General features: G+C 54.4%; 99 protein-coding genes, 1 tRNA gene and 3 pseudogenes. 50 read left to right on the forward strand and 53 right to left on the reverse strand.

Translation table 11 applies throughout. From position 1 onward, the window contains the following. Window positions 1–751, forward strand: a pseudogene (locus AOY24_RS25425) (hypothetical protein); the annotation flags it as partial. Next, the gene (locus tag AOY24_RS17625) at window positions 729–1,145 is read left to right on the forward strand and encodes a hypothetical protein (RefSeq protein WP_054177080.1); all 417 of its coding nucleotides are present in this window, start codon (window positions 729–731) and stop codon (window positions 1,143–1,145) included. The pseudogene AOY24_RS25425 and the gene AOY24_RS17625, both read left to right, overlap by 23 nt. Here the strand turns inward: AOY24_RS17625 and AOY24_RS17630 are convergent. Continuing rightward, window positions 1,142–1,630, reverse strand: a pseudogene (locus tag AOY24_RS17630) (serine hydrolase); the annotation flags it as partial. The gene AOY24_RS17625 and the pseudogene AOY24_RS17630 sit on opposite strands and share 4 nt — an antisense overlap. 121 nt (window positions 1,631–1,751) lie before the next feature. Here AOY24_RS17630 and dinG point away from each other — a divergent pair. Then, window positions 1,752–3,902, forward strand: coding sequence for an ATP-dependent DNA helicase DinG (gene dinG, locus AOY24_RS17635; RefSeq protein ID WP_054177081.1), 2,151 nt, complete (start codon window positions 1,752–1,754; stop codon window positions 3,900–3,902). A gap of 26 nt (window positions 3,903–3,928) precedes the next feature. After that, the gene (ybiB, locus tag AOY24_RS17640) at window positions 3,929–4,897 is read left to right on the forward strand and encodes a DNA-binding protein YbiB (RefSeq protein ID WP_054177082.1); all 969 of its coding nucleotides are present in this window, start codon (window positions 3,929–3,931) and stop codon (window positions 4,895–4,897) included. A gap of 107 nt (window positions 4,898–5,004) precedes the next feature. Here the strand turns inward: ybiB and ybiJ are convergent, their stop codons facing one another. The 3 genes from ybiJ to mcbA form a co-directional block, all read right to left on the reverse strand. Further along, window positions 5,005–5,265, reverse strand: a complete 261-nt coding sequence (gene ybiJ / locus AOY24_RS17645) for a DUF1471 family protein YbiJ (protein ID WP_043001280.1) — start codon at window positions 5,263–5,265, stop codon at window positions 5,005–5,007. A gap of 285 nt (window positions 5,266–5,550) precedes the next feature. Beyond that, window positions 5,551–5,817: a DksA/TraR family C4-type zinc finger protein gene (locus AOY24_RS17650; RefSeq protein ID WP_043001279.1), complete on the reverse strand. Its 267-nt coding sequence runs from the start codon at window positions 5,815–5,817 to the stop codon at window positions 5,551–5,553. 121 nt (window positions 5,818–5,938) lie between these two features. Next, a complete protein-coding gene (gene mcbA, locus AOY24_RS17655; RefSeq protein ID WP_043001278.1) occupies window positions 5,939–6,199 on the reverse strand; it encodes a DUF1471 family periplasmic protein McbA in 261 nt (86 codons plus the stop codon). Between the two features lie 286 nt (window positions 6,200–6,485). Here mcbA and rlmF point away from each other — a divergent pair, with 286 nt between their 5' ends. Further along, on the forward strand, window positions 6,486–7,412 hold the full coding sequence (gene rlmF, locus AOY24_RS17660) for a 23S rRNA (adenine(1618)-N(6))-methyltransferase RlmF (protein WP_043001277.1): 927 nt from the start codon (window positions 6,486–6,488) through the stop codon (window positions 7,410–7,412). Here the strand turns inward: rlmF and ybiO are convergent. The 6 genes from ybiO to rhtA all read right to left on the reverse strand — a co-directional run bounded on the left by ybiO (window position 7,409) and on the right by rhtA (window position 14,043). After that, on the reverse strand, window positions 7,409–9,649 hold the full coding sequence (gene ybiO, locus AOY24_RS17665) for a mechanosensitive channel protein (RefSeq protein ID WP_043001276.1): 2,241 nt from the start codon (window positions 9,647–9,649) through the stop codon (window positions 7,409–7,411). The two genes, rlmF and ybiO, sit on opposite strands and share 4 nt — an antisense overlap. Before the next feature lie 117 nt (window positions 9,650–9,766). Further along, window positions 9,767–10,489 (reverse strand): glutamine ABC transporter ATP-binding protein GlnQ, encoded by a 723-nt coding sequence (gene glnQ / locus AOY24_RS17670; RefSeq protein ID WP_043001275.1) that lies wholly within the window; start codon window positions 10,487–10,489, stop codon window positions 9,767–9,769. Continuing rightward, entirely contained in the window at window positions 10,486–11,145 is a 660-nt protein-coding gene (glnP, locus tag AOY24_RS17675; protein ID WP_043001274.1) for a glutamine ABC transporter permease GlnP, read from the reverse strand. Before glnP ends, glnQ begins: the two co-directional genes overlap by 4 nt. Window positions 11,146–11,231: 86 nt before the next feature. Next, complete coding sequence (gene glnH / locus AOY24_RS17680) at window positions 11,232–11,978, reverse strand: glutamine ABC transporter substrate-binding protein GlnH (RefSeq protein WP_043001273.1); 747 nt, start codon at window positions 11,976–11,978, stop codon at window positions 11,232–11,234. 364 nt (window positions 11,979–12,342) lie between these two features. Continuing rightward, on the reverse strand, window positions 12,343–12,846 hold the full coding sequence (gene dps / locus AOY24_RS17685) for a DNA starvation/stationary phase protection protein Dps (protein WP_042320427.1): 504 nt from the start codon (window positions 12,844–12,846) through the stop codon (window positions 12,343–12,345). Window positions 12,847–13,155: 309 nt separating this feature from the next. After that, window positions 13,156–14,043, reverse strand: a complete 888-nt coding sequence (rhtA, locus tag AOY24_RS17690) for a threonine/homoserine exporter RhtA (protein WP_043001272.1) — start codon at window positions 14,041–14,043, stop codon at window positions 13,156–13,158. 270 nt (window positions 14,044–14,313) lie between these two features. On the opposite strand from rhtA, the gene AOY24_RS25030 reads away from it, so the two are divergent. Together AOY24_RS25030 and ompX are read left to right on the forward strand one after the other, a co-directional pair. Continuing rightward, on the forward strand, window positions 14,314–14,358 hold the full coding sequence (locus AOY24_RS25030; RefSeq protein ID WP_125340082.1) for a hypothetical protein: 45 nt from the start codon (window positions 14,314–14,316) through the stop codon (window positions 14,356–14,358). Window positions 14,359–14,431: 73 nt separating this feature from the next. After that, entirely contained in the window at window positions 14,432–14,947 is a 516-nt protein-coding gene (gene ompX, locus AOY24_RS17695; RefSeq protein ID WP_043001271.1) for an outer membrane protein OmpX, read from the forward strand. Between the two features lie 64 nt (window positions 14,948–15,011). Here ompX and AOY24_RS17700 read toward each other — a convergent pair whose 3' ends face one another. Then, window positions 15,012–16,598, reverse strand: a complete 1,587-nt coding sequence (locus AOY24_RS17700; protein ID WP_054177083.1) for a phosphoethanolamine transferase — start codon at window positions 16,596–16,598, stop codon at window positions 15,012–15,014. A 277-nt stretch (window positions 16,599–16,875) separates the two neighbouring features. After that, complete coding sequence (gene mntS / locus AOY24_RS17705; RefSeq protein ID WP_043001269.1) at window positions 16,876–17,004, reverse strand: manganase accumulation protein MntS; 129 nt, start codon at window positions 17,002–17,004, stop codon at window positions 16,876–16,878. Between the two features lie 185 nt (window positions 17,005–17,189). Here mntS and mntR point away from each other — a divergent pair, with 185 nt between their 5' ends. Continuing rightward, on the forward strand, window positions 17,190–17,663 hold the full coding sequence (gene mntR / locus AOY24_RS17710) for a manganese-binding transcriptional regulator MntR (RefSeq protein ID WP_043001268.1): 474 nt from the start codon (window positions 17,190–17,192) through the stop codon (window positions 17,661–17,663). After that, window positions 17,660–18,769, forward strand: a complete 1,110-nt coding sequence (locus AOY24_RS17715; RefSeq protein WP_044264246.1) for an anion transporter — start codon at window positions 17,660–17,662, stop codon at window positions 18,767–18,769. The genes mntR and AOY24_RS17715 overlap by 4 nt, the downstream gene beginning before the upstream one ends. A gap of 65 nt (window positions 18,770–18,834) precedes the next feature. Here the strand turns inward: AOY24_RS17715 and ldtB are convergent, their stop codons facing one another. Further along, window positions 18,835–19,755 carry a L,D-transpeptidase gene (gene ldtB / locus AOY24_RS17720; protein ID WP_042320414.1) on the reverse strand — a complete coding sequence of 307 codons (921 nt, stop codon included), beginning with the start codon at window positions 19,753–19,755 and terminating at the stop codon, window positions 18,835–18,837. A gap of 217 nt (window positions 19,756–19,972) precedes the next feature. Here ldtB and AOY24_RS17725 point away from each other — a divergent pair, with 217 nt between their 5' ends. Further along, entirely contained in the window at window positions 19,973–21,568 is a 1,596-nt protein-coding gene (locus AOY24_RS17725; protein ID WP_044256415.1) for an ABC-F family ATPase, read from the forward strand. 181 nt (window positions 21,569–21,749) lie between these two features. Here the strand turns inward: AOY24_RS17725 and AOY24_RS17730 are convergent, their stop codons facing one another. Further along, window positions 21,750–24,113 carry a TIM-barrel domain-containing protein gene (locus AOY24_RS17730; protein ID WP_054177084.1) on the reverse strand — a complete coding sequence of 788 codons (2,364 nt, stop codon included), beginning with the start codon at window positions 24,111–24,113 and terminating at the stop codon, window positions 21,750–21,752. Between the two features lie 17 nt (window positions 24,114–24,130). After that, the gene (locus AOY24_RS17735; RefSeq protein WP_054177085.1) at window positions 24,131–25,432 is read right to left on the reverse strand and encodes an MFS transporter; all 1,302 of its coding nucleotides are present in this window, start codon (window positions 25,430–25,432) and stop codon (window positions 24,131–24,133) included. Between the two features lie 285 nt (window positions 25,433–25,717). On the opposite strand from AOY24_RS17735, the gene AOY24_RS17740 reads away from it, so the two are divergent. After that, the gene (locus AOY24_RS17740) at window positions 25,718–26,791 is read left to right on the forward strand and encodes a LacI family DNA-binding transcriptional regulator (RefSeq protein ID WP_043001263.1); all 1,074 of its coding nucleotides are present in this window, start codon (window positions 25,718–25,720) and stop codon (window positions 26,789–26,791) included. Here the strand turns inward: AOY24_RS17740 and AOY24_RS17745 are convergent. From AOY24_RS17745 to AOY24_RS17760, 4 genes are all read right to left on the reverse strand, one after another. Next, on the reverse strand, window positions 26,788–28,050 hold the full coding sequence (locus AOY24_RS17745; RefSeq protein WP_043001262.1) for a DUF1479 domain-containing protein: 1,263 nt from the start codon (window positions 28,048–28,050) through the stop codon (window positions 26,788–26,790). The two genes, AOY24_RS17740 and AOY24_RS17745, sit on opposite strands and share 4 nt — an antisense overlap. Before the next feature lie 148 nt (window positions 28,051–28,198). Then, window positions 28,199–29,014, reverse strand: coding sequence for a Cof-type HAD-IIB family hydrolase (locus tag AOY24_RS17750; protein ID WP_054177086.1), 816 nt, complete (start codon window positions 29,012–29,014; stop codon window positions 28,199–28,201). A gap of 146 nt (window positions 29,015–29,160) precedes the next feature. Then, the gene (locus tag AOY24_RS17755) at window positions 29,161–31,593 is read right to left on the reverse strand and encodes a glycyl radical protein (RefSeq protein WP_054177087.1); all 2,433 of its coding nucleotides are present in this window, start codon (window positions 31,591–31,593) and stop codon (window positions 29,161–29,163) included. Between the two features lie 4 nt (window positions 31,594–31,597). Then, window positions 31,598–32,497 (reverse strand): glycyl-radical enzyme activating protein, encoded by a 900-nt coding sequence (locus tag AOY24_RS17760; protein WP_044264234.1) that lies wholly within the window; start codon window positions 32,495–32,497, stop codon window positions 31,598–31,600. A gap of 131 nt (window positions 32,498–32,628) precedes the next feature. On the opposite strand from AOY24_RS17760, the gene fsa reads away from it, so the two are divergent. After that, window positions 32,629–33,291: a fructose-6-phosphate aldolase gene (fsa, locus tag AOY24_RS17765; protein WP_043001258.1), complete on the forward strand. Its 663-nt coding sequence runs from the start codon at window positions 32,629–32,631 to the stop codon at window positions 33,289–33,291. An 88-nt stretch (window positions 33,292–33,379) separates the two neighbouring features. On the opposite strand, the gene moeB is transcribed toward fsa, so the two are convergent. Then, the gene (gene moeB / locus AOY24_RS17770) at window positions 33,380–34,138 is read right to left on the reverse strand and encodes a molybdopterin-synthase adenylyltransferase MoeB (RefSeq protein ID WP_054177088.1); all 759 of its coding nucleotides are present in this window, start codon (window positions 34,136–34,138) and stop codon (window positions 33,380–33,382) included. Beyond that, window positions 34,138–35,373, reverse strand: a complete 1,236-nt coding sequence (gene moeA / locus AOY24_RS17775) for a molybdopterin molybdotransferase MoeA (RefSeq protein ID WP_054177089.1) — start codon at window positions 35,371–35,373, stop codon at window positions 34,138–34,140. Before moeA ends, moeB begins: the two co-directional genes overlap by 1 nt. A gap of 184 nt (window positions 35,374–35,557) precedes the next feature. Here moeA and iaaA point away from each other — a divergent pair, with 184 nt between their 5' ends. The 5 genes from iaaA to gsiD are packed head-to-tail and all read left to right on the forward strand — an operon-like array spanning window position 35,558 to window position 41,800. Next, entirely contained in the window at window positions 35,558–36,523 is a 966-nt protein-coding gene (iaaA, locus tag AOY24_RS17780; protein ID WP_054177090.1) for a beta-aspartyl-peptidase, read from the forward strand. Then, window positions 36,510–38,381 (forward strand): glutathione ABC transporter ATP-binding protein GsiA, encoded by a 1,872-nt coding sequence (gene gsiA / locus AOY24_RS17785; RefSeq protein WP_044256397.1) that lies wholly within the window; start codon window positions 36,510–36,512, stop codon window positions 38,379–38,381. Before iaaA ends, gsiA begins: the two co-directional genes overlap by 14 nt. A 28-nt stretch (window positions 38,382–38,409) precedes the next feature. After that, a complete protein-coding gene (gene gsiB, locus AOY24_RS17790) occupies window positions 38,410–39,948 on the forward strand; it encodes a glutathione ABC transporter substrate-binding protein GsiB (RefSeq protein WP_044256396.1) in 1,539 nt (512 codons plus the stop codon). Window positions 39,949–39,965: 17 nt separating this feature from the next. Beyond that, entirely contained in the window at window positions 39,966–40,886 is a 921-nt protein-coding gene (gene gsiC, locus AOY24_RS17795) for a glutathione ABC transporter permease GsiC (protein ID WP_044256395.1), read from the forward strand. A 2-nt stretch (window positions 40,887–40,888) separates the two neighbouring features. Next, on the forward strand, window positions 40,889–41,800 hold the full coding sequence (gene gsiD, locus AOY24_RS17800; RefSeq protein WP_044256394.1) for a glutathione ABC transporter permease GsiD: 912 nt from the start codon (window positions 40,889–40,891) through the stop codon (window positions 41,798–41,800). Between the two features lie 87 nt (window positions 41,801–41,887). On the opposite strand, the gene rimO is transcribed toward gsiD, so the two are convergent. Next, window positions 41,888–43,213 carry a 30S ribosomal protein S12 methylthiotransferase RimO gene (rimO, locus tag AOY24_RS17805; RefSeq protein WP_043001250.1) on the reverse strand — a complete coding sequence of 442 codons (1,326 nt, stop codon included), beginning with the start codon at window positions 43,211–43,213 and terminating at the stop codon, window positions 41,888–41,890. Between the two features lie 230 nt (window positions 43,214–43,443). On the opposite strand from rimO, the gene bssR reads away from it, so the two are divergent. Beyond that, entirely contained in the window at window positions 43,444–43,827 is a 384-nt protein-coding gene (gene bssR, locus AOY24_RS17810) for a biofilm formation regulator BssR (protein ID WP_043001249.1), read from the forward strand. Window positions 43,828–43,932: 105 nt separating this feature from the next. Continuing rightward, entirely contained in the window at window positions 43,933–45,048 is a 1,116-nt protein-coding gene (locus tag AOY24_RS17815) for a PQQ-dependent sugar dehydrogenase (protein ID WP_054177091.1), read from the forward strand. A 5-nt stretch (window positions 45,049–45,053) separates the two neighbouring features. On the opposite strand, the gene AOY24_RS17820 is transcribed toward AOY24_RS17815, so the two are convergent. After that, on the reverse strand, window positions 45,054–45,680 hold the full coding sequence (locus AOY24_RS17820; RefSeq protein ID WP_044264227.1) for a glutathione S-transferase family protein: 627 nt from the start codon (window positions 45,678–45,680) through the stop codon (window positions 45,054–45,056). Between the two features lie 247 nt (window positions 45,681–45,927). On the opposite strand from AOY24_RS17820, the gene dacC reads away from it, so the two are divergent. Continuing rightward, the gene (gene dacC, locus AOY24_RS17825; RefSeq protein WP_044256495.1) at window positions 45,928–47,130 is read left to right on the forward strand and encodes a serine-type D-Ala-D-Ala carboxypeptidase; all 1,203 of its coding nucleotides are present in this window, start codon (window positions 45,928–45,930) and stop codon (window positions 47,128–47,130) included. A gap of 48 nt (window positions 47,131–47,178) precedes the next feature. Here the strand turns inward: dacC and deoR are convergent, their stop codons facing one another. Together deoR and ybjG are read right to left on the reverse strand one after the other, a co-directional pair. Further along, complete coding sequence (gene deoR, locus AOY24_RS17830; protein WP_043001246.1) at window positions 47,179–47,937, reverse strand: DNA-binding transcriptional repressor DeoR; 759 nt, start codon at window positions 47,935–47,937, stop codon at window positions 47,179–47,181. A gap of 71 nt (window positions 47,938–48,008) precedes the next feature. Then, window positions 48,009–48,617 (reverse strand): undecaprenyl-diphosphate phosphatase, encoded by a 609-nt coding sequence (gene ybjG, locus AOY24_RS17835; RefSeq protein WP_054177092.1) that lies wholly within the window; start codon window positions 48,615–48,617, stop codon window positions 48,009–48,011. A gap of 293 nt (window positions 48,618–48,910) precedes the next feature. Between ybjG and AOY24_RS17840 the strand changes: the two genes are divergently transcribed. Continuing rightward, the gene (locus AOY24_RS17840; protein ID WP_043001244.1) at window positions 48,911–50,143 is read left to right on the forward strand and encodes an MFS transporter; all 1,233 of its coding nucleotides are present in this window, start codon (window positions 48,911–48,913) and stop codon (window positions 50,141–50,143) included. Window positions 50,144–50,239: 96 nt separating this feature from the next. Here the strand turns inward: AOY24_RS17840 and AOY24_RS17845 are convergent, their stop codons facing one another. Continuing rightward, window positions 50,240–51,052, reverse strand: a complete 813-nt coding sequence (locus AOY24_RS17845) for a Cof-type HAD-IIB family hydrolase (RefSeq protein WP_043001243.1) — start codon at window positions 51,050–51,052, stop codon at window positions 50,240–50,242. Next, window positions 51,053–52,261: an MFS transporter gene (locus AOY24_RS17850; protein ID WP_054177093.1), complete on the reverse strand. Its 1,209-nt coding sequence runs from the start codon at window positions 52,259–52,261 to the stop codon at window positions 51,053–51,055. An 81-nt stretch (window positions 52,262–52,342) separates the two neighbouring features. Here AOY24_RS17850 and AOY24_RS17855 point away from each other — a divergent pair, with 81 nt between their 5' ends. After that, window positions 52,343–52,882: a TetR/AcrR family transcriptional regulator gene (locus AOY24_RS17855; protein WP_054177094.1), complete on the forward strand. Its 540-nt coding sequence runs from the start codon at window positions 52,343–52,345 to the stop codon at window positions 52,880–52,882. A 292-nt stretch (window positions 52,883–53,174) separates the two neighbouring features. Here AOY24_RS17855 and AOY24_RS17860 read toward each other — a convergent pair whose 3' ends face one another. Next, a complete protein-coding gene (locus tag AOY24_RS17860; protein WP_043001240.1) occupies window positions 53,175–54,860 on the reverse strand; it encodes an aspartate:alanine antiporter in 1,686 nt (561 codons plus the stop codon). 268 nt (window positions 54,861–55,128) lie between these two features. Here AOY24_RS17860 and AOY24_RS17865 point away from each other — a divergent pair, with 268 nt between their 5' ends. Next, on the forward strand, window positions 55,129–55,506 hold the full coding sequence (locus AOY24_RS17865) for an inner membrane protein YbjM (protein WP_043001239.1): 378 nt from the start codon (window positions 55,129–55,131) through the stop codon (window positions 55,504–55,506). A 39-nt stretch (window positions 55,507–55,545) separates the two neighbouring features. On the opposite strand, the gene AOY24_RS17870 is transcribed toward AOY24_RS17865, so the two are convergent. Beyond that, a complete protein-coding gene (locus tag AOY24_RS17870) occupies window positions 55,546–55,809 on the reverse strand; it encodes a GrxA family glutaredoxin (protein WP_000495514.1) in 264 nt (87 codons plus the stop codon). Between the two features lie 172 nt (window positions 55,810–55,981). Here AOY24_RS17870 and AOY24_RS17875 point away from each other — a divergent pair, with 172 nt between their 5' ends. From AOY24_RS17875 to rlmC, 10 genes are all read left to right on the forward strand, one after another. After that, entirely contained in the window at window positions 55,982–56,269 is a 288-nt protein-coding gene (locus AOY24_RS17875; protein WP_043001238.1) for a DUF1418 family protein, read from the forward strand. Further along, window positions 56,253–56,975: an oxygen-insensitive NADPH nitroreductase gene (gene nfsA, locus AOY24_RS17880; protein ID WP_043001237.1), complete on the forward strand. Its 723-nt coding sequence runs from the start codon at window positions 56,253–56,255 to the stop codon at window positions 56,973–56,975. Before AOY24_RS17875 ends, nfsA begins: the two co-directional genes overlap by 17 nt. 60 nt (window positions 56,976–57,035) lie before the next feature. Beyond that, on the forward strand, window positions 57,036–57,938 hold the full coding sequence (gene rimK, locus AOY24_RS17885; RefSeq protein ID WP_044256380.1) for a 30S ribosomal protein S6--L-glutamate ligase: 903 nt from the start codon (window positions 57,036–57,038) through the stop codon (window positions 57,936–57,938). Window positions 57,939–58,028: 90 nt separating this feature from the next. Next, window positions 58,029–58,505: a YbjN domain-containing protein gene (locus tag AOY24_RS17890; RefSeq protein ID WP_043001235.1), complete on the forward strand. Its 477-nt coding sequence runs from the start codon at window positions 58,029–58,031 to the stop codon at window positions 58,503–58,505. Between the two features lie 364 nt (window positions 58,506–58,869). After that, on the forward strand, window positions 58,870–59,982 hold the full coding sequence (potF, locus tag AOY24_RS17895; RefSeq protein WP_043001234.1) for a spermidine/putrescine ABC transporter substrate-binding protein PotF: 1,113 nt from the start codon (window positions 58,870–58,872) through the stop codon (window positions 59,980–59,982). 96 nt (window positions 59,983–60,078) lie between these two features. Continuing rightward, window positions 60,079–61,212 carry a putrescine ABC transporter ATP-binding subunit PotG gene (gene potG, locus AOY24_RS17900; protein ID WP_044264253.1) on the forward strand — a complete coding sequence of 378 codons (1,134 nt, stop codon included), beginning with the start codon at window positions 60,079–60,081 and terminating at the stop codon, window positions 61,210–61,212. 9 nt (window positions 61,213–61,221) lie between these two features. After that, complete coding sequence (gene potH / locus AOY24_RS17905; protein WP_043001233.1) at window positions 61,222–62,175, forward strand: putrescine ABC transporter permease PotH; 954 nt, start codon at window positions 61,222–61,224, stop codon at window positions 62,173–62,175. Beyond that, window positions 62,172–63,017, forward strand: a complete 846-nt coding sequence (gene potI, locus AOY24_RS17910) for a putrescine ABC transporter permease PotI (protein WP_042320333.1) — start codon at window positions 62,172–62,174, stop codon at window positions 63,015–63,017. The genes potH and potI overlap by 4 nt, the downstream gene beginning before the upstream one ends. 59 nt (window positions 63,018–63,076) lie before the next feature. Next, complete coding sequence (locus tag AOY24_RS17915; RefSeq protein ID WP_043001232.1) at window positions 63,077–63,565, forward strand: YbjO family protein; 489 nt, start codon at window positions 63,077–63,079, stop codon at window positions 63,563–63,565. A 40-nt stretch (window positions 63,566–63,605) separates the two neighbouring features. Then, a complete protein-coding gene (gene rlmC / locus AOY24_RS17920) occupies window positions 63,606–64,751 on the forward strand; it encodes a 23S rRNA (uracil(747)-C(5))-methyltransferase RlmC (protein WP_043001231.1) in 1,146 nt (381 codons plus the stop codon). Window positions 64,752–64,845: 94 nt separating this feature from the next. Here the strand turns inward: rlmC and artJ are convergent, their stop codons facing one another. From artJ to AOY24_RS17950, 6 genes are all read right to left on the reverse strand, one after another. Further along, complete coding sequence (gene artJ, locus AOY24_RS17925; protein ID WP_043001230.1) at window positions 64,846–65,577, reverse strand: arginine ABC transporter substrate-binding protein ArtJ; 732 nt, start codon at window positions 65,575–65,577, stop codon at window positions 64,846–64,848. A gap of 169 nt (window positions 65,578–65,746) precedes the next feature. After that, window positions 65,747–66,415 carry an arginine ABC transporter permease ArtM gene (artM, locus tag AOY24_RS17930; RefSeq protein WP_042320323.1) on the reverse strand — a complete coding sequence of 223 codons (669 nt, stop codon included), beginning with the start codon at window positions 66,413–66,415 and terminating at the stop codon, window positions 65,747–65,749. Further along, the gene (gene artQ, locus AOY24_RS17935) at window positions 66,415–67,131 is read right to left on the reverse strand and encodes an arginine ABC transporter permease ArtQ (RefSeq protein ID WP_043001228.1); all 717 of its coding nucleotides are present in this window, start codon (window positions 67,129–67,131) and stop codon (window positions 66,415–66,417) included. Before artQ ends, artM begins: the two co-directional genes overlap by 1 nt. A 6-nt stretch (window positions 67,132–67,137) precedes the next feature. Next, complete coding sequence (gene artI / locus AOY24_RS17940) at window positions 67,138–67,869, reverse strand: arginine ABC transporter substrate-binding protein ArtI (RefSeq protein WP_043001227.1); 732 nt, start codon at window positions 67,867–67,869, stop codon at window positions 67,138–67,140. 16 nt (window positions 67,870–67,885) lie between these two features. Beyond that, a complete protein-coding gene (gene artP / locus AOY24_RS17945; protein WP_043001226.1) occupies window positions 67,886–68,614 on the reverse strand; it encodes an arginine ABC transporter ATP-binding protein ArtP in 729 nt (242 codons plus the stop codon). 228 nt (window positions 68,615–68,842) lie between these two features. Then, a complete protein-coding gene (locus tag AOY24_RS17950; RefSeq protein ID WP_043001225.1) occupies window positions 68,843–69,358 on the reverse strand; it encodes a lipoprotein in 516 nt (171 codons plus the stop codon). 128 nt (window positions 69,359–69,486) lie between these two features. Between AOY24_RS17950 and AOY24_RS17955 the strand changes: the two genes are divergently transcribed. Together AOY24_RS17955 and AOY24_RS17960 are read left to right on the forward strand one after the other, a co-directional pair. Beyond that, window positions 69,487–69,810, forward strand: coding sequence for a heavy metal-binding domain-containing protein (locus tag AOY24_RS17955; protein ID WP_042320310.1), 324 nt, complete (start codon window positions 69,487–69,489; stop codon window positions 69,808–69,810). Then, the gene (locus AOY24_RS17960; protein WP_044256372.1) at window positions 69,807–70,637 is read left to right on the forward strand and encodes an N-acetylmuramoyl-L-alanine amidase; all 831 of its coding nucleotides are present in this window, start codon (window positions 69,807–69,809) and stop codon (window positions 70,635–70,637) included. Before AOY24_RS17955 ends, AOY24_RS17960 begins: the two co-directional genes overlap by 4 nt. Here AOY24_RS17960 and AOY24_RS17965 read toward each other — a convergent pair. From AOY24_RS17965 to poxB, 4 genes are all read right to left on the reverse strand, one after another. Continuing rightward, entirely contained in the window at window positions 70,634–71,647 is a 1,014-nt protein-coding gene (locus tag AOY24_RS17965; protein WP_043001223.1) for an NAD(P)-dependent oxidoreductase, read from the reverse strand. The two genes, AOY24_RS17960 and AOY24_RS17965, sit on opposite strands and share 4 nt — an antisense overlap. A 92-nt stretch (window positions 71,648–71,739) precedes the next feature. Beyond that, the gene (locus AOY24_RS17970) at window positions 71,740–73,176 is read right to left on the reverse strand and encodes an SDR family oxidoreductase (protein ID WP_054177095.1); all 1,437 of its coding nucleotides are present in this window, start codon (window positions 73,174–73,176) and stop codon (window positions 71,740–71,742) included. A 10-nt stretch (window positions 73,177–73,186) separates the two neighbouring features. Then, complete coding sequence (gene ltaE, locus AOY24_RS17975; RefSeq protein ID WP_054177096.1) at window positions 73,187–74,188, reverse strand: low-specificity L-threonine aldolase; 1,002 nt, start codon at window positions 74,186–74,188, stop codon at window positions 73,187–73,189. A 38-nt stretch (window positions 74,189–74,226) separates the two neighbouring features. Further along, complete coding sequence (poxB, locus tag AOY24_RS17980; protein ID WP_044256366.1) at window positions 74,227–75,945, reverse strand: ubiquinone-dependent pyruvate dehydrogenase; 1,719 nt, start codon at window positions 75,943–75,945, stop codon at window positions 74,227–74,229. Between the two features lie 152 nt (window positions 75,946–76,097). Here poxB and AOY24_RS17985 point away from each other — a divergent pair, with 152 nt between their 5' ends. After that, complete coding sequence (locus AOY24_RS17985; RefSeq protein ID WP_044327093.1) at window positions 76,098–76,532, forward strand: DoxX family protein; 435 nt, start codon at window positions 76,098–76,100, stop codon at window positions 76,530–76,532. Between the two features lie 33 nt (window positions 76,533–76,565). On the opposite strand, the gene hcr is transcribed toward AOY24_RS17985, so the two are convergent. From hcr to aqpZ, 4 genes are all read right to left on the reverse strand, one after another. Beyond that, window positions 76,566–77,534, reverse strand: a complete 969-nt coding sequence (hcr, locus tag AOY24_RS17990; protein ID WP_054177097.1) for an NADH oxidoreductase — start codon at window positions 77,532–77,534, stop codon at window positions 76,566–76,568. An 11-nt stretch (window positions 77,535–77,545) separates the two neighbouring features. Next, window positions 77,546–79,198 carry a hydroxylamine reductase gene (gene hcp / locus AOY24_RS17995; protein ID WP_054177107.1) on the reverse strand — a complete coding sequence of 551 codons (1,653 nt, stop codon included), beginning with the start codon at window positions 79,196–79,198 and terminating at the stop codon, window positions 77,546–77,548. A gap of 143 nt (window positions 79,199–79,341) precedes the next feature. Further along, entirely contained in the window at window positions 79,342–80,241 is a 900-nt protein-coding gene (locus AOY24_RS18000) for a lysine exporter LysO family protein (RefSeq protein ID WP_043001217.1), read from the reverse strand. 146 nt (window positions 80,242–80,387) lie between these two features. Continuing rightward, a complete protein-coding gene (gene aqpZ, locus AOY24_RS18005; protein ID WP_044327096.1) occupies window positions 80,388–81,083 on the reverse strand; it encodes an aquaporin Z in 696 nt (231 codons plus the stop codon). Between the two features lie 413 nt (window positions 81,084–81,496). Between aqpZ and AOY24_RS18010 the strand changes: the two genes are divergently transcribed. Continuing rightward, complete coding sequence (locus tag AOY24_RS18010; RefSeq protein ID WP_043001216.1) at window positions 81,497–83,155, forward strand: ATP-dependent endonuclease; 1,659 nt, start codon at window positions 81,497–81,499, stop codon at window positions 83,153–83,155. On the opposite strand, the gene AOY24_RS18015 is transcribed toward AOY24_RS18010, so the two are convergent. Further along, window positions 83,152–84,102, reverse strand: coding sequence for a VirK/YbjX family protein (locus AOY24_RS18015; RefSeq protein ID WP_054177098.1), 951 nt, complete (start codon window positions 84,100–84,102; stop codon window positions 83,152–83,154). The two genes, AOY24_RS18010 and AOY24_RS18015, sit on opposite strands and share 4 nt — an antisense overlap. A 145-nt stretch (window positions 84,103–84,247) precedes the next feature. On the opposite strand from AOY24_RS18015, the gene macA reads away from it, so the two are divergent. After that, a complete protein-coding gene (gene macA / locus AOY24_RS18020; protein WP_043001214.1) occupies window positions 84,248–85,366 on the forward strand; it encodes a macrolide transporter subunit MacA in 1,119 nt (372 codons plus the stop codon). Continuing rightward, complete coding sequence (gene macB, locus AOY24_RS18025; protein ID WP_043001213.1) at window positions 85,363–87,309, forward strand: macrolide ABC transporter ATP-binding protein/permease MacB; 1,947 nt, start codon at window positions 85,363–85,365, stop codon at window positions 87,307–87,309. The genes macA and macB overlap by 4 nt, the downstream gene beginning before the upstream one ends. Window positions 87,310–87,384: 75 nt before the next feature. On the opposite strand, the gene cspD is transcribed toward macB, so the two are convergent. After that, entirely contained in the window at window positions 87,385–87,606 is a 222-nt protein-coding gene (gene cspD, locus AOY24_RS18030; RefSeq protein WP_042284847.1) for a cold shock-like protein CspD, read from the reverse strand. Between the two features lie 150 nt (window positions 87,607–87,756). Between cspD and AOY24_RS25430 the strand changes: the two genes are divergently transcribed. The 3 genes from AOY24_RS25430 (at window position 87,757) to clpA (ending at window position 90,558) form a co-directional block, all read left to right on the forward strand. Next, window positions 87,757–87,831, forward strand: coding sequence for a hypothetical protein (locus AOY24_RS25430; RefSeq protein ID WP_212807582.1), 75 nt, complete (start codon window positions 87,757–87,759; stop codon window positions 87,829–87,831). A gap of 98 nt (window positions 87,832–87,929) precedes the next feature. Further along, window positions 87,930–88,250: an ATP-dependent Clp protease adapter ClpS gene (gene clpS, locus AOY24_RS18035; RefSeq protein WP_042320277.1), complete on the forward strand. Its 321-nt coding sequence runs from the start codon at window positions 87,930–87,932 to the stop codon at window positions 88,248–88,250. Between the two features lie 31 nt (window positions 88,251–88,281). Further along, window positions 88,282–90,558 carry an ATP-dependent Clp protease ATP-binding subunit ClpA gene (gene clpA, locus AOY24_RS18040; RefSeq protein ID WP_043001212.1) on the forward strand — a complete coding sequence of 759 codons (2,277 nt, stop codon included), beginning with the start codon at window positions 88,282–88,284 and terminating at the stop codon, window positions 90,556–90,558. 97 nt (window positions 90,559–90,655) lie between these two features. Here clpA and AOY24_RS25035 read toward each other — a convergent pair. Beyond that, window positions 90,656–90,837, reverse strand: a tRNA-Ser gene (locus AOY24_RS25035). A gap of 195 nt (window positions 90,838–91,032) precedes the next feature. After that, the gene (locus AOY24_RS18045) at window positions 91,033–91,893 is read right to left on the reverse strand and encodes a pirin family protein (RefSeq protein WP_054177099.1); all 861 of its coding nucleotides are present in this window, start codon (window positions 91,891–91,893) and stop codon (window positions 91,033–91,035) included. Between the two features lie 106 nt (window positions 91,894–91,999). On the opposite strand from AOY24_RS18045, the gene AOY24_RS18050 reads away from it, so the two are divergent. Further along, window positions 92,000–92,911, forward strand: coding sequence for a LysR family transcriptional regulator (locus tag AOY24_RS18050; protein ID WP_054177100.1), 912 nt, complete (start codon window positions 92,000–92,002; stop codon window positions 92,909–92,911). Window positions 92,912–92,986: 75 nt separating this feature from the next. Here AOY24_RS18050 and infA read toward each other — a convergent pair whose 3' ends face one another. The 6 genes and pseudogenes from infA to trxB all read right to left on the reverse strand — a co-directional run bounded on the left by infA (window position 92,987) and on the right by trxB (window position 98,820). Next, entirely contained in the window at window positions 92,987–93,205 is a 219-nt protein-coding gene (gene infA / locus AOY24_RS18055; RefSeq protein ID WP_001040187.1) for a translation initiation factor IF-1, read from the reverse strand. Next, window positions 93,133–93,309, reverse strand: a pseudogene (locus AOY24_RS25660) (hypothetical protein); the annotation flags it as partial. The gene infA and the pseudogene AOY24_RS25660, both read right to left, overlap by 73 nt. Window positions 93,310–93,500: 191 nt before the next feature. Further along, a complete protein-coding gene (aat, locus tag AOY24_RS18060) occupies window positions 93,501–94,205 on the reverse strand; it encodes a leucyl/phenylalanyl-tRNA--protein transferase (RefSeq protein WP_044256350.1) in 705 nt (234 codons plus the stop codon). Window positions 94,206–94,249: 44 nt separating this feature from the next. Beyond that, on the reverse strand, window positions 94,250–95,971 hold the full coding sequence (cydC, locus tag AOY24_RS18065; protein ID WP_054177101.1) for a cysteine/glutathione ABC transporter ATP-binding protein/permease CydC: 1,722 nt from the start codon (window positions 95,969–95,971) through the stop codon (window positions 94,250–94,252). Continuing rightward, window positions 95,971–97,737 (reverse strand): cysteine/glutathione ABC transporter permease/ATP-binding protein CydD, encoded by a 1,767-nt coding sequence (gene cydD / locus AOY24_RS18070; protein ID WP_054177102.1) that lies wholly within the window; start codon window positions 97,735–97,737, stop codon window positions 95,971–95,973. The genes cydC and cydD overlap by 1 nt, the downstream gene beginning before the upstream one ends. 114 nt (window positions 97,738–97,851) lie before the next feature. Continuing rightward, window positions 97,852–98,820: a thioredoxin-disulfide reductase gene (gene trxB, locus AOY24_RS18075; RefSeq protein WP_054177103.1), complete on the reverse strand. Its 969-nt coding sequence runs from the start codon at window positions 98,818–98,820 to the stop codon at window positions 97,852–97,854. A gap of 546 nt (window positions 98,821–99,366) precedes the next feature. On the opposite strand from trxB, the gene lrp reads away from it, so the two are divergent. From lrp to AOY24_RS18110, 7 genes are all read left to right on the forward strand, one after another. Beyond that, window positions 99,367–99,861, forward strand: a complete 495-nt coding sequence (gene lrp / locus AOY24_RS18080) for a leucine-responsive transcriptional regulator Lrp (RefSeq protein WP_000228469.1) — start codon at window positions 99,367–99,369, stop codon at window positions 99,859–99,861. 134 nt (window positions 99,862–99,995) lie between these two features. Further along, window positions 99,996–103,979: a DNA translocase FtsK gene (gene ftsK / locus AOY24_RS18085; protein WP_054177104.1), complete on the forward strand. Its 3,984-nt coding sequence runs from the start codon at window positions 99,996–99,998 to the stop codon at window positions 103,977–103,979. Between the two features lie 111 nt (window positions 103,980–104,090). Continuing rightward, window positions 104,091–104,702 (forward strand): outer membrane lipoprotein chaperone LolA, encoded by a 612-nt coding sequence (lolA, locus tag AOY24_RS18090; RefSeq protein WP_044256345.1) that lies wholly within the window; start codon window positions 104,091–104,093, stop codon window positions 104,700–104,702. 8 nt (window positions 104,703–104,710) lie between these two features. Beyond that, the gene (gene rarA / locus AOY24_RS18095) at window positions 104,711–106,054 is read left to right on the forward strand and encodes a replication-associated recombination protein RarA (RefSeq protein WP_043001204.1); all 1,344 of its coding nucleotides are present in this window, start codon (window positions 104,711–104,713) and stop codon (window positions 106,052–106,054) included. Between the two features lie 92 nt (window positions 106,055–106,146). Next, complete coding sequence (serS, locus tag AOY24_RS18100; RefSeq protein ID WP_043001203.1) at window positions 106,147–107,439, forward strand: serine--tRNA ligase; 1,293 nt, start codon at window positions 106,147–106,149, stop codon at window positions 107,437–107,439. Between the two features lie 232 nt (window positions 107,440–107,671). After that, complete coding sequence (gene dmsA, locus AOY24_RS18105) at window positions 107,672–110,116, forward strand: dimethylsulfoxide reductase subunit A (protein WP_054177105.1); 2,445 nt, start codon at window positions 107,672–107,674, stop codon at window positions 110,114–110,116. 10 nt (window positions 110,117–110,126) lie between these two features. Next, a partial coding sequence (locus tag AOY24_RS18110; RefSeq protein WP_054177106.1) for a DMSO/selenate family reductase complex B subunit occupies window positions 110,127–110,647 on the forward strand: 521 nt, incomplete at its 3' end.

The raw sequence follows: 110,647 nt of genomic DNA on the forward strand, positions 1-110,647 counted from the left end.
GGGGTATTATGAAGAAATAAATAAAATACTAAACGAAATTCAGGAACTTTATAAAAAAACATATAGCCAAAATTCTGGCCGGATTTCTGGAGAGGAATTTTTTGGTCAGCGAGAAAGGTTATTTAAAAAGTTAGATGGTATTTTGAATAAATTTTCAAAAGAACAATTGAATTTAAAACAATACGAACAAATAAAACAAACATTGGGTTTATCCACAAAATCCATTATGCATAAGTGGGATCAAACAGGGGTGAAAGATATTGAAGGTTATGCAAACTATATAGAAAAATCTGCCAAGCTGATGAAAATAATGAGAACAACAGGCTTTATTGGTATTGGCCTTGACTTTGCCAGCTATACAACAAATGTGTATGACGCTTGCGCGAAAGGGCGAGAAAGCGAATGTAGAAAAGCAGCGATAATGGAGTATAGTAAATTCGGCTACAAACAAACTGCAAGTATTGCTGGTGGTGCTGTCGGGGGCATTATGGGGAGGGCAGCGTGTACGTGGGTTCTGGGATTGATTACATCAGAAGCTGGAGGTACTGGAGCGGCTTTATGTTTGGCTACCGGCATTGCTTCAAGTATTGCTGGCGGAAAAGTTATGGAAAAAGTAGGTGAAAAATTGGGTGAGGGGTTTGGCGGAATGGTGATTGACGACATTGATAATCAAGGGTTTAAACAACATGGTCCAGATTCATTTACTGAAGAAGCAGGCATTCTAATATATGAAAAAGTATTTAGCAGATAATTTAAGTACTATTAACATGAGTCTTGGCACAATGCTAGTCATTTTAATGTTAATTTTAATATTTATGTCTTATGTCATAAACGATGAAAAATATAAAAAAATAGTAATTTTATATGAAGGGGAATTTGGTTGTCTTCCTATCACTGCAAATTTGGCGAGAACTGCAAGTTTAATTGGTACTCCCGGTATGTACTTTGCAAAAATAGATTTCATTATGTCTAGTCTAATATTCCCCTACAATAAGATTTTTAATAACAACATGAGCATTGAAGGATATCATTTTATTCGGGCCTTACCAAGTGAATTAACTACTAGTTTTAAAATTGAAGCGGCATTTTGGTTTATTGAAATTATTGTTGTATTCAGTTTGGTAATTCTTTATTTTATATCCTAGCTTGTTGAAATATAAAGGGACTCTATCTGAGTCCCTTTATAAATTTTTTTCAATGCCCCACATATCTGATCAACAATCCAGCCATATGTAGCCGCAGGTAATAATCCACTCACAAAAACATTTGGGTTTATTTTAGGGTCTGCAACTGGCGAGTGTGACCTGTTACCTCAAATCACAATAACCATATGATTAATCGGGTCGATAGAGGTCATCGTTCCGGTCCAGCCTGTATGACCATACGTTTCAGAGCTGGCTAACACATCAAACGTTGGCGTCATCGATGCGTTACTATTCGCACGCCACCCCAGTCCAGACGCAACGTCTTCTGACGAACTGCGAGTAAACTTCCTGACGGTTGCCTTATCGAACAGCTTAACGTTGCCATAGCCGCCGCCGTTAGGCATAACCTGCATCAGCACCGCCATATCGCTTGTATCAGAGAACAATCCAGCGTGGCCTGATACAACGCCCCTTGAGTACCAGGCTTATTCATCATATTGATCTAACGGCATTGCGAAGCACCTTCCAGAAGCGGCAAAAAAGATACGTTCCAGGTCTGAAATGTGCCACAATAGTGGCTGTTTATACAGTGTTTCAGGTTTTCTCATGGCATTAACCGCTGCGCTTAAAGCGCAAATCGCCGTCTGGTATAAGGCGCTTCAGGAACAGATCCCCGACTTTATCCCCCGTGCGCCGCAGCGACAGATGATTGCCGATGTCGCGAAAACGCTGACCGGAGAAGAAGGGCGTCATCTGGCGATAGAGGCGCCTACCGGAGTGGGGAAAACCCTGTCCTATCTCATTCCCGGCATTGCCATTGCACGGGAAGAGCAAAAAACGCTGGTGGTCAGTACCGCCAACGTGGCGTTGCAGGATCAGATCTACAGTAAAGATCTGCCGTTACTGCGCAAAATTATTCCCGATCTTCGCTTTACCGCCGCGTTTGGACGCGGGCGCTATGTGTGTCCGCGAAATCTGACGGCGCTGGCCAGTACTGAACCCACGCAACAGGATCTGCTCGCCTTTCTTGACGATGAACTCACACCGAACAACCAGGAAGAACAGAAGCGCTGCGCAAAGTTAAAAGGCGACCTCGACAGCTACAAGTGGGACGGCCTGCGCGATCATACGGATATCGCCATTGACGACGACCTCTGGCGACGACTGAGTACCGATAAAGCCAGTTGCCTGAACCGCAACTGCCACTACTACCGCGAGTGCCCGTTTTTTGTCGCCCGTCGCGAGATTCAGGAAGCGGAAGTGGTGGTGGCAAACCATGCGCTGGTGATGGCGGCGATGGAAAGCGAAGCGGTGTTACCGGACCCGAAAAACCTGCTGCTGGTTCTGGATGAAGGCCATCACCTGCCGGATGTCGCCCGCGATGCGCTGGAAATGAGCGCGGAAATTACCGCCTCCTGGTATCGCCTGCAACTGGATCTGTTCAGCAAACTGGTGGCGACTTGCATGGAGCAGTTTCGCCCCAAAACCACGCCGCCGCTGGCGAATCCGGAGCGTCTGAACGCCCATTGCGAAGAGCTGTATGAACTTATCGCGTCACTTAATCACATTCTCAGTCTGTACATGCCTGCCGGGCAGGAAGCGGAACATCGCTTTGCGATGGGGGAACTGCCGGATGAAGTGATGGAGATTTGCCAGCGTCTGGCGAAGCTCACCGAAACGCTGCGCGGTCTGGCGGAGCTGTTTTTGAACGATCTCAGCGAGAAAACCGGCAGCCATGACGTTGTGCGTTTGCACCGGGCTATTTTGCAGATGAACCGGGCGCTGGGGATGTTTGAAGCGCAAAGCAAACTGTGGCGACTGGCCTCGCTGGCCCAGTCATCCGGCGCGCCGGTGTCGAAATGGACGACGCGCGAGGTGCGCGACGGGCAACCCCACGTCTGGTTTCACTGCGTGGGGATCCGCGTGAGCGATCAACTCGAGCGATTACTCTGGCGCAGTGTGCCGCATATCATCGTCACCTCCGCCACGCTGCGTTCGCTTAATAGTTTTTCGCGTCTGCAGGAGATGAGCGGCCTGAAGGAAAAAGCCGGAGACCGCTTCGTCGCGCTCGATTCGCCGTTTAACCATGTCGAACAGGGTAAAATTATTATTCCGCAGATGCGCTATGAACCGTTGATCGACAACGAAGAACAGCATATTGCGGAGATGGCGGCTTATTTCCGCGAACAGCTGGAAAGTAAAAAACATTCCGGCATGCTGGTGCTGTTTGCCAGTGGGCGAGCGATGCAGCGCTTTCTGGAATACGTCACCGATCTGCGCTTGTTGCTGTTGGTCCAGGGTGACCAGCCGCGCTACCGGCTGGTGGAATTGCACCGTAAGCGGGTGGAAAACGGCGAGCGTAGCGTGCTGGTGGGGCTGCAATCCTTCGCCGAAGGACTTGACCTGAAAGGCGATCTACTTAGTCAGGTACATATCCACAAAATTGCTTTTCCCCCCATCGACAGCCCGGTGGTGATCACCGAAGGCGAGTGGCTTAAAAGTCTCAATCGCTATCCGTTTGAAGTGCAGAGTTTGCCCGCCGCCTCGTTTAATCTAATCCAGCAGGTGGGACGCTTGATCCGTAGCCACGGGTGTTGGGGAGAAGTGGTAATTTATGATAAGCGTCTGTTGACCAAAAATTATGGCAAGCGTTTACTGGATGCATTACCTGTTTTTCCCATAGAACGACCCGCAGTGCCAGACGTTATCGTTAAGGCAAAAGAAAAAGCGAAACCCACGCGCCGTCGGCGTAAATAACGTGAGTGTGAGGCAAGGAGTTTTCGATGGATTACCGCAAAATAATTAAAGAGATCGGCCGGGGGAAAAACCACGCCCGCGATCTGGATCAGGATACCGCGCGAGGGCTTTATACCCACATGCTCAACGGCGACGTGCCGGAACTGGAAATGGGTGGCGTGCTGATTGCATTGCGTATCAAAGGGGAAGGGGAAGCCGAAATGCTGGGCTTTTATGAGGCGATGCAAAACCATTCCATTAAGCTTACCCCGCCGGTTGCGAAGCCGATGCCGATCGTTATCCCCAGCTATAACGGCGCGCGTAAACAGGCGAACCTGACGCCGCTGCTGGCGATTTTATTGCACAAGCTGGGTTTTCCGGTCGTCGTGCATGGGGTGAGCGAAGATCCGACCCGCGTGCTGACAGAGACCATTTTCGAACTGATGGGGATTGCGCCGACGCGTCATGCCGGACAGGCACAGGCGAAACTGGATGGACATCAGCCAGTCTTTATTCCGGTGAGTACGCTCTGCCCGCCGCTGGAAAAACAGCTGGCAATGCGCTGGCGACTGGGTGTGCGCAACAGCGCACATACGCTGGCGAAGTTAGCGACACCGTTTGCCGAAGACGCCGCGCTGCGTCTTGCCAGCGTGTCGCATCCGGAATATGTGCCGCGCGTCGCGAAATTCTTTAGTGATATTGGTGGGCGTGGGTTGTTGATGCACGGAACCGAAGGTGAGGTTTACGCCAATCCGCAACGCTGCCCGCAGATTAGCCTGATTGCTAGCACTGGCACCCGGGTGTTACAGAGCCGACAAAGTGAAATGCCAGACGAACCTGTACCGCTGCCCGCGGCAAAGGATCCTGAGACGACCGCGCGCTGGATTGAACGCTGCCTGGCGGGAAGTGAGCCGGTACCCGCATCGTTGAAAATCCAGATGGCCTGTTGCCTGGTGGCAACGGGTGAGGTGGCAACACTCGAGCAAGGACTGGCGCGAGTCAACGACAGTTTTTAGCGCGACAGATAAAAAAAGCCCGTCCAGTGGCGGACGGGCAAACAAGGGTAATTCAGGTTCAATGAGGGTTGGAGCAGGGTGTCTGTTGGCAGCAGACGGGGTAAAACTTATTTGTAGATAACAGCAGTACCGCTCATTTTGTTGTTGTTGTTGGCGGATGTGATGCTGTAACCGCTTGCGCCGGCAGCAGCGGCTTTCTCAGCCAGTTTTGCTTCCAGGCCGTCCAGCGTGGTTGCGCCTTCTGCAGAAACCACACCGATTTTATTCATGCTTTGCGCCTGAGCAGCCGTAACAGGTTCGGCAGCGAAAACGCCAAAAGACAGAGTAGACAGGGCAACAGCGGCAACAGCATATTTGATAGTTTTCATTGTTAATCTCTCGCAGGTTATTTATTAAGGAAGACGATGTTCCGTCGATGTGATGAGTATCACGCTTTTTTTCGAGAGATAAAATCGAAGAGAATTGACAGCATTAATCAATAAAATTGAATGACAAATAACTTATTGATTATTAATTAATTCACGAGATGAATTTACGGTTCTACGCAGTTCACTTTACAGTTGAGGGATGAACGGCACATTTTGCTACGCAAAGAGCAATTTAACGTGAGCGTAAGCGAAACGGCATGTTCTTGATATCTATGTAAGCTTAGGTCAACGTAGCTGGCTGTCTTTTGATCCTCTGCGATTATATCCTGTATAGGATGAGTTCTGTGAATCTTTCTCCTGCTGGCAGTTAAGGCACAGTCTTACGCCTGGCACTGCCTGTCGGCGGGCTTCAGGGATCGGATCGCCACATTCTTCACATTCATACAGGCTATCACCGCGCGGAATTTCGCCTCTTGCACGTGCAACAGCATCTTCAATTGTACTGTTGATTTGTTCGTTCACAGCGTCATCATTTGCCCAACCAGAAGCCATAGCACTATTCTCCTCACGCTTTTTACCGAGGTTATTATAGTCAAGATGGGGTCAAAAATTGCTCAGTCAAGGGAACATTGCCCGATAAGCGGCGTCGCTATCGGGCAGGTGGTGGGGAAGGTTACTTGTAAATGGTGGCTGTACCATACATCTGGTTCTTACCGCCTGCGGAATTAACCATAAAGCCTTTCGCGCCTTGTTCTTGCGCTTTTTCCGCCAGCTTATCCTCCAGATCACTCAGGTTGGTTGCGCCAGTGGCAGAGACGGTACCTGACGCACGTAGCTGACCGGTATCGGGACTGCTCAAAGGTTGTGCTGCAGACGCCGCGAATGCCACGCCTGCAAGCGTGGTGGCGACGAGTAATACGAGGCATTTTTTCATGATGCTCTCCTCAGTGAAACAACGTGTAGTGCCAGATAAGTTTAGGTCGTCAGTGCGGCAGAAATGGCGTAAAAAATTGATGATGATCTGCTTAAAATTTGAACGAAAAATATTGACGTATATTGACAAATCAATGACATACATATCATTGATATTTGGGCGATTTGCGCCACTTCACCCCATTTCGCGCGCAGATGCGCTGCAGAGAAGCGCCCGTTTGTTATCAACCCGGTTTACCGCGTTGCGTTATGCGGGTATCTTACGCCGCTGTTAAAAGGAGAATGCTATGTCCCCCCAGAAACCGGGCTTACACCCGCGCAACCGTCACCACAGTCGCTACGATCTTGCCACGCTCTGCAAAGGCACGCCTGAGCTGGCGCAGTATCTCGTCCTGACCCCCGCAGGCGAACAAAGCGTTGATTTTGCCAATCCGCTGGCGGTAAAGGCCTTGAATAAGGCGCTGCTGGCGCATTTCTATGGGGTGGCAAATTGGGATATTCCTGAAGGGTTTCTGTGTCCGCCTGTTCCTGGGCGTGCCGATTACCTCCACCATCTGGCCGATCTGCTTGCAGAGACAACGGGAAGTGTGCCAACTCAGGCCACAATCCTGGATGTTGGCGTGGGCGCGAACTGTATTTATCCGCTGATCGGCGTGCATGAGTATGGCTGGCGTTTTACGGGCAGTGAGACGCATGAGCAGGCGTTAGCCAGCGCGCAGGCCATTATCAGCGCCAATCCAGGGCTGACGCGCGCCATTCGCCTGCGTCGTCAGAAAACCCCAGCGGCTATTTTTAACGGCATTATTCATAAAAATGAGCAATATGATGCGACGCTGTGCAACCCGCCGTTCCATGATTCCGCCGCCTCTGCTCGTGCAGGAAGCGAGCGCAAACGTCGCAACCTCGGACAGAGCAAAGATGATGCGCTGAACTTCGGCGGTCAGCAGCAGGAGTTGTGGTGCGAAGGGGGGGAAGTCGCGTTCATCAAAACGATGATTTCCGAAAGCCAGGCTTTTGGCCGTCAGGTCATGTGGTTTACCACGCTGGTGTCACGCGGCGAAAACCTGCCGCCGCTCTATCGTGCGCTGACTGACGTGGGAGCGGTCAAGGTGGTGAAAAAAGAGATGGCCCAGGGGCAAAAGCAGAGCCGCTTTATTGCCTGGACCTTTATGGACGACGACCAGCGCCGTCGTTTTAGCGCGCGTAAGCGCTAGAGCGTCGGCTCGCCGGGTGGCCGCGACGGCGGTGTGGCCGGTGTTGTGGCTGCCGCTGGCGCGGCGGGCAGAAACTGCCAGGTCTGCACCGGTGGACGAACGCCCGCCAGGTCGAAATGTTTTTTCACCTGACTGTCCAGCGCGAAGCGAACCGTCCACTGCTTCAGCGGCAGCGTGGTAAACGATACCCGTAGCGTAAATGCCGTGTTGGTTAATCCGACAATCCCGGCAAACGACGGCTCACCAATAATCAGCCCACGAACGTCCTCGGTTTCCATTACCGCAGCGACCGCCTCTTTCAGCGCCTGATTGGCCTTATCAGCATCTTCATGACGATCCACATCGTAATTGGCGACCACCGAGCCAATGCCGCGGACAAAGTTGGCAAAGGTGGTGATCGATGACCACGGAATAATATGATACGCCCCGGTGTCCTGGCGTACGCCAACGGAGCGAATCGACATGCGTTCTACCGTACCGGTTAACGGCCCGATGGTCACCAGATCGCCCGTATTCATGCCATTTTCAAACTGAATAAAGACCCCGGTAATAATATCTTTCACCAGCGTTTGCGCACCAAAGGAAATTGCCAGCCCCAGCGCCCCGGCCCCGGCCAGCAGTGGGGCGATGTTAACGCCGATTTCCGAAAGTACGATCATGATGGTGATTGTGCTGATGATCACCGCCAGTGCGTTACGAAACAGCGTTAACAGCGTGCGGGTACGCGCGCTGGGGAGAGGACGGCCATGAATATCGGAAGCCAGCCGGTTTTCGATCAGGCTGGCAAGCAGCGTCCAGCCTACTGCGGAGAAAAACAGAATCAGCACGATGCGGATCAGGATATCAACCGTCTTCTCACCGGCGCCGTTGTGCAGCCAGTTCCAGAAATCAAACAGTCCCCAGGCGTTCAGCAGCAGCATGATGGCGACACACACCGTCAGGATCCGCGCCACATTCAATGCCGTAGAAAGCCAGCCGTTGAGCCGCTTTTGCAGTTCGGGATAATTGCGCTGCGTATGCGGGGAGAGGGTAATGGTTTTGGCGATCCAGCGGGTAAACATTCCGGAAACGAAGGCCGCAATGCCGATGATCACCAGACTGCGCACTGTCGCCCCCATCATAAACTTCAGGCTGTTGCCGGGGTCGAACAGGGAGAAGAAAAACAGGACGATGAAATAGGCGCTTGCCAGCCAGTGCCAGACCAGAGCAAAGGCGCGAATAAACAGACTGAAAAAGGCCAGCGATCGTTCCGCAAGATTCAGCAGGTGCTGGGTAATCTCTTTCTTGTTACGAAAAATCAGGTACAGCGCCCACAGCGTAATACACAGCATGATGACCACGTTGGCCATCGCACCGACCTGTACGTTTACCTGATTGGAAATAATCGGAACAGCGACGATCAGGCCATAGCCAATCAGACTGCTCAGCGAACTCAGTCGCCGGTTCCAGTAGCGGGCGCTGGCATCCTGAATGGTAAAAGGCCGCAGTTCCGCCACGTTCGGACAGAAGATCAGTCGCAGAATGGCTTTGAAAAATTCGATCAGGGCAAAGGCGTTCAGAAACAGTCCTTGTTGAAACGCGATGGTGCGACTGCCCGCGTTCAGCCTGTCGCTCAACAACTGACCGACAAACAGGGTAAGCGCCAGCAGAAGCAGATCAATAATAAAGGCGCCAACGATCATTGCCGGTAGCTGGAGCCAGTTGCTGCGCTCGCGGTTCTTCTTCCGCGCCCAGTTTCCCATTTTACGGTACAACGGCAACATACACAGACGAATCAACCAGTAGAAGCCGAACACTGCAGCGGCCAACATCAGAAAGTGACTGAGGGCATTACTGAAGGTCTGGCTGTTAAAGGGCTTGTGTGGCGCATCGGTGATGTTGCGATAGAGTTGGGCAAAGCGGCCAGACAGGGCTTCGCCGTAATGGCGGCTGAGATCGGTAACGTTCTCCAGTACCGTTTTTTCCTCCACAACCACCGGCGGGGTGATTTTAGGCACCGGTTCCGGCGGTGGCGTGGCGGCAACGGTACGCAACTGGTCAATCAATTCTTTGCGCGATGTCTCATTTTCCAGTACGTCGGCCAGCGCTCCGTAGGCCGCTTTCTTTTGCTCGACATCAGGTTCGGGCGCAGGTGTTGTTTGCGCGTCAGCATCAGCGCCGGTTGTGACACCGGGAATGGTTACCGCCTGGGCTGGTGCGCCCAGCAGGCAAAAGAGGATGAACAGGATCCACCGCATGACTCCTCCAGTGAGAAAACAGAACAAAGAGATAAGTATAGTGGCTGGAGGCGCGGCGATTCGAAATGGGAAGAGTCGTAGAGAAACCTCCCTTCCAGATGGAAGGGAGGCAGACCGTCAGGAAACGTGCTGCAAGAACTCCTGCAAACGCTGGCTTGGCGGGTTTTCAATCAGGGTTTGCGGATTACCGTCCTCGGCAATACGGCCCTTATCGATGAAGATCAGGCGTGAGGCGACTTTTTCGGCAAAGCCGATTTCGTGCGTAACGATGACCATCGTCATCCCTTCTTCCGCCAGATCCTGCATCACTTTCAGTACTTCGTGGCGCAGTTCCGGATCGAGCGCAGAGGTCGGTTCATCAAACAGCATCATCTTCGGCTTCACCGCCAGGGCGCGGGCAATCGCCACACGCTGCTGCTGACCGCCGGAAAGCTCAGACGGGTAGTGGTGAGCGCGCTCGGCCAGACCCACTTTCGCCAGCAGCTCTTTTGCCTGCTTCTCGGCAGCGTCTTTCTTCGTCCCACGAACGCGCAACGGGCCAAACATGACGTTTTCCAGCGCGGTCAGATGAGGGAAAAGATAGAACTGCTGGAACACCATCCCGGCTTCCTGACGGATCAGACGCTCGTCGACCTTCGGGTCGTTGACCTTTAGCCCATCAACGATCAGATCGCCGGAGGTAATCTCTTCGAGTTTATTTATGCAGCGCAACAACGTGGATTTACCGGAACCCGATGGCCCGATAATCACCACCACTTCGCCCTGCTTAATGCTCAGATCAATGTTATGCAGCACCTGGGTCGGGCCAAAATGCTTTGAGACGTTTTTAAATTCAATCACAGGATTTTCATCCTTCTTTCCAGACTACGAAGCACGATGTTCAGGACTTGCGTGATGATGAGGTAAATAACACCCACCGCGGTCCAGATTTCCAGGGCACGGAAATTGCCGGCAATAATTTCCTGACCGCTGCGGGTCAGTTCCGCCGCGCCGATGACGATAAACAGCGATGTATCTTTGATACTGATGATGAGCTGGTTACCGAGCGAAGGCAGCATACGACGCAGCGCAAGTGGCATGATCACATGACGGATGGTTTCCCGACGGGAAAGACCCAGCGCCAGACCCGCTTCGCTAAATCCTTTATGGATCGACAGGACCGAACCACGGGTGATTTCCGCGATATAGGCTCCGGAGTTAATCATGATCGTGATAACGGCGGCGCTGAAGGTGTCGATGCGCAAGTCCGGGAAAGCCATCGGCAGGGCGAAATAGATGTACATCACCTGGACGACGATCGGCGTGCCGCGGATGACTTCAATGAAGACGAGAGAGACGTGATTGGCGATCCAGCCGCCATAAGTTCGGGCTAAACCCGCCAGCAAGCCGATGATGATCCCGCCAGCCAGACCGAGGATGGAGATCCACAGGGTCATTTTGGCGCCCTGAAGCAGGATCGGAATGGCGGGCCAGATGGCGCTCCAGTCAAACTGCATATGTTGTTCCTGTTACCGTGGTGAAAAAAAATCAAATGCCCGGTACGCTTAGCGCCTCCGGGCAACATCTGAAGGCAAAGCCATTATTATTTAGGTTCAGTACCGAACCATTTTTTGTAGATTTCGTTATAAGTACCGTTGTCACGCAGCGTTTTCAGCGCGCCATTCACTTTCTCGCGCAGTTCGTCGCTGCCTTTCGGGAATGCGATACCGTACTGCTGCGCTTCCAGTGATTCACCCACCGCTTTGAACTGGCCGTTACCTGCGGTTTTGATGAAATACAGGATGTTCGGCGTATCGTGCAGAACCGCGTCTGCGCGGTTGGTACCCAGTTCCATGTAGGCGTTATCGATGTTCGGGAACTGACGCAGATCTTTCGTTTTGATGTTGGCTTTGGCGTAATCAACGGAGCCAGTACCGCTCTTCACCGCGACCACTTTACCGTCCAGATCTTTTACGCTTTTTACGTCGTTGTTGTTGGTTTTCACCATCACTAACAGACCGCTTTTGTAGTAACCGTCAGAGAAATCGATCGCTTTTTTGCGCTCGTCAGTAATGGTGATGCCCGCCAGCGCCAGGTCAACGTTTTTGGTTTGCAGCGCCGGGATAATGCCGCTGAAATCCATCGGTTTCAGTTCATAATCCAGCTTCAGTTCTTTTGCTACGGCGGCCCACAGGTCCACATCAAAGCCAACGTATTTGTCACCCTGTTTGAATTCAAACGGCACGAACGCGGTGTCAGTTGCGACAACCAGTTTCTTATCCGCGGCATGAGAGGACACCGCAAAAGCCAGAGCAAGTGCTGCCAGTGAAACTTTTAATACAGACTTCATAGCATTTCCTTTTTTATCCACGGGGCGATCCCCTGCGAGAACGATAAATGTAATGAAAAAATCGTGCCAGTTTTGCAACCCCTTGTTTTAACAAGAGGGGACTGCACGCTTGTGCACAGGTCTCGGAGCAAAACTCGCTTTTTGCACCATTCTGGGGCACTGATTTAGTGCAGCCTGGAGGGGGCGTGAACGGTCTGCCTATTTAGCGCAAAGATCGTTGATAAAACAATCTTTCGTTAACGATTGTGTGAGGTGATTATTACAAATATTTTACTTTACGACGGAGTGGTGACGATGTGGTGCACCATAAAAGTGCAAAACCCCCGCCGTGGCGAGGGTAGTAGAGGGAATACTTATGAGGCGATTATTCGATGTTGGATTCGATGAACCACAGGAATTTGTCGAGATCGCGGGATGCGGCGGTAAAGATATCGGCGGTATCTTCGTCTTTCGCTTCGCTGATGGCTTTACGCACATCGTTAGCGACGACAGCATAACGGTCTGCCAGTTCTTTCAGATGATCCTGAACGGTATGGATGTCCAGCGGATAGCTTTTCAACGGCGTTTTGCTATTAATAACCTGCGTAGTCCCCAACGCCACACCGCCCAGCTGTACGGCACGCTCTGCCATGGTATCGAGATGGTCGGTCAATGCCGTACGGAAGCCATCCAGCATCTCATGGACGGCAATAAAATTAGCGCCACGCATATTCCAGTGGGCCTGCTTGGTGATCAGTGACAGGTCGATAAACTGGATCACCTGACGATTCAGCAACTCAACCGTTGCTTTCTTATCGCTGTCAGAGACATCGTTGCGGGTATAAAGCAGATTGGACGCTTTTGTTTTTACCAATTTAGCGGTACTCATAATTTCATATCCTCTTGATGTTATGTCCCAGTAATTTACGAGATTCAGTATAGCACCGGTTATGATTCCTGCTTTTCTGGCTCTGCCTATCGCTTTAATAGTATTTAACACCATCGGTATTTAATTGCATTACTATTCATGTAGTTGCGCAAGAGTTAGACCAGCGGTAACAATATTCTGATGCCGACATGAGAAGGCGGATAAATAGTCGGTACGGGGCAGATAGACGGTGGGGAAATATCAGGAAAATACAGGGAAAACAGCGGGAAGATATTCTGCATGGTTATGCAACCATGCAGAAATGTAAAATTAATTTACATCAACCTCTTTTATTTTGCTTTCCCGTCGAATGGTTAACGTCGAGCCCATCGAGGCGGCAATGATCGCGCCAAGCGCCAGCAACTGGACAAACGTGAGCGTTTCGCCCAGAAACAGGATACCTGCCAGTGCGGCCAGTGCGGGTTCCATACTCATCAGCGTGCCAAAGGTGCGCGTAGGCAGACGGGTTAAGGCAATCATCTCCAGCGAGTAGGGGAGCGCCGTCGACAGTACCGCAACCGCCAGACCCAGCGGAATGACAGACCAGTGCCAGAGCGCTTCCCCGGCCTGCACAGCCCCAAGTGGGACGAAAACCAGAGCCGCAATCAGCGAACCTATCGCGACAGTGGCCGGGCCGTGCTCAGCGCCGGCGCGTTGTCCGCTGAGAATATAGATAGCCCAGCAGGCGCCTGCGCCCAGTGCCATGGTGGCGCCGAACAGGTCGACATGCGAAACGTCCTGACCCAGCGGCAGCAGGAACCAGAGTCCGAGAACCGCCAGTACCACCCAGATAAAATCAACGGGGCGTCGCGAAGAGAACAGGGCGACCGCCAGCGGCCCGGTAAACTCCAGCGCGACAGCGATCCCCAGCGGGACCGTCTGAATCGACAGATAGAAGAGGTAGTTCATTCCCCCGAGCGACAGGCCGTAAAAAAGCAGCGGCAGACGCTGCTCTTTGGCAAACCGCAGACGCCATGGCTTGAAGAAGACAATAAGAATCAGCGTGCCTAACGCCAGACGGAGAGCGGTGACACCGGGCGCGCCAACCAGCGGAAACAATGATTTTGCCAGCGATGCGCCGCTCTGGATTGAGGCCATGGCAATAAGCAGTACTAAAACAGGCAGCCAAACTGGCGTTTTACGTGACGACCCTGGCATCCGTTCTCCCGACATAACTGTAGATACACGCCATCCAGCAACTTGCCTGATTTGTGTATAGAAAAGTAAAAGAGGCAGTGTAATGGAAATAACCATCTACGGTTGAGTCTTCGTTGAAAAAAAATTTCTGGAAAGCCGTAAAATGGCGGCAAATTGATGGATTAATGCGCTGGCAGATTAGGAATAATCTGGATGAATGTCCTTTATTATGCGCGTAATAATGGGGCAAATATCTGGAAAAGTGATGTTAATTGAAAGAGATAGCGGTTGATGGAAACGTTCTGTTACATGAAATTGCCCGTTAGACATCACTAATCGCAAAGAGTTTCTCATCAATTTTTGATATATTTAACACTTAGGATTTATTTGAAGCACATTTGAGGTGGTTATGAAAAAAATTGCATGTCTTTCAGCACTGGCCGCTGTTCTGGCTATCTCCGCAGGTTCCGCTGTCGCTGCAACGTCTACCGTTACCGGTGGTTATGCTCAGAGCGATGCTCAGGGCGCGGCGAACAAAATGAACGGTTTCAACCTGAAGTATCGCTATGAGCAGGACAACAACCCGCTGGGCGTAATCGGTTCCTTCACTTACACCGAAAAAGATCGTACTAACGGTGCAGGCGATTACAACAAAACTCAGTACTACGGCATCACTGCTGGTCCGGCTTACCGTCTGAACGACTGGGCAAGCATCTACGGTGTTGTGGGTGTGGGCTACGGTAAATTCCAGGACACCAACTACCCGACGCATAAAGATGACACCAGCGATTATGGTTTCTCTTATGGCGCAGGTGTGCAGTTCAACCCGATCGAAAACGTTGCTCTGGACTTCTCTTACGAGCAGAGCCGTATTCGTAGCGTTGACGTTGGCACCTGGATTGCAGGCGTCGGTTACCGCTTCTAATCACGTCAGTGATATAAAAAATCCGCCTCAAGGGGCGGATTTTTTTTGGATGTATTTCAATAGGTTATCGCGATTTGGTGCTAAAGATATCGGTTCCCAGGTGGTTATAATCCACCTTCTGCAATTTGAAATTGGTGATATACACCGGCCCGGCTTTCTGTTCAGAGATAAACCGGTACTTCATCTTAATCTCTTTTGCGCTGATCCCTGTCCACTGTGAGAAAAAGCCAAGGAAGTCGTTGGCGGAGCGCCGCGCTTTGATGACTTTATGCGCTTTGTCATCGCTGGAGAGCACCATAAACGGGACCTGAAAGTTTTGCTGGAACTGGTCGTCATGCGCCAGATACTGCACTTCCTTCCCGCGCTCTTTAAAGGCGAGACCGTGATCGGAGAAATACGCCAGCGAGAAACTGTCGCCGCTGTTGCGGAGCTGATCGTACAGTTTTCGCAGCAGGTCGTCGGTCTGAGTCATGGTATAGAGATAGCAGGAGGTTTCTTTCGACTGGACGAACGTGTCGTACTTGCCTTTTGTCCGATCGCAGGCCTGTGGATGAGACCCCATCAGATGCAGGACAATCAGCTGCGGCTGGGTGCGTTCCGTTTCCAGCACCTGTGCGGTCATTTTTAACAGCGCCTCGTCCTGGGTGTTTTTGTCCGCCTCGAAGTCACCGTTTTTAAGAAAATGCACTTCATCAGCCCGCTTTGCGATACTGGCGATAGCGGTATCGTATTCGCCGATTTGTCCCTGATTCGAGAACCACCACGTCTGGAAACCGGCGCGGTTTGCCAGCGTGACAAAGTTGTCCTGATACTGCGGCTTATCATCAACGACCCGGTTGAGGGTCAGCCCGAGCGATTTTTGCGTTGACCCGCTGGCCGCGACGTAATCGGCAAACAGGTAGCCGTTAACGCTGCTGGCAAACGGAGTGTTATCCCAGTGACCGCCAAACGCCCCCAGCGCATCACGACGAGCGCTTTCACCGATCACCACCACATAGGTGTGATATTTCGGCTTCACGGCGGTGACAGTCCAGGTGTCTTTCATGCTGGCTAACTTCGCCATGCGCTCCTGCTCGTCAATAACTTCATTGTTATTGACGATGACGTCTTTGGCGAAACGGAACACCGGATAGCCGGTATCCTTTAATTTAAACACGCCGCCCCAGGCCAGGTTCTGTACGGGGGTGACAAAAAAAGCCACGACGCTGAACAGCAGGCACAGGCTGTCATATTTATTCCAGCGTTTCTTCTCTTCGTCAGGTTTGCGACGCACGGCGATCACGCCAAGAGCAAAGATAAACACCCCCATCAGGTAATTATACCAGGGGAAAATCGTCAGGATTTCCGTGGACTCTTCCATATTTGTCGAGTGCAGAGCCAGCAGCGTATTAAAGTTTGGCGATCCGTAGGCCTGGCCGAAAGGAAAGTAACAGGCGGCGACCAGCGAACACACGCCGATCAGCACCTTCTGCGCTTTCGGCGCGCTCCGCCAGAGCAACTGCAATATGCAGGTAAAGGCAAGGGTATACAGCAGACTAAACGGATAGCCCAGCGCCAGGTTGATCAGCAGCGACTGCAAAACATAAAAGCCAGTCCACGGGCTAAGGGCCCGGCTGCGAGCAAGAAGTGAGTCTTTGACGGTTAAATTCATATGCCACTATCGTAAAAACGCCATGTGCTTACCCTGGCGCCAAGGGTCATTACCTGCTGAGAGTGCGTGAAGAGGGAAAGAGGTCCGCATCTGCGAGCCGCAAGTTAGGCAGGGCTGCAAGAAGATAGAGCGTGTGAATGTGAAGGTCAACGGGCAGACAGAAATTGTTTTGCGAAGGGGTTAGCAAATCCGACAAAAAGAAGGGCTATTTTGACATAGGCAGAAGTGTAACGGCCGTAGATGACAGCCAGATGACGCGGCGTACCGCGACGCCGCGTTATTTATCCGAGGGCTTATCCTGCTCAGGTTTGCTGTTGATCATATCGCACAGCATTGAGAGCAGCATTAACCGGACTTTAAAGGGAGAGTGGCTAAACACGCGCATACACCTCTTAAACTCGTTCATATTGACCTCCTGACGTTCTGGTCCCTCGATCCGTGAGAGATGACTGCATTACATACAGATATAGCACAGGCTATATTATATAGCTATTGCTAAAACGTTAATTTTTTGTGCCTGGGCAACTCTGGTTTACAATGGACGCTCTCCAATTAGATGCTGTTAACGCGTCACAGGAATGAGGAAGCAGAATGAGTCGTCGCGCAGGTATGCCAACAACAAAAAAAGTGACGCAGTTAGTGAACGTTGAAGAACACGTCGAAGGGTTTCGTCAGGTGAGAGAGGCGCATCGGCGTGAGCTGATTGACGACTATGTTGAGTTGATTTCTGATCTGATTATCGAAGTCGGTGAAGCGCGTCAGGTGGATATGGCGGCCCGGCTCGGGGTGTCCCAACCCACGGTGGCGAAGATGCTCAAACGCCTGGCCTCGGTGGGATTGATCGAAATGATCCCCTGGCGCGGCGTTTTCTTAACCCCGGAAGGGGAGAAGCTGGCGCAGGAAAGCCGTGAGCGCCATCAGATCGTGGAGAACTTCCTGCTGGTGCTGGGGGTGAGCGCTGAGATAGCCCGTCGCGATGCTGAGGGGATGGAGCATCATGTCAGTCAGGAGACGCTGGACGCATTCCGGCTGTTTACCGAACAACACGGAACTTCCGTTGAATGAACCTGCCTTTATTGCGGGCGTTGAAACGCGACCGTTTTTTTCAGCTATTGATTGTCGTTGGCGTGGCGTTGAGTCTGTGGGTGCCGTTCACGCCACGGACGTGGCCTGGCGCTATTGACTGGCACACCATTATCATCCTGAGCGGCCTGATGTTGCTGACTAAAGGCGTGGAGCTTAGCGGCTATTTCGATGTGCTGGGACGTAAAATGACCCGCCGCTTTGCGACTGAGCGCCGTCTGGCGATGTTCATGGTGCTGGCAGCGGCGCTGCTTTCCACTTTTCTGACCAACGACGTCGCGCTCTTTATCGTCGTGCCACTTACTATCACCCTGAAGAAATTGTGCGCAATACCGGTCAACCGGCTGATTATTTTTGAAGCGCTGGCCGTGAATGCTGGCTCGCTGTTAACGCCCATCGGCAACCCACAAAACATTTTGCTGTGGGGGCGTTCTGGTCTCTCATTTTTTGCCTTTATCAGCCAGATGGCGCCGCTTGCCGTTGCGATGATGGTGACGCTGCTGGTCGTGTGCTGGTTCTGCTTCCCTAATAAGCCGCTGTCGTACCACACCGGCACGCATGCGCCGCAATGGCAGCCGCGACTGGTATGGGGGTGTCTGGGGCTGTACCTCGTTTTTCTGACGGCGCTGGAGTTCAAACAAGAGCTGGTAGGGCTGGCGATTGTCGCGCTGGGGTTTCTGTTACTGGCGCGGCGTGTGGTGTTGAGCGTTGACTGGACGCTGTTGCTGGTGTTTATGGCGATGTTTATTGATGTTCATCTACTGACGCAACTGCCGGCGTTGCAGGGAACGTTAAGTCACGTCGGCTCGCTGTCTGAACCCGGCCTGTGGCTGACGGCAATTGGCCTGTCGCAGTTTATCAGCAATGTTCCCGGCACCATCTTACTGCTGAATTACGTGCCTCCGACCGTGCTGCTGGCATGGGCGGTCAACATCGGTGGATTTGGTTTGTTGCCGGGATCGCTGGCGAATTTGATTGCGCTACGGATGGCAAACGACCGACGCATCTGGTGGCGCTTTCATCTCTATTCACTGCCGATGCTGGTGTGGGCGGCGTTGGTGGGGTATGGGCTGTTACTGCTGAGATAATACCAATTAAAATCAACAAAAAAGGGCGGAAAAATTATCCGCCCTTTATATTGTCCAGATTCGTATCAATTCAGACGAACAGGCATCCCTGAACGGTTCTGAATCGCTTGCTCTACCACGTTCTGGTCAACATCGGCCTGATTGGTGATGTTCTGAATGCTCTTCGACAGGGTAATCGGTACGATTTCGCCGCCTTCAAACTGCGCTTCAGTCGTCGACAGTGGGTTGTGAACTTCGATGTAACGGCTGCCATCAGGCTCAGTGGTTGCTTTTACCGGCTCATCGATAAACTGTACGCGCGTGCCAACAGGCACATTCTGGAACAGGAATTTGATGTCTTCGTTACGCAGACGCACGCAACCGTGGCTCACGCGCAGGCCGATACCGAAGTTGGCGTTGGTGCCGTGAATGGCGTACAGACGCCCAATGTACAGCGCGTACAGACCCATCGGGTTATCCGGACCTGCCGGAACAACGGCAGGCAGCGGTTCACCTGCGGCACGATATTCAGCGTGCATTTTCGCGGTTGGCGTCCAGGTCGGACCGGCTTTCTTACGTTCTACTTTGGTGGTCCAGTTGATAGGCGTGTCTTTACCTAACTGACCAATACCGATAGGCAGGACGATCACCGTATTGGTGCCTTTCGGGTAGTAGTACAGACGCATTTCCGCGCTGTTAATCACGATACCTTCGTGCACGGTGTCCGGCAGAATCAACTGCTGCGGAATATTCAGCACGGTGCCGCCTTTCGGCAGGAAGGTATCCACGCCCGGGTTGGCTTCCAGCATGTTGGAAAGTCCCATCTGGTATTCAGCAGCAAAATATTCCAGCGGCTGCGTGTTACCTTCCGGGATGGTGATCACCTGATTCTGACCAATGACGCGACTACCATCCGTTGGCAGAGGATAGGTGACAGCGGATGCGGTACTGCAAAAGCCGACGACCGCGAGTGCTGCCGCGAAAAACGTTGTTAATTTCATATTCATGTTATGCGAGATTCATTGCCTGGCAGGCTGTTGGGTTGAGAATTCTGTAGTGTTGGGAGCGCATTATATGTGCATTCCTGTTAACAGGGAATTCAGATGTGTACGAAATCACATTTTTTTCCTGTTACCCCAGTGTAGTCGTTGGCGACGAGGCGCGATCTTATTTCAGACTTGTGGCATAATACGCGGTTTGTCACATATTCTTTAGGATACGTCCGTGTTAGTTTCCAGCAACGTCACCATGCAGTTCGGCAGTAAGCCGCTGTTCGAAAACATTTCCGTCAAATTTGGCGGCGGCAACCGTTACGGCCTGATTGGCGCCAACGGTAGCGGTAAATCCACCTTTATGAAAATTCTCGGCGGCGACCTTGAGCCGACGCTGGGTAACGTTTCTCTCGATCCCAACGAGCGTATCGGTAAGCTGCGCCAGGATCAGTTTGCTTTTGAAGAGTTCACGGTGCTCGATACGGTGATCATGGGCCACGGTGAACTGTGGGAAGTGAAGCAGGAGCGCGATCGTATCTACGCCTTGCCGGAGATGAGCGAAGAGGATGGCTACAAGGTGGCCGATCTGGAAGTGAAATACGGCGAGATGGACGGTTACTCGGCTGAAGCGCGCGCCGGTGAACTGCTGCTTGGCGTTGGTATTCCGGTAGAGCAGCACTACGGTCCGATGAGCGAAGTCGCTCCTGGCTGGAAGCTGCGTGTCCTGCTGGCCCAGGCGCTGTTTTCCAATCCGGATATTCTGCTGCTCGACGAACCGACGAACAACCTGGACATCGATACCATTCGCTGGCTGGAGCAGGTGCTGAACGAACGTGACAGCACTATGATCATCATTTCGCACGACCGTCACTTCCTGAACATGGTGTGCACGCACATGGCGGATCTCGATTACGGCGAACTGCGAATTTATCCGGGGAACTACGACGAATATATGACCGCCGCGACGCAGGCGCGCGAACGTCTGCTGGCGGATAACGCCAAGAAAAAAGCGCAGATTGCCGACCTGCAATCCTTCGTCAGCCGTTTTAGCGCCAACGCCTCTAAATCTCGTCAGGCGACGTCTCGTGCCCGTCAGATTGATAAAATCAAACTCGATGAAGTGAAGGCATCCAGCCGTCAGAACCCGTTTATCCGCTTCGAGCAGGACAAGAAACTGTTCCGTAACGCGCTGGAAGTGGAAGCGATCAGCAAAGGTTTTGATAACGGTCCGCTGTTTAAAGGCGTGAACCTGCTGCTGGAAGTCGGTGAGAAACTGGCGGTACTGGGGACCAACGGCGTGGGTAAATCGACGCTGCTGAAAACGCTGGTGGGCGATCTGGACGCCGACAGCGGTACCGTGAAATGGTCGGAGAACGCGCGCATTGGTTATTACGCGCAGGATCACGAATATGAATTCGAAAACGATCTGACGGTCTTCGACTGGATGAGTCAGTGGAAGCAGGAAGGCGATGACGAACAGGCGGTGCGCAGCATCCTTGGTCGTCTGCTGTTCAGCCAGGACGACATCAAAAAGCCAGCTAAGGTGCTGTCGGGTGGTGAAAAGGGTCGCATGCTGTTCGGTAAATTGATGATGCAGAAACCAAACATTCTGGTCATGGATGAACCGACTAACCACCTCGATATGGAATCCATCGAATCGCTGAACATGGCGCTGGAGATGTATCAGGGTACCCTGATCTTCGTTTCTCACGACCGTGAATTTGTGAGCTCGCTGGCGACCCGCGTGCTGGAAATCACCCCAGAGCGCGTGGTGGACTTCAGCGGTAACTACGAAGACTACCTGCGCAGTAAAGGGATCGACAACTAATTTCCCGTCGTCTTTCACGCTGCAGATGCGTTGGCTTCACCTGTTCACCCCGGTCACTTACTTATGTAAGCTCCCGGGGATTCACAGGTTTGCCGCCTTCCTGCAGCGCGAAATACTTAGGGAAAGGAGGCGTGCTCCTGTTCCCTCTCCCCGTAGGAGAGGGTTAGGGTATCAGCCCGCACTACACCACCCATTCACTCTCTTCAACGCCATTCACCAACAGCGTGCGTCTTTCGCCTGCCGGTAACGACACCTTCAGCGCTTTCCACGCCGGACGATAATCCCCGCGGGCGTTCACCTTCAGGTTAATGGTTGCGCCGTCGCATTGCATTTCCCACTCCACCCACAGCGCATTGCCGTTCTGGTAGCCCCAGCTTTCGCCATCGTCTTCAAACAGCATTCCGGTGGTCGTGCCGACGCCCTTCACCGGGAACAGCTTCAGCTCGCGGGTGTTGTCTTTTTCAGCGGACACATGGGTAATACGCTCGCTTAACGGCAGACCCGCCCCGGCGCGTACCAGCAGCGGCAGTTTTTCCAGCGGCGCATCGCGGGTGATCCACTGACCGCCAGAGAACCACTCGTGAGTGTAAAAATCGTACCAGCCGGTTTCGTTATCCGGCAGCCAGACGCGGCGCTCACGCTGACCCGCTTCTACCACGCTTGCCACCAGCAGGTCGCGGCCTAGCAGGAAGTCATCGCATTCTTCAAAGGTCTGCGCGTCATGCTCGTGGTCGAGGAACGTCGGACGTAGCATCGGTTCGTCATCGGCATGCGCCTGCCAGAGCAGGGTGTAGAGATAGGGCAGCAGCCGATAACGCAGCACTATCGCACTGCGAATGGCTGGCGTCACGCCCGGATACATCCATGGCTCGTTCACCGTATGATCGTCATTCCACGAGTGAATGGTAAAGCGTGGATGCATCACCCCATTCTGTACCCATCTTACGAACAGTTCGGCGTCGGGTTTATCGCCAGAGAATCCGCCGACATCGTGACCGACGTTGAACAGCCCGGAAAGACTCATTCCCAGCCCCATGCGGGTGTTATAACGCAGAGTATCCCAACTGGTGCGGTTATCGCCGCTCCAGGTCTGAACGTAACGTTGCATACCGGCGCAACCCGAGCGGGAAATCAGATACGGTCGCTTATCCGGGGCAAAACGCTGTTGCGCTTCCAGCGAGGCGCGCATCATCAGTAACGGCATCACCGGGCGAATGTGTTTGATGGCAATTTCCTTGCCAAAGCCGTAACAGCGCGCTTCGCCGTCCCACACTTCGAACTCGTTGTTATCGTTCCAGGTGGAGTCGATGCCCATCTCCAGCAGTTGCGTCGTCACACCGTTCTGCCACCACTGAATGGTCTCCGGGTTGGTAAAGTCGAGGTGCGATCCTTCGTCATCCCAGAAACTGGAACGTTCCGGTGAATCGGTTTCTGAATCACGAATAAACAGGCCGCTTTCCGCGACGTCGTTATAGCGAGGATGATCCTGCAACAGACAGGGCTTGATGTTGGCAGCAAGCTTCAGCCCGGCATCGTGGAATGCCTGACTCATCACTTTAGGTTGCGGCACTTTGTCGTAGTTCCAGTTAAAGACATAGCGCTTACCGTTAATTGAGGTATATCCCGACGAGAGCTGGAACGAGTCGCACGGAATCGCGTGTTCTTCACACAGTCGGATAAAGTTCATGAGCTGGTTTTGCGCGTCCGGCGCGTCGGTATAGTGCATCGTGGAACCGCTGTACCCCAGACTCCACTTCGGCCCGAATAGCGTTTTCCCGGTCAGGCGCACAAAAGCTTTAGTGACGTCCAGGACCCGTTTGCCGGTAAACAGGTAGTAATCAATATCGCCTGCTTCCGCCTGCCAGCGGCGATAAGCGGTGTGATAATTATCGATCTCGTTCCCCAAATCCAGCCAGCAACTGCTCAGGTTGTCGTAAAACAGGCCGTAGCTCACGTCGTCGCGGCGGGTGAGAGTGAACGGGATGTGTTTATACAGCGGGTCGGTGCTCACGGCGTTGTAACCCATCGCATCCAGATTACGCATTTCATAGCGCTTATCGTTACGCTGCAGATCGCCGGCTTTTTCACCCAGACCGTAAAAACGTTCATCTTTACGCCGACTCAGGTAATGCGCCACGCCGTCACCGTGGGCGTTCAGAAGGTAGGCGCTGGTGGCGCGATCGTTGACCAGCGACTGCCAGGCGCCGGCATCGTTACGATATTCCCACTCCAGCCACAGTGGTTGATGGACGGTGACGCGCAGTTGGTGGGTCGACACCGTCACGCTATCGTCCTGCTGTGAAAGCGTCCAGTCCGGGCAACTGAAACCGCTGATGTCGTCGCGGTGCCGACCTTCCCACGGTACGTCTTTTTCAGGCGCGATGCTCCAGGTTCGGTCCAGCGCCAGTTCACCTTTGCGTTTGATCAGCACACGGAAGAGATTTTCTTCCAGTACGTAAAGACACAGACGGTGCTGTTTATCCACCACCAGTTCAAGGTGAGTGGCCGATTGTTTATCAAGGGTCCAGTTTTTCAGGGTTTTCATATGCAATACATCCACGATCAGGCGCGCTTGGCGCGACGTTCAGCAATAAATGCCACCAGGAAAACAGCGCCAATCAGGTCAAAGAAACCCATGGCAATGAAGAGGGGGTTAAAGCCGATTTTGTCAGCCGTAACACCAATCAAAAGAGAGAACAGGAAGCTGGCGATCCACGCCGCCGAACCGCGCATACCGTTAACGGTGGCCATCTGACCTTTATCAAACGACTCGACAACGAGCGCACTCAGCATGCAGGAGATGATCTGATGTCCGAAGCCGCCAATAGAGATCAGGATAATGGTGATATACGGGTCGCGGGTAATGACCACAATGGCCAGAGAGATCATCAGGAACGCGCCCGTCACGGAACTGGCTACGACCGAGTTAACGCGGGAGCAGCCGAACCAGCGGGTATACAGACGCGTCAGGTAGCCACTCGCTACGCTGCCGAGATCGGCGGCCAGGAACGGTAGCCAGGCAAACATCGCGATCTGCTTCAGATCCATACCGTGTTCTTTGGCGAGATACAGCGGCACCCAGAAGCTCAGTACGGCCCAGGCAGGCTCCGCCATAAAAGCCGGGATGGCGATACCATAGAATCGTTTGTTTTTTGAGACGGTTTTTAACGCTGTCAGGAAAGGCAGCTTGACGGCTGGTGGTTCGTTATCCTGCTTAATAAAGTCCAGTTCATCTTTACTCAGATTCGGATGCTGTTCCGGGTTGTGATAGAACGCCCACCACAGGACGACCCACACCAGCGCCAGCACACCGGTAAACATAAACGCACCCTGCCAGCCAAACGAGGCGTGCGCGAAGTAGATGATAGGCGGCGCGAGCATCGCGCCAATCGAGAAACCCACGCCAGCCCAGCCGGCAGCGACGGGACGCTCTGATTTCGGAAACCATTCGCCGATTGTTTTCGCGTTGGCCGGGGTGGCGGCCGCTTCTGAAGCCCCCATAAAAAAGCGCAGAATCGCAAGGTGCAACCAGCTTCCTGCACCGGCATGAAAAATACACATGAGCGCCCAGATGCCAGCGCAAACCATGAAGCCAATTTTCAAACCAATCACGTCGATCAGCCATCCGCATAACGGCTGGAAAATGGTGTAGGCAATCTGAAATGCGCCGACAATCCACGAATATTGCTCGGTTGTGATGCCCAGGCTCTCTTTCAGTTCCGGTGCCAGAATGCCTAATGAATTTCGGGTGATGTAGTTAACGGTGACGCCGAGTAAAAAAAGTACCAGCACATACCAGCGCAGATTTTTTATGACGCGACGGGGCTTGCTTGTCGCAACCGTATTGTTGATGTCCTGACTCATTTTCTGTCTCCACAAGACGGACGGTAGGGGGATGAATGTTTAAAATGTCATACGGTTATCGCTTTAGTTTTTATTGCGTTAAGCGATGAAGTTGCTATACAACTAGTATGGAAGCTGTATGACAAATTCACCTTAAGGGAGAAAATGGGCGACCAATAGCAGAATTTGTGCAAGCTTTCTCATCAATGCACGCAGTCATCTGCCACTATTCATTCGAAGCGAGTCAGAGCTTCAATTTCAGGTCGTGAAAATTTTTTCATGAGGCAAGTGGAGCAAGATCACAAAATGGATAAAAGGTTAAAAATCAGGGAAATTGCCGCCCGAACGCAGCTCTCGATCAGCACCGTTTCGCGTGTGCTGGCGGGTAAGTCCAACACCAGCGACAACGCCCGGCGTCTCGTGCTGGAATGCGCACGTGAACTGGGGGTGATGGAGGGGATGGCGGCAGGACGTCTGCTACTCAATAGCCTGATGATCTTTGCGCCACAGCGGGCATTTGATGAGCGGTCCGACATCTTTTATTACCGTGTGATCCAGAGTGTGAATAAAGGACTGGCTTCGCACGAAGTCCGGTTGCGCTACTGCGCTCTTGAGGAACATGACAGTGATGCGCAATTGTTTCTGGCGCGAATGAACGAACCGGATACGCATGCCGCTATTTTGCTGGGGATCGACGATCCGCATATTCATGATTTAGCCGTTGATGTCGGAAAACCGTGCCTGTTGATTAACTGTCGCGATCGGCTCATGCGTCTTCCCGTGGTGGCACCCGATCATCGGGCGATCGGTGAACGAGCGGCGGGCTATCTGTTTGAAATGGGGCATCGTGAGGTGATGAACGTTCTCTGCCTGCGCCGATACACAATGGAGCTGCGCTTAGCAGGGATCCGCGATGCGTGGCGGTCACATAACATGAAGTTCACTGACGACCGCGATCTGCTGGTCGCCACAAATTTTAGCGCCAGAGAGACAGAACAACTGGTCAGTGAATGGATCAGCGAGAGAAAAGGGCAAGATTTACCCACCGCCTTTTTAGTCGGGGGAGATTTTATGGCGGCAGGGGTCATCAGCGCGCTGCAAAAACGGGGATTACGTGTCCCTCAGGATATCTCGGTGATGAGTATCGATGGTTTTAATCTGGCGTCGATTCAGGATGTCCCCTTAACAGCAGTTCATGTTCCTCGGGATGAGTTGGGGACAGAAGCAGTGTATATGCTCCAGCAACGTCTGGTGCGCCCGGAGGCGCCAGTCAGTTCGTTGTTACTCAATGGTACGCTTGCGGTACGGGAGTCGGTCCGGCGGATACGTCAGGGGAAACGACGCACCGCCGTTGAACAGGAAGGTCTGTATGATCGTTAACTCATCCCCAGCGCGCGCTTGCCGTGGATATTCAAATCCGCCAGCGTGAAGCGGCCTTCCCAGTCTGTTTCGTAATCCTCTCGCGGGAAATCGCCCGGTGACGCGCCTTTCTCCAGCGCGGCCTTCACGCTGTGCGCATAGGCCAGATTTTTCTCGCACAGCGGGGCGGCGGGAATATACATCACATTGCCCCAGCCCTGCTGATTGTCGACCGGCGCCACGGAGTGAATCACATCGCAATGCCACCAGACGGAATCGCCTGCTTCCAGTGGCGGAATACTGGTAAGCGCCTCAATCAACAAAGGATGCCATTGTTCGGATATCGGCAGTACCCGCCCTGGCGCCACGCCACACAGTTCATCTTCCGGAACATCATCGAGCAAAGGACGTAAAAGCACATAGGCCATGGCTTCCGGAATGGGGACGACATGCAGTAAACCCTGACCGGGCAACATATCCGACAGTGCGGTCCAGCCCTGGAAGGTGCGAAATACTGAACATTTGGTGGTGTTGTCCACCGTATACTCTTCCACTTCCGTACGATGGGCGGCCTGCCACGGATCGTATTCCGCCAGCTTGCCGTTAAACACATTCGCGAAGACGCGCTGATAGGCCGGCAGCAGCCAGCGTTCCAGCGCGCCGGAATCGGTGTGCGCGCCCAGCCCTTTTGACGTGGTTCCCGGTGGACGGCGACGGATCCTGTCTGGGTAGATCACGCTGACATCCGGGTTAAACCACTGCTTGCCCTCGCTTTCAAAGGTCCACAGACGGTTGAGGAACGACTGCACGTTAGCCATCTCTTCACTCTGTCTGGCCTGCATTTGCGCCTGCGACCAGTAGATCGGATAAATCTCCGGACGCGAAGCGGTGAGGGTGCCAAAGAAGTTATCGCCGGGGCCTTTGTACACCTCGTCAAAACGGTTTCTGTCCAGATAGTCCAGCATCGACTGATCCCAGGCCAGCGCCTGCTCACGTGGGAAGTGACCTTTGATGACCGCACAGCCGCGACGTTTGATCTGTTCGCGCTGCTGCGCCGTGACGGTGCCAGCGTTGATATCGGCATACGATAGCTCAGGCCACACCGGGGCGCCCTGTGCGTTAAGTGCGTTGATTTCCGCCACGCGGGTGGCAATGGTATCGCTAATCTGGCTGAAGATCTGTTGGACGTCGCCGAGCTGCGCCCGCAGTTCCTGCTTCATCTGACGGATCGCCGCTTTATGGTCGACCGGTAATGTGTCGCTTGTGAAGGAAAAAGCCATAACCACCTCGCATAACTTTCATTCGAAACTTATTTTTCTTACAGGTGATAATATAAGTTATAAAAAAGTTAATGCAAGTTTAAAATGTTGAGGTGGCAAACAGGGGGGAAGAAAATAAAACCGGAACAGGGTGTTCCGGTTATTGCCGTCACACGTTGAAAGGGGCGGTGTTATCCAGCACGGCCTGAATCACGTTCAGCGCGCCGTCATGGTTATTGTCATCCGTCTGAAAGCGGGCGATTGCTTTGATACTGTCGGTGGCATTCGCCATAGCGAAAGCGTAGTGCGCCATTTTCAGCATTTCTGCATCATTGCCGCTGTCGCCAATCGCCACGACTTCTTTTGGTGAAAGGTTCCACCGTTTCAGCAATCGGCTGATGCCATTCGCTTTGTGCAGCCCGGGAATGATCAGATCGATAAAGCCGAAACCGCTGGTCACGGGTTTCATAATGCCGTCCAGCGCCGTGTGCAGGTGGTCGATAACCAACGGGATCTGCTGGTCTGGCAGATTCAGCGAGAACTTAAACAGCACGTCGTCGATGTCATGATAGTCCTTCACCGGCTTCAGGCGGTGGTAGTGCTTCGACATCAGTGCGACAAAGGGTTCCGGCGCGTTTTCACTGACGTACGCGCTTTGCAGACCGCAGGCCACAAAGTTGAGCTGTTTATCTTTCAGCAATTCGCCCATCACAACCTGAGATTCGTGACGCGTGAGTTCGCCGTGAAAAAGCTGTTTGCCATGCTCAAACACCAGCGCGCCGTTTTCGGCAACGAAAGAGATCTCGTCTTTGAGTTCGGGGAAGAAAGAGATGAGCTGGTAATACTGATTGCCGCTGGCGACGACGAATTCAATGTTGCGTTTTTTTAGCTCATGGTACTGCGCCATAAATCGTGCGTGATCGTACTTTTTGGCGTCATTGAGAAAAGTACCGTCCATATCGGTGACGATAACTTTAACGGTCATATAAAGCTCCTGGCTCAAAACTGCGACCAGAAACATTTTAATAACAATGTGACCTAAAGCACAAATTTATTTCGAATGAAAGCGGTGAAGAGGGACGAGTAGGCCGGATAAGACGCTTTGTGTCGCCATCCGGCCTACGGGGAGAATTACAGCATATGTTCGGTACGGGCGATGATATCGTCCTGCGCGTCCGGTGAAAGTGCAGTGAAGAACGCGGAATAACCGGCGACACGGACCACCAGATCACGGTACTGATCAGGATGTTTTTTCGCCTCCAGCAAGGTTTCGCGCGACACGATGTTGTACTGAATGTGCCAGCCTTTGTGCTCTTCAAAGAAGGTGCGCAGCAGGATCATCAGTTTCTGCTTGTCGGATTCATTTTCCAGCGTTGCCGGGTTCAGCTTCTGGTTTAACAGTACACCGCCCAGAATCGAACCGGTAGGCAGTTTACCGACCGAGCCAATCACCGCCGTTGGACCCAGATGGTCAGTACCGGACGCCGGGCTTGCCCCTTCGGCCAGTGGAGTATGGGCTTTACGCCCATCTGGTGTGGCCATAGTCGCTGCGCCGAACGGCACGTTTGCCGAGATAGACGAGGTGCCCGCGTAATAATTGCCGCCGACCGGACCACGTCCGTAGCGTGGGTTATGGTACTGCTTCAGTTCATCAATATAGGTCTGGTAAGCGCGAGCCAGCAGGGTGTCGACCGTGTCATCATCGTTGCCATACTTCGGCGCGCTGTTGATTAAACGCTGACGCAACTGCTCATGAGTCAGGCCGTCAAAATCATCCGCCAGCGCGGCCGCAAGCTGTTGCTGACCGATGGCCCCCTGTTCAAAGACCAGTTTTTTCACCGCGGCCAGGCTGTTGCCGAGGTTGGCGATACCCACCTGCAAGCCGGATACCCAGTCATACTTCGCCCCACCTTGTTTAATGCTCTTCGCCCGTTCGATGCAGTCATCCACCAGTGCCGAGCAGAGAATATCGTGCACGTTCTCTTCAAGCATGGTGTCGACCACATACTCAATCTCAATCGATTTACGCGTGTAGTAGCGGATTTGCGCATCCCATGCGGCCATCACCTCATCGAAATTGTTGAAGTTACCGGCGGAAAGCGCTTTTTCCTGCGGCAGGAAGACTTTCCCGCTGGTGGCGTCACGACCGCCTTCCAGCGCGGCGAGCATCACGCGGGCAAAGTTGATAAAGCTCATGCCGGTGCAGCGGTAGCCCCACTTGCCGCCGACCGCGGTTTCGATACAGCCGATCGCTGCGTAATCGTAGGCGTCCTGCGGCTCAATTCCGAGTTTGATAAATTCCGGGATGACAATTTCATCGTTGTTAAATGCTGGCATCCCAAAGCCACAGCGGATCACCTGCACGCAGGCGTCGAGGAAGTCATTGCTCATCCCGGCGTGATAACGCACGCTGAGGTTAGGCTGAGTGGAGCGCAGACGACCGCACGATTCAAGGATCGCGTAAGAGAGCGGATTGACCGCATCCATCGGTTGACCGTTAACCAGGCTTTGTCCGCCAATGGTGACGTTCTGATAGAGGGGGCTGCCTGCAGAGGCTTTAGAGTGCGATCCGGAACGGATTTTGTTCACTTCCAGCAGCTTAAGCCAGCAGCTGTGAAGCAGTTCAATGGCGTGTTCGCGGTCCAGCGACTGGTTCAGCTCCACGTCACGGCGGTAGTACGGATAAAGATACTGGTCCATACGCCCGAACGACACCGAGTGACCATTGGACTCAATTTGCAGAATCAACTGGATGAAGTAGCACAGTTGCAGCGCCTGCCAGAAAGTTTGCGGCGGCTGGTGGGCGATCAGATCGCAGTTTTCCGCTATCGCCAGCAGTTCGTTACGACGGCTGATACGCGTCTCTTCACTCGCCATTTTACGTGCCAGTTCGGCGAAGCGGGCGATGTGGTCACTGACGGCAACCAGCACAATATCAATGGCTTTCAGGAACTGCTCGCCATGCAGATCCTCGAGAACAGTCAGGTTAATACGAGAACGGCGCTCTGCGACTTTTTCCCGCAGGCCGTCAATGCCTTTTTCCAGCAGCAGCGGGAAGTTCACCGCCAGGTGTGCGTCACCGGAGGTCATGTTGCCTTCAGCTTTGATAATACCGGTTTCCAGCAACCCTTTTTGCTCATCGGTAAACATGCCGTAGCAGCGGTCCTGAACGGTCTGGCCGCGCCACCACGGGCACACGGCATGCAGGACGCGCTTGTTCTCTTCACTGACCGCAAAACCAGCCCCTGGTCTGTCCGCCAGGTCGTCGATTTCTTTTTCAATCCATGACACGGTGTATTCCGGGAAGATCGGCGCGGCGCGGACTTCGCTTGCCTGGTTACCGATGATCAGCTCGTCGTGTTTGATCCAGATGGTTCGTTGTGCCAGATGATGTGCCAGCGCCAGCGCGCGGCGTACCGGAATCGGCTTGTCCAGATGCTGCTGGTACATTTCAGTGTAATGCTGCGCGCGTTCGGTACAGACCGGTGGTTTGACGATATGCACCAGCGCGGTTTTGTGTGCTTTGATGCGGTCGCTGAGCGTATCCAGTTTCAGTTGGGTCATGGGTTTATCCTCGTAAAGTCGCGGTCAAACCTTTCGTGCAGGCGTACTGCTGCGCAAAGGCGAGCAGATCGGGTGCATCCAGCGGCTTATCCGGCGCGTGGTAGGGTTGGTTGAGCAAGTGGTATTTATTGATGCCCAGCGTGTGGTAGGGCAAAAAGTGGATCTCGCTGACGTGCAGTTCGTCGGCGGCAAAATCGGTAATCGCTTTAATGGCCTCTTCATCCGCGTTAAACCCCTGAACCAGCGGAACGCGGATGATGATTTTTTTCCCGGCAGCGGCGAGCTTTTTCAGGTTTTCCAGCACGCGTGATGCGCTGCCATCCGTCCATTGCTTAAACGGCGCGTCGGCAACGTGTTTCAAATCTGCAAGGAACAGATCGATCCAGGGCAATGAAGGTTCAATGTATTTCCACGGCACATGCAGACAGGTTTCAACTGCGGTATGAATGCCCGCTTCGTGACTGGCTTTAAACAGCGACGCGGCCAGCTCTGGCTGCATAAACGGTTCGCCGCCCGAAAGCGTAATACCGCCACCGCTGCGGTCATAAAAAGGTTTATCGCGCAGAACGGTGGTCATTATTTCATCCACGCTTTTCACCTCGCCGCAGACGGTCAATGCCTGAGTGGGGCAACAATCGGTCAGGCGGGTAAGATGCGCGTCAGTGAGTTTTTCGCGATGGATAAGGAGGCCATTCAGCGCGCGTTCGATGACGCCCGGCGCCGCCTTTACGCAAAGCTCGCAGCCTTCGAGGCACAAACGTGCATCAAACAGCAGATCCTGCGTGCGCGCCCGGCTTTCCGGATTCTGACACCAGCGACAGCCCAGAGAGCATCCTTTAAGGAACACCACGGTGCGGATACCGGGGCCATCGTGTGTAGAATAGCGCTGAATATTGAAAATCATAAACGGCCTCATTTGTTTCGTATAAAGATTAAATAACTTTCGAATGAAAGTTATGTTGACGTGCGTCAACTAACAGAAAGGTTTTGCCGTGGTATCTTTCATTTATGCTAACGAGTCGTTGAGGAATGATTATGGAACTTTATCTGGATACGTCCGATGTTGACGCGGTGAAAGCGCTGGCGCGAGTTTTCCCGCTGGCGGGCGTGACCACCAACCCCAGTATTGTGGCGGCGGGGAAAAAACCGCTGGATGTCTTATTGCCACAATTGCATGAAGCGATGGGAGGACAGGGGCGTCTGTTCGCTCAGGTGATGGCGACAACGGCACAAGGGATGGTGAGCGATGCGCGCAAACTGCGTGGGATCATTGCTGATATCGTGGTGAAAGTGCCGGTCACGGCGGAAGGTCTGGCGGCGATCAAACTGCTGAAAGAGGAAGGCATTCCGACGCTGGGAACGGCGGTGTACGGGGCGGCGCAGGGACTGCTGTCGGCGCTGGCGGGGGCGGAATATGTTGCGCCTTACGTGAACCGCGTAGACGCGCAGGGGGGCGATGGCATTCAGACCGTCAACGATTTGCAGAATTTACTGACGATGCATGCGCCGCATGCCAAAGTGCTGGCCGCCAGTTTCAAAACACCGCGTCAGGCGCTGGATTGTCTGCTGGCGGGTTGTGAATCCATCACCTTACCGCTGGACGTTGCCCAGCAGCTGATTAGCTCTCCGGCTGTTGATGCGGCGGTGGCGAAGTTTGAACACGACTGGCAGAGTGCCTTTGGGCGCACGTCGCTGTAAATTGTAGGTCGGATAAGGCAACGTCGTCATCCGGCAATTCGCGCCATCATTGCCTGATGGCGCTACGCCTTATCAGGCCGGAATCTACTCAGGATGATGCTTCCCCACACACCTCGCAGCCCGGATTACGCATCAGCTTCATTTCGCGGAACTGGCAGGTCATGGCATCGTACATGACGATTTTCCCTGACGCGGGCTGACCATACTGCGCCAGCAGCTTTATCGCCTCCATTGCCTGGAGCGATCCTATCACCCCAATCAGCGGCGCCATCACTCCGGCTTCCACGCAGGTCAATGCATTTTCACCAAACAGACGGCTCAGACAGCGATAGCAGGGCTCACCTTCTTTGTAGGTAAAGACAGTGATCTGTCCTTCCATGCGGATCGCCGCGCCAGAAATCAGCGGGACTTTTGCCGCATAACAACCCGCATTGAGCTGGTTACGAATCGCGACGTTATCGGTGCAGTCCAGCACCAGATCGTGTTCGGCGATGAGTGCCCGAAGGGCGGTCTCGTCCAGCAGCGCATTAATCGGGGTAATCGCGACGTGCGGATTAATTCGTCTTAGCGCGGCATGCGCCGACTCCACTTTCGGCTGGTTGAGGGTCGCATCGCTGTGCAGCGTCTGGCGCTGCAGATTTGACAGCGACACGGTGTCGAAATCGAGCAGCGTCAGGTGGCCGACGCCGGCGCTCGCCAGATACTGCGAGGACGCACAGCCCAGCCCACCGAGGCCCACCACCAGTACTCTGGCTTCCTTCAGCGCTTCCTGTCCGTCAAAGTCAAAGCCGCGCAAAATGATCTGCCGGTTGTAGCGCAGCATCTCCTGATCGCTGAGTTCTGCCATCACAGGCCTCCGAACAGCGCGTTGAAGGGTTCGACTTCCACCCATTCACCCACTTCGACGTTACCGCGATCGCGCTCCAGCACAATGAAGCAGTTGCCCTGACTGAAGGAACTAAAAATATGTGAACCCTGATGGCCTGTGGTACTTACTTCCAGTTCACCGTTAGCGGTGCGCTGCAGCATACCTCGCTGGAAATCGAGACGTCCCGGCGTTTTCTTCAGTCGCGAAGCGGTACGGACGCGCTGGCGCGCGGGTAATCCGCTGGCCGTATTGCCGCTCAGTTTCGCCAGCAGCGGCTGAACCAACTGGTAGAAGGTCAGCGCCGCTGAGACCGGGTTGCCCGGCAGACCGCAGAACCAGCTGTTGCGCAGTTTGCCAAAGGCGAACGGTTTGCCCGGCTTGATTGCCAGTTTCCAGAAAGTAATTTCGCCCAGCTCTTCAAGAATGGTTTTGGTGTAATCCGCTTCACCGACCGACACGCCGCCGGAGCTAATCACCACATCCGCCTGACTGTCGGCTTCGATAAACGCCGTGCGCAGGGCGTGCGGATCATCGCGGATGATGCCTAAATTGATTACGTCGCAACCCAACTGTTGCAGCATCAGGTGCACCGTCAGGCGGTTGGTATCATAAATCTGACCTTCGCCGAGTGGTTGACCGGGCAGTTGCAGTTCATCTCCCGTCGAGAACAGCGCAACGCGCACTTTACGCACCACCTGGACGTCGGCAATGCCGAGCGAGGCCAGTACCGGCAGTTCGCCTGTGGTAAGACGCGTACCGGCAGGGAAAACCACCGTGTTTTGCCCGATGTCTTCGCCACGACGGCGGATATTTTGCCCGGCGCGAACGTCGGCGGTAAAACGCACGCCGTTGTCTGTCTGTTCAGTCTGCTCTTGCATCACTACCGCGTCACATCCCGGCGGTACTGGCGCACCGGTCATAATGCGAATACAGCTGCCCGCAGGCCATTCTCCCTGGAACGGCTGACCGGCGAACGCTTTGCCAGCGACCGGCAGCGGATGTCCGTTGGCTAGATCGGCCAGACGTACCGCGTAACCGTCCATCGCCGAATTATCGAAACCCGGGACGTCCAACGGCGAAACCACGTCAGTCGCCAGAATTCTGCCAAAGCACTGCACCAGCGGTAACGTCTCGACGGCGGTGAGCGGGGTAACACGCGACAACATTTCGGTAAGCGCCGTTTCCAGCGGCATCAGTCCGGCGGTAAATTCCATGAAAACACTCCTGCGGGGCAAAATCGAATCCGTCTATTATGTCAGAAAATGCGAGGGGACTGTATGCCACCTCGGACTTAGGAAGGGTGTGAATGCTTTACATGCTAATCGCATCTTTCTATAGTCAAAAATCGAATCAATAACTCTACAGAATTCTGATATTTGTAGAAGACGGACGGCAAATATGGGCAAAGCAGTCATTGCAATTCACGGCGGTGCAGGGGCGATTACCCGCGCGCAGATGAGCCAGGAGCAGGAATTACGCTATATCCAGGCGCTTTCCGACATTGTCGACGTCGGGCAAAAGATGCTGGAAGCGGGAGAAAGCGCGCTGGATGTGGTCACTGAAGCCGTGCGACTGCTTGAAGAGTGTCCGCTGTTTAATGCCGGGATCGGCGCGGTGTATACCCGTGATGAGACCCATGAACTGGATGCCTGCATCATGGATGGCAATACCCTGAAAGCCGGCGCGGTGGCGGGCGTCAGCCATCTGCGTAACCCGATCCTTGCTGCCAGACTGGTAATGGAGCGTAGCCCGCATGTCATGATGATTGGCGCAGGCGCTGAAAAATTCGCGGCCGGAGAAGGGATGGCGCTGGTGTCTGCGGATCTCTTTTCGACGCCTGAACGTTATCAACAACTGCTGGTCGCGCGCTCAAGCGGCGAAACCGTGCTGGATCACAGCGGCGCGCCGCTGGACGAAGACAAAAAAATGGGCACCGTGGGCGCGGTAGCGCTGGATGTGCATGGCAATCTGGCGGCAGCGACCTCGACCGGAGGCATGACCAACAAATTACCGGGCCGCGTCGGCGACAGTCCGCTTGTTGGGGCGGGCTGTTATGCCAATAATGCCAGTGTGGCGGTCTCCTGCACCGGTACCGGCGAAGTGTTTATCCGTGCGCTGGCGGCTTACGATATTGCGGCGTTGATGGATTACGGCGGGCTGAGCTTATCGGAGGCCTGCGAGCGGGTAGTGATGGAGAAGTTACCAGCACTCGGCGGGAGCGGCGGGCTGATCGCCATCGATCATGAAGGGAATGTGGCCTTGCCGTTTAATTGCGAAGGCATGTATCGCGCCTGGGGTTATGCCGGGGATACACCAACGACCGGGATTTACCGGGAAAAAGGGGACACCGTTGCCACACAGTGATGCGCTTGATGTCAGCGACGTGCTGGCCGTCAGCAATCTGAATATAGCCTTTCAACAGGACCAGCAGCGCACTGAGGCGGTGCGAAACCTGTCGTTTCGTCTCAGGCGCGGCGAGACGCTGGCGATTGTCGGTGAATCCGGTTCAGGAAAATCGGTCACCGCGCTGTCGCTGATGCGACTGATTGAACAGTCTGGTGGTGAGGTGCAGTGCGAGCAGATGCTGCTGCGTCGTCGGAACCGCGAGGTGATTGAGCTGGGTGAACAGAGTACGTCACAGCTTCAGCGGGTCCGTGGCGCCGATATCGCCATGATCTTTCAGGAGCCGATGACGTCGCTCAATCCGGTGTTTACCGTGGGTGAGCAGATAGCCGAGTCCATTCGCCTGCATCAGGGGGCGGGACGTGAAGAGGCGATGGCGGAGGCGAAGAGGATGCTCGATCAGGTTCGCATTCCGGAGGCGAAAGCGATCCTTTCACGCTATCCCCATCAGCTATCCGGCGGCATGCGCCAGCGGGTAATGATTGCGATGGCGCTCTCGTGTCGCCCGGCGGTGCTGATTGCCGATGAACCGACAACCGCGCTGGACGTCACGATTCAGGCGCAAATCCTGCAACTGATCAAAGTCCTGCAACGAGAGATGTCGATGGGAGTGATTTTCATCACTCACGATATGGGCGTGGTCGCGGATGTCGCCGATCGTGTACTGGTGATGTATCAGGGCGAAGGGGTGGAGACCGGCACTGTGGAACAGATCTTCCGCGCGCCACAGCATCCTTACACGCAGTCATTATTAGCGGCGGTACCGCAACTTGGGGCGATGAAAGGTCTCCCTTATCCGCGCCGCTTCCCGTTGATCTCTTTGAGCGAGCCGGAAAAGCGTGAGCGGCCTGTCGATCAAAATACGGTGGTCGAGGGAGAGCCTATTTTGCAGGTACGCAATCTGGTGACTCGTTTCCCGTTACGTAGCGGTATCCTTAATCGGGTGACCCGTGAAGTGCATGCGGTGGAAAATGTCAGCTTTGATCTCTGGCCTGGCGAGACGCTATCGCTGGTCGGTGAGTCAGGCTGTGGCAAATCCACCACCGGACGTGCGCTACTGCGCCTGGTGGAGTCGCAGTCCGGCGAGATTATTTTCAACGGTCAGCGAATCGATACGTTGTCCGACAGTCAATTGCAGCCATTGCGTCGCGATATTCAGTTTATTTTTCAGGATCCGTACGCCTCACTCGACCCGCGACAAACCGTGGGTTATTCGATCATGGAGCCACTGCGCGTCCACGGGTTGTTGCAGGGGAAGGCGGCGGCCGATCGGGTGGCGTGGCTGCTGGAGCGTGTCGGGTTGAAACCTGAACATGCGTGGCGTTACCCGCATGAGTTTTCCGGCGGACAGCGCCAGCGGATCTGTATTGCCCGCGCGCTGGCGCTCAATCCAAAAGTGATTATTGCCGATGAGTCGGTCTCCGCGCTGGATGTGTCGATTCGCGGGCAAATTATCAACCTGCTGCTCGACTTGCAGCGAGAGCTGGGGATCGCCTGGCTGTTCATCTCGCATGATATGGCCGTCGTTGAACGGATCAGCCACCGCGTGGCGGTGATGCATATGGGGCAGATTGTTGAGATCGGCCCACGCGCTGCGCTGTTTGAAGATCCTCAGCATCCGTATACCCGCAAGCTCATGGCGGCGGTTCCGGTTGCCGACCCCGGACATCACCGCCCGCAGCGGGTGCTGCTGTCGGACGATCTGCCCAGCAACATTTACCGGCGCGGCGAAGCGCCCGCACCGGTTTCATTGCAGTTAGTCGGGCCCGGACATTATGTCGCGCGTCCACAACAAGAAAATGCGCTATTGCGTTTATAACAATCAGGCAGGGTTCAGGAGAAAAAAGATGACAAAATTACTCGCCCGACATTGGCTGCTGGCATTAGGCGCGACGACCGCGCTGGCGGCGTCCCCGGCGTTTGCCGCGAAAGATGTAGTGGTCGCGGTGGGGTCCAACTTCACCACGCTCGATCCGTATGATGCGAATGACACCTTATCGCAGCAGGTGGCAAAATCGTTTTATCAGGGGCTGTTTGGCCTTGATAAAGAGATGAAGCTGAAGAACGTGCTGGCAGAAAGTTACACCGTCTCTGACGACGGCCTAGTGTATACCCTTAAACTGCGTCAAGGGGTGAAATTCCAGGACGGGACCGACTTTAACGCCGAGGCGGTGAAAATAAACCTCGATCGCGCCAGCGATCCCGCCAATAGCCTTAAGCGTTATAACCTGTATAAAAACATCGCCAAAACAGAGGCTGTCGATCCCGCGACGGTAAAAATCACTCTGAAGCAGCCGTTCTCCGCGTTTATTAATATTCTGGCGCACCCGGCAACGGCGATGATCTCACCAGCCGCGCTGGCGAAATACGGCAAAGAGATTGGCTTCCATCCGGTTGGCACTGGTCCGTATGTGCTGGACACCTGGAATCAAACCGATTTTGTGAAGGTGAAGAAATTTGCCGATTACTGGCAGCCGGGATTACCGAAGCTGGATAGCATCACCTGGCGTCCGGTCACCGATAACAATACCCGTGCGGCGATGCTGCAAACCGGGGAAGCACAGTTTGCCTTCCCGATCCCCTACGAGCAGGCGGCGCTGTTAGAGAAAAACAAAAATCTGCAGCTGGTCGCCAGTCCGTCGATCATGCAGCGTTACATCAGCATGAACGTGACGCAAAAACCGTTCGACAACCCGAAAGTCCGCGAGGCGTTAAACTACGCCATCAACCGTCAGGCGCTGGTGAAAGTGGCGTTTGCTGGCTATGCGACCCCGGCTACCGGCGTGGTGCCGCCGTCGATTGCTTATGCGCAAAGCTACACGCCCTGGCCTTACGATCCGGCAAAAGCGCGTGAACTGCTGAAAGAAGCGGGTTATCCAAACGGTTTTAGCACCACGCTATGGTCATCGCACAATCACAGTACCGCCCAGAAAGTGTTGCAGTTTACCCAACAGCAACTGGCGCAGGTGGGGGTTAAAGTGCAGGTGACGGCGATGGATGCCGGTCAGCGCGCGTCGGAAGTTGAGGGCAAAGGGCAGAAAGAGAGCGGCGTGAGAATGTTCTACACCGGCTGGTCGGCGTCGACCGGTGAAGCCGACTGGGCATTGTCGCCGCTGTTTGCCTCACAAAACTGGCCGCCAACGCTGTTTAACACCGCGTTCTACAGCAATCCGCAGGTTGACACTGACCTCGCCGACGCGCTGAAAACGACCGATCCGCAAGAGAAAGCGCGGCTGTACAAAGCGGCGCAGGATATCGTCTGGAAAGAGTCGCCGTGGATCCCGCTGGTGGTGGAAAAACTGGTCTCGGCGCACAGTAACAAACTGACCGGTTTCTGGATCATGCCAGATACCGGATTCAGCTTTGATGATGCAGATTTGAAATAAGCCACAGCGGAAATCGGATGCTTAACTATATCCTTAAACGCCTGCTGGGGTTGATTCCGACCCTGTTCATTGTTGCGGTGCTGGTGTTTTTATTTGTTCACCTGTTGCCCGGTGACCCGGCGCGACTGATTGCCGGGCCGGAAGCCGACTCGCAGGTGATTGAGCTGGTTCGTCAGCAACTCGGTCTCGACAGGCCGCTGCATGTCCAGTTCTGGCATTACATGACTAACGTGTTGCAGGGCGATTTTGGCCTCTCGATGGTTTCCCGTCGGCCGGTCTCGGAGGAGATCGCCAGCCGGTTTATGCCGACGCTGTGGCTGACGTTGACCAGTATGATCTGGGCCGTTCTGTTCGGTATGGCGGCGGGAATTGTCGCGGCGGTATGGCGTAATCGCTGGCCGGATCGCCTCAGCATGACGCTGGCCGTTACCGGGATCTCCTTTCCGGCGTTCGCGCTGGGGATGTTGTTAATGCAGGTGTTCTCCGTGGAGTTAGGCTGGTTGCCGACCGTCGGGGCCGATAGCTGGCAGCACTATATTCTGCCGTCTGTCACCCTTGGCGCGGCGGTGGCCTCAGTGATGGCACGCTTTACCCGCGCCTCATTTGTCGATGTGCTCAGTGAAGACTATATGCGTACCGCCCGGGCGAAAGGGGTCAGCGAAACCTGGGTGGTGCTCAAGCATGGGCTGCGCAATGCGATGATCCCGGTGGTCACCATGATGGGGTTACAGTTCGGCTTTTTGCTCGGCGGGTCTATCGTGGTCGAAAAGGTCTTCAACTGGCCCGGTCTCGGACGTTTGCTGGTGGACTCCGTAGAGATGCGCGATTATCCGGTGATTCAGGCGGAAGTCCTGTTGTTCTCACTGGAATTTATACTTATCAACTTAGTGGTGGATGTGCTGTATGCCGCCATTAACCCGGCTATCAGGTACAAGTAAGGATGCGTTTACTTAACTGGCGCCGTCAGGCGATTTTAGATGCCATGCCAATGGTGAAACCCGAGCGGGTACGCACGCCGTGGCACGAATTCTGGCGACGTTTTCGCCGTCAGCATGTGGCGTTGATAGCAGGCCTGTTTGTGCTGCTGCTGATCCTGGTGGCAATCTTCGCCCGCTGGCTGACGCCGTTCGATGCGGAAAACTATTTCGATTACGACAGGCTGAATGACGGACCGTCGATGATGCACTGGTTCGGCGTGGATTCGCTGGGCAGAGATATCTTCAGCCGCGTGCTGGTTGGCGCGCAAATTTCACTGGCGGCAGGGGTTTTTGCAGTATTGATTGGCGCGGTTATTGGCACCGTCCTGGGGCTGCTCGCGGGTTACTATGAAGGCTGGTGGGACCGGGTCATCATGCGCATCTGCGACGTGCTGTTTGCGTTTCCGGGTATCCTGCTGGCGATTGCTGTGGTCGCGGTATTAGGCAGCGGCATTGCCAACGTGATTATCGCGGTGGCGATCTTCTCAATCCCGGCATTTGCGCGTCTGGTGCGCGGCAACACGCTGGTGCTGAAACGCCAGACGTTTATCGAATCGGCGCGCAGTATTGGTGCCAGCGATGCGACCATTATTTTCAGTCATATCCTGCCAGGAACCGTCTCGTCGATTGTGGTCTTTTTTACCATGCGTATTGGTACGTCGATCATCTCTGCGGCAAGTCTGTCGTTTCTGGGACTGGGCGCACAGCCGCCGACGCCGGAGTGGGGCGCGATGCTGAATGAAGCGCGGGCGGATATGGTGATTGCGCCGCATGTGGCGCTGTTCCCGGCGGTGGCGATTTTCCTGACGGTACTGGCGTTTAATCTGTTAGGCGATGGCCTGCGCGACGCGCTGGACCCGAAGATAAAAGGGTGAACCACAGGCCTGATAAGACGCGTTGGCGTCGTTATCAGGCATTGCCGGATGGGGCATAAATGCCTTATCCGGCTGGGTCAGTGAGAGTTAAGCGCGGGTGCCCCACAGGTCGTACTCGTCGGCGTTTTCCACTTTCACGCGGATCACGTCGCCCGGCTTCACGTTGGTTTCACCGTTCAGATAGACTGCGCCGTCGATTTCCGGGGCGTCGGCCATGCTGCGACCAATCGCGCCTTCTTCGTCGACTTCATCGACGATCACCAGAATTTCGCGACCGACTTTCTCCTGCAAACGTTCCGCAGAGATCTGCTGTTGCAGTTGCATAAAGCGGTTCCAGCGCTCTTCCTTCACCTCTTCCGGTACCTGATCCGGCAGCGCATTGGCGCCAGCGCCTTCTACCGGGCTGTATTTGAAGCAGCCTACGCGGTCGAGACGCGCTTCTTTCAGGAAGTCGAGCAGCATCTGGAAATCGTCTTCCGTTTCACCCGGGAAGCCAACAATAAACGTTGAGCGCAGGGTCAGCTCCGGACAGATTTCACGCCATTGCTTGATGCGCGCCAACTGGCGGTCAACCGAGCCGGGGCGCTTCATCAACTTGAGAATACGTGGGCTGGCGTGCTGAAGCGGGATATCCAGATATGGCAGGATCTTACCTTCCGCCATCAGCGGGATCACGTCATCAACGTGCGGATACGGGTAGACATAGTGCAGACGCGTCCAGATACCCAGTTTAGACAGCTGTTCACACAGGCTGACCATGCTGGTTTTCACCGGTTCACCGTTATAGAACCCGGTACGATGCTTCACATCCACGCCATAGGCGGAGGTGTCCTGAGAAATCACGAGGATCTCTTTCACACCGGCATCGACCAGACGCTTTGCTTCGCTCAGCACATCACCAATTGGACGGCTAACCAGATCGCCGCGCATGGACGGAATGATGCAGAAGGTGCAGCGATGATTGCAGCCTTCAGAAATTTTCAGGTAGGCGTAATGACGCGGGGTCAGCTTCACGCCTTGTTCCGGCACCAGGCTCAGGAACGGATTGTGCTTCGGTTTCGGCACGTAGTGGTGAACATGTTCCAGAACCTGCTCATAGCTATGCGGCCCGGTGATTTCCAGCACTTTCGGATGGACTTCACGGATCTGATCTTCTTTCGCGCCCAGACAGCCGGTGACGATCACTTTGCCGTTTTCGTTCAGCGCTTCGCCAATGGCTTCCAGTGATTCCTGCACTGCGCTGTCGATAAAACCGCAGGTATTGACGATCACCATATCGGCGTCGTCGTAACTCGGGACGACATCGTAGCCTTCGGTACGCAGTTCAGTCAGGATACGTTCCGAATCGACGAGGTTTTTCGGACAGCCGAGGGAAACGAAGCCGATTTTCGGCTGGTGGGTTACTTTGCTCATAGCTTAAAAATTGTTCAGTTATTGGAATGTTCAGGGCAGGGATTCTACAGAGTTCCGCACAAAAATTGTATTGCTATCTCACCCGATAAGGGCGGGAAAGTCGGTATTGGCTTATAGCGACTTTGTAAATTATGTTAATGGCGGGTGAATTATTGATCTCAGGCATCACATTGTACAAAAAATAGCCATACTATTATGTTGCACCATGGCTGGAAGAGGAGGAACGAAGTATGTTCGTTGACAGACTGAGAACCGATCTGCTGAATAAGCTTATCAACGCCAGGATCGACCTCGCTGCGTATCTGCAGCTAAGGATGGCGAAAGGATACATGTCAGTCAGCGAGAATGATCATCTACGTGAGAACTTTTTCGAACTGAACCGAGAGCTGCACGATAAATCGTTGCGCTTGAATCTGCATCTCGATCAGGAAGAGTGGGATGCTTTGCACCATGCCGAAGGCGCACTCGCCGCTGCGGCGGTGTGCCTGATGAGCGGACACCACGACTGTCCGAATTTTATTGCCGTCAATGCAGAAAAACTCAATACCTGCCTGACAACCTTAACGCTGAGCATTCAGAGTTTGCAGGCTCATTCCACGCTTGAAGATGCCTGATTCCAGGGGGAGGCGACTCCCCCTTTCATCGTTAAGTTTTTGTAAAAATGCCTTCCTGACGTTCTTCGCTGACTACGCTTTAACCAGAGTCAACAAGGAGGCGTTATGCGTCGTTCGCTTATCCCAGTAATGACATTGCTAATTTTCCCCTGGTTTGCTCAGGCGAAAACGCCTGCGGTCAATGTTGAGGTGCTGCAAACCAAACTTGACCACCCGTGGGCGCTGGCCTTTCTGCCGGGCGACGACGGCATGCTGATCACTCTGAAGGGTGGGCAGTTGCGCCACTGGCAGGCAGGAAAAGGGCTTTCTGACCCGCTGCCTGGGGTGCCAAAGGTGTGGGCAAACGGGCAGGGCGGTCTGCTGGACGTGGCGCTGGCTCCGGACTTTCGCCAGTCACGGCGCGTCTGGCTCAGTTTTTCCCAGGCTGATGCAGAGGGAAAAGCAGGAACCGCGGTGGGCTATGGTCGACTCAGCGACGACCTTTCGCGGCTGGAAAACTTCCAGACGGTCTTCCGGCAGATGCCAAAACTCTCTACCGGCAATCATTTCGGTGGACGACTGGTGTTTGACGGTAAGGGGCATCTGTTCATCGGGCTGGGGGAAAACAACCAGCGGCCGACGGCACAGGACCTCGACAAACTGCAGGGGAAAGTGGTGCGTCTGACCGATCAGGGGAAAATCCCGGCGGACAATCCGTTTGTTAATCAGCCTGGCGCGCGCCCGGAAATCTGGTCTTATGGGATCCGTAATCCGCAGGGGATGGCGATGAATCCGTGGAGCGATACGCTGTGGCTCAATGAGCACGGGCCGCGCGGCGGAGATGAGATCAATATCCCCGAAAAAGGCAAAAACTACGGCTGGCCGCTGGCGACATGGGGCATTAACTATAGCGGGCTGAAAATCCCGGAAGCGCAGGGCGAAAAGGTGGCAGGTACCGAACAGCCCATTTTCTACTGGCAGAAATCACCTGCCGTTAGCGGGATGGCCTTTTATGGCCACGATACTTTCCCTCAGTGGCGGCAGAAACTGTTCATTGGCGCACTGAAGGACCAGAATGTGATTGTGATGAGGGTGAATGGCAATACGGTCGCTGAAGAGGGGCGCATTCTGGGTGAGCGAAAACAGCGGATCCGCGACGTACGCGTCGGGCCCGACGGTTATCTGTATGTCTTAACCGACGAGTCCGATGGCGAGTTGCTTAAAGTCAGCCCGCGTACCTGAACGGCTTAGCTGACCGGGATCATGACCGTTTTACGAAACGCCGGGCGCTCGCTGAGCTGCTGGTACCAGCGCTCAAGATGCGGACGCGGTGTCCATGTCAGTCCCACGTTGAACAGGTTGTAGACAAACGGCGCGATGGCGATGTCACCGGTGCCAAACGCTTTTCCCGAGAACCATAACTGGTCGGCCAGCGCCGCGTCGAGGATCGCGAACAGCTCGTCGCAGCGTTTCGCTCCGGCATCGATAGCGGCGTGATCGCGCTGTTCCGGCGGTGTTCTCACTAAACCAAAAAGCACCACACGGTGTGCCGGACTGAGGGTTTGATTCGCCCAGTCCATCCATTTTTCGCCTTCAGCCCGACGCGCCGGTGACTCGACCCACAGGCGTTTTTGTCCATACTGGGCAGCCAGGTAACGCACGATGGCGTTGGATTCCCACAGCAGCAGGTCGTTTTCATCATCACGTAGCAAAGGCACCAGACCGTTCGGGTTCATCGCCAGATAATCGGCATCATGGTTCAGGCCAAACTGTCCTCCCGCCAGGATATGATTAAACGGTAATTCCAGTTCTTCGAGCGTCCACAATACTTTTTTGACGTTGGTTGAGTTATTCCGGCCCCACAGCGTAATCATAATTACCCCTCAAAAAATGGACAGCCTCAGGGCTGCGTTCACTCCACATGGTGAGATAAAGCTAACATTTACGCAACAGCCAACAAAAAATTCCTCTCCGTTGCGGCATAGCGGGGGGTTATTGCATAAACTTTAAAAACTTTACCAACTTACGGTTCACTTACGCTTCTTAGTGCGTTATTACTCACCGCACTTATTATACGGTGGTATGACGTATATTTTTTGAATGGATACTCGGGTGGCATTTATGACGCAATACGTTTCTTCCCTTCGTAATTTCGCAGCGGGTTCAGCCCTTCTCTTTCTCTTTGCGCCGACGGTGATGGCGGCGGAACAGACCATTGAACCGCCGAGCGTCGATGCGCGCGCATGGATTTTAATGGATTACGCCAGCGGTAAGGTGCTGGCAGAAGGCAATGCCGATGAGAAACTGGATCCGGCCAGTCTGACGAAAATCATGACCAGCTATGTGGTGGGGCAGGCACTCAAAGCGGGCAAAATTAAACTGACCGACATGGTGACGATAGGCAAAGACGCGTGGGCGACCGGTAACCCGGCGCTGCGCGGCTCCTCGGTCATGTTCCTGAAGCCCGGCGATCAGGTGGCGGTTTCCGATCTCAATAAAGGGGTGATTATTCAGTCCGGCAACGACGCCTGTATCGCACTGGCAGACTATGTCGCAGGGAGTCAGGAGTCGTTTATCGGTCTGATGAATGGTTATGCGAAAAAGCTTGGGTTGACGAACACCACCTTCCAGACGGTACATGGTCTGGATGCGCCGGGCCAGTTCAGCACTGCGCGTGATATGGCGCTGCTGGGTAAAGCACTGATCCACGATGTGCCGGAAGAGTATGCGATCCATAAAGAAAAAGAGTTCACTTTTAACAAGATTCGCCAGCCCAACCGAAACCGTCTGCTCTGGAGCTCCAGCCTGAACGTTGACGGCATGAAAACAGGCACCACGGCCGGGGCCGGATACAATCTGGTCGCGTCGGCCACCCAGGGCGATATGCGTCTGATTTCGGTGGTATTAGGCACCAAAACTGACCGTATCCGCTTTAATGAATCAGAAAAACTGTTGACCTGGGGGTTCCGCTTCTTTGAGACCGTAACGCCTATCAAACCGGATGCCACCTTTGTGACCCAGCGCGTCTGGTTTGGTGACAAGAGTGAGGTGAATCTGGGGGCTGGCGAAGCCGGTTCTGTGACGATTCCGCGCGGTCAACTGAAAAACCTGAAAGCCAGCTTTACGCTGACGGAACCGCAGCTCACCGCGCCGCTGAAAAAGGGCCAGGTGGTCGGGACGATTGACTTCCAGTTGAACGGCAAATCGATTGAACAGCGTCCGTTGATCGTGATGGAGGCGGTAGAAGAGGGCGGCTTCTTTGGCCGGATGTGGGATTTCGTACTGATGAAATTTCATCAGTGGTTCGGTAGCTGGTTCTCTTAAGTCCTGATGATTGCCGGATAGCGCTGACGCCTGTCCGGCAAACGGCAATTAGTACATAAGCTTAATTCGCTGCGCTTTGGCGAAGCTGACAAATTCATCGTCAGGGCAGCAGTCGCTTACCACGATGTCAAAGTGTTTTAAATCTCCCATCCGCGCCGGACGGACCTTGCCAAATTTGCTGTGATCGGCCACCAGTACGTGGTGTTGCGCCATCGACATTGCCCAGTGTTTCACCGGCAATTCTTCCAGATTAAAACAGGTCGCCCCTTTGCTGATATGAACGCCGGCAGCGGAATAAAAGGCGATATCCGGACAGATATTGTTCAGGGTTTCCTGAGCATCAAGCGGTTTGAAAATCGCATTGCTGGCGTGAAATTCGCCGCCGGAGAGGATCGCCCGGCACAGCGGTTTTTCCTGCAATGCCAGAAACGTATTCAGGGAATAGCAGACGGCGGTAAACGGGATGTCATTATCGATCGCTTCGATGATCCACGGCGTCGTCGTACCGCAGTCAAAAAACAGCGTCTGATGCGGCTGCACCAGACTTGCCGCCAGCTGCGCCGCACGACGTTTTTCTTCCACTAAGCGGGATTTTTGATCGCTGAGCAGATAGTGGCTGGCGCTGCGGGGTTCCAGCACAATATAGCCACCGAGCAGCACTACCGGCGCACTGTTGTTATTCAGGTCGCGGCGAATGGTCATTTCAGAGACGCCCAGCAGGGTCGCGGCTTCCTTAAGATGGAGTTTATCGCTGCGTTTCAGTGCCTGCAGCAATTGACCAATACGCTCTTCGCGACGTGTTTCCATAATTCCCCTGGATGAATAATTAAGCGCTCTGTCTCTTTCAGTGCGCTTAATATTACTCTTTTTTCCTTCGTCTAGTCACGTACCCAGCCTTTACGAATCGGCAGGGCGAAGCAGATGCGGTAACCGTGTTGCAGGCCACGATAGAGGGCCGGACCGAATTTTTGCCAGATCATCTGCGCGCTCAGGCAGCCGATCATCCCAGCCAGCAGTCCGCCGAGCATGTCGAGCGGCCAGTGCACGCCAAGATAGACGCGGGACCAGGCGATGGTGACGGCCAACACCATCAACAGAACGCCGGACCAGAGACGATGCCAGAACAAAAACGCCAGCGCGAAGGTAAATATCACCGTGCCGTGATCGCTGGGGAACGAGTCATCTGCCGCATGCTGGAGATAATTGTAGCCAATGCGATCGGTAAACGGACGATCGTGTGGGAACAGGTGTCCCATTACCCATGACACCAGCAGGCTAACGACCAGCGCCATCGCCATTTTGACGATCAACTGCCGCTGCGCGCAAACCTGTTCACGCGGTCCCCACAGCCAGAGAACAACGGCTAACAGCGGAACGATGTTGATCAGATCTTTGGCGATAAAAATGGCGAGGGAAATCATCCACGATGCCGAGTCCGGCGTGGCATTGATAAAGTAGAACAGCGAATAGTTAATATTTTCCAGCATAGCAGTCAGACTCAGTTCGTTTAATGAAAATCCAGGCAGGCCGAGAATAAAAGTGTCCGTCCGCAGGGTAAAGAGGGATTGTCTTATTTACCTGTAAAAGAAGGTGTTTCAGACATCGCTCGTGATTTTCACTCAGCATAACCGCGTCAACGTAGACTAACCTTAAACCCGGGGAAGGATTTTCATGAGCGGGTAAAAATGTGCGCATTTTGCTTTTACCACGCATAATTCACTATCTCAGGTGAGGCTCTTTCATTACACTTTGCGCGATTTTTTATTGTCGAAGAGATTGCATGCAAAACCGTTTACAACAAGGTGCCCGTCTTGGACGTCAGGCGCTGCTTTTCCCTCTCTGTCTGGTGCTCTACGAATTCTCCACCTACATTGGCAACGATATGATCCAACCCGGCATGCTGGCGGTGGTGGAACAATATCAGGCGGGGATCGACTGGGTACCCACCTCCATGACCGCCTATCTGGCCGGCGGTATGTTTTTGCAATGGCTGTTAGGGCCACTGTCGGATCGCATTGGCCGTCGTCCGGTGATGTTAGCGGGCGTGGTGTGGTTTATTGTCACCTGCCTGGCAACGCTGCTGGCGCAAAGCATCGAACAATTTACCCTGCTGCGTTTTTTGCAGGGCATCAGTCTGTGCTTTATTGGCGCGGTGGGCTACGCGGCTATCCAGGAGTCCTTTGAAGAGGCCGTGTGTATTAAAATCACCGCCCTGATGGCGAACGTCGCGCTGATAGCGCCACTGCTTGGACCGCTGGTGGGAGCGGCGTGGGTGCATGTCCTGCCGTGGGAAGGCATGTTTGTGCTGTTCGCCGCACTGGCGGCGATCGCGTTCTTTGGTCTGCAGCGGGCGATGCCGGAGACCGCCACGCGGATCGGCGAGCCGCTATCGCTAAAGGCGCTGGGTAATGATTACAGACTGGTGCTGAAAAATGGGCGCTTTGTCGCCGGCGCGCTGGCGCTGGGGTTCGTCAGCCTGCCGTTGCTGGCCTGGATCGCCCAGTCACCGATTATTATCATCAGCGGCGAACAGCTTAGTAGCTACGAGTATGGCCTGCTACAGGTGCCGATTTTTGGCGCGCTGATCGCCGGAAACCTGATGTTGGCGCGCCTGACCGCTCGGCGTACGGTGCGTTCGCTCATCATCATGGGCGGCTGGCCGATTGTGCTGGGACTGCTCATCGCCGCGGCGGCCACCGTCGTCTCGTCCCATGCGTATCTGTGGATGACGGCCGGTCTGAGCGTTTACGCTTTTGGCATCGGTGTGGCCAACGCCGGACTGGTGCGCCTCACCCTGTTCGCCAGCGACATGAGTAAAGGCACGGTCTCTGCGGCGATGGGAATGCTGCAAATGCTGATCTTTACCGTCGGGATTGAACTGAGTAAGCACGCTTATCTGCTCGGCGGGAATGGGCTGTTCAGCCTGTTTAATCTGGCGAGCGGCATGCTGTGGCTGTTGCTGATGTTTATCTTCCTGAAAGATAAACAGGCCGGGAATACCCGGGAAGGGTAATGGCGACATTGTTGGCCCGCTAAGCGCACCGCCATCAGGCAATAAAGTCGGATGGCGGTGTAAACACCTTAGCCAGGTGAATAACGCAAGTCGTTGTTAATTAAATGGCGCTTCGTTCTTCAGGACACAATCAATGATGTCGAGGACGCCTTCTTTGTTGTTTGAGCCAGCTCGATATTTCGCGGCCTTCGCAATTGTATCTGCCGCATTTTCCATTGCAAAACTAAAGCCCGCCTGGCGCAGCATTTCAACATCATTTCCGCCATCCCCAAACACCACGACTTCACTATCGTCAATTCCCCAACGCTGCTGGAGCAGGCGCAGCCCGTTCGCTTTGTGTACGCCGGGGATAATGAGATCGATGCTGCCATAGCCGGTGTGAACAGGCACCATGATATCGCCAATGGCGTCGTGCAGGGCTTGCTGAACTTCCGGGATCCGGTCATCAGAGATGTTCAGGCCAAATTTGAAAAACACGTCATTGATATTGTTGAAATCATCCACGAATTCGAGGCGGTGATAGTACATGCCGGCGGTGGCTTTCATCTCGTCGTTGTACGCTTTCAGAGTATACGCACTGTTCTTACCGCAGGCGATGATTTCGACATCGGCGCGGGTTAACAGGTGATCGACGATGGCGGTAAAATCGGATTTCGCCAGATCGCCATTAAAGATATCCTGGCCTTCGCTTACCACCCAACCGCCGTTTTCGGCGACAAAGGAGATCTCATGGGCAATCTCAGGAAAGAAAGAGATGAGCTGGTAGTACTGATTGCCACTGGCGACCGCAAAACGAATACCCTGCGTTTTCATCTGCTGATACTGTGCAAGAAAACGTTCGCGATTATAGGTCTTTTGATCGCTCAGAAAAGTGCCATCCATATCGACTGCAATTAACTTAATACCCATTTATCCCTTCTCCATCGCAGTTTGCGTAGTTGAATTTGGTTTGGCGACGGCTCTGGCGACAACGGCGGCCAGCAGTACCAGCGCCAGCACCACCAGCATGGCGCTACGTAAACCGTAGTGTTCGCCGAGGTAGCCGAGCAGCGGAGGGCCAACGAGAAAGGCGAGATAGCCGGTGGTTGCCACGACGCTAACGCGTGTCGGTGCATCCGGCCCCGTGTCGCTGGCCGCAGAAATGGTTAACGGGAAACCGAGCGATGCGCCCAGGCCCCACAGTATCACAGAGACGCCGGCCACCCAGGCGCTGTCGACGAAAATAATCAGACCAATACCGAGCGCGCCCATCAGGGCGCTGGCGCGAACCACCGCCACACGACTGTAACGGTCAATAAACCAGCCACCGGTAAAGCGCCCGACGGTCATCCCGAGCGTGAACCCTGCGTAAATCAGCGAGCCGGATGTCGGGCTAAACCCGTGACCGTCGACCATCAGCAGCGGTAGCCAGTCGTTGGCGGACCCTTCAGCAAAGGCCATCGCCAGCACCACAACGCCAATCAGCAGCAACTGAATATCGCGCCAGAAGGGGACGCCTTTTTCCTGGTGATGAGAACCGTCGTTGGCGTTTTTGCCCGTCCCGTCAGGAATGGCCTGGATGGCAATAAAAATCGGCGCAATCGCCACCAGCGAAGCCAGTACAATATGCGTGGTTGCCGCGACGCCGAAGGCTGTCAGTGCCATCCCGATACCCGCGCCCGCCAACGTGCCGAAGCTGTAAAAACCGTGCATCATCGGCAAAACGGTTTTGTTCATCTCACGTTCGACGGCCGCCCCTTCAATATTGATCGCCACTTCTGCGGAACCAAAACTGGCGCCGAATACACCTAAGCCCAGTGCGAACAACACCGGGGAGGTGAGCCAAAGCGCCAGGCTTAGCACCAGCATCCCTACAATTGCGCAGGACATGGTGGTGCGAATCACCTTTCGGGTGCCAAATCGTTTCACCAGCCAGGCCGAACAAAGGATGCCGCTCATCGAACCAATCGAGAGACCAAACAGTACGGCCCCCATTTCCGCCGTCGAGACCGAAAGCGTGTCACGAATGGCGGGCGTGCGCGTGGCCCAGGAGGCCATCAGCAAGCCGGGCAAAAAGAAGAACATAAAAAGCGCCCAGGTACGGTGTTGCAGGGCTTTGCGGGAGGAAGTCAATGTCATCAGGGAAGCACCAAAAGTACAACAATAGCGACAACACTAGCAAGTTTGTGTACATTTGTACATAAATCAGAAGGGGAATTTATGAGCAGACGACCAAACGATCCGCAGCGTCGGGAAAGGATACTTCAGGCAACTCTGGAGACAATTGCTGAGCATGGGATCAGTGCTGTAACGCATCGTAAAATCGCCAGCTGTGCAGGGGTTCCACTGGGATCCATGACGTATTACTTCGAGGGTATGGACTCGTTGATTGAAGAAGCGTTTACGCGTTTTACGTGCGATATGGCGCAGCAATATCGTGATTTTTTTGCCGGGGTGACCGGTCCGGAAATGGCCTGCGAATCGATCACCACCCTCATTTACAGTTCAGAAGTGACGACGCCGCATAATATGGAGCTGATGTATCAGCTGTACGCGATGATGAATCGTAAGCCGACGCTAAGAAGTGTGATGCAGGACTGGATGCAAACCAGTCAGAGAACGCTTGAGCAGTGGTTTGATCCTATTACCGCCCGGGCGTTGGACGCTTTTATTGAAGGGATGACGTTGCATTTTGTGACTGACCGGACGCCGATGACGCGCGAAGAGATCCTGCGGATGGTTAAACGCATCGCCGGGTGAGCATCGTTGAGGGCGATAGTGGTTGTCTCCCCGGCGACACAAATGTCTTGCGCCACACGATCCTGCTCTTCATGCCGATCATCAGTCAGTATGGTTGAGGAAGGGGGTAAAGACGGGAGAGGAGAAATGCAGGCAACAAAAAACCCATCAACCTTGAACCAAAACGGCGGGGTTGATGGGCTCCACAAATTGGGGACATCAAAGAAAAGCAGTGGCACTAGTTATGACTGACACCTTGAGGAAAAGTTCTACATATCTGCAAAAAATTTTCACTTAAGGGACAACTTCAGTTTTATCCTAAGCCTGGCCAGATGATGATGATGAGTGTCCCCGCCAGTGTCAGCAGCACGTTGGCTATCGCGTAGGTGCCTGCGTAACCGAGTGCCGGGATATTGCTACGCGCGGTATCGCTGATAATTTCCATTGCCGGTGCGCAGGTACGCGCCCCCATCATGGCGCCAAAAAGAAGCGCCCGGTTCATGCGCAAGACATAGGCGCCGAACAGGAAGCAAATGATCACCGGCACCAGGCTGACGATCAGACCAGCAATCAGCATTTGACCGCCAATTGCCCCTAACCCCTGACCGATGCCACTGCCTGCGCTTAAGCCAACGCCCGCCATAAAGACCATCAGGCCGAACTCTTTCACCATATTCAGTGCCCCCTGCGGGATGTAGCCAAATGTGGGATGGTTAGCACGCAGGAAGCCCAGCATGATCCCGGCGAACAGCAATCCAGCGGCGTTACCGATGCCGAAACTGAAGTTGCTGAACTGGAAGGTGATCATGCCGATCATCAGACCAATAATGAAGAACGCACAGAAGGCCAGCAGATCGGTGACCTGGCTGTGAATCGAGATAAAGCCAATACGATCCGCGATTGTTTTCACCCGGCGCGCGTCGCCGCTGACCTGCAATACGTCGCCTTTGTTGAGCACCACGTTGTCATCAATTGGCATTTCAATCTGCGAACGAATCACGCGGTTCAGGAAGCAGCCGTGATCGGTGAGCTTCAGTTGCGCAAGACGGCGTCCCACGGCATTGTGGTTTTTCACCACGATCTCTTCCGTGACGATCCGCATGTCGAGCAGGTCGCGGTCGAACACCTCTTTGCCGTTACGAAAGCTGGGGTCGAGGCGGGCATGAGCATCCGGATAGCCGACCAGCGCGATTTCATCACCCATCTGCAGCACGGCGTCACCGTCCGGGTTTGCCAGAATACCGTTACGACGGATGCGTTCAATGTAGCAGCCAGTTGCGCGGTAAATGCCGAGCTCCCGCAGGTTCTTTCCGTCCGTCCAGGCGACCAGTTCCGGGCCGACGCGATAAGCACGAATGACCGGCAGGTACACCTTCCGGTTCGTGTCGGTGTCCAGACCGCGTTCACGGGCGATTTGCTGGGCGCTGGTTTGCAGATCCTGATGCTGTAATTTTGGCAGATAGCGTGCGCCGACGATCAGGCTGACCAGACCGATCAGGTAGGTCAGTGCGTAGCCCAGGCTCAGGTTATCCAGCGCCCGGGAAAGCTGTGCGCTCTCCATTCCAAAATGGCGCAGCGTATCGCCAGCACCGACCAGAACCGGGGTAGACGTCATTGAGCCAGCCAGCATACCGGCCGTCAGGCCGATGTCCCAGCCAAATAGCTTACCCAAGCCGAGGGCGATCAGCAGCGCGCTGCCGACCATCACCAGAGCCAGCATCAGGTAATTCTTCCCGTCCCGAAAAAAAATGGAAAAAAAGTTAGGACCCGCTTCAACGCCGACACAAAAAATAAACAGCATAAAGCCCAGATTCAGTGCGTCAGTGTTAATACTGAAATGCTGTTGCCCTAATAAGAGAGAGACGACTAAAACGCCAATGGAATTACCCAGTTGGATGGAACCCAGACGCAATTTACCGAGACACAGGCCGAGAGCCAGTACAACGAATAATAACAGGATGTAATTCCCATTTAACAAATCGGCGACGTTTATATTCACGGAGACTAACTTCTTGTTTACGAGTAAGCTGTTGAAAGAAATGGTAATTTAGGCTACTGTTTTGCCATCAAATAAGGGCGATTGTGACATATTCACAGCCCGAATATAAGCGGCACAACAATATAATCTGGCTAGTTTAATCTCATTACGTATCAACGGCTATAAGAATCGTGTTGGCGTATTTTGGCACGGAATGCTGAACGGCTTTATCTGACTGGACGCCTTTGGCGAAAAGTGTGTTCGATAGAGACAGTGTCAGGAGAAAAGATTGAAATATAAGCATGGTTGGGTAGGAGCGGTCTGCTGCTTTGTGCTCTTTGTGGTTGTCTGTCTTTTTCTGACGATGAACATGAAAGGGGCATTTCGGGCGGCCGGGCATCCTGAAATTGGGCTACTGTTTTTTACGCTGCCAGGCGCGGTCGCCAGTTTTTGCTCTCATCGCCGGGAGGTGATCAAACCGCTCCTTGGCGCGATGCTTGCGGCACCTTGTTGTTTGCTGCTCACGCGTCTTTTCTTTACGCCCACTCGCTCGCTGTGGCAGGAGATGGCGTGGTTATTCAGCGCCGTATTCTGGTGCGCTTTGGGAGCCTTATGCTTCCTGTTCATTAGCAGTTTGTTCAGACCGCGACAGCGTAAAAACCAATAACGCCCTCCGAAGAGGGCGTTATGACATCACTCACAGTACTCAGGCGAACAGGTTCAAATTCTCTTTCGCCCAGGCTTCAAAATCGGTGCAACCGCCGATGTGTTTCTGATCAACAAAAATCTGCGGCACGGTTTCAACCGGTTTGCCGACGGTTTTTTCCAGGTCCGCTTTGGTGATGCCTTCCGCGTGGATGTCGATGTAGCGATAGTTGAAATCATCGCGCTCGTTGCTCAGTTTCTCTGCCAGTTCTTTTGCGCGTACACAGTAAGGGCAACCCGGGCGACCAAAAATAACGGTAAACATTGTAGTCTCTCTCCTCGAACTCAAAGCCTGACGGCGAATGGCTGCTATGATGACGCTAATCGTCAGTCTTGAACAGTAGGTTGCACCTTTTACTTCGATACATTTAGTCTATATCTGTTAAACACATTCACGCTGAACGCCTTAAACTATGTCTCACAAAAGGGGGCTTCCTGTGCGTATGACCGGCGCGTTACCGAAAAGTGTATTGATTCTGGAAATGGTGGGTATGGTGCTCCTGGCGCTGGCTTTGCTGTTGCTGAACCACTACCTGACGCTTCCCGCGCCGTTTAACAGCTCGTTAGCGGTCATTATCATGCTTTTTTTGGGCGTGCTGTTGATGATCCCCGCCGCACTGGCATTCGTCTGGCAAGTCGCGCAGCGGCTGGCGCCCCAGCTGATGAAGCCCTCATCCGATTCATCCCGTTCTGACCGAGAAAAAGAGAATGACTCCAACCATTAACCTTCTGCGTCGTCACCGTTCGATTCGCCATTATACCGATCAACCGATTACGCCTGAACAGCGAGAGGCGATTCTGGCCGCCGCTCAGGCGACCTCCAGCTCCAGCTTTTTGCAGTGTACATCCATTATTCGTATTACGGATCCGGTACTACGTGACGCACTGGTACCCTTAACCGGCGGTCAACAGCACGTCGCGCAGGCCGCTGAGTTTTGGGTCTTCTGCGCCGACTTCAACCGTCATCTGCAGATTTGCCCTGAAGCGCAATTAGGCCTTGCAGAGCAGTTGTTGCTGGGCGTCGTTGATACGGCGATGATGGCGCAAAACGCGCTGACGGCGGCGGAATCACTGGGACTGGGTGGTGTCTATATCGGCGGATTACGCAATAACATCGAATCTGTCACCGAGTTGCTGGCGCTGCCAAAACACGTACTGCCGCTGTTTGGGCTGTGCCTGGGCTGGCCTGCTGATAACCCGGAGCTGAAGCCGCGCCTGCCCGCAGCGATAGTGATGCATGAAAATCGTTATCAGCCGCTCGATAAGGACGTGCTGGCTGATTATGACGAACAGCTCGCGCAGTATTATCTCAGCCGTGGCAGCAATACCCGCCGTGACACCTGGAGCGATCATATTCGCCGCACGCTGATTAAGGAAAATCGTCCCTTTATCCTGGAATATTTGCATAAACAGGGTTGGGCCACGCGCTAAAAATTCCGCCGCTGTGTATGATACGCGGGATAGTGATCGAGTGATGCAGAGAGGTGCAGGGTGAAAATTGCCATATTGTCCCGGGATGGAACGCTCTACTCGTGTAAGCGCCTGCGTGAAGCGGCGATGACGCGTGGTCATCTGGTTGAAATACTCGACCCGCTTTCCTGTTATATGAACATCAATCCGGCGGCGTCCTCAATTCATTATAAAGGACGCAAGTTGCCTCATTTTGATGCCGTCATTCCGCGTATTGGTTCGGCGATTACCTTTTATGGTACGGCGGTGCTACGCCAGTTTGAGATGCTGGGCAGCTATCCGTTGAATGAATCTGTAGCGATTACCCGCGCCCGCGATAAGCTGCGTTCGTTGCAGTTGCTGGCGCGTCAGGGTATCGATCTCCCGATTACCGGCATTGCGCACTCGCCGGATGACACCAGCGATCTGATCGATATGGTTGGTGGCGCGCCGTTGGTGGTGAAACTGGTGGAGGGAACGCAAGGAATTGGCGTGGTACTGGCAGAAACCCGTCAGGCTGCCGAGAGCGTCGTGGATGCGTTCCGGGGGCTTAACGCCCACATTCTGGTTCAGGAATATATTAAAGAGGCCAAAGGCCGCGATATTCGCTGTCTGGTGGTGGGGGATGAGGTGGTTGCTGCCATCGAACGACGGGCGAAGGACGGCGATTTTCGTTCTAATCTCCATCGCGGCGGCGTCGCCTGCATTGCCAACATTACTCCCCGTGAGCGCAAAATTGCGATAAAAGCTGCGCAGACGATGGGGCTTGATGTTGCTGGTGTTGATATTTTACGCGCCGAGCGCGGCCCGCTGGTGATGGAAGTGAATGCCTCTCCGGGTCTGGAAGGGATCGAAAAAACCACCGGTATCGATATCGCCGGGCGGATGATTCAGTGGATCGAACGCCACGCGACGGCTGAATTTTGTCTCAAAACGGGTGGCTAGTCTTTAATATCGCCGATGATCGTGGCATGACGAACACTTTTTGCGTAAGCTGTGCCGGTATTTTTTTATCGTAAGAGGTAGCACATTATTATGACAGAATTGGTCGTTCCCACTCTGGATACGTTGCGGCAATGGCTCGACGACCTGGGCATGAGTTTTTTTGAATGTGATACCTGTCAGGCACTGCATTTACCACACATGCAAAATTTTGACGGCATCTACGATGCGAAATTAGATCTCGTCGATAATACGCTGCTGTTTTCCGCGATGGCTGAAGTGAGGCCTTCTGCGTTACTGCCGCTGGCCGCGGATCTGTCTGCCATCAATGCCAGTTCCCTCACTGTGAAAGCGTTCCTGGATATGCAGGATGATAATCTGCCAAAGCTGGTGGTTTGCCAGTCTTTATCCGTTATGCAAGGGGTAACTTACGCGCAGTTCGAGTGGTTCGTGCGCCAGAGCGAAGAGCAGATATCCATGGTCATTCTTGAAGCGGGCGCGCACCAGATGCTGTTTACCGCCGAAGAAGACGCGCAAAAAAGCAGCGTTGAGAACCATTTTCTTCACTGATTTTAACGTGAAGTATGGCGCGTATAGCGCAGTCGCTGCCAGAGCGGCTGCGGTTTACGTTCTTTTATTCTGCATTTAACCTTTCTTTAAAGAATTATTCACCTCCTTTCCCGCTGTTTCGCTTTATCACATAGACATAAATTGCATAAAAAATTGATAAAAGGCGTTTTTTAATCTGGGCTATAGCCTGAAACCCTGGCTAAAGTTATTCTTGCGAAGCTTAATTACAGCGAGCAATAACGGTCGGGGGAGCGTCCACTCTTCCTGGTTTTTGCCGAGTGACAAACTATGCACGTTTCTTGCATAGCATTGAGTGCAACTTTTTTGGTTCGTTTGTTAACGAACTTTGATAAGGAAAGAGATTATGACCGCCTTAAATAAAAAATGGCTATCGGGTCTGGTTGCGGGTGCTCTGATGGCCGTCTCTGCCGGCACGCTCGCTGCAGAACAAAAAACACTCCATATCTATAACTGGTCTGATTATATTGCGCCGGATACGGTCGCTAATTTTGAAAAAGAGACCGGCATCAAAGTGGTCTATGACGTTTTTGACTCCAACGAAGTGCTGGAAGGCAAACTGATGGCAGGTAGCACCGGTTTTGATCTGGTAGTGCCTTCCGCGAGCTTTCTTGAACGTCAGTTGACGGCAGGCGTTTTCCAGCCGCTGGATAAGAGCAAACTGCCGGGCTGGAAAAACCTCGATCCGGAATTGCTGAAACTGGTCGCCAAACACGACCCGGACAATAAATTCGCGATGCCGTATATGTGGGCGACCACCGGTATTGGCTACAACGTCGATAAAGTGAAAGCGGTGCTCGGCGCTGATGCCCCGCTTAATAGCTGGGATCTGGTGCTGAAGCCGGAAAATCTTGAAAAACTCAAGAGCTGTGGCGTCTCTTTCCTCGATGCGCCGGAAGAGGTGTTTGCCACCGTGCTGAACTATCTGGGTAAAGATCCGAACAGCACCAAAGCAGACGACTATACCGGACCGGCTACCGATCTGCTGCTCAAGCTGCGGCCGAATATCCGTTACTTCCACTCTTCGCAGTACATCAACGACCTGGCTAACGGCGATACCTGTGTGGCGATTGGCTGGGCGGGAGATGTCTGGCAGGCCGCCAACCGGGCGAAAGAGGCGAAGAATGGCGTCAATATCTCCTTCTCGATTCCGAAGGAAGGGGCAATGGCCTTCTTTGATGTCTTCGCGATGCCAGCAGATGCCAAAAATAAAGACGAGGCCTATCAGTTCCTCAACTACCTGTTGCGCCCGGATGTGATTGCGCATATCTCTGACCACGTGTTCTACGCGAATGCCAACAAAGAGGCGACGGCGTTGGTGAGTGCAGAAGTGCGTGATAATCCAGGTATTTATCCGCCAGCAGACGTGCGCGCGAAGATGTTCACCCTGAAAGTTCAGGATCCGAAGATTGACCGCGTCCGTACGCGTGCCTGGACCAAGGTGAAAAGCGGTAAATAACCTTTTACCGTAGGCCGGGCAAGCGAAGCGCTCCCGGCAACTGGCGCACCGTTCTGGTGCGCCTGCACCATGATTGTTTCTGCCGGAGAGCACCCCGTGAATGATGCCACCCCACGCCCGCAGGCGAAAACCCGTAAAGCGCTGACGCCGCTCCTCGAAATCCGCAACCTGACCAAATCCTTCGATGGTCAGCACGCTGTCGATGACGTAAGTCTGACCATTTATAAAGGCGAAATCTTTGCCCTGCTGGGCGCATCAGGCTGTGGAAAATCCACGCTGTTGCGCATGCTGGCGGGGTTTGAACAACCTACTACAGGACAAATCATGCTGGATGGCGTCGACCTGTCCCAGGTGCCGCCTTATTTACGGCCCATCAATATGATGTTTCAGTCCTATGCGCTGTTTCCCCATATGACGGTGGAACAGAATATCGCCTTTGGCCTGAAGCAGGACAAACTGCCGAAAGCAGAAATTGCCAGCCGGGTCGACGAGATGTTAGGTCTGGTGCATATGCAAGAGTTCGCTAAACGCAAACCGCATCAGCTTTCCGGCGGTCAGCGTCAGCGTGTGGCGCTGGCGAGAAGCCTGGCAAAACGGCCTAAACTTCTGCTGCTCGACGAACCGATGGGCGCACTGGATAAAAAGCTGCGTGACCGTATGCAGCTCGAAGTGGTCGATATCCTTGAGCGCGTCGGCGTAACCTGCGTGATGGTGACGCACGATCAGGAAGAGGCGATGACCATGGCCGGGCGTATCGCCATTATGAACCGTGGCAAGTTTGTGCAAATCGGTGAGCCGGAAGAAATTTACGAGCACCCGACCACGCGCTACAGCGCAGAGTTTATCGGCTCGGTCAATGTCTTTGAGGGCGTAATTAAAGAGCGCCAGGAAGACGGTCTGGTGCTCTATTCTCCTGGGCTGGTGCATCCGTTGAAGGTCGATCCGGATGCGTCGGTGGTGGATAACGTGCCGGTGCACGTGGCGCTGCGTCCGGAAAAAATCATGCTCTGCGAAGAGCCGCCTGCCGACGGTTTTAACTTCGCCGTCGGTGAAGTGGTGCACATTGCCTATCTTGGCGATCTCTCCATCTATCACGTTCGCCTGAAAAGCGGACAGATGATCAGCGCCCAGTTGCAAAACGCTCACCGTTATCGCAAAGGTCTGCCGACCTGGGGCGATGAGGTGCGTCTGTGCTGGGATGCGGACAGTTGTGTGGTGTTGACGGTTTAAGGAGCGAAGATGAGTACACTTGAACCTCCGGCACGCGTAGAAAAACCAGGCGGCTTTACGTTCTGGCTGGCGCGCGTGCAGATGAAACACGGGCGCAAACTGGTGATAGCGCTGCCTTACGTCTGGCTGATCCTGCTGTTTCTGCTGCCTTTTCTGATCGTCTTTAAAATCAGTCTGGCGGAGATGGCGCGAGCGATCCCGCCGTATACGGAGCTGATGGAGTGGGCCGACGGGCAACTGTCGATCACCCTTAATCTCGGTAACTTCCTACAGTTGACGGACGATCCGCTCTACTTTGATGCTTATCTGCAGTCACTACAGGTGGCGGGGATCTCGACGCTCTGCTGTCTGCTGCTGGGGTATCCATTGGCGTGGGCGGTGGCGCACAGCAAGCCGTCAACGCGTAATATTCTGCTGCTGTTGGTGATCCTGCCGTCGTGGACCTCGTTTTTGATCCGCGTATATGCCTGGATGGGGATACTGAAAAATAATGGCGTGTTGAATAACTTTCTGCTGTGGCTGGGCGTAATTGACCAGCCGCTGACCATTCTGCACACCAATCTGGCGGTGTATATCGGTATTGTGTACGCCTATTTGCCGTTCATGGTGCTGCCGATTTATACCGCACTGACGCGGATTGATTACTCGCTGGTGGAAGCGTCGCTGGATCTGGGTGCGCGTCCGTTGAAAACGTTCTTTAGTGTGATCGTCCCGCTGACCAAAGGCGGCATTATTGCCGGTTCTATGCTGGTGTTCATTCCGGCGGTGGGCGAGTTTGTGATCCCAGAACTGCTCGGCGGGCCAGACAGCATCATGATTGGTCGCGTGCTGTGGCAAGAGTTCTTTAACAACCGCGACTGGCCGGTGGCGTCTGCGGTCGCGATTGTCATGTTGCTGCTGCTGATCGTCCCGATTATGTGGTTTCACAAACATCAGCAAAAAAGCGGAGGGGCCCACGGATGAACAACTTACCGGTAATTCGTTCGCCCTGGCGGATTGTGATTCTGGTGCTCGGGTTTACTTTCCTGTATGCGCCGATGCTGATGCTGGTCATCTACTCGTTTAACAGTTCCAAACTGGTCACGGTGTGGGCTGGATGGTCAACGCGCTGGTATGGCGAACTGTTCCGCGATAGCGCAATGATGAGCGCAGTGGGGTTGAGTCTGACCATCGCCGCCTGCGCGGCGACCATGGCGGCGATACTCGGCACGATTGCTGCGGTGGTGATGGTGCGTTTTGGTCGCTTTCGCGGGTCGAACGGCTTTGCCTTTATGATCACCGCGCCGCTGGTGATGCCGGATGTGATCACCGGGCTCTCTTTGTTGCTGCTGTTTGTCGCACTGGGGCACGCTATTGGCTGGCCGTCAGATCGTGGCATGCTGACTATCTGGCTGGCACACGTCACGTTCTGTACGGCGTATGTGGCGGTGGTGATCTCCTCGCGCCTGCGTGAACTGGATCGCTCCATTGAGGAAGCGGCGATGGATCTGGGGGCGACGCCGCTGAAGGTGTTCTTTGTGATTACGCTGCCGATGATTATGCCAGCGGTGGTCTCCGGCTGGCTGCTGGCGTTTACCCTGTCGCTGGACGATCTGGTCATTGCCAGCTTTGTCTCCGGACCGGGCGCGACCACGTTACCGATGCTGGTCTTCTCCAGCGTGCGGATGGGCGTTAACCCGGAAATTAACGCCCTGGCGACGCTGATACTCGGGGTGGTGGGAATTGTTGGTTTTATCGCCTGGTATTTGATGGCTCGCACGGAAAAACAGCGGATCCGCGATATCCAACGTGCAAGACGTGACTGAAGACACTAAAATCTGCCAACCTGGCTACATAATGCCGCGCTCGTCGCGGCATTGTTTTCATGGAAGACGATTCGTTGGGATTTTTTAATAAAACATCCTCATCACATGCCCGCCTGAATGTGCCCACGCTGGTGCAGGTGGCGGCGCTCGCCATTATTATGATCCGTGGGCTCGACCTGCTGATGATTTTCAACACCCTTGGCATTCGCGGACTGGGCGAGTTTATTCATCGCAGCGTGCAGACATGGAATTTAACGCTGGTTTTTCTCGGCAGCCTGATGCTGGTATTTATTGAAATCTGGTGTGCGTTTTCACTGGTGAAAGGGCGTAACTGGGCGCGCTGGATCTATCTCCTCACGCAGGTGATTGCCGCCAGCTATTTGTGGGCGGCCTCGCTGGGCTACGGCTATCCAGAGCTGTTCAGCATTGCGGGTGAGTCAAAGCGGGAGATTCTGCGTACGCTGGTAATGCAAAAACTGCCCGATATGCTGGTGCTGTTATTACTGTTTGTGCCCGCGGCCAGTCGTCGCTTCTTCCGCTTACAATAATGTGTATAATCCTCGCCCCTGTTTAGATAAAGGTTTCCGTATGCAGTGCGCACTCTATGACGCCGGTCGCTGTCGTTCCTGTCAGTGGATCACGCAGCCCGTCGGCGAGCAACTCACCGCCAAAACCGCCGATCTGCAAAATTTGCTTGCCGGTTTTCCCGTCGGAGAATGGTGCGTGCCGGTCAGCGGCCCGGAGCTGGCGTTTCGCAATAAAGCTAAGATGGTGGTCAGCGGCAGCGTGGAAAAACCGTTGCTGGGCATGTTGCATCGCGATGGTACGCCAGAAGATCTGTGCGATTGCCCGCTCTATCCGGCCTCGTTTGCGCCGGTGTTTGCTGTGCTGAAACCGTTTATTGCGCGGGCCGGACTAACTCCCTACAACGTGGCACGCAAGCGTGGAGAGCTTAAGTACCTTTTGCTGACGGAAAGTCAGTTTGATGGCGGTATGATGCTGCGCTTTGTTCTGCGTTCCGACAGTAAACTGGCGCAGTTGCGTGCTGCGCTGCCGTGGTTGCAGGCGCAACTGCCGCAACTGAAGGTCATCAGCGTCAATCTTCAGCCGGTGCATATGGCGATTATGGAAGGGGAGACAGAAATCTTTCTGACTGAACAGCAGGCGCTGGCGGAGCGGTTTAACGACGTGCCGCTGTGGATCCGCCCGCACAGTTTCTTCCAGACCAACCCGGCGGTGGCAAGCCAATTATATGCCACAGCGCGTGACTGGGTGCGGCAGTTGCCGGTGAACCACATGTGGGATCTGTTCTGTGGTGTCGGTGGGTTTGGTCTGCACTGCGCGACGCCGCAGATGCAGTTGACGGGAATTGAAATTGCGCCGGAAGCCATTGTCTGTGCGAAGCAGTCAGCGGCGGAACTGGGCTTAACCAATCTTCATTTTCAGGCGCTGGATTCGACGCAGTTTGCCACCGGGCAGGGGGCTGTGCCGGATCTGGTGCTGGTGAACCCGCCGCGCCGCGGAATTGGTAAATCCTTGTGTGATTACCTCAGCCGAATGGCACCGCAATTTATCATCTATTCCAGCTGTAATGCGCAGACGATGGCGAAAGACATTGCCGCATTGCCAGGCTATCGCATTGAACGGGTACAGCTTTTCGATATGTTCCCACATACCGCGCATTATGAAGTGCTGACATTGTTGCTGAAGGACGAGTCACGGTTTGCCGGATAGCGGCGGTGGCGCCTTATCCGGCTTGCGAGTGAAGTGTATTTTGTAGGCCTGATAAGCGTAGCGTCATCAGGCACTCTACAGCCAATTCTCGGTCTTACTGCGGGAACCACTGGTCGTTGATTTTTTGGTACGTACCATCGGCCTTGATCGCCGCCAGCGCAGCGTTCAGTTTATCGAGCAGCACTTTATTATCCGGGCGAACCGCGATGCCGAGGCCGGTACCGAAGTACTGTGGATCGGTGACTTTCTCGGTTGCCACACCCAACTGCGGGTTAGTTTTCAGCCACTCGTTCACCACGGCGGTATCACCGAATACGCCATCAATACGGCCATTTTTCAGGTCGATAAACGCATTCTGATAGCTGTCATAGGCCACGGTTTTCACTTCCGGGTGCTTGTCCTGCAAGTATTTCTGGTGAGTGGTGCCGTTTTCCATCCCGATACGTTTACCTTTCAGGTCGGCAAAGGTTTTATAGGTATCTTTCTTCGAAATCACCAGCGCCGAGTTGGCATAGTAGGGGGTCGTAAACGCCACCTGTTTGCTCCGCTCTGGAGTGATATCCATACCGGAAATCACAGCGTCATATTTTTTGAACTTGAGCGCCGGGATAAGGCTGTCAAATGCATGGTTGGTGAAAGTACATTCTGCCTGCATCTGTTTGCATAAGGCTTTTGCCAGATCGAGGTCGAAGCCGACGATTTGGTTATTGGCATCCATAGATTCGAACGGTGGATAGGTCGCAGAGACGCCAAAACTGATTTTTTCAGCGGCAGAGGCACCGAAGGTGAAAGAGGCAAGTAATGTGGCCAGAACTAACTTTTTCATGGTTGGACTCCCGTTATGATGAGGCGCCGTTTCTGCGGCATGTATTTACAATGCCAGTAAATGAATTTGTATGCAATAAAAATGATTAACTATTTTGTGATAAATAAAAAAAGACGGACAGGTTATAAACTTGTCCGTCTTGTTGGTTGTGATTTATGCAATAAAGTGCTTAGTTTCGACGTTCGAATGCCAGCGCTTTGCGCTCGATCAGACGCATCATTAACGTCAACAGGCCGTTGACGATCAGGTAGATAACTCCCGCTGCGCCGAACACCATCACATCATAGGTGCGACCGTACAGCAGCTGACCATAACCCATCACTTCCATCAGCGTGATGGTATATGCCAGAGAGGTACTTTTGAACACCAGCACCACTTCGTTGGAATACGAGGAGAGGGCGCGTTTAAAGGCATACGGCAACAGGATTGCCAGCGTGTCTTTCTTGCTCATCCCCAGCGCGCCGCAGGACTGCCACTGGCCTTCCGGAATCGCGCGAATCGCCCCGTAGAACAGTTGAGTGGTATAAGCTGCGCTGTTAAGCGACAGTGCAATCAAGGCGCACAACCACGGCTCTGACAGCAGATGCCACAGAACCGGATACTCCTGCAGAGACGGAAACTGACCCGGTCCGTAGTAGATCAAGAAGATCTGAACCAGCAGCGGCGTACCGGTAAACAGCGTGATATAGCCACGCACCAGCCAGACTACCACCGGCGTTTTCAACGTCAGAACAATCGTGAAAATCAACGCCAGAATCAGGGCAACGACAATGGATGCCACCGTCAGGGTCAGGCTGGTATGCAGTCCTTTCAGCAGTTCAGGTAAATACTCAAACATCAGCCTGGTCTCCGCTCAAAACGTGTCGCGCGCAGGTCAATGCGTTTGAGAATGTACTGGCTCACCAGCGTAATCACCAGGTAGATCGCCGCAGCGATAATGTACCAGTTAAACGGTTCCTGGGTTCGCGTGGCGATACTCTTGGTTTGCAGCATCAGGTCGTTGACGCTGATGAGGCTCACCAGCGCGGTATCTTTCAGCAATACCAGCCACTGGTTGCCCAGCCCCGGCAGCGCATGACGCCACATTTGCGGCATCACCAGCCGGAAGAAAATGGCGGTCTTCGACAGTCCCAACGCCTGGCCGGATTCCCACTGCCCCAGCGGTACCGCTTTTAGCGCGCCGCGCAACGTTTGAGACGCATAGGCTGCGTAGAGCAGAGAGAGGGCAATCACCCCACACAGGAAGGGGCTGACGTCGAAGTTTTCGATCTCCATTCGTACCGGAATCTGCACGACGCCCAGATTGATCGTAAAGCCATCAGAGAGCATCAGCAGCAGTTGAGAGGAGCCGAAATAGATAAACAGCACCACCAGAATTTCCGGCAGGCCGCGTAAAATGGTGACCAGCGCGGAACCCGTCCACGCGACAGGACGCCATTTCACTGACTCCCAGACGGCGAAAAGCATTGCCAGCGCCAGGCCGAGGATCAGTGCACAAACGGCAAGGCCGACGGTCATCCCGGCGGCGCTTGCAAGTGGGAAAAATTCGTTCATCAAGGCTTACTTCTGGAACCATTTGTTATAGATGGTCTCGTAAGTCCCATCTTTCTTCACTTTTTCCAGCGCAGTGTTGAATTTCTGCTGCAGTTCCTCATTGCCCTGGCGTACGGCGATGCCGAGGCCGGTGCCGAAGTAATCTTTATCCGTCACTTTGTCGCCAACCGGCGCCAGCTTCGGATTGTCTTTCAGCCACTCTGTGACCACCGCGGTATCACCGAACACACTGTCAATACGGCCGTTTTGCAGATCCAGTTTCGCATTCTGGTAGCTGTCATACGGAACGGTAGTGATTTCCGGGTGCTTATCCATGATGAATTTCTGGTGAGTGGTGCCATTCTGCACGCCCACTTTCTTGCCTTTCAGCTGATCAACGCCAGTGAATTTACCCTGCTGACCAATGAACAGCGCGGAGTTGTCATAGTAAGGGGTCGTGAACAGCACCTGTTTTTCACGCTCGGGCGTGATATCCATCCCGGCCATCACCGCGTCGAAACGGCGGAATTTCAGGCTTGGGATCAGGCTGTCAAATGCCTGGTTGGTAAAGGTACAGGTCGCGTCGATCTCTTTACACAGCGCATTGGCCAGATCGACATCAAAGCCGACAATCTTGTTATTAGCGTCCATGGATTCAAACGGAGGATAGGACGCTTCGGTCGCAAAACGAATGGTCTGGGCTGCTGTAGCGGAAAGGCTAAAGCCTGCGATAAGCGCGGCAATCAGAACTTTTTTCATTGTGTTGTCCCGAATCTTAGTGAGAGAGATAGTTTTTAAATGCTTCGGTCTGCGGGTCGGCAAAGCAACTCGCATTACCCTGCTCGACGATATGACCGTTTTCCATATACACGACGCGGCTGGCGGTTTTACGCGCCACTTCTACTTCGTGCGTCACGATCACTTGTGTAATTTTAGTTTCCGCCAGTTCACGAATGATGCTGACGATCTGCGCGGTAATTTCCGGGTCCAACGCGGCGGTGGGTTCATCAAACAGCAACACCTGCGGCTCCATCATCAACGCGCGGGCAATGGCCACACGCTGCTGCTGTCCGCCGGAGAGATGCAGCGGATAGCGATCGCTGTAAGGTTTCAGGCGCAGGCGTTCAAGCAGCTTTTCGGCGCGCGCCAGTGCCTGATCTTTCGACAGACCCAGCACGCGGCAGGGTGCCTCAATCAGATTCTGTTGCACAGTGAGGTGCGGCCACAGATTGTATTGCTGAAAGACCATTCCGACGTTCTGACGCAGCTCGCGAATCGCTTTATCTGACGGCGTCTTGCGGAAATCGAAGTGATTTCCCGCAATGTTAAGCGTACCGGAACGCGGCATCTCAAGCAGATTGAGTACCCGCAGCAGTGAGCTTTTACCGGCCCCGCTTGGGCCCAGTAACACCAGTGTTTCACCCTGCGGGCAATCCAGCGTGATATCGAACAGCGCCTGATGCGCGCCGTAGAAGCAGTTAATGCCGTTTAATTGAATACTCATTGATGCTCGTATACTGGCCGTCTGATAGCTATTGAAGCCGCAGATAGTACCTTTGACAGAATAGTTATGCAATATTTATGCTTTAAAAGTTAAATATAACGCGCATTTCTCATTAAACATAGCACAAAATAGCGAGGGGGAAGGTCGGTAAGAACAATTGTCGGCATTCCATGCAGAATGCCGGACAATTTACGGGGGGACAATTTTTAGCGCGTTTAAGCGGAGAGATTAACGGTTTTCAACCGACTGACGAAGCGTACCGGCCGGGGCATGCACGCTGCCGCCGAGATAGCGAACATCATCAATGACCCAGCACTGGCCTTCACGGATCATCAGCACTTCATCCTGCCAGTTCTGATCGCCCTGTTTCAGCGCAACGCGTAGTGGGATGTTTCGTGCATCACTATTCGGAATGGTCGAGGCGCTGGCAACACTGGCGCTGTCCGGCGGCGTGGCGCGGCTGGAGAACGGATCGCTGCTCATCAGTTGACGATGCGCGCTGTCACGACTGGCATCCGACAGCAGTTTCGCCAGGCTGTCGCTCAGATAAGGGCGCAGGGCGGTGAGATCATTACTGCGGTGCTGGATACGATAGTCATAGAATTGTTGAGCCACACTGTCCGGGCCGCCATCCACACAGGCCCCCGCACGCGGCCCGTTGTCTTTATAGGCTGGCGTGACGGTAGTGCAGGCGCTGAGCAGCAGCGCGCAAGGGATGAGCAGGGAGAGTTTCGAATAGCGCATAGTGATTTCCTTATAAGCGTTCTGCCATGAGTCTTCTAAGATAACAGTCATCTACGATAATCAATTATATCCTTTCAATGATAGTGTATGGCGCTGATAATGTGCTGAATGTAACCAGGAGAGACATCATGCAATTTTCGACAACCCCCACGCTCGAAGGACAAAGCATCGTGGAATACTGCGGTGTGGTCACAGGCGAAGCCATTCTGGGCGCGAATATTTTCCGGGACTTTTTTGCCGGTATCCGCGATATCGTCGGCGGTCGTTCAGGCGCTTACGAAAAAGAGTTACGCAAAGCGCGTGAAATTGCTTTCGCAGAGCTGGGCGAGCAGGCGAAAGCGCTGGGCGCTGACGCCGTCGTGGGCATTGATATCGATTATGAAACGGTCGGCAAAGACAGCAGCATGCTGATGGTCAGCGTCAGCGGGACGGCGGTGAAAACGCGTCGATGAGAAAGGGGTTATGGCTGGCGGCCTTTGCGTTACTGCTGACGGGATGCGCGGGCGAAAAAGGGATCGTTGATAAAGACGGTTATCAGCTTGATACCCGTCATCAGGCGCAGGCGGCATATCCGCGCATCAAAGTGTTGGTGATCCACTATACCGCGGATGACTTCGATAGCTCGCTGGCGACGCTGACGGATAAAAACGTCAGTTCGCATTATCTGATCCCGTCCGTGCCGCCGTTGCATCGCGGTAAACCGCGTATCTGGCAACTGGTGCCGGAACAGGATCTGGCGTGGCATGCCGGTATCAGTTTCTGGCGCGGCGCGACGCGCATCAACGACACCTCGATTGGCATTGAGCTGGAAAATCGCGGCTGGCAAAAATCGGCGGGTGATAAATATTTTGCCCCGTTTGAGCCTGCGCAGATTCAGGCGCTGATCCCGCTGGCAAAAGACATTATCGCCCGTTACGACATCAAGCCACAGAACGTGGTCGCGCATGCGGATATTGCCCCACAGCGAAAAGACGATCCCGGTCCGCTGTTTCCCTGGCGAGCGCTGGCAGCACAAGGCATTGGCGCCTGGCCCGATGCGCAGCGGGTAAATTTCTACCTCGCTGGGCGGGCGCCGCATACGCCCGTTGAGATGGCCTCACTGCTGGATCTGTTGTCGCGTTATGGGTATGAGGTGAAGCCTGAAATGACCGCGCGTGAACAGCAGCGCGTTGTGATGGCGTTTCAGATGCACTTCCGCCCGACGTTGTGGAACGGCGTTGCCGATGCCGAAACGCAGGCGATTGCTGAGGCGTTACTGGAAAAGTATGGGCAAGGTTAGCGATGCAGTTTTCCGTGGTCGCGCAACCACGCGGCCGTTTTCACAATGCCTTCATCCAGCGTCACCACCGGCTTATACCCCAGTTCCGTTTCGGCACGGCTGATATCCAGCGTAAAATCGAAATTCAGCTTCGACACCCCGTAGTGGGTTAACGCCGGTTCTTTGGCAGACTTATTGCCAAAGTGCTCCAGGCTGCGGGCAATCATATCCAGCATCGGATAGGGCACGGAACGGATCCGGCAGTGAATATTCAGTTCATCAATCAGCTTTTGCACGATACTGCGCAGGGTTCTGGGTTCGCCGTTGGTGATGTTGTACACCCGACCGGACGGCAGGCTGTCGCACAGTTCCTGACTCGCCAGCCACATCGCGTGGATTGCGTTCTCATAGTAGGTCATATCGACCATCGCGCTGCCGCCGTGCGGCAACAGCACGCTGCCGTAGTGGTGCATCATGTGCGCCAGACGGGGAATAAACACTTTGTCGTGTGGGCCAAACAGGCTCTGTGGGCGCAACACCGTAAACCGGGTCTGCGGGTTGGCCTGGGCCAGCAGGCTGATGACCTCTTCGCCAGCGGCTTTGCTGCGGGCAAATTCGTTGGCAAAGCGGTGCGGGCGAAAATCTTCTTTGATATCGCGATGATGGTGATAATCGAAATAAAGCGATGGAGAGGAAATATGAACAAAGTTACGCACGCCCCATGCGACGGCCCATTCGCCAAGACGGCGGGTCGCACGTACGTTTGCCAGATCAAAGGCTTCCTGAGTTCCCCAGGGTGAGGTGAAACTTGAGCAGTGCCACAGCGTATCGATGCCCGCAAGCATAACCTTCGCCTGCGAAGAGACCAGCTCGGTCAGATCCGCATGCACAAACTCCGCGCCCATTTTTTCGAGCAGTTTACCCATCGCTTCGTTGCGACCGGTCGCTCTGACGCTGATGCCTTTGTTGCGCAAAAACTCAACCGCGTTTCGTCCTAAGCCGCTGGTTGCGCCGGTAACCAGTACCTTCATATCAGTCCACTGTGTTTAATAAAACGTCGTGCGCATTCTTCCGTGAATTACGTCGGTATGCAATGGGAAACATGAAACAATACAGTAAGTTTTTACGATTTATCTGTGATTTGTTCTGCAAGTCTGGCAATTTTCTTTGCCATCCCCCGGAAAATAAACAGGTGCGCCGGGATCATCAGCAGCCAGTAGAAAAGCCCTGGCATACCGTGCGGATGCCACCAGGCACGCACGTCAATTTCGCGATGATCGCCCTTATCGTCAAGGGTAAAGCTCAGCCGTCCCAGGCCTGGCGCTTTCATGCCAAACAGCAGCGCGAGCTGTTTTTCTGGCTCGACGATAATCACTTTCCAACTGTCTACAGTATCGCCCGGTTGAAGCAGTTCGTGTTCAGGGCGACCTTTTGCCAGCCGATGCCCGACTAGCAGATCCAGCGCGGCCCGGATCTTCCACAATCCATTGCCAAAGAAATAGCCCTCTTTGCCGCCAAGACGGTTCACTACCCGCCACAACGCCGGCAAACTGGCGGATGTCTTTACGGTAAACCCGGCCTGTTTGGCGAAAAAACCGTATTCCGGTCGCCAGCGGGCAAACGCCTGCGCGTCGTAACCCCAGTCGCTGGAGTTCACCAGTTTCTCCTCTTCCTTCAGCGTGCTGCGTACAGCATCGTCAAAGGCGATAAGCTTTTGGGGTATCAACGCCCGTAGTTCGCTGTCATCGGCCAGCAGATCGTGTCTGAGACCCTGTATCAACGCTTTCGCGGTGGTAGGCGGCACCGAGGTGATGACATTCAGGAACCAGACGGAAATCCAACGGGTGGGAAAGGGGATGGGGATAAGCCAGCGATGCTTGCCGCTCACCGTCATGAAATGTTCGAGCTGCTGCTGGTAGCTAAGCACCTGTGGCCCGGCGGCTTCAAAGATCCGATGCTCACGGGACGGGTGATCCAGCAAGGCCACCAGATAATGCAGCAGGTTTTCCAGCGCGATGGGCGTGGTACGTGAGCGCACCCAGCGCGGCGGGGTCAGCACCGGCAGGTTGTAGACCATGTCGCGCATCACTTCAAAAGCGGCGGAACCGGCTCCGACGATGATCCCGGCGCGCAGTTCCGTTACCGGTACGCCAGACTCGCGCAGGGTATCGGCGGTGATCTGCCGCGCCCGCAGGTGGTCAGACTGCTCATGTTCCGGCGCCTGCAAGGAGCTGAGAAAAATCAGTTGCCCGACCGGCGTTTCACGCAGAGCATCACGCACGTTAAGCGCGACCTGACGCTCATGGGCAATGAAATCGCCGCCTTCTCCCATACCGTGTACCAGATAGTAGACGGTATCAACATTCGTCAACAGAGACGCAAGCTGCGTCGGCCAGTTCAGATCGACCTTATGACAGCTGACGTTGGGCAACTGCTGTTTGTCCAGCCGTTCAATGCGACGTGCCACCGCCAGTACCTGATGTCCTTGCTGGTTGAGCGCCTGCACCAGATGTTGACCAATGTAACCACTGGCGCCAAGAACCACTATGCGTTGCGGCACATCTCTCTCCTTAACGAGTCAGGAACGCGCGCCAGTGGGCGACGACATCAGCAAGCTGTTCCCGTGAAACATCCAGATGGGTCACCAGACGGACAATCGGCGACGCGTTGATCAGCACGCCCTGTGCCTTCATGTACTCACCCAGCGCTGCGGCGTTGCCCTCACCGACGCGGACAAACAGCATATTGGTGTCGTGACGCATCACGTCCGCCCCGGTTTCCCGTAGCTGTTCTGCAAGCCAGGCCGCGTTGTCGTGATCGTCCTGCAGGCGCGCAACGTTATTTTTCAGGGCATACAGTCCAGCTGCCGCCAGGATACCGGCCTGACGCATGCCGCCACCGGTCATTTTGCGCCAGCGGGTCGCACGCTTAATGTAATCGTGGCTGCCGACCAGTAGCGATCCGACCGGCGTCCCCAGCCCTTTGGACAGGCAGATGGTAAAGGAGTCGCAATACTGCACGACCTCTTTGAGTTCACAGCCGTACGTCACGACAGCGTTAAAAATACGTGCGCCATCGACATGCAGCGCCAGACCGCGCTCACGGGTAAATTCCCATGCCTCTTTCAGATACTCTCGTGGCAGGACTTTGCCGTTGTGGGTATTTTCGAGGCTTAACAGGCGGGTACGGGCAAAGTGGATGTCATCTGCCTTTATTTTGGCGGCGACTTTATCCAGCGGTAACGTTCCGTCTGGCGCAGCGTCAATCGGCTGCGGCTGAATGCTGCCGAGCACCGCCGCGCCGCCGGCTTCATACAGATAGTTATGTGCCCCCTGACCGGCGATATACTCTTCGCCACGCTCGCAGTGGCTCAGTAGCGCCACGAGGTTGGCCTGGGTGCCGGTGGGTAAAAATAACGCCGCTTCTTTACCTGAAAGGTCAGCGGCGTAGTGCTGGAGAGCGTTAACGGTAGGGTCATCCCCGTACACGTCGTCCCCCACCGGGGCGGCCATCATTTCTTCAAGCATGGCGCGACTCGGACGGGTGACGGTATCACTGCGTAGATCAATCATTGCACATCCCTATTGTTTGAAAGGCGATGTGCATTGTTTTACCTGAGCCAGTTGGTTTTTGCCAGTTCGATCACCTCATCGCCGCGACCGCTGATGATGGCGCGCAGCATATACAGGCTGAAGCCTTTGGCCTGCTCCAGTTTGATCTGCGGCGGAATGGCCAGTTCTTCTTTTGCAACAACTACATCCACCAGCACCGGGCCGTCGATTGACAGGGCGCGCTGTAGTGCTTCATCAACGTCTGCGGCTTTTTCCACCCGAATACCGGTGATGCCGCACGCTTCGGCAATGCGCGCAAAATTAGTGTCGTGCAACTCCGTACCGTCAGTGAGATAACCACCGGCCTTCATCTCCATCGCCACAAAGCCCAGCACGCTGTTGTTAAAGACCACGATTTTGACCGGGAGCTTCATCTGGACCACCGACAGGAAATCCCCCATCAGCATACTGAATCCGCCGTCGCCGCACATGGCAATGACCTGACGTCCCGGTGCGGTGGCCTGTGCGCCCAGCGCCTGCGGCATGGCGTTAGCCATCGAACCGTGGTTAAACGAGCCCAACAGACGGCGCTTGCCGTTCATTTTCAGGTAGCGGGCGGCCCACACCGTCGGCGTACCGACGTCGCAGGTAAAGATGGCGTCATCGGCGGCAAAATGGCTGATTTGTTGCGCCAGGTACTGCGGGTGAATCGCCTTTTCGCTGGGTTTGGCAAGATCGTCGAGGCCCTTACGCGCATCGCGATAATCGCTCAATGCCTTATCGAGGAATTTACGTTCGGTTTTCTCTTCCACCAGCGGCAGCAGTGCCGTCAGCGTGGCTTTGATATCGCCTACCAGCGCCATATCGACCTTACTGTGCGCGCCGATACTGGCGGGGTTGATATCAATCTGAATAATTTTGGCGTCGGTTGGGTAGAACGCGCGGTAAGGGAACTGCGTACCGAGTAGCACCAGCGTATCGGCATTCATCATGGTATGGAAGCCGGATGAGAAGCCGATCAATCCGGTCATCCCCACATCATATGGGTTGTCGTATTCGACATGTTCTTTACCGCGCAGGGCGTGAACGATAGGGGCCTTAATTTTGGCGGCAAACTCGACCAGTTCTTTATGCGCACCCGCGCAGCCGCTGCCGCACATCAGGGCGATGTTGCTGGAGTAGCGTAACAGTTGGGCCAGCTTTCTTAACTCTTCTTCTGCGGGCGTGACGATCGGTAAGGGCGCGTGATACCAGTGGCTGCTGGCGCTTTCTGGCGCCGGTTTTAATGCCACATCGCCTGGTAATACCACCACCGAGACGCCGCGATTGAGCACCGCTTTGCGCATGGCAATCGCCAGGACCTGGGGGATCTGTTCCGGGCTGGAAACAAGCTCGCAATAGTGGCTACATTCGCGGAACAGTTCCTGTGGGTGCGTCTCCTGGAAATAGCCGCTGCCAATTTCGCTGGACGGAATGTGGGCGGCGATGGCCAGCACCGGGACGTGGTTACGATGACAATCAAACAGACCGTTGATCAGATGCAGGTTACCGGGTCCACAAGACCCTGCGCAAACCGCCAGTTCACCGGTCAGTTGCGCCTCCGCACCCGCCGCAAACGCGGCAACTTCTTCATGACGGGTCGACATCCACTCAATCGTTCCCATGCGATTGAGGCTGTCGCTCAGGCCGTTCAGCGAATCGCCCGTCACGCCCCAGATACGTTTCACACCTGCCTGTTCCAGTGTTTTAGCAATAAAAGCGGCAACCGTTTGTTTCATGGTTTTCCATCTCCTTAATTGTGATACCGGTTACAAGTTTAGATGAAGATAGTGATTACGCTGTGTGGCACCCCCCTTATTTTCAGCGGCTTCCTTTCAGGGGGGATAACGCGTAGCGTGAAAAAATCAGAGTGAACCAGGGGTAAATTCAGATGCTTACCACATTGTTAAATGCAGTGAATCGGATGCTGACGCACGAGGATTTTGGCAAGTTTTTATTACGCCTGGCGGTTGGGGGATTGATGCTGTTTCACGGGCTGCATAAGCTGTTTGCCGGAATTGATGGCATTAGCGGAATGCTGATTGCCAAAGGGTTACCGGGCTTTATTGCGTACGGCGTACTGGTGGGGGAAGTGATTGCGCCTTGTCTGATTATTCTCGGGATCCTGACGCGTCCTGCGGCGCTGGTGCTGGCATTCACCATGATTGTGGCGTGGCTGATGGTCGGGATGAATGAAACCTGGGCGCTGGATAAAACTGGCGCCTGGGCAATTGAAAGTCTGGTCTATTTCTTTATCGGCGCACTGGCGGTGGCGTTTCTCGGTGCGGGACGGTTTTCGGTTGCGGGTAATTCAGCCTGGCGGTAAAAAAAAAGCCCGGACGAACCGGGCTTTGTTGACTCAGGCGAGCACTAAGTCGCCCTGCGGGTGACAGGAGCAGGCCAGTACGTAGCCTTCGGCGATTTCAGCATCGGTTAGCGTCATGGTGCTGCTGACCGTATAGTCGCCGGAAACCACTTTGGTTTTACAGCACCCGCAGACGCCCGCGCGGCAGGCAACGGTGACGGGCACCTTGTTGCTTTCCAGCGCATCCAGCAGCGTCGTACCGACCGGCGCGTAAAATTCTTTCGCTGGCTGCAGCTTAGTAAATTTTAGACCGCTGGTTGCCGCTTCCGCTACCGGGGTGAAGAACTGTTCTTTAAAGAAGCGCGTGACGCCCAGCGCTTTCACTTCCCGCTCGACCAGATCCATATACGGCGCCGGGCCACAGGTCATCACCGTGCGGGAGGCCAGATCCGGTACCTGTTGCAACAGCGCAGTGGTCAGGCGACCAGCGACAAAACCGGCCGTGGCGTTGTTTTCCGCCACCAGCGTGACCGGATACTGACGCCATTCTTCGGCAAAAATGACATCCTGCGGCGAGCGCACGTTGAAGATCACCTGTACGTCAGCATGCGGACGGTACTTCGCCAACCAGCGGCGCATCGACATGATCGGCGTGACGCCACAACCGGCTGCCAGCATCAGGAACTTATCATCGGCTTTGTCTTCGCAGATGAAATCGCCCATTGCATCGGACAGCCAGAGGTAGTCGCCGCGCTTCACGTCGCGGGTTAACCACTGTGAGCCCGCACCGTCGTCAATCCGGCGAACGGTCAGCGTAATGTACTCGCTGACGCCCGGCGTTGAAGAGAGCGTGTAAGCGCGCAGCGTTTCCGCCGAATTACGCACGCTGATCAGTGCATACTGCCCGGCGCGATACGGATAATAGTCGTGGCACAGCAACGAAATTGTCCATACATCCGGCGTTTCCTGATGGATGTGATGAACCTGCATCCGCCATGGGCACTGATGAGTTGGCATTGTCATTTTTTTACTCCTTACGCGCTCAGCAACTGCTTCATGTCTTCTTCAACGGTGGTCACGGAACGTAGACCAAATTTCTCGTTGAGTACCGCCAGCAGATCCGGCGTGAAGAAACCAGGCGCCGTCGGGCCAGTAACGATGTTTTTCACACCGAGAGACAGCAGGGTCAGCAGAATGACAATCGCTTTCTGTTCAAACCAGGAGAGTACCAGCGACAGCGGCAGGTCGTTTACGCCACAGCCCAGTTTCTCTGCCAGCGTCACTGCCAGAATGATAGCGGAGTACGCATCGTTACACTGACCGGCATCAACCAGACGCGGCAGGCCTTCGATATCGCCGAACTCCAGCTTGTTGAAGCGATATTTACCGCAGGCCAGGGTCAGGATCAGGCAATCATCCGGTACGCTGGTGGCGAAATCGGTGAAGTAGTTACGTTCGCCGCGCGCGCCGTCACAGCCGCCAACCAGGAAGATGTGACGCAGTTTTTCACGGCTCACCAGATCGATCAGGGTGTCCGCCGCGCCCAGCAGGGTCTGACGACCGAAACCGACGGTGATCAGGTGTGGAATTTCGCTGTACGGGAAGCCTGCCATTTGCTGGGCCTGCGCGATAACCGGACCGAAGTCATCGCCTTCCAGGTGGCTCACACCCGGCCAACCGACGATGCTGCGAGTCCAGATACGATCGTCGTAACTGCCAACGGTCGGGTCGATGATGCAGTTAGAGGTCATCACGATAGGGCCAGGGAAGCGGGCGAATTCGACCTGCTGGTTCTGCCAGCCGCTACCGTAGTTACCAATCAGATGTTTGAATTTACGCAGTTCCGGATAACCGTGCGCGGGCAGCATTTCACCGTGGGTGTAGACGTTAACGCCAGTACCTTCGGTTTGTTCCAGCAGGTTATACAGATCTTTCAGGTCATGACCTGAGATCAGGATGCACTTCCCTTCGGTCGCTTTCACGTTAACCTGGGTCGGCGTCGGGTGGCCGTATTTAGTGGTTTCACCGGCATCCAGAATGCTCATCACTTTGAAGTTCATCTGGCCGATTTCCATTGAGCACTCCAGCAGAGCGTTCATATCGGAAGGCCAGGTACCCAGCCACGCCATGATTTTATGGTACTGCGCGTAGATATCGTTGTCGTACTTCCCGAGAACGTGCGCGTGCTCCATATAGGCCGCCGCCCCTTTCAGGCCGTACAGGCACAACAGACGCAGGCCGAGAATGTTCTCGCCAATCGCGGCTTTGTCTTTGTTCGGGGTAAATTCGGCGGCCTGACGCTGCAGGTCGCCCAGATCGTCACTAACCAGTTGCAGGTCAGCCATTGGCTTGTCGCAGTGCGCATTGGCGTCAACGCTCAGGCATTGGGCTTTTAGCGCTTCACGCATCGCGATAGCGTCGCGAGCATAGCCGACGATACGTGGAGAATCGAAGTTAACGTTGGTCAGCGTGGAGAAGAAAGCACGCGGGGCAAAGTTATCAACGTCATGATTAATGATGCCATATTCACGAGCTTTAGCCGCCCATGCAGACAGACCTTGTAGGGAGGCGATCAGCAGATCCTGCAGATCAGAGGTTTCAGCCGTTTTACCGCACATACCCTGCGCGTAAGAGCAGCCGTTTCCTGCCGGAGTACGGATGGTTTGTTCACATTGCACACAAAACATGGTCACACCTTTAAAGTTATATTTGATATACATGTTTAAGATTATGCCTGTGCGCAGAGGGATAAAAGGGATTTCTGATACAACTTACAGGGAGATTGATTTAGCGCAATTTTGGCGGCAGTGGCCTACCGCCAAAGAGGGCGTTAAGCGGAGAAAAAAGCCATCAAAATGGGCACCAGCAAACTGAGGACAAAGCCGTGAACAATCGCCGCTGGAACCATCTCCAGCCCACCGGTACGCTGTAACACCGGCAGGGTAAAGTCCATCGACGTGGCACCACACAGTCCCAGTGCAGTAGAACGACTGCGGCGTACCAGACCCGGGATCAGCATAATCGCGAGCAGTTCGCGCGCCAGATCGTTAAAGAACGCGGCGCTGCCGATCACCGGACCGTAGGATTCGGTCAGCAAAATACCAGAAAGGGAGTACCAGCCAAAACCCGACGCCATCGCCAGCGCAGTTTTCACTGGCAGACCGAGAATCAACGCGTTAATCAGGCCGCCTATCATGGAGCTGGCGACGACCACGACCGCCACAATCATGCCTCGCCGGTTCAGGACAATCTGCTTTAACGTCATCCCGCTATTGCGTAACTGGATGCCGACCAACAACAGCAGCAGGATCAGCGTATATTCGCTTGCTTCTGTGGCGTGTTGCAAAATGGGCAGCGCGCTCAATCCCAGCAAAAAGCCAACCACCACCACGCCGCACAGTTTCAGCGACTCAAGCGCCATCGCGATACGGGAGGGCAGTTTCTCTTGTTGATGATGATGTCGCCAGGGTAATGCGCGTTCCAGCCACAGTAATGCGGCAATATTGCACAGCAAAATAACGGTAATGCTAACGGCGGAATAGTGAAATATCGCCAGCAGATTGCTCGCCAGATTATCCAGAAAGGCCAGGCTGATCCCCATAAAAAAGAGAATCAGATAAACCATCCAGCTCAATAGTCGATTGATCAGTTTTAATGCCGCGGTGTGCCGAAGCGGAATGAGATAACCTGCTATCAGCGGAAGCAGAATGATGAGAAGTCCTGAAAACATGAACAGCCGGGTCCTTTGAATTAGCGAGACAGCGCCATGACACTACCCAATTACGCGGGTTCAGTAAAGATGCAAAATAAAAGCCGGACAAGGTCCGGCTGAAGCGCGTTTGACCCGACGGGTATGCGCCGTCGGGTGTTCTGACATTAATCGCGTTTTTCGAGCAGCGTACGGTAAATAAGACCGCCGAGAATCCCGCCAATAATTGGCATCACCCAGAATAACCACAGTTGTTCTAACGCCCAACCGCCCTGGAAGATAGCGACCGCGGTACTCCGCGCCGGGTTCACAGACGTATTGGTCACCGGAATGCTGATCAAGTGGATAAGGGTTAATGCCAGACCGATAGCGATCGGCGCAAAACCTGCCGGTGCATGTTTGTCCGTTGCGCCGTGAATCACCAGCAAGAAGCCGGCAGTCAGCACGATTTCGATAATAATCGCGGACAGCATGGAGTAGCCACCCGGAGAGTGCTCGCCATAACCATTGGAGGCGAAACCGCTGGCGGTTGCATCAAAACCGGCTTTACCGCTGGCAATTAAATACAGGACTGCCGCTGCAATAATACCGCCGACTACCTGGGCAATAATGTAGCCAATAACCTCTTTTGCCGGGAAACGGCCGCCAGCCCATAAGCCTAATGTCACCGCCGGATTAAAATGCCCGCCGGAAATATGGCCAACAGCAAAGGCCATGGTTAATACGGTCAGGCCGAAGGCCAGGGCAACACCCGCAAAACCAATACCTAATTCCGGAAACGCTGCTGCCAGAACGGCGCTGCCGCAGCCACCAAAAACAAGCCAAAATGTACCAAAACATTCGGCTGCTAATTTTCTCAACATATCCACCTCAATGTAAAAAATAACCACAAAAAAATAGTGGCAATCAATATTTATTGTCTGCCTGAATGACGACAAATAAATAGCTCGCTATTTTAAAAACGATCGTCATCCGTTCTCTAGTCAAATAAAACCCGTTAGTTTGATTTAGGGCAATGCGGCGTCATTCCTTCCATAGATTTCTCTTAAGGGAAGTGTAGTGCAAAGTCCTGTGAAAATGGATTGTCAAAAACGGATTTATTTTTTGCATCCTGCAAAACGCGCGTTTCTGTATTACGAATGAAAGAGTAAAGAATAAATCGTTCATCCTTCAGACAGTTAGCCTGCGTAATAATATGCCTGTCACGTCCCGCGCCGGGTTTTGCGGTTATACTGCGAGGAGAGTAAAGGGAAAGTGAAGATTTTCTGGAGGATACATGATTCTCGAACGCGTTGAGATAGTGGGATTTCGCGGTATCAATCGACTGTCGTTGATGCTCGAGCAGAATAACGTCCTGATCGGTGAGAACGCATGGGGTAAATCAAGTTTACTGGATGCGTTAACACTGCTGCTGTCACCCGAATCTGAGTTGTATCATTTTGACCGCGATGATTTCTGGTTTCCTCCTGGTGATATGAAAGGCCGCGAACATCATCTGCATATCGTACTGACGTTTCGTGAATCTCAGCCTGGGCGCTACCGGGTTCGCCGCTATCGGCCGCTCGAGGCGTGCTGGGCACCGTGTCACGATGGTTTTCAACGCATCTTTTATCGACTTGAAGGCGAATGTGGCGAGGATGGCAGCGTGATGACGCTGCGCAGTTTTCTCGACGGTGACGGGCATCCGCTGGCGGTAGACGATATCAACGAACAGGCGCGGCATCTGGTGCGCCTGATGCCGGTGCTGCGTTTACGCGATGCGCGGTTTATGCGCCGTATTCGTAACGGCACGGTGCCGGAGGTTGCTGATGTCGAAGTCACCGCCCGCCAACTGGATTTTCTCGCCCGCGAACTGGCGATGCGTCCGCAGAATCTCACCGACGGACAGATTCGGCAGGGACTCTCGGCGATGGTGCAACTGCTTGAGCACTATTTTACCGAGCAGGGCACTTCGCAGTCCCGCCACCGCTTAATGCGCCGACGCTCCACCAACGAACAGCGAAGCTGGCGCTATCTCGATATTATCAACCGGATGATCGACAAACCGGGAGGACGTACTCACCGGGTGATTCTGTTGGGGCTGTTCTCCACGCTGTTGCAGGCGAAGGGCACGGTCAGGCTGCATAAAGACGCCAGACCACTGCTGTTAGTAGAAGATCCGGAAACGCGTCTGCATCCCATCATGCTGTCAGTGGCGTGGCAGTTGCTGAATCTGCTACCGCTTCAGCGTATCACCACCACCAACTCGGGCGAGTTGCTCTCGCTGACCCCGGTGGAACATGTCTGCCGTCTGGTGCGTGAATCCTCGCGCGTGGCGGCCTGGCGACTGGGACCGGGGGGGCTGAGCGCAGAGGATGGTCGACGCATTGCGTTCCACATTCGCTTTAACCGTGCTTCCTCGCTGTTTGCCCGCTGCTGGCTGCTGGTGGAAGGGGAAACAGAAACCTGGGTTATCAACGAACTGGCCCGTCAGTGCGGTCATCACTTTGATGCCGAAGGGATTAAGGTGATCGAATTCGCGCAGTCCGGTCTTAAACCGCTGGTGAAATTCGCCCGGCGGATGGGCATTGAGTGGCACGTGCTGGTGGATGGTGATGAAGCCGGGAAAAAATATGCCGCCACGGTGCGCAGCCTGCTGAATAACGACCGGGAAGAAGAGCGCGAACACCTGACGACGCTGCCAGCGCTGGATATGGAACACTTTATGTACCGGCAGGGGTTTGCCGATGTTTTTCACCGGGTGGCGCAAATCCCGGAAAATGTGCCAATGAATATGCGCAAAATCATTTCGAAGGCGATCCATCGCTCATCGAAGCCCGACTTAGCCATCGAAGTGGCGATGGAAGCCGGGCGGCGAGGTGTGGATGCGGTGCCGACGCTGCTGAGAAAAATGTTCTCCCGGGTGCTGTGGCTGGCGCGCGGCAGAGCGGACTAACCCTGTAAGCACTGCGGAACCTGCGTGACGACGCTGTCGAGCAGCGCATAGCGGCGGCGGTATTCAGCCCGTTTTTTGCTGGCGATATCCGCCTCGCTTTTCCGCGCAATAGTCAGCGGCAGCGAGAAGTAATCTCCTTGCGTTTTTTCACCGCCCAGTGACGCCCAGAAAGCGTCGTAATCGGCATGCATTTGCGTTTTTTTGTCCATATAGCGCCAACTGCGATAAACATGCACCGCGTTGCTGACCGCCAGAATCTGCTCCGCCCTGGCGATGTGCGCGAACTGACACAGCGCTTCCATTACCACTCTTTTGGGGAACAGGCCGTAACAGGCTTTCGTGGCCTGCTGAATGACCTCATGTGGAACATCATTTGCCGCGCCCTGCAAGCCGCCAATAAACAGGGTGTGTTTTCCGTTTAGCGTGCAGAATGTGAAGGTAATTTCTGCCAGAATACGCATCTGCTCGTCGCGGATCACGACGGTACTTTCACCTTCTTTATCCAGTGAGACCAGGCTGACTAAATCAAGCTGGAATGACGCACCGTCTTTGGCCTCAAATTTTGCCAGATTGAGACCGTTCTGGCTTAAATAACGGGCCAGTTGTTCGCGGCTGAATAACTGACGCAGCAGGTCATAATGACTACAGAGCGCGGTCAGTGCGGTTTCGCGCTTAATATTCACCGCCATATACGGGCGATGCAGACGAATTGGCAACCGGGGTTGTCGGGCCAGCAGCGTATTCAGCTCAGGCCATTGGGTCAGGTTTTCCAGCAACTGACGGGTAGCCCTTGGCATCAGTAACGAGCGAATTAAAAACTTACGGCGAAAGCTGGCCTTCCGCCAGAATTTACCCGGCAGTAATTGACCCCTTGTCAGGCGCATAAATAATTGTAAAGGAGACGCAACGTCTGAAGTGTAAAAGGTATTATCAGTAATCTGTGACATGATCATAATCCGCAATGCGATGATTGTGGAAATTGAAACACGCTGAATCTTAACCAATCATCAATGCCTCGAGCGCTATCCTTTTCGCTTGCGGTTTGTTTAGATACTGTTGAATTTCAGCTGAAAACTTACCATCAGGATCGCTATGGGTATTAAGGGAAATAAAATTAAAAAGCGCTATCTGTTGCTTATTTTCATTCTCATCCTGGGGGCATTTGCCCTTTGGCGGACGCTTAATGCGCCGGTGCCAAATTATCAGACGCTGATTGTGCGGCCGGGAGATTTGCAGCAGAGCGTACTGGCAACCGGCAAACTCGACGCCTTACGTAAAGTTGACGTGGGCGCGCAGGTGAGTGGTCAGCTCAAAACGCTGTCGGTAGCAATTGGCGATAAAGTGAAGAAAGACCAGTTGCTGGGCGTTATCGACCCCGAACAGGCGGAAAACCAGATCAAAGAGGTGGAAGCGACGCTGATGGAGCTTCGCGCTCAACGCCAGCAGGCTGAAGCCGAGTGGAAGCTGGCGCGGGTGACGCTCGCCCGCCAGCAACAGCTGGCAAAAACTCAGGCTGTGTCGCAACAGGATCTGGACACCGCCGCGACGGAGATGGCGGTGAAACAGGCACAAATCGGCACCATTGATGCGCAGATCAAACGCAATCAGGCATCTCTGGATACCGCGAAGACCAACCTCGACTACACCCGCATCGTTGCGCCGATGGCTGGTGAAGTGACGCAGATCACCACCCTACAGGGGCAGACGGTGATTGCCGCGCAGCAGGCGCCGAACATTCTGACACTGGCGGACATGAGTACGATGTTGGTGAAAGCACAGGTTTCTGAAGCTGATGTGATTCACCTTAAACCGGGGCAGAAAGCCTGGTTCACCGTGCTGGGCGATCCGCAGACCCGCTACGAAGGGACGCTGAAAGATGTGCTGCCGACGCCGGAAAAAGTGAATGATGCCATTTTCTATTACGCCCGATTTGAAGTGCCCAACCCCAAAGGTATTCTGCGCCTGGAGATGACCGCACAGGTCCATATTCAGCTAACGGATGTGAAAAACGTTCTGACGATCCCGCTTTCCGCGCTGGGCGATCCGGTCGGGGACAATCGCTACAAGGTGACCTTACTGCGTAACGGTGAAACTCGTGAACGCGAAGTGTCAATTGGCGCGCGCAATGACACCGACGTAGAGATTGTAAAAGGGCTGGAAGCCGGTGATGAAGTGGTGACGGGCGAGGGCAAACCAGGAGTCGCGCAATGACGGCATTGCTTGAACTGAGCAATATTCGCCGCAGTTATCCCTCGGGAGAAGAGCAGGTGGAGGTGCTTAAAGGCATCACGCTACAGATCAATGCCGGGGAGATGGTCGCGATCGTCGGGGCGTCTGGCTCCGGCAAATCCACGCTGATGAACATTCTGGGATGTCTCGATAAACCCACCAGCGGCACCTACCGGGTCGCGGGACGCGATGTCTCAACGCTGGACCGCGATGCGCTGGCGCAACTGCGTCGGGAGCATTTCGGTTTTATTTTCCAGCGCTACCATTTGCTGTCACATCTGACGGCAGCACAAAACGTCGAAGTCCCTGCCGTTTACGCCGGTACGGAAAGGAAACAGCGTCTGGCGCGCGCGCAGGAGCTGCTCCAGCGGCTTGGTCTGGGCGATCGCGTTGATTATCAACCCTCGCAGCTTTCCGGCGGTCAGCAACAGCGCGTGAGTATTGCCCGCGCGCTGATGAACGGCGGACAGGTGATCCTCGCCGATGAACCCACCGGTGCGCTCGACAGCCGTTCCGGTGAAGAGGTGATGGCAATTCTGCACCAGCTGCGCGATCGCGGGCATACGGTCATTATCGTCACCCACGATCCCCAGGTTGCCGCCCAGGCAGAGCGGGTGATTGAGATCCATGACGGCGAAATTGTGCGCAATCCGCCCGCAAAACACGCCGCGCAGGGGCAGGGCATTCAGGAACCGACGGTGAAAACGGCGTCCGGCTGGAGCCAGTTTGTCAGCGGGTTTCGCGAGGCGCTGACAATGGCGTGGCTGGCGATGGCGGCCAACAAAATGCGCACGCTGCTGACGATGCTCGGGATCATCATCGGTATCGCGTCGGTGGTGTCGATTGTGGTGGTTGGCGACGCAGCGAAACAGCTGGTGCTGGCGGACATCCGCGCCATCGGGACCAACACCATTGATATCTACCCCGGCAAAGATTTTGGCGACGACGATCCACAGTATCAGCAGGCGCTGAAATACGACGATCTTGCGGCGATCCAAAAACAACCCTGGGTGACTTCTGCGACGCCCGCGGTGTCGCAGAACCTGCGCTTACGCTATGGCAATATCGACGTCGCCGCCAGCGCGAACGGGGTCAGCGGCGACTATTTTAACGTTTATGGCATGACGTTCAGCGAAGGGACAACGTTCAACCGCGAACAGCTTAACGGCCGTGCGCAGGTGGTAGTGCTCGACAGCAACACCCGACGTCAGTTGTTCCCGCATAAGGCGAACGTGGTGGGCGAGGTGATCCTCGTGGGCAACATGCCTGCTACGGTCATTGGCGTGGCGGAAGAGAAGCAGTCGATGTTTGGCAGCAGCAAAATCCTGCGCGTCTGGTTGCCATACAGCACGATGTCCGGGCGCGTTATGGGGCAGTCGTGGCTGAACTCGATCACCGTACGAGTGAAGGAAGGCTTCGACAGCGCACAGGCCGAACAGCAACTCACCCGACTGCTGACGCTGCGTCATGGCAAAAAGGATTTCTTCACCTGGAATATGGACGGTGTCTTGAAAACCGCCGAAAAGACCACACGTACTCTTCAGTTATTCCTGACGCTGGTGGCGGTGATTTCGCTGGTAGTTGGCGGGATCGGCGTGATGAACATTATGCTGGTGTCGGTCACAGAGCGTACGCGGGAGATCGGCATCCGGATGGCGGTTGGCGCGCGCGCCAGTGATGTGCTGCAGCAGTTTCTGATTGAAGCGGTGCTGGTTTGTCTGGTGGGTGGCGCGCTGGGTATCAGCCTGTCGATGCTGATTGCCTTCACGCTGCAACTGTTTCTGCCCGGTTGGGAGATTGGTTTCTCGCCGGTCGCGCTGCTGACGGCATTTTTGTGCTCTACCTTTACTGGCGTCCTGTTTGGCTGGTTACCGGCGCGCAACGCGGCGCGACTGGATCCGGTCGATGCGTTAGCGCGAGAGTAACGTCCCGGGAAATAAAAATGCCAGCCGATCGGGCTGGCATTTTACCTGCGGGATGTACACAATGAGACAGAAGAGCTATGCAACAGCTTCTGCTTCGATAGGCACGATGACACTGGCGTGATTGCCTTTTGGCCCCTGGTGAACATCAAACTGGACAGACTGTCCGGCTTTTAGCGTTCTGTAACCATCCATCTGAATGGTGGAATAGTGAGCGAAAATATCTTCGCCGCCGCCTTCAGGGCAGATGAACCCAAACCCTTTGGCATTGTTGAACCACTTAACAGTACCCGTTTCCATGCTTCGACATCCTTCGTAAATCTTATATAAGTAAGATGGAATGAACCGGTGGTGGAGTGGGGGTTGTTCAAAACCTCGCCAACTCTCGAAATTACAATTTAGAGAAATCAGGCGGGGCGTCAAGCGTCTGACGGGGGTCGGTGGGTAAAAATGAATCAAAAATTTGAAGCAGTTAACGCTATTGGCGGGAATGTGACAGATGTCGCGGATGCCAGTGATAGATGATAGTTATCTATTAATTGAGGTAGATTGATTGTGCACATCCGCTCTTGTCAGCGGCAGACTGTTCTGCCGGTAACCGTAACTGAAGATGACGACTGACAATGGGTAAGACGAACGACTGGCTGGATTTCGACCAGCTGGCGGCTGATAAAGTGCGTGACGCGCTAAAACCGCCATCTATGTATAAAGTGATATTAGTCAATGATGATTACACTCCGATGGAGTTTGTTATTGACGTGTTACAAAAATTCTTTTCTTATGATGTAGAACGTGCAACGCAACTGATGCTTGCGGTTCACTATCACGGTAAAGCCATCTGCGGCGTTTTCACCGCAGAGGTCGCGGAGACCAAAGTGGCGATGGTGAACACGTATGCGAGGGAGAACGAGCATCCGTTGCTGTGTACGCTGGAAAAAGCCTGAATGCAGGCATAAAAATTGGGGGGAGGTGCCTATGCTCAATCAAGAACTGGAACTCAGTTTAAATATGGCTTTCGCCAGAGCGCGCGAGCACCGTCATGAGTTTATGACCGTCGAGCACTTGTTACTGGCGCTGCTCAGTAACCCATCGGCCCGCGAAGCGCTGGAAGCGTGTTCCGTGGACCTCGTGGCGCTCCGTCAGGAACTCGAAGCCTTCATTGAACAAACCACACCCGTATTGCCTGCCAGCGAAGAAGAACGCGACACGCAGCCGACGCTGAGCTTTCAGCGCGTACTGCAACGTGCGGTCTTCCACGTTCAGTCCTCCGGGCGCAGTGAAGTGACTGGCGCGAACGTGCTGGTCGCCATCTTTAGCGAACAGGAATCTCAGGCTGCTTACCTGCTGCGTAAACATGAGGTCAGCCGTCTTGATGTGGTCAACTTTATTTCTCACGGTACGCGCAAAGATGAGCCGAGTCAGTCGTCTGATCCTGGCAGTCAGCCCAATACCGACGAGCAAGCTGGCGGGGAGGAACGTATGGAGAACTTCACGACTAACCTTAACCAGCTTGCCCGGGTTGGCGGTATTGACCCGCTGATCGGCCGTGACAAAGAACTGGAGCGCGCCATTCAGGTACTGTGCCGTCGGCGTAAAAATAACCCGCTGCTGGTGGGGGAATCTGGCGTCGGGAAGACGGCGATAGCCGAAGGCCTGGCCTGGCGTATCGTGCAGGGCGACGTGCCGGAAGTGATGGCCGATTGCACCATCTACTCGCTGGATATCGGTTCGCTGCTGGCGGGCACCAAATACCGCGGTGACTTTGAAAAACGCTTTAAAGCGCTGCTGAAACAGCTGGAGCAGGATAGCAACAGCATTCTGTTTATCGACGAGATCCACACTATCATCGGGGCCGGTGCGGCGTCGGGTGGTCAGGTGGATGCGGCAAACCTGATTAAACCGCTGCTTTCCGGCGGTAAGATCCGCGTGATCGGCTCCACAACCTATCAGGAGTTCAGCAATATTTTCGAGAAAGACCGTGCGTTAGCCCGTCGCTTCCAGAAAATTGATATTACTGAACCGTCGGTAGAAGAGACCGTACAGATCATCAATGGCCTGAAACCGAAGTATGAAGCGCACCATGATGTCCGTTACACCGCGAAAGCGGTACGTGCGGCGGTTGAACTGGCGGTGAAATACATCAACGACCGTCATCTGCCGGATAAAGCGATTGACGTCATTGATGAAGCGGGTGCGCGTGCGCGCCTGATGCCGGTCAGCAAGCGTAAGAAAACCGTCAACGTGGCGGATATCGAGTCCGTTGTGGCGCGTATTGCGCGTATCCCGGAGAAGAGCGTGTCGCAAAGCGATCGTGATACGCTGAAAAACCTTGGCGACCGTCTGAAAATGCTGGTCTTTGGGCAGGATAAAGCCATTGAGGCGCTGACCGAAGCCATCAAGATGAGCCGTGCGGGCCTGGGACACGAGCATAAGCCTGTCGGTTCCTTCCTGTTTGCCGGTCCGACCGGGGTCGGGAAAACCGAGGTAACAGTGCAGCTTTCCAAAGCGCTGGGAATTGAATTGCTGCGTTTTGACATGTCCGAGTATATGGAACGTCATACGGTCAGCCGCCTGATTGGCGCGCCTCCGGGATACGTTGGTTTCGATCAGGGCGGTTTGCTGACGGATGCGGTCATCAAGCATCCCCATGCGGTACTGCTGCTCGATGAAATTGAAAAAGCGCACCCGGATGTCTTTAACCTGCTGCTGCAGGTGATGGACAACGGCACGCTGACGGATAACAACGGGCGTAAAGCCGATTTCCGCAACGTGGTGCTGGTGATGACGACTAACGCCGGTGTCCGTGAAACGGAGCGTAAATCGATTGGCCTGATTCATCAGGACAACAGCACTGACGCGATGAGCGAAATCAAGAAAGTGTTCACGCCGGAGTTCCGTAACCGTCTCGACAATATTATCTGGTTCGAGCACCTGTCTACTGAGGTGATCCACCAGGTTGTCGATAAGTTCATCGTCGAGCTGCAGGTTCAACTGGATCAGAAAGGTGTCTCCCTGGAAGTCAGCCAGGAAGCGCGTAACTGGCTGGCTGAGAAAGGCTACGATCGGGCAATGGGCGCACGTCCAATGGCGCGCGTGATTCAGGATAACCTGAAAAAACCATTGGCGAACGAGCTGCTGTTTGGTTCTCTGGTGGATGGCGGGCAGGTGACCGTGGCACTGGATAAAGAGAAAAATGAGCTGACCTATGGTTTCCAGAGTGCCCAGAAGCACAAACCGGAAGCCGCGCATTAATCCACCTCTCTATAACTGGTTGATAAACCGGGCCGTGTGCCCGGTTTTTTTTATGCAAAAAAAAGCGCGTACTTGCGTACGCGCTCATTCTCGAATATGGCGGTGAGGGGGGGATTGACTCGCTTCGCTCGCCCTGCGGGCGTCATGGCCTGCGGCCATTCCGTCCAACGGGCTGTGCCCGTTGTCGAACCCCGGTCGGGGATTCTNATTCGAACCCCCGATACGTTGCCGTATACACACTTTCCAGGCGTGCTCCTTCAGCCACTCGGACACCTCACCATATTGTATTGCTGCCTGACCACTTGGGGGGCAACGGGGCGCTACTATAGGGAGTTGCACTAAAACGGTCAAGCAGTATTTACGCTTTACTTCTCGTTTGGTTACGCATTGTACATCTTCCCCAACGTAAGCCGTCGGGGAAGCGATTTAGCGTTGTGAATCCACTTTTCGCGGCTCTTCACGACCTTCTCACGCTCAGAGTTGACCAAAGCGGCCCGTGTTAAAATCGCGAACGGCTTCTGCGATTTCTTGTCTGGTATTCATGACAAACGGACCGTAGCCGACGATCGGTTCATTCAGCGGCTCCCCCGACAGTAACAACACGCTGGCATCGTGGGTGGCTTCCAGATGCAGTGCGTCCCCTTGCTGGCTTAATACCACCAGTTGCGCCTCGCTTGCTGTTGTCGATCCATTTACCGTGATTGAGCCTTTCAGGACGACCAGCGCGGTACTCCACCCTTCAGGCTGCGAAAGCGTCACCGGGCGCGCCTGTTGTAACCGCATATCCCAGACGTTCAGCGGCGAGAACGTGTGTGCCGGACCGGTCGTCTGCTGATACTGACCGGCAATAATTCGCGCTGTCCCGGCATTGTCCGGCAGCTCAACGGTTGGGATGTAATCCTGGGTGATGCTCTGATAACCCGGCGCCGTCATTTTGTCTTTTGCTGGCAGGTTCACCCACAGTTGCACCATCTCCAGTTCTCCTCCCTTGTGGGTGAAGGCTTCAGAATGAAATTCTTCATGCAGAATGCCCGCACCCGCGGTCATCCATTGCACGTCGCCGGGGCCGATAATGCCGCCGCGACCGGTTGAGTCGCGATGCTCAACCTCACCGCGGTACACAATTGTCACCGTTTCAAAACCACGGTGGGGATGTTCACCCACGCCGCGCTTTTCCGTTCCCGGCGCGAAGGTATGGGGACCGGCATAGTCAAGCAGCAAAAATGGGCTCAACTGTTCTGCATGGGACTGGTACGAAAACAGTGAACGAACCGGAAATCCATCGCCAACCCAGTGCGGACGAGGTGCGGTATAGACGCCTGTAACTTGTTTCATCATTCTCTCCTCAATGGCTTGTTTCGTTATGAATAAGCTTATATTCATGACAGCGAGGTGAGTAGTGGCTAAAATTGGCCTCATCGTTCTGAAAATGGAACAATAAATGGTAAAGCCAGATCTCAATGATTTTGCGTGGTTTGTTCATGTCGTGGAGCAGGGCGGGTTTGCTGCTGCAGGTCGTGCACTCGATGAACCGAAATCAAAGCTCAGCCGGCGCATTGCACAACTGGAAGAGCAACTGGGGGTGCGGCTCATCCAGCGGACGACACGGCAGTTTAACGTCACGGAAGTGGGACAAACGTTCTATGAGCACTGTAAAGCCATGCTGGTAGAAGCACAGGCAGCGCAGGATGCGATTGCCGCATTGCAGGTTGAGCCTCGGGGCGTGGTGAAGCTAACGTGTCCGGTGACGCTGCTTCATGTCCACGTGGGGCCAATGCTGGCGAAATTTATGGCGCGTTACCCCGACGTAACGTTGCAACTCGAAGCCACGAACCGTCGCGTTGATGTAGTAGGGGAAGGCGTTGATATTGCGATCAGAGTGCGTCCGCGCCCGATTGAGGACAGCGATCTGGTGATGCGGGTGCTTGCCGACCGTGCCCATCGGTTGTTTGCCAGCCCGGCGCTGATCGCATGTATGGGTACCCCTACGGCGCCGTCGGAATTAAGCCGTTGGCCCGGACTGAGTCTCTCGGCAGGCAAACATATTCATCGCTGGGAACTGTATGGTCCACAAGGGGCCAGAGCGGAAGTGCACTTTACCCCGCGATTTATCACGACCGACATGCTGGCATTGCGCGAGGCGGCCATCGCCGGCGTCGGTGCCGTGCAACTTCCCATCTTAATGGCGAAAGAACAGCTTGCGGCGGGGGAACTGGTTGCGTTACTGGAAGGTTGGGAACCACGAAGAGAGGTCATTCACGCGGTTTTTCCTTCACGTAGGGGATTGCTGCCATCAGTCAGAGCGCTGGTGGATTTTCTGACGGATGAATATGCGCGAATGGCGGAGGAGTAAGGGATTTTCATGCAACAAAAAAGGCCGGCTTAACCGACCTTTTATCATCTGGACGCCATTCGGGCGTGAAAACAATCAGCGACTACGGAAGACAATGCGGCCTTTGCTCAGGTCGTACGGGGTCAGCTCAACAGTCACTTTGTCGCCCGTCAGGATGCGGATGTAGTTTTTACGCATTTTACCGGAGATGTGTGCAGTAACCACGTGACCGTTTTCTAACTCTACGCGGAACATGGTATTAGGTAACGTTTCGAGAACGGTACCCTGCATTTCAATATTGTCTTCTTTGGCCATCTAATCCTCTGGGGTATCACTACCGTAATTTGAACCGGCAAGATAATGCCGAAGTTCTTTTAATAAGTAAAGATTTGCACGTTTAAAACGCAGCAAACAAAATTTGGCGCATTACTCCGATTCGCTTCAAAAACACACGACAAAGCCGCACGTGAAGCGCAACGTATAAGGGAGCGATGAGATAAACGATGGCGTTACCTGACGCGAACGGATCCTTAACGGCAGCGGGGTAATGGGCTAAACCAACTCTGCGACCGCAATTATAACACCCTGATAAAAAATGTGCCGAAAACATTCACCCCTGGGGCAAAAATAACGTGCGAGGGACCCAAAAATCGCGAGGTAAACGTTGCTGGCGTAATGCATCGAGGTGTTCCAGATACACCCGACGCGGAATTTCGACCGCGCCTAACGATTCGGTATGACTATTGAGCACCTGACAATCCATTAATTTACCGCCTTGCCGAACAAATTCTGCGCAAAAAACCAGCAGTGCGGTTTTTGACGCATTCTCTTGTCGGCTGAACATCGATTCGCCGCAAAACAGCGCCCCCTGGGAAACGCCATACATCCCGCCAACCAGCGTATTTTCACGCCAGACCTCAATGGAATGCGCATGTCCCAGTTCGTGCAGTCGATGATAGGCCTCCACCACGCCCTGGGTGATCCATGTCCCTTCATCGCGATCGTTGGCGCACCCTTCGATGACCTGGCCAAACGCATAATTCAGTGTGACGCGATACGGAGAACGCTTATGAAAGCGCTTCATGCTGCGGCTGACATGAAACGCGTCAGGCCACAGAATGGCGCGGGGATCCGGTGACCACCAAAGAATAGGGTCGCCAGGCGAAAACCACGGAAAAATACCGCGTTGATAGGCCATCAGCAGGCGCGCAGGGCTGAGATCGCCTCCAAGCGCCAGCAGGCCGTTTGGCTCGCGTAAAGCGCCCTCCGGCGAAGGGAAGGCGATAGAGTGTCGGGAAAGCTGAACCAGGCGCATGACAGCAGAACTCCAGTACGCGAGTCGGATCGTTCAATAATAGCTTACAGACCTTGCTTAAACTGGTAATAACGACCCTGCTGCGCTAACAGATCTGCGTGATTACCTTGCTCAATAATTTGGCCGTTGTCCATCACTATTATTTGATCAAAACGCGCGAGCCCGCGCAGGCGATGCGTCACCATCAGTAACGTTTTATCGCGCATCACCTCTGCCAGCAATTCAAGCATTTGGCTTTCGGTCGTCGCATCCAGGCCTTCCGTCGGTTCATCAAGCAGCATCAGCGGCGCATCGTGCAAAAGCGCACGGGCGATCGCCAGACGACGCAGTTCGCCACCGGATAGCTGACGACCGCCTTCGCCCAGCCAACTGTTGAGGCCAGCATCGTCCAGGAGTTTCTCCAGCCCGACGCGGCGCAGCGTGTCTGTCAGCTGGTCGTCACTGGCGTCAGGCGCCGCAAGCAGCAGGTTGTCGCGCAGGGTGGCGCTGAATAAGTGCACGCGCTGCGGCACAACGCTGATGGTCTTGCGCAGCGTCGCTTCATTCAGGGTTGCAATCGAACAACCGTTGAGCAGGATCTCGCCCTGCTGCGGATCCCACGCGCGCGTGAGCAGTTGAAGTAATGTCGATTTACCGCACCCGGTGCGCCCAAGAATGGCGATATGCTCGCCTGGATTCACCTGCAGGGAGAGCGAATCCAGCGCCTTTTGCGCCTGTTCGGGGTAGCTGAATGAAACGTCACGCAGCGTCAGAGTGACCTGATCCGGGACGTCGGATACGTCAGTCGGGAAAGTGACTTCCGGCTTCTGTTCGGTCAGTTCGGTGATCCGCATGGCGGAGGCGATGACCTGTCCCAGATGCTGGAATGCGCCGGTAACCGGAGCCAGCGCTTCAAATGCTGCCAGCGCGCAAAAGACAAACAGGGCAATCAGCGCGCCAGGCTGAGCGTTATCCCCTACGCCGCCTGCCGACATCCACAACATCAGCAAAATGGCAATGGCACCGATGAGCAACATCAGCGCCTGTGACAGTGCCGTCAGTTCAGACTGGCGGCGCTGCGCTTCGTGCCACTGTAACTCGGTGGCCTCCATCTGTGCGCGGTAGCGGTCGCTGGCGCCGAAAATGGTCAGTTCAGCCTGACCCTGTAACCATGAGGTCAACTGCTGGCGATACTGTCCGCGCAGGTGCGTCAGGTTTTGTCCAGTGGTTTTCCCGGCGCGATAAAACACCGGCGGCATAATAAACAGCGTCAGCAGCATCACGCCGCCGAGGGTGCAGGCGAGGGTGACATCCAGCACGCTCAGACCGATCGTCACAACCATAATCACCACGAAGGCTCCCACCAGGGGGGAGATGACGCGCAGGTAGAGGTGATCCAGCGTATCCACATCCGCCACAATGCGGTTCAACAGTTCACCCTGACGATAACGAGCCAGCCCGGCAGGGGAGAGCGGCAGCAGCTTGCTAAAGGTGTGAATACGTAAATGTTGCAGCACGCGGAAGGTGGCATCATGGCTGACCAGCCGCTCAAAATAGCGTCCGGCAGTCCGGGTAATAGCCGCACCGCGCACGCCTGCGGCAGGCAGCATATAGTTAAAACTGTAGATACCGGCAAAGCCCGCGACGGCTGACGCAGAGAGGAACCAGCCGGACAGCGTCAGCAGGCCAATGCTGGCGAGCAGGGTGATGATCGCCAGCACGATGCCCAGCGTTAACATCCATTTGTGACGTTTATAGAGCGTCAGATAAGGCAGTAGCGCGCGCATTAGATTTCCTCCTGACGATGGGCCAACAGCGTCGCAAATGCGCCATTGGCGGTACTCAGTTCGGCCCAGGAGCCCTGTTCGATAATCTGTCCGTCCTGCATCACCCAAATCGTGTCCCAGTCAGCCAGATCTTCAAGCTGGTGCGTGACCATCAGGGTGGTCTGGCGTTTTGAGGCCGCTTTCAGCGCCTGCATGACCCGCTGTTCGCTATGGGCATCCAGGCTGGCAGCCGGCTCATCCAGCAGCAGCAACTTGCAGGGATTAAGGAGCGCACGAGCTACTGCCACGCGTTGCGCCTGACCAACGGACAGACGTCCGGCCTGATCGCCAACGGGCGTATTCACGCCCTGTGGTAACAGCGGCAGGAATTCACTGACCCAGGCGCTGTCGAGCGCGGCACGCAACTCTTGCTCACTGGCATTCGGGCGAGCCAGAAGAACGTTTTCCCGTATCGTCGCCGCGGGCAACTGCGGGTTTTGCCCCACCCAGGAGAGATGCTTACGCCAGGACTCTGGCGACAAATCGCGAAGTTCCATCCCGTTAATGCGCAGCGATCCCTGATAAGAGAGGAAGCCGGAAAGCGCATTCAGCAGAGAACTCTTACCCGAACCGCTGCGACCGACCAGCACGACACGCTGCCCGGCAGCGAGGGAGAAGTTCAGTGGTCCCGCCAGGGTCTTACCTTCTGGCGATGTAATGATGAGATCGACGGCGTCAATGGAAACAGGTTCTTGCGTGGATAGTTCCACATCACCTTGTTCAGGATGGGCGAGCGGCGTTTCCATAAAAGTCTTCAGGCTGTCTGCCGCGCCAACCGCCTGTGCTTTAGCGTGATAAAACGTCCCCAAATCGCGCAGCGGCTGGAAAAACTCAGGGGCCAGAATAAGGGCGAGGAAGCCTGCTGCCAGCGTGACGCCCGTGCCGTAGTGGCCGAAATTAAGTTCGCCGAGGTAGGAAAAACCAAAGTAAACCGCGACCAGCGCAATGGAAAGCGAGGTAAAAAACTCCAGTACGCCCGAGGATAAAAAGGCGAGGCGCAGGACTTCCATCGTGCGCTGGCGGAAATCTTGCGAGGCGACGCGAATGCTTTCGGTTTCAGCTTCACCACGGCCAAAAATGCGCAGGGTCTCCATTCCGCGTAAGCGATCGAGGAAATGTCCGCTCAGACGCGCCAGGGCGAGGAAATTACGCCGGTTAGCATCAGCAGCGCCCATACCGACCATCGCCATGAACAGAGGGATCAGCGGCGCGGTGCCGAGAAGGATCAACGCGGCGGCCCAGTTTGACGGAAAAATAGCCGCGACAATCAGGATGGGCACACACACCGCCAGCGCCATCTGCGGCAGATAACGAGCGTAGTAGTCGTGCATATCGTCAATCTGTTCCAGCACCAGCGTGGCCCAGCTTCCTGCGGGTTTTCCCTGGATCCACGCCGGACCGGCCTGTTGCAGGCGGTCGAGCACCTGGCGGCGGATCTCAAACCGGATGTGTTGGCCCGCATGGAATCCGACGCGTTCGCGTAACCAGACGACCCAGGCACGGAGGATAAAGATCAGCACCAGCACGACAAATGGCAACAGCAACGCCTCGCGCGGGATATTTTCCATGATCATATGTTGCAGAATGCGAGCCATGATCCAGGCCTGAGCGACAATCAGTACGCCACTCACAAACCCCAGCAGACGGGAAATCATAAGCCAGCGTTGGGAAATGACACTTTGCTGTTTTAACCAGCGGGTTAGCTCTTGTTGACGAGTTTTATTCATTGCGCGCTTTGCAGGTGAGTTATCAGAATTTTTTGCCAGGGCAATGTTACAACGGGGCAAAAATAAAGGCGACCTATAGTCGCCTTATTTACTTTTGTTGCTGATTTGTAAAAACTATTTGCACGCGTCGGCTAAACCGTCGAGGTAGCGTTCAGCATCCAGCGCAGCCATACAACCGGTGCCTGCGGAGGTGATAGCCTGACGGTAAATGTGGTCCATCACGTCGCCCGCAGCAAAGACGCCCGGGATGCTGGTCTGGGTCGCGTTACCGTGACTCCCGGACTGCACTTTAATGTAGCCGTTTTCCAGCTCAAGCTGTCCTTCGAAAATCGCCGTGTTCGGGCTGTGGCCGATGGCAACAAACAGCCCTGCGACATCCAGCGACTCAATGTTGTCCGCATTCTGCGTATCACGCAGGCGCAGACCCGTGACGCCCATCTGATCGCCGGTCACTTCTTCCAGCGTGCGGTGGGTGTGCAACACGATGTTGCCGTTCTCCACTTTGTCCATCAGACGCTTAATCAGAATTTTTTCCGCGCGGAAGCCGTCACGACGGTGAATCAGGTGAACTTCAGAGGCGATGTTTGCCAGATACAGCGCTTCTTCGACGGCTGTGTTACCGCCACCGATAACCGCGACTTTCTGGTTACGATAGAAAAAACCGTCGCAGGTAGCGCAGGCAGAAACGCCACGGCCTTTGAATGCCTCTTCTGACGGCAGACCGAGATAACGAGCGGACGCACCGGTAGCGATGATTAGCGCATCACAGGTGTACTCTGCACTGTCACCGGTCAGACGGAACGGACGGTTTTGCAGGTCCACTTTATTGATGTGATCGAAGATGATCTCGGTTTCAAACTTAGTCGCATGCTCGTGCATACGTTCCATCAGCAGTGGTCCGGTCAGATCATTCGGATCGCCCGGCCAGTTTTCCACTTCTGTGGTGGTGGTCAGTTGACCGCCTTTTTCCATACCGGTAATCAGTACCGGCTGCAGGTTTGCGCGCGCAGCATAGACCGCTGCGGTATATCCCGCCGGGCCGGAACCCAGGATAAGCAGTTTACTGTGTTTGGTCGTGCCCATGAGATCCTCATTGTTGTTGGCAGGCAATGGGCTGGATTGTAGGGAATTTGACGGCGTAAAAAAAGGGTATAGCGATTTTGTTAACAATTTGTGGAATAGACGAGGCCAATGAGTGAACAAATCTGCAGTCACGCCATAACGAATTCTACTTAAAATCCCTCAGTTATAAGGTGATAAAATGATGAATCATCTTAACGCCTAATGAATAACTGGCATGTTGTACTAAAAATCGATGTTTTGCTTTGACAATCACCTGCTGTTTTGCGAAAACATTCGAGGAAGAAAAAAACAGTGTTGTGTGTGTGCCGCATAATCATGCATATAAATACCATGTTTACCGGGCTAGCGAAATCTACGCATGGTGTGGACAGACGCCATTCGTGATGTCGATAGCTGCCGTCAGGCAACGGTCTTCTCACTATAGACCCAGGCATTGCGCGCCGCTAATCCTCTTGGGTTCGGTCTATTGTGATGGGCATCGACTCTCGACAATGATGTTTGATGAGTCAGGCAGGAGTAGGGAAGGAATACAGAGAGACAATAATAATGGTAGATAGCAAGAAGCGCCCTGGCAAAGATCTCGACCGTATTGATCGTAACATTCTTAATGAGCTGCAAAAGGATGGGCGTATTTCTAACGTCGAGCTTTCTAAACGAGTGGGACTTTCCCCGACGCCCTGCCTTGAGCGTGTGCGTCGTCTGGAAAGACAGGGTTTCATTCAGGGCTATACAGCGCTGTTAAACCCGCATTATCTGGATGCATCACTTCTGGTATTTGTTGAGATTACTCTGAATCGTGGCGCTCCGGATGTGTTTGAACAATTCAACGCCGCAGTACAAAAACTTGAAGAAATTCAAGAGTGTCATTTGGTGTCTGGCGATTTCGACTACCTGTTGAAAACACGTGTGCCGGACATGTCAGCCTACCGTAAGCTGCTGGGGGAAACCCTGCTGCGTCTGCCTGGCGTCAATGACACCCGTACTTACGTGGTAATGGAAGAAGTCAAACAGAGTAATCGTCTGGTTATTAAGACGCGCTAATACGGAACAGGTGCAAAATCGGCGTATTTTGATTACACTCCTGTTAATCCATACAGCAACAGTGCCGGGGTAACCCGGTGCTGTTGTCCGTTTTAGCATCGGGCAGGAAAAGCCCGAAACCTGGAGAGCCTTTTTTGAGCCAGGAATACACTGAAGACAAAGAAGTCACATTGACAAAGTTAAGCAGCGGGCGCCGACTTCTGGAGGCGTTGCTGATTCTTATTGCCCTTTTTGCCGTCTGGCTGATGGCAGCCTTACTGAGCTTTAATCCTTCTGATCCCAGTTGGTCGCAAACGGCCTGGCATGAGCCTATCCATAATTTGGGCGGGGCGCCGGGGGCATGGCTGGCGGATACCCTGTTCTTTATCTTTGGGATAATGGCGTACACCATTCCTGTCATCATTGTGGGCGGCTGCTGGTTTGCCTGGCGTCACCAGGCGACCGATGACTATATCGACTATTTTGCCGTCTCGCTGCGCATCATTGGCGTGCTGGCGCTTATCCTTACCTCCTGTGGTCTGGCCGCTATTAATGCCGATGACATCTGGTACTTCGCCTCCGGCGGGGTGATTGGCAGTCTGTTGAGTACCACGCTGCAACCGTTGCTGCACAGCAGTGGTGGCACCATTACGCTTCTATGCGTGTGGGCGGCAGGGCTGACGCTCTTTACCGGCTGGTCCTGGGTTAGCATCGCCGAAAAACTTGGCGGCTGGCTGCTCAATATTCTGACCTTTGCCAGCAACCGTACCCGTCGTGATGATACCTGGGTAGAAGACGACGAATACGAAGACGATGAAGAGTATGAAGATGAAGTCGAGGGCGGGAAACGTGAATCCCGTCGGGCGCGTATTCTTCGCGGTGCGCTGGCGCGCCGTAAACGTCTGGCTGAAAAATTTATCAATCCGCATGGCCGTCAGACGGATGCGGCGCTCTTCTCCGGCAGACGCATGGATGATGACGATGAGATAGCCTACAGCGCGCGCGGCGTCGCGGCCGATCCTGGCGATGTGCTGTTCTCCGGGCATCGTGCGACACAGCCGGAATATGATGAATACGATCCGCTGTTAAACGGTCATTCGGTGACCGAACCCGTCGCCGCTGCGGCGGCTGCTACGGCTGCGACTCAGGCCTGGGCTGCGCCGGTCGATCCGATTATGCAAACGCCGCCCGTACCAGGCGCAGAAACCGTTCCTGTACAACCTGCGGTTGCATGGCAACCCGTACCAGGCCCGCAAACCGGCGAGCCGGTGATTGCTCCTGCGCCGGAAGGCTATCCGCCGCACAACCCGTACGCGCAGCCGCAACAGGCGCAGTATGAGACATGGCAACAGCCTGTTCCGACTGAACCGCAAAATGCTGCGTCTGTGGCTCCTGAAGCTGGTTATCCGCAGCCAGGCGTACCGCAACAACCGTGGCAGCAACCGCAAGCTACGGTAGAGCAACCCTGGCAGCCCGAGCCGGTTTATCAACCCGAGCCTGTCCAGCAGCCGGTTTATCATCAGCCAGTGTATCAGCCGGAGCCTTTATCGCCACAGGAACCTGTGGTTCCGCAGGCTCCGATTACTGAGCCTGAGCCGGTAGTCGAAGAGACAAAACCTGCGCGCCCGCCGCTGTACTACTTTGAAGAAGTGGAAGAGAAGCGTGCGCGTGAACGTGAGCAACTGGCCGCGTGGTATCAGCCGATTCCTGAACCTGTTAACGCGCCGGAACCGGTGGTTCCTGCACCGTCAACTGCGCCTTCTATACCGCCTGTTGACACCGCTGCGACCATTGCGCCGATCGCTGCAAGCGTGAAGGATGCGACCTTATCAGCCGGTGCGACTGCGGCAGCTGCAGCGCCAGTCTTCAGCCTCGCGAATGGCGGAGCGCCGCGTCCGCAGGTGAAAGAAGGGATTGGCCCGCAACTGCCTCGTCCCAATCGCGTACGTGTACCGACACGCCGTGAGCTGGCATCGTATGGTATTAAATTGCCTTCTCAGCGTATGGCTGAGGAGAGAGCGCGTGAAGCCGGTCAACACGATCCGCAGTATAGCGATGATGAAATCGACGCCATGCAACAGGACGAACTGGCTCGTCAGTTTGCTCAGTCACAGCAAAGTCGTTATGGCGACGTGTATCAGCATGAGGCGACGCAGGCCGACGATGAAGATGCCGCTGCGGAAGCTGAACTGGCGCGCCAGTTTGCCTCTTCACAGCAACAGCGCTACGCCGGTGAGCAACCTGCCGGAGCGAATCCATTCTCGCTGGATGATTTTGAGTTTTCACCCATGAAAACGCTGGTCGATAACGGCCCGCATGAGCCGCTGTTTACACCGGGCGTAATGCCGGAGTCTGCGCCTGTTCAGCCACCCACAACGCCGCAGTATCAGCAGCCGCAACAGCCGGTAGCGCCGCAGCCGCAGTATCAGCAGCCGCAACAGCCGGTAGCGCCACAGCCGCAGTATCAGCAGCCGCAACAGCCGGTAGCGCCGCAGCCGCAGTATCAACAACCACAACAGCCGGTAGCGCCGCAGCCACAGTATCAGCAACCGCATCAGCCGATAGTGACGCAGCAACCTGCTGCACCTCAGCCGCAGGAAAGCCTGATTCACCCGCTGCTGATGCGCAATGGTGACAGCCGTCCGCTGCAGAAACCGACGACGCCACTGCCTTCACTGGATCTGCTGACGCAGCCACCGAGTGAAGTGGAGCCGGTTGATACCTTCGCGCTGGAACAAATGGCGCGCCTGGTTGAAGCTCGCCTGGCTGATTTCCGCATCAAGGCCGATGTGGTGAATTACTCGCCAGGTCCGGTGATCACCCGTTTTGAACTGAATCTGGCGCCGGGTGTGAAAGCGGCGCGTATTTCCAACCTTTCTCGTGACCTGGCGCGTTCGTTGTCGACTGTCGCGGTGCGCGTGGTGGAAGTGATTCCGGGTAAACCATACGTAGGCCTGGAATTGCCGAACAAAAAACGGCAGACCGTTTACCTGCGTGAAGTGCTGGATAACGCGAAGTTCCGTGAAAACCCGTCGCCGCTGACCGTCGTGTTGGGTAAAGATATTGCCGGCGATCCGGTGGTAGCCGATCTGGCGAAAATGCCGCACCTGCTGGTGGCGGGAACAACCGGTTCGGGTAAATCGGTTGGGGTGAACGCCATGATCCTCAGCATGCTTTACAAGGCGCAGCCGGAAGACGTTCGTTTCATCATGATCGACCCGAAAATGCTGGAGCTGTCGGTTTACGAAGGCATTCCGCATCTGCTGACGGAAGTCGTCACGGATATGAAAGACGCCGCCAACGCCCTGCGCTGGAGCGTTAACGAGATGGAACGCCGTTACAAGCTGATGTCTGCGCTGGGCGTGCGTAATCTTGCGGGTTACAACGAGAAGATAGCCGAAGCCGCGCGGATGGGACGTCCAATTCCGGACCCGTACTGGAAACCGGGCGACAGTATGGATGCGCAGCATCCGGTACTGGAAAAACTGCCGTATATCGTTGTACTGGTTGACGAATTTGCCGACCTGATGATGACCGTCGGTAAGAAAGTTGAAGAGCTGATTGCCCGACTGGCGCAAAAAGCCCGTGCGGCCGGGATCCACCTGGTGCTGGCGACACAGCGTCCATCGGTTGACGTCATTACCGGTCTTATTAAAGCCAACATACCGACACGTATTGCCTTCACCGTGTCCAGTAAGATTGACTCGCGTACTATCCTCGATCAGGGCGGTGCAGAATCGCTGCTGGGGATGGGGGATATGCTTTACTCCGGGCCAAACTCCACCATGCCGGTGCGTGTTCACGGCGCATTTGTCCGTGACCAGGAAGTGCATGCGGTGGTGCAGGACTGGAAGGCGCGTGGGCGTCCGCAGTATGTGGATGGCATCACCTCCGACAGCGAAAGCGAAGGCGGCGGCGGTGGCTTTGACGGTGGCGAAGAGCTGGATCCGTTATTCGATCAGGCTGTCAACTTTGTGACAGAGAAACGTAAAGCGTCCATCTCCGGCGTACAGCGCCAGTTCCGTATTGGCTACAACCGTGCGGCGCGCATTATCGAACAGATGGAAGCGCAGGGAATCGTCAGCGAACAAGGCCATAACGGCAATCGTGAAGTGCTGGCGCCACCACCGTTTGACTAAGTGCAAAGTTACGTAATTCAGTATTGTCTTCTTTCCTCACGCTGATTTTTGGCCTGGAATGGATAGCAGAGGGATCTCCCGGTCGGGAGTGACGTATTTTGAGGAATAACAATGAAAAAAATCGCAATCACCTGTGCATTACTCTCAGGATTCGTGGTAAGCAGCGTTTGGGCGGATGCCGCCAGCGATCTGAAAAGTCGTCTGGATAAAGTAAGCAGCTTCCACGCCAGCTTCACACAGAAAGTGACTGATGGCAGCGGCGCTGCTGTTCAGGAAGGTCAGGGTGATTTGTGGGTGAAGCGTCCGAACCTGTTTAACTGGCACATGACGCAGCCTGATGAAAGCATTCTGGTTTCTGATGGGAAAACGCTGTGGTTCTTCAACCCGTTTGTTGAGCAGGCCACCGCGACCTGGCTGAAAGACGCCACCGGCAACACGCCGTTTATGCTGATTGCCCGCAACCAGTCCAGCGACTGGCAACAGTACAATATCAAGCAGAACGGTGACGACTTCGTCCTGACGCCGAAAACCAGCAACGGTAACCTGAAACAGTTCACCATCAATGTGGGCCGTGACGGGACTATTCATCAGTTCAGCGCCGTGGAGCAGGATGACCAGCGCAGCAGCTATCAGCTGAAATCACAGCAGAATGGCGCCGTTGACGCATCGAAGTTCACCTTTACTCCACCGCAAGGCGTAACGGTAGACGACCAACGTAAGTAGAGGCCTGCGTGAGCAACCTGTCGCTCGATTTTTCTGATAATACCTTTCAGCCACTGGCCGCGCGGATGCGGCCAGAAAATTTAGCGCAGTATATTGGTCAGCAGCACCTGCTGGCTGCGGGTAAACCGTTGCCGCGTGCGATTGAAGCCGGACATCTGCACTCCATGATCTTGTGGGGACCGCCGGGAACCGGGAAAACGACACTCGCTGAAGTGATTGCCCGCTACGCCGATGCCGACGTTGAGCGGATATCGGCGGTCACCTCCGGCGTGAAAGAGATCCGCGAAGCCATCGAACGCGCCCGTCAGAATCGTCATGCCGGGCGTCGCACTATTCTTTTTGTTGACGAAGTTCATCGCTTTAATAAAAGCCAACAGGATGCGTTCTTACCGCATATTGAAGACGGCACGATCACCTTTATCGGGGCAACCACCGAAAACCCGTCGTTTGAACTGAATTCTGCGCTGTTGTCGCGGGCGCGCGTCTATTTGCTCAAATCGCTGACCACGGAAGATATCGAACAGGTTCTCCGTCAGGCGATGGAAGACAAGGCGCGGGGCTATGGTGGCCAGGATATCGTTCTGCCGGATGATACCCGCAAAGCTATCGCGGAACTGGTCAATGGTGATGCGCGCCGCGCATTGAACACCCTGGAAATGATGGCTGATATGGCCGAAGTGGATGATAGCGGCAAGCGAGTACTGCTTCCCGCGTTGTTGACCGAAATCGCCGGTGAGCGCAGCGCGCGTTTTGATAACAAAGGCGACCGCTTCTACGATCTCATTTCCGCATTGCATAAATCAGTTCGCGGCAGCGCGCCGGATGCGGCACTTTACTGGTATGCACGTATCATTACGGCCGGGGGGGATCCGCTGTATGTCGCGCGCCGTTGCCTGGCGATTGCTTCCGAAGATGTGGGCAATGCCGATCCGCGTGCGATGCAGGTGGCGATTTCCGCCTGGGACTGCTTCACGCGTGTGGGGCCTGCTGAAGGCGAGCGCGCCATCGCCCAGGCGATTGTTTATCTGGCCTGTGCACCGAAAAGCAATGCGGTGTATACCGCCTTTAAAGCGGCGCTCTCCGATGCCCGTGAACGTCCTGACTATGACGTACCTGTTCATCTGCGCAATGCGCCGACGAAGTTGATGAAAGAGATGGGTTACGGCCAGGAATATCGTTATGCACATGACGAACCGAATGCTTATGCCGCGGGCGAGGAATATTTCCCGCCGGAGATGGCACAAACACGCTATTATCACCCCACAAACAGAGGTCTTGAGGGCAAGATTGGCGAAAAGCTCGCCTGGCTCGCCGGACAGGATCAAAATAGCCCTATAAAACGCTACCGTTAGCGCAGGCGTTGCGGTAATGTTGGCACTGTATCCCTGTGACCGCAGGCTGTGGTCACATTTTCCCATTTCAATTCGATAAGCACAGGATAAGCATGCTCGATCCCAATCTGCTGCGTAATGAGCCAGACGCAGTCGCTGAAAAACTGGCACGCCGGGGCTTTAAGCTGGATGTAGATAAGCTGCGCGCTCTTGAAGAGCGTCGTAAAGTTTTGCAGGTCAATACTGAAAACCTGCAGGCAGAGCGTAACTCTCGATCGAAATCCATCGGCCAGGCGAAAGCGCGCGGGGAAGATATCGAGCCTTTACGTCTGGAAGTGAACAAACTGGGCGAAGAGCTGGATGCCGCAAAAGCGGAGCTGGATGTTTTACAGGCTGAGATCCGCGATATCGCGCTGGCCATTCCTAACCTGCCTGCAGACGAAGTGCCGGTCGGTAAAGACGAGAACGATAACGTTGAAGTCAGCCGCTGGGGTACCCCGCGCGAGTTCGACTTTGAGGTTCGCGATCACGTCACGCTGGGCGAAATGCATTCCGGTCTGGATTTCGCTGCTGCCGTTAAGCTGACGGGTTCCCGCTTCGTGGTGATGAAAGGGCAGATTGCCCGTATGCACCGTGCGCTCTCGCAATTTATGCTCGATCTCCATACCGAACAGCATGGCTACAGCGAAAACTATGTGCCGTATCTGGTCAACCATGACACCCTGTACGGCACGGGGCAGTTGCCGAAATTTGCTGGCGATCTGTTCCACACGCGTCCGCTGGAAGAAGAGGCTGACAGCAGCAACTACGCGTTGATCCCGACGGCAGAAGTGCCGCTGACCAACCTGGTGCGTGATGAGATCATCGACGAAGACCAACTGCCGATCAAAATGACGGCGCACACACCGTGCTTCCGCTCTGAAGCGGGTTCCTACGGTCGTGATACCCGTGGCCTGATCCGTATGCACCAGTTCGACAAAGTTGAAATGGTACAGATCGTTCGCCCGGAAGATTCAATGGCAGCGCTGGAAGAGATGACCGGTCATGCGGAGAAAGTGCTGCAACTGCTGGGTCTGCCCTATCGCAAAATCATTCTTTGCACCGGCGACATGGGCTTTGGCGCATGCAAAACCTACGATCTGGAAGTGTGGGTACCGGCGCAGAATACCTACCGCGAGATTTCATCCTGCTCTAACGTCTGGGATTTCCAGGCGCGCCGTATGCAGGCTCGCTGCCGCAGCAAGTCCGACAAAAAGACCCGTCTGGTGCATACTCTGAACGGTTCTGGTCTGGCGGTTGGTCGTACGCTGGTGGCGGTGATGGAAAACTACCAGCAGGCTGATGGCCGTATCGAAGTGCCGGAAGTGTTGCGTCCGTACATGAACGGACTGGAATATATCGGTTAATCCTCGCTTCACTCTTTCTAAAAAGCGCCTTTGGGCGCTTTTTTTATGCCTGTTTGACGCCGGACAATAATCATTACCCCCTTAGGGGTAATATTACTTTCGAATGAAATTCAGCATTTTGCACTGTTATCCTGTAAATACGTTGTATGTAGAACTATATAACGTTGCTTAACTACTCAAATAATAATATCAATTTCTGTTTTTTTACTGTAAGCAAGCAGAGTGAGCCTTTATGAAAACGAAGATCCCTGATGCCGTGATGGCAGCGGAGGTGAGTCGTCGCGGTTTGGTCAAAACGACGGCGATTGGCGGACTGGCGATGGCCAGCAGCGCGTTTACCCTGCCATTTACCCGTATCGCTAATGCTGCCGAAGCCCTGAGTCCGGCACAAGCCAGCGAAAAAGTCGTCTGGAGCGCCTGTACCGTAAACTGCGGGAGTCGTTGCCCGTTGCGCATGCATGTTGTGGATGGCGAAATCAAATACGTTGAAACCGACAACACCGGTGATGACAACTACGACGGTTTGCATCAGGTGCGTGCCTGTCTGCGTGGACGTTCCATGCGTCGTCGCGTCTATAACCCGGATCGTCTGAAATACCCGATGAAACGCGTCGGTAAACGCGGAGAAGGCAAATTCGAGCGCATCACCTGGGATGAGGCTTACGACATCATCGCCAGCAACATGCAGCGTCTGATTAAAGACTACGGTAACGAGTCTATCTATCTGAACTACGGCACCGGTACGCTGGGCGGTACGATGACCCGTTCCTGGCCGCCGGGAAATACCCTGGTGGCGCGTCTGATGAACTGCTGCGGCGGTTATTTGAACCACTACGGCGACTACTCTTCCGCACAAATCGCGGCGGGTCTGAACTACACCTATGGCGGTTGGGCGGATGGTAACAGCCCATCGGACATCGAAAACAGTAAGCTGGTAGTGCTGTTCGGTAACAACCCTGGCGAAACCCGTATGAGCGGCGGTGGGGTGACCTACTATCTGGAACAGGCGCGACAGAAATCGAATGCCCGGATGATTATTATCGATCCGCGCTATACCGATACCGGGGCCGGTCGTGAAGATGAATGGATCCCGATTCGTCCGGGTACCGATGCGGCGCTGGTGAATGCGCTGGCTTATGTGCTGATTACTGAGAATATGGTCGATCAGCCGTTCCTCGATAAGTACTGTGTGGGCTACGACGAGAAAACGTTGCCAGCCAGCGCGCCGAAGAATGGCCACTATAAGGCCTATATTCTCGGGCAGGGGACTGACGGTACGCCAAAAACGCCTGAGTGGGCAGCGCAAATTACCGGCATTCCGGCAGACCGTATTATCAAACTGGCGCGAGAAATCGGCAGCGCAAAACCAGCCTATATCAGCCAGGGATGGGGACCGCAGCGCCATGCGAACGGTGAAATCGCCACTCGTGCCATTTCAATGCTGGCTATTTTAACCGGTAACGTCGGGATCAACGGCGGCAACAGCGGTGCACGTGAAGGCTCTTACGGTCTGCCGTTTGTTCGGATGTCAACGCTGGAAAACCCGGTAGAAACCAGTATCTCGATGTTTATGTGGACCGACGCGATTGAACGTGGTCCGGAAATGACTGCGCTGCGTGATGGCGTGCGCGGCAAAGATAAACTCGACGTGCCGATTAAGATGATCTGGAACTACGCCGGTAACTGTCTTATCAACCAGCACTCAGAGATCAACCGCACGCACGACATCCTGCAGGATGACAAGAAGTGCGAAATGATTGTCGTCATCGACTGCCACATGACGTCGTCAGCGAAGTATGCCGATATCCTGCTGCCGGACTGCACGGCTTCTGAACAGATGGACTTCGCGCTGGATGCTTCCTGCGGGAATATGTCTTATGTGATTTTCGCCGATCAGGCCATTAAGCCGCGTTTTGAATGCAAAACCATCTATGAAATGACCAGCGAGCTGGCGAAGCGTCTGGGTGTCGAGCAGCAGTTTACCGAAGGACGCACTCAGGAAGAATGGATGCGTCATCTGTACGAACAGTCGCGTAAAGCTATTCCGGCGCTGCCGACCTTTGAGGAATTCCGTAAGCAGGGTCTGTTCAAGCAGCGCGATCCGGAAGGACATCACGTGGCCTATAAGGCGTTCCGTGACGATCCGCAGGCCAATCCGTTGACCACGCCGTCAGGTAAAATCGAGATCTACTCGCAGGAACTGGCTAAGATTGCCGCCACCTGGGAACTACCGGAAGGCGATGTCATCGATCCATTGCCGATCTACACGCCAGGTTTTGAGAACTACAACGATCCGTTGACCAAAGATTATCCATTGCAGCTCACGGGCTTCCACTATAAATCTCGCGTTCACTCCACCTATGGCAACGTGGATGTCCTGAAGGCGTCGTGCCGCCAGGAGATGTGGATCAACCCGCTGGACGCGCAAAAACGCGGTATCCGTAATGGCGACAAGGTGCGCATCTTCAATGGTCGCGGAGAGCTACATATTGAGGCGAAAGTGACGCCGCGGATGATGCCGGGTGTGGTTGCGCTAGGGGAAGGGGCCTGGTATGACCCGGATGCCAAACGCATTGACCAGGGGGGCTGTATCAACGTATTGACCACCCAGCGCCCGTCTCCTCTGGCGAAGGGGAACCCGTCACATACGAACCTTGTTCAGGTTGAGAAGGTGTAAGGAGTAACCGATGACAACCCAGTATGGATTTTTTATTGATTCCAGCCGTTGCACCGGTTGTAAAACCTGCGAACTGGCCTGTAAAGATTACAAAGACTTAACCCCGGATGTCAGCTTCCGCCGCATTTATGAATATGCGGGCGGAGACTGGCAGGAAGACAACGGCGTCTGGCACCAGAACGTGTTTGCCTATTATCTCTCTATTGCCTGTAACCACTGTGAAGATCCGGCCTGTACCAAGGTCTGTCCGAGCGGGGCGATGCACAAACGGGAAGACGGCTTTGTGGTGGTGGATGAAGATGTCTGCATCGGCTGTCGTTATTGCCATATGGCCTGTCCGTACGGCGCGCCGCAGTACAACGCCGCCAAAGGCCACATGACCAAATGCGACGGCTGTCATGACCGGGTGGCGGAAGGCAAGAAACCGATCTGTGTCGAATCTTGTCCGCTACGTGCGCTGGATTTCGGTCCTGTCGACGAACTGCGTCAGAAACACGGCGATCTGGCGGCGGTTGCTCCGCTGCCTGGCGC

This window comes from Citrobacter sp. CtB7.12 (assembly GCF_001297795.1).
In the GTDB taxonomy this organism is placed as follows: Bacteria; Pseudomonadota; Gammaproteobacteria; order Enterobacterales; family Enterobacteriaceae; genus Citrobacter_A; species Citrobacter_A amalonaticus.

Coding starts and splice junctions, on each gene's coding strand:
- trxB (WP_054177103.1), bottom strand. CDS start 98,820: ATGGGCACGACCAAACACAGTAAACTGCTTATCCTGGGTTCCGGCCCG.
- AOY24_RS17855 (WP_054177094.1), top strand. CDS start 52,343: ATGAGCAGACGACCAAACGATCCGCAGCGTCGGGAAAGGATACTTCAG.
- AOY24_RS17760 (WP_044264234.1), bottom strand. CDS start 32,497: ATGATTTTCAATATTCAGCGCTATTCTACACACGATGGCCCCGGTATC.
- AOY24_RS17715 (WP_044264246.1), top strand. CDS start 17,660: ATGAACCTGCCTTTATTGCGGGCGTTGAAACGCGACCGTTTTTTTCAG.
- cydD (WP_054177102.1), bottom strand. CDS start 97,737: ATGAATAAAACTCGTCAACAAGAGCTAACCCGCTGGTTAAAACAGCAA.
- gsiD (WP_044256394.1), top strand. CDS start 40,889: ATGCGTTTACTTAACTGGCGCCGTCAGGCGATTTTAGATGCCATGCCA.
- AOY24_RS17850 (WP_054177093.1), bottom strand. CDS start 52,261: ATGACATTGACTTCCTCCCGCAAAGCCCTGCAACACCGTACCTGGGCG.
- moeA (WP_054177089.1), bottom strand. CDS start 35,373: ATGGAATTTACCGCCGGACTGATGCCGCTGGAAACGGCGCTTACCGAA.
- clpS (WP_042320277.1), top strand. CDS start 87,930: ATGGGTAAGACGAACGACTGGCTGGATTTCGACCAGCTGGCGGCTGAT.
- AOY24_RS17730 (WP_054177084.1), bottom strand. CDS start 24,113: ATGAAAACCCTGAAAAACTGGACCCTTGATAAACAATCGGCCACTCAC.
- rimO (WP_043001250.1), bottom strand. CDS start 43,213: ATGAGCAAAGTAACCCACCAGCCGAAAATCGGCTTCGTTTCCCTCGGC.
- macA (WP_043001214.1), top strand. CDS start 84,248: ATGGGTATTAAGGGAAATAAAATTAAAAAGCGCTATCTGTTGCTTATT.
- artJ (WP_043001230.1), bottom strand. CDS start 65,577: ATGAAAAAGTTAGTTCTGGCCACATTACTTGCCTCTTTCACCTTCGGT.
- potI (WP_042320333.1), top strand. CDS start 62,172: ATGAACAACTTACCGGTAATTCGTTCGCCCTGGCGGATTGTGATTCTG.
- lrp (WP_000228469.1), top strand. CDS start 99,367: ATGGTAGATAGCAAGAAGCGCCCTGGCAAAGATCTCGACCGTATTGAT.
- AOY24_RS17745 (WP_043001262.1), bottom strand. CDS start 28,050: ATGGCTTTTTCCTTCACAAGCGACACATTACCGGTCGACCATAAAGCG.
- ybiB (WP_054177082.1), top strand. CDS start 3,929: ATGGATTACCGCAAAATAATTAAAGAGATCGGCCGGGGGAAAAACCAC.
- poxB (WP_044256366.1), bottom strand. CDS start 75,945: ATGAAACAAACGGTTGCCGCTTTTATTGCTAAAACACTGGAACAGGCA.
- deoR (WP_043001246.1), bottom strand. CDS start 47,937: ATGGAAACACGTCGCGAAGAGCGTATTGGTCAATTGCTGCAGGCACTG.
- AOY24_RS17870 (WP_000495514.1), bottom strand. CDS start 55,809: ATGTTTACCGTTATTTTTGGTCGCCCGGGTTGCCCTTACTGTGTACGC.
- mntS (WP_043001269.1), bottom strand. CDS start 17,004: ATGAACGAGTTTAAGAGGTGTATGCGCGTGTTTAGCCACTCTCCCTTT.
- AOY24_RS18050 (WP_054177100.1), top strand. CDS start 92,000: ATGGTAAAGCCAGATCTCAATGATTTTGCGTGGTTTGTTCATGTCGTG.
- mntR (WP_043001268.1), top strand. CDS start 17,190: ATGAGTCGTCGCGCAGGTATGCCAACAACAAAAAAAGTGACGCAGTTA.
- nfsA (WP_043001237.1), top strand. CDS start 56,253: ATGACTCCAACCATTAACCTTCTGCGTCGTCACCGTTCGATTCGCCAT.
- ybiJ (WP_043001280.1), bottom strand. CDS start 5,265: ATGAAAACTATCAAATATGCTGTTGCCGCTGTTGCCCTGTCTACTCTG.
- AOY24_RS17845 (WP_043001243.1), bottom strand. CDS start 51,052: ATGGGTATTAAGTTAATTGCAGTCGATATGGATGGCACTTTTCTGAGC.
- AOY24_RS17840 (WP_043001244.1), top strand. CDS start 48,911: ATGCAAAACCGTTTACAACAAGGTGCCCGTCTTGGACGTCAGGCGCTG.
- ltaE (WP_054177096.1), bottom strand. CDS start 74,188: ATGATTGATCTACGCAGTGATACCGTCACCCGTCCGAGTCGCGCCATG.
- lolA (WP_044256345.1), top strand. CDS start 104,091: ATGAAAAAAATCGCAATCACCTGTGCATTACTCTCAGGATTCGTGGTA.
- AOY24_RS17815 (WP_054177091.1), top strand. CDS start 43,933: ATGCGTCGTTCGCTTATCCCAGTAATGACATTGCTAATTTTCCCCTGG.
- ybiO (WP_043001276.1), bottom strand. CDS start 9,649: ATGCGGTGGATCCTGTTCATCCTCTTTTGCCTGCTGGGCGCACCAGCC.
- AOY24_RS17750 (WP_054177086.1), bottom strand. CDS start 29,014: ATGACCGTTAAAGTTATCGTCACCGATATGGACGGTACTTTTCTCAAT.
- ompX (WP_043001271.1), top strand. CDS start 14,432: ATGAAAAAAATTGCATGTCTTTCAGCACTGGCCGCTGTTCTGGCTATC.
- dps (WP_042320427.1), bottom strand. CDS start 12,846: ATGAGTACCGCTAAATTGGTAAAAACAAAAGCGTCCAATCTGCTTTAT.
- AOY24_RS18010 (WP_043001216.1), top strand. CDS start 81,497: ATGATTCTCGAACGCGTTGAGATAGTGGGATTTCGCGGTATCAATCGA.
- hcp (WP_054177107.1), bottom strand. CDS start 79,198: ATGTTTTGTGTGCAATGTGAACAAACCATCCGTACTCCGGCAGGAAAC.
- artM (WP_042320323.1), bottom strand. CDS start 66,415: ATGTTTGAGTATTTACCTGAACTGCTGAAAGGACTGCATACCAGCCTG.
- infA (WP_001040187.1), bottom strand. CDS start 93,205: ATGGCCAAAGAAGACAATATTGAAATGCAGGGTACCGTTCTCGAAACG.
- clpA (WP_043001212.1), top strand. CDS start 88,282: ATGCTCAATCAAGAACTGGAACTCAGTTTAAATATGGCTTTCGCCAGA.
- AOY24_RS17915 (WP_043001232.1), top strand. CDS start 63,077: ATGGAAGACGATTCGTTGGGATTTTTTAATAAAACATCCTCATCACAT.
- bssR (WP_043001249.1), top strand. CDS start 43,444: ATGTTCGTTGACAGACTGAGAACCGATCTGCTGAATAAGCTTATCAAC.
- hcr (WP_054177097.1), bottom strand. CDS start 77,534: ATGACAATGCCAACTCATCAGTGCCCATGGCGGATGCAGGTTCATCAC.
- artP (WP_043001226.1), bottom strand. CDS start 68,614: ATGAGTATTCAATTAAACGGCATTAACTGCTTCTACGGCGCGCATCAG.
- potF (WP_043001234.1), top strand. CDS start 58,870: ATGACCGCCTTAAATAAAAAATGGCTATCGGGTCTGGTTGCGGGTGCT.
- moeB (WP_054177088.1), bottom strand. CDS start 34,138: ATGGCAGAACTCAGCGATCAGGAGATGCTGCGCTACAACCGGCAGATC.
- rlmC (WP_043001231.1), top strand. CDS start 63,606: ATGCAGTGCGCACTCTATGACGCCGGTCGCTGTCGTTCCTGTCAGTGG.
- artQ (WP_043001228.1), bottom strand. CDS start 67,131: ATGAACGAATTTTTCCCACTTGCAAGCGCCGCCGGGATGACCGTCGGC.
- iaaA (WP_054177090.1), top strand. CDS start 35,558: ATGGGCAAAGCAGTCATTGCAATTCACGGCGGTGCAGGGGCGATTACC.
- AOY24_RS18000 (WP_043001217.1), bottom strand. CDS start 80,241: ATGTTTTCAGGACTTCTCATCATTCTGCTTCCGCTGATAGCAGGTTAT.
- gsiC (WP_044256395.1), top strand. CDS start 39,966: ATGCTTAACTATATCCTTAAACGCCTGCTGGGGTTGATTCCGACCCTG.
- AOY24_RS17700 (WP_054177083.1), bottom strand. CDS start 16,598: ATGAATTTAACCGTCAAAGACTCACTTCTTGCTCGCAGCCGGGCCCTT.
- AOY24_RS17955 (WP_042320310.1), top strand. CDS start 69,487: ATGCAATTTTCGACAACCCCCACGCTCGAAGGACAAAGCATCGTGGAA.
- rlmF (WP_043001277.1), top strand. CDS start 6,486: ATGTCCCCCCAGAAACCGGGCTTACACCCGCGCAACCGTCACCACAGT.
- gsiB (WP_044256396.1), top strand. CDS start 38,410: ATGACAAAATTACTCGCCCGACATTGGCTGCTGGCATTAGGCGCGACG.
- AOY24_RS18015 (WP_054177098.1), bottom strand. CDS start 84,102: ATGTCACAGATTACTGATAATACCTTTTACACTTCAGACGTTGCGTCT.
- AOY24_RS17740 (WP_043001263.1), top strand. CDS start 25,718: ATGGATAAAAGGTTAAAAATCAGGGAAATTGCCGCCCGAACGCAGCTC.
- aqpZ (WP_044327096.1), bottom strand. CDS start 81,083: ATGTTGAGAAAATTAGCAGCCGAATGTTTTGGTACATTTTGGCTTGTT.
- AOY24_RS17890 (WP_043001235.1), top strand. CDS start 58,029: ATGACAGAATTGGTCGTTCCCACTCTGGATACGTTGCGGCAATGGCTC.
- aat (WP_044256350.1), bottom strand. CDS start 94,205: ATGCGCCTGGTTCAGCTTTCCCGACACTCTATCGCCTTCCCTTCGCCG.
- cydC (WP_054177101.1), bottom strand. CDS start 95,971: ATGCGCGCGCTACTGCCTTATCTGACGCTCTATAAACGTCACAAATGG.
- AOY24_RS17820 (WP_044264227.1), bottom strand. CDS start 45,680: ATGATTACGCTGTGGGGCCGGAATAACTCAACCAACGTCAAAAAAGTA.
- AOY24_RS17650 (WP_043001279.1), bottom strand. CDS start 5,817: ATGGCTTCTGGTTGGGCAAATGATGACGCTGTGAACGAACAAATCAAC.
- ldtB (WP_042320414.1), bottom strand. CDS start 19,755: ATGAATATGAAATTAACAACGTTTTTCGCGGCAGCACTCGCGGTCGTC.
- AOY24_RS17985 (WP_044327093.1), top strand. CDS start 76,098: ATGCTTACCACATTGTTAAATGCAGTGAATCGGATGCTGACGCACGAG.
- AOY24_RS17625 (WP_054177080.1), top strand. CDS start 729: ATGAAAAAGTATTTAGCAGATAATTTAAGTACTATTAACATGAGTCTT.
- dinG (WP_054177081.1), top strand. CDS start 1,752: ATGGCATTAACCGCTGCGCTTAAAGCGCAAATCGCCGTCTGGTATAAG.
- dacC (WP_044256495.1), top strand. CDS start 45,928: ATGACGCAATACGTTTCTTCCCTTCGTAATTTCGCAGCGGGTTCAGCC.
- potH (WP_043001233.1), top strand. CDS start 61,222: ATGAGTACACTTGAACCTCCGGCACGCGTAGAAAAACCAGGCGGCTTT.
- AOY24_RS17755 (WP_054177087.1), bottom strand. CDS start 31,593: ATGACCCAACTGAAACTGGATACGCTCAGCGACCGCATCAAAGCACAC.
- AOY24_RS17965 (WP_043001223.1), bottom strand. CDS start 71,647: ATGAAGGTACTGGTTACCGGCGCAACCAGCGGCTTAGGACGAAACGCG.
- cspD (WP_042284847.1), bottom strand. CDS start 87,606: ATGGAAACGGGTACTGTTAAGTGGTTCAACAATGCCAAAGGGTTTGGG.
- ybjG (WP_054177092.1), bottom strand. CDS start 48,617: ATGCTGGAAAATATTAACTATTCGCTGTTCTACTTTATCAATGCCACG.
- AOY24_RS17950 (WP_043001225.1), bottom strand. CDS start 69,358: ATGCGCTATTCGAAACTCTCCCTGCTCATCCCTTGCGCGCTGCTGCTC.
- dmsA (WP_054177105.1), top strand. CDS start 107,672: ATGAAAACGAAGATCCCTGATGCCGTGATGGCAGCGGAGGTGAGTCGT.
- AOY24_RS17960 (WP_044256372.1), top strand. CDS start 69,807: ATGAGAAAGGGGTTATGGCTGGCGGCCTTTGCGTTACTGCTGACGGGA.
- glnP (WP_043001274.1), bottom strand. CDS start 11,145: ATGCAGTTTGACTGGAGCGCCATCTGGCCCGCCATTCCGATCCTGCTT.
- AOY24_RS18045 (WP_054177099.1), bottom strand. CDS start 91,893: ATGAAACAAGTTACAGGCGTCTATACCGCACCTCGTCCGCACTGGGTT.
- glnH (WP_043001273.1), bottom strand. CDS start 11,978: ATGAAGTCTGTATTAAAAGTTTCACTGGCAGCACTTGCTCTGGCTTTT.
- rhtA (WP_043001272.1), bottom strand. CDS start 14,043: ATGCCAGGGTCGTCACGTAAAACGCCAGTTTGGCTGCCTGTTTTAGTA.
- serS (WP_043001203.1), top strand. CDS start 106,147: ATGCTCGATCCCAATCTGCTGCGTAATGAGCCAGACGCAGTCGCTGAA.
- artI (WP_043001227.1), bottom strand. CDS start 67,869: ATGAAAAAAGTTCTGATTGCCGCGCTTATCGCAGGCTTTAGCCTTTCC.
- macB (WP_043001213.1), top strand. CDS start 85,363: ATGACGGCATTGCTTGAACTGAGCAATATTCGCCGCAGTTATCCCTCG.
- fsa (WP_043001258.1), top strand. CDS start 32,629: ATGGAACTTTATCTGGATACGTCCGATGTTGACGCGGTGAAAGCGCTG.
- mcbA (WP_043001278.1), bottom strand. CDS start 6,199: ATGAAAAAATGCCTCGTATTACTCGTCGCCACCACGCTTGCAGGCGTG.
- AOY24_RS17735 (WP_054177085.1), bottom strand. CDS start 25,432: ATGAGTCAGGACATCAACAATACGGTTGCGACAAGCAAGCCCCGTCGC.